The 113,837-nt window shown below is 70.8% G+C and carries 106 protein-coding genes, 5 tRNA genes and 1 pseudogene (2 of these 112 running past the window's edge); 31 read left to right on the top strand and 81 right to left on the bottom strand.

The features are described 5' to 3' along the window. The 17 genes from whiG to proS all read right to left on the bottom strand — a co-directional run. Positions 1–793 carry the 5' portion of an RNA polymerase sigma factor WhiG gene (whiG, locus tag ACWD11_RS21115; protein WP_389414729.1) on the bottom strand. 50 nt of this gene lie to the left of the window's left edge, so only the first 793 of its 843 coding nucleotides appear in the window; its start codon is at positions 791–793; its stop codon lies beyond the left edge, outside the window. 282 nt (positions 794–1,075) lie between these two features. Then, positions 1,076–2,236, bottom strand: a complete 1,161-nt coding sequence (gene dprA, locus ACWD11_RS21120; RefSeq protein WP_451284728.1) for a DNA-processing protein DprA — start codon at positions 2,234–2,236, stop codon at positions 1,076–1,078. After that, positions 2,233–3,858, bottom strand: a complete 1,626-nt coding sequence (locus ACWD11_RS21125) for a YifB family Mg chelatase-like AAA ATPase (RefSeq protein ID WP_389414731.1) — start codon at positions 3,856–3,858, stop codon at positions 2,233–2,235. The genes dprA and ACWD11_RS21125 overlap by 4 nt, the downstream gene beginning before the upstream one ends. Then, the gene (locus ACWD11_RS21130; protein ID WP_389414732.1) at positions 3,858–4,220 is read right to left on the bottom strand and encodes a YraN family protein; all 363 of its coding nucleotides are present in this window, start codon (positions 4,218–4,220) and stop codon (positions 3,858–3,860) included. The genes ACWD11_RS21125 and ACWD11_RS21130 overlap by 1 nt, the downstream gene beginning before the upstream one ends. An 88-nt stretch (positions 4,221–4,308) precedes the next feature. Beyond that, the gene (locus ACWD11_RS21135) at positions 4,309–4,617 is read right to left on the bottom strand and encodes a DUF2469 domain-containing protein (RefSeq protein WP_003965949.1); all 309 of its coding nucleotides are present in this window, start codon (positions 4,615–4,617) and stop codon (positions 4,309–4,311) included. Positions 4,618–4,673: 56 nt separating this feature from the next. Continuing rightward, positions 4,674–5,159 (bottom strand): NUDIX hydrolase, encoded by a 486-nt coding sequence (locus ACWD11_RS21140; protein ID WP_389415606.1) that lies wholly within the window; start codon positions 5,157–5,159, stop codon positions 4,674–4,676. A gap of 19 nt (positions 5,160–5,178) precedes the next feature. Next, positions 5,179–5,943 (bottom strand): signal peptidase I, encoded by a 765-nt coding sequence (gene lepB, locus ACWD11_RS21145; RefSeq protein ID WP_389414733.1) that lies wholly within the window; start codon positions 5,941–5,943, stop codon positions 5,179–5,181. Between the two features lie 51 nt (positions 5,944–5,994). Further along, positions 5,995–6,954 carry a signal peptidase I gene (gene lepB, locus ACWD11_RS21150; RefSeq protein ID WP_389414734.1) on the bottom strand — a complete coding sequence of 320 codons (960 nt, stop codon included), beginning with the start codon at positions 6,952–6,954 and terminating at the stop codon, positions 5,995–5,997. Next, the gene (gene lepB / locus ACWD11_RS21155) at positions 6,845–7,930 is read right to left on the bottom strand and encodes a signal peptidase I (protein ID WP_389415607.1); all 1,086 of its coding nucleotides are present in this window, start codon (positions 7,928–7,930) and stop codon (positions 6,845–6,847) included. The genes lepB (ACWD11_RS21150) and lepB (ACWD11_RS21155) overlap by 110 nt, the downstream gene beginning before the upstream one ends. Then, positions 7,923–8,618 carry a signal peptidase I gene (gene lepB, locus ACWD11_RS21160; protein WP_451284732.1) on the bottom strand — a complete coding sequence of 232 codons (696 nt, stop codon included), beginning with the start codon at positions 8,616–8,618 and terminating at the stop codon, positions 7,923–7,925. Before lepB (ACWD11_RS21160) ends, lepB (ACWD11_RS21155) begins: the two co-directional genes overlap by 8 nt. A 44-nt stretch (positions 8,619–8,662) precedes the next feature. Further along, positions 8,663–9,013: a 50S ribosomal protein L19 gene (gene rplS / locus ACWD11_RS21165; RefSeq protein WP_030041016.1), complete on the bottom strand. Its 351-nt coding sequence runs from the start codon at positions 9,011–9,013 to the stop codon at positions 8,663–8,665. A 131-nt stretch (positions 9,014–9,144) separates the two neighbouring features. Beyond that, a complete protein-coding gene (gene trmD / locus ACWD11_RS21170; protein WP_389414736.1) occupies positions 9,145–9,978 on the bottom strand; it encodes a tRNA (guanosine(37)-N1)-methyltransferase TrmD in 834 nt (277 codons plus the stop codon). Further along, positions 9,978–10,520, bottom strand: coding sequence for a ribosome maturation factor RimM (rimM, locus tag ACWD11_RS21175; protein ID WP_250074586.1), 543 nt, complete (start codon positions 10,518–10,520; stop codon positions 9,978–9,980). The genes trmD and rimM overlap by 1 nt, the downstream gene beginning before the upstream one ends. An 88-nt stretch (positions 10,521–10,608) precedes the next feature. Next, positions 10,609–10,848, bottom strand: coding sequence for an RNA-binding protein (locus ACWD11_RS21180; protein WP_005479813.1), 240 nt, complete (start codon positions 10,846–10,848; stop codon positions 10,609–10,611). Positions 10,849–10,850: 2 nt separating this feature from the next. Further along, complete coding sequence (gene rpsP / locus ACWD11_RS21185) at positions 10,851–11,270, bottom strand: 30S ribosomal protein S16 (RefSeq protein ID WP_389414737.1); 420 nt, start codon at positions 11,268–11,270, stop codon at positions 10,851–10,853. Positions 11,271–11,555: 285 nt separating this feature from the next. Continuing rightward, the gene (locus tag ACWD11_RS21190) at positions 11,556–12,152 is read right to left on the bottom strand and encodes a hypothetical protein (protein ID WP_186282930.1); all 597 of its coding nucleotides are present in this window, start codon (positions 12,150–12,152) and stop codon (positions 11,556–11,558) included. 260 nt (positions 12,153–12,412) lie between these two features. Next, entirely contained in the window at positions 12,413–13,825 is a 1,413-nt protein-coding gene (gene proS, locus ACWD11_RS21195; RefSeq protein WP_451284734.1) for a proline--tRNA ligase, read from the bottom strand. A gap of 197 nt (positions 13,826–14,022) precedes the next feature. Between proS and ACWD11_RS21200 the strand changes: the two genes are divergently transcribed. Both ACWD11_RS21200 and ACWD11_RS21205 read left to right on the top strand, forming a co-directional pair. Further along, the gene (locus ACWD11_RS21200) at positions 14,023–14,880 is read left to right on the top strand and encodes a class I SAM-dependent methyltransferase (RefSeq protein ID WP_389414739.1); all 858 of its coding nucleotides are present in this window, start codon (positions 14,023–14,025) and stop codon (positions 14,878–14,880) included. 154 nt (positions 14,881–15,034) lie between these two features. Then, complete coding sequence (locus ACWD11_RS21205) at positions 15,035–15,640, top strand: hypothetical protein (protein WP_451284736.1); 606 nt, start codon at positions 15,035–15,037, stop codon at positions 15,638–15,640. Positions 15,641–15,718: 78 nt separating this feature from the next. Here the strand turns inward: ACWD11_RS21205 and ffh are convergent, their stop codons facing one another. From ffh to nsdA, 5 genes are all read right to left on the bottom strand, one after another. Then, positions 15,719–17,272 carry a signal recognition particle protein gene (ffh, locus tag ACWD11_RS21210; protein WP_389414741.1) on the bottom strand — a complete coding sequence of 518 codons (1,554 nt, stop codon included), beginning with the start codon at positions 17,270–17,272 and terminating at the stop codon, positions 15,719–15,721. Between the two features lie 83 nt (positions 17,273–17,355). Then, on the bottom strand, positions 17,356–19,803 hold the full coding sequence (locus ACWD11_RS21215; RefSeq protein ID WP_451284738.1) for a [protein-PII] uridylyltransferase: 2,448 nt from the start codon (positions 19,801–19,803) through the stop codon (positions 17,356–17,358). A gap of 26 nt (positions 19,804–19,829) precedes the next feature. Beyond that, complete coding sequence (locus ACWD11_RS21220; protein WP_030990174.1) at positions 19,830–20,168, bottom strand: P-II family nitrogen regulator; 339 nt, start codon at positions 20,166–20,168, stop codon at positions 19,830–19,832. Then, on the bottom strand, positions 20,165–21,505 hold the full coding sequence (locus ACWD11_RS21225) for an ammonium transporter (protein WP_389414743.1): 1,341 nt from the start codon (positions 21,503–21,505) through the stop codon (positions 20,165–20,167). Before ACWD11_RS21225 ends, ACWD11_RS21220 begins: the two co-directional genes overlap by 4 nt. Positions 21,506–21,830: 325 nt before the next feature. Continuing rightward, on the bottom strand, positions 21,831–23,321 hold the full coding sequence (gene nsdA / locus ACWD11_RS21230) for a transcriptional repressor NsdA (protein ID WP_389414744.1): 1,491 nt from the start codon (positions 23,319–23,321) through the stop codon (positions 21,831–21,833). 458 nt (positions 23,322–23,779) lie between these two features. Between nsdA and ACWD11_RS21235 the strand changes: the two genes are divergently transcribed. Beyond that, positions 23,780–24,436, top strand: a complete 657-nt coding sequence (locus ACWD11_RS21235) for a bifunctional DNA primase/polymerase (protein WP_389414745.1) — start codon at positions 23,780–23,782, stop codon at positions 24,434–24,436. Between the two features lie 401 nt (positions 24,437–24,837). Here ACWD11_RS21235 and ftsY read toward each other — a convergent pair whose 3' ends face one another. Further along, a complete protein-coding gene (gene ftsY / locus ACWD11_RS21240) occupies positions 24,838–26,046 on the bottom strand; it encodes a signal recognition particle-docking protein FtsY (RefSeq protein ID WP_451284741.1) in 1,209 nt (402 codons plus the stop codon). 105 nt (positions 26,047–26,151) lie between these two features. Between ftsY and ACWD11_RS21245 the strand changes: the two genes are divergently transcribed. After that, entirely contained in the window at positions 26,152–27,123 is a 972-nt protein-coding gene (locus ACWD11_RS21245) for an LLM class flavin-dependent oxidoreductase (RefSeq protein WP_451284743.1), read from the top strand. A gap of 80 nt (positions 27,124–27,203) precedes the next feature. Here the strand turns inward: ACWD11_RS21245 and ACWD11_RS21250 are convergent, their stop codons facing one another. The 4 genes from ACWD11_RS21250 to ACWD11_RS21265 form a co-directional block, all read right to left on the bottom strand. Next, positions 27,204–28,619 (bottom strand): sugar porter family MFS transporter, encoded by a 1,416-nt coding sequence (locus tag ACWD11_RS21250; protein ID WP_389414748.1) that lies wholly within the window; start codon positions 28,617–28,619, stop codon positions 27,204–27,206. 185 nt (positions 28,620–28,804) lie between these two features. Further along, entirely contained in the window at positions 28,805–32,362 is a 3,558-nt protein-coding gene (gene smc / locus ACWD11_RS21255) for a chromosome segregation protein SMC (protein ID WP_451284745.1), read from the bottom strand. Positions 32,363–32,576: 214 nt separating this feature from the next. After that, positions 32,577–32,780 carry a hypothetical protein gene (locus ACWD11_RS21260; RefSeq protein ID WP_250074615.1) on the bottom strand — a complete coding sequence of 68 codons (204 nt, stop codon included), beginning with the start codon at positions 32,778–32,780 and terminating at the stop codon, positions 32,577–32,579. Positions 32,781–33,157: 377 nt separating this feature from the next. After that, entirely contained in the window at positions 33,158–33,439 is a 282-nt protein-coding gene (locus ACWD11_RS21265) for an acylphosphatase (RefSeq protein WP_451284747.1), read from the bottom strand. A 159-nt stretch (positions 33,440–33,598) separates the two neighbouring features. Between ACWD11_RS21265 and ACWD11_RS21270 the strand changes: the two genes are divergently transcribed. Further along, positions 33,599–34,768, top strand: a complete 1,170-nt coding sequence (locus tag ACWD11_RS21270; protein ID WP_451284749.1) for a CAP domain-containing protein — start codon at positions 33,599–33,601, stop codon at positions 34,766–34,768. A gap of 20 nt (positions 34,769–34,788) precedes the next feature. Here the strand turns inward: ACWD11_RS21270 and ACWD11_RS21275 are convergent, their stop codons facing one another. The 4 genes from ACWD11_RS21275 to ACWD11_RS21290 are packed head-to-tail and all read right to left on the bottom strand — an operon-like array spanning position 34,789 to position 38,172. Continuing rightward, on the bottom strand, positions 34,789–36,030 hold the full coding sequence (locus ACWD11_RS21275) for a tyrosine-type recombinase/integrase (protein ID WP_451284751.1): 1,242 nt from the start codon (positions 36,028–36,030) through the stop codon (positions 34,789–34,791). Beyond that, complete coding sequence (locus tag ACWD11_RS21280; RefSeq protein WP_070390434.1) at positions 36,030–36,224, bottom strand: helix-turn-helix domain-containing protein; 195 nt, start codon at positions 36,222–36,224, stop codon at positions 36,030–36,032. The genes ACWD11_RS21275 and ACWD11_RS21280 overlap by 1 nt, the downstream gene beginning before the upstream one ends. Then, positions 36,221–37,618, bottom strand: a complete 1,398-nt coding sequence (gene repSA, locus ACWD11_RS21285; RefSeq protein ID WP_451284882.1) for a replication initiator protein RepSA — start codon at positions 37,616–37,618, stop codon at positions 36,221–36,223. The genes ACWD11_RS21280 and repSA overlap by 4 nt, the downstream gene beginning before the upstream one ends. Positions 37,619–37,644: 26 nt before the next feature. Further along, on the bottom strand, positions 37,645–38,172 hold the full coding sequence (locus tag ACWD11_RS21290) for a hypothetical protein (protein WP_451284753.1): 528 nt from the start codon (positions 38,170–38,172) through the stop codon (positions 37,645–37,647). Positions 38,173–38,363: 191 nt separating this feature from the next. Here ACWD11_RS21290 and ACWD11_RS21295 point away from each other — a divergent pair, with 191 nt between their 5' ends. Together ACWD11_RS21295 and ACWD11_RS21300 are read left to right on the top strand one after the other, a co-directional pair. After that, positions 38,364–39,122 (top strand): GntR family transcriptional regulator, encoded by a 759-nt coding sequence (locus ACWD11_RS21295; protein ID WP_451284755.1) that lies wholly within the window; start codon positions 38,364–38,366, stop codon positions 39,120–39,122. A 29-nt stretch (positions 39,123–39,151) separates the two neighbouring features. Further along, positions 39,152–39,667: an AAA family ATPase gene (locus ACWD11_RS21300; protein WP_451284757.1), complete on the top strand. Its 516-nt coding sequence runs from the start codon at positions 39,152–39,154 to the stop codon at positions 39,665–39,667. Positions 39,668–40,039: 372 nt separating this feature from the next. Here ACWD11_RS21300 and ACWD11_RS21305 read toward each other — a convergent pair whose 3' ends face one another. Together ACWD11_RS21305 and ACWD11_RS21310 are read right to left on the bottom strand one after the other, a co-directional pair. After that, complete coding sequence (locus tag ACWD11_RS21305) at positions 40,040–40,390, bottom strand: hypothetical protein (protein WP_451284759.1); 351 nt, start codon at positions 40,388–40,390, stop codon at positions 40,040–40,042. A 450-nt stretch (positions 40,391–40,840) separates the two neighbouring features. Continuing rightward, on the bottom strand, positions 40,841–41,425 hold the full coding sequence (locus tag ACWD11_RS21310; protein WP_389414752.1) for a flavodoxin family protein: 585 nt from the start codon (positions 41,423–41,425) through the stop codon (positions 40,841–40,843). A 107-nt stretch (positions 41,426–41,532) separates the two neighbouring features. Here ACWD11_RS21310 and ACWD11_RS21315 point away from each other — a divergent pair, with 107 nt between their 5' ends. Continuing rightward, complete coding sequence (locus ACWD11_RS21315) at positions 41,533–41,934, top strand: winged helix-turn-helix transcriptional regulator (RefSeq protein ID WP_451284761.1); 402 nt, start codon at positions 41,533–41,535, stop codon at positions 41,932–41,934. Here ACWD11_RS21315 and mutM read toward each other — a convergent pair. From mutM to recG, 8 genes are all read right to left on the bottom strand, one after another. After that, on the bottom strand, positions 41,907–42,767 hold the full coding sequence (mutM, locus tag ACWD11_RS21320; protein WP_389414754.1) for a bifunctional DNA-formamidopyrimidine glycosylase/DNA-(apurinic or apyrimidinic site) lyase: 861 nt from the start codon (positions 42,765–42,767) through the stop codon (positions 41,907–41,909). The genes ACWD11_RS21315 and mutM overlap by 28 nt on opposite strands. Positions 42,768–42,847: 80 nt before the next feature. Beyond that, positions 42,848–43,654 (bottom strand): ribonuclease III, encoded by an 807-nt coding sequence (gene rnc / locus ACWD11_RS21325; protein WP_389414755.1) that lies wholly within the window; start codon positions 43,652–43,654, stop codon positions 42,848–42,850. A gap of 7 nt (positions 43,655–43,661) precedes the next feature. After that, entirely contained in the window at positions 43,662–43,835 is a 174-nt protein-coding gene (gene rpmF / locus ACWD11_RS21330) for a 50S ribosomal protein L32 (protein ID WP_028802425.1), read from the bottom strand. 2 nt (positions 43,836–43,837) lie between these two features. Beyond that, positions 43,838–44,485 carry a YceD family protein gene (locus ACWD11_RS21335; RefSeq protein ID WP_389414756.1) on the bottom strand — a complete coding sequence of 216 codons (648 nt, stop codon included), beginning with the start codon at positions 44,483–44,485 and terminating at the stop codon, positions 43,838–43,840. Positions 44,486–44,614: 129 nt separating this feature from the next. Continuing rightward, positions 44,615–45,655 (bottom strand): cell division initiation protein, encoded by a 1,041-nt coding sequence (locus ACWD11_RS21340; RefSeq protein WP_451284763.1) that lies wholly within the window; start codon positions 45,653–45,655, stop codon positions 44,615–44,617. Positions 45,656–45,713: 58 nt separating this feature from the next. Continuing rightward, on the bottom strand, positions 45,714–46,193 hold the full coding sequence (gene coaD / locus ACWD11_RS21345; RefSeq protein ID WP_389415608.1) for a pantetheine-phosphate adenylyltransferase: 480 nt from the start codon (positions 46,191–46,193) through the stop codon (positions 45,714–45,716). Between the two features lie 26 nt (positions 46,194–46,219). After that, a complete protein-coding gene (gene rsmD, locus ACWD11_RS21350; protein ID WP_389414758.1) occupies positions 46,220–46,807 on the bottom strand; it encodes a 16S rRNA (guanine(966)-N(2))-methyltransferase RsmD in 588 nt (195 codons plus the stop codon). A 110-nt stretch (positions 46,808–46,917) separates the two neighbouring features. Beyond that, positions 46,918–49,125: an ATP-dependent DNA helicase RecG gene (gene recG, locus ACWD11_RS21355; RefSeq protein ID WP_451284765.1), complete on the bottom strand. Its 2,208-nt coding sequence runs from the start codon at positions 49,123–49,125 to the stop codon at positions 46,918–46,920. Between the two features lie 187 nt (positions 49,126–49,312). Between recG and ACWD11_RS21360 the strand changes: the two genes are divergently transcribed. After that, positions 49,313–51,142, top strand: a complete 1,830-nt coding sequence (locus ACWD11_RS21360; protein ID WP_451284767.1) for an HSP90 family protein — start codon at positions 49,313–49,315, stop codon at positions 51,140–51,142. Beyond that, positions 51,142–54,087 (top strand): tetratricopeptide repeat protein, encoded by a 2,946-nt coding sequence (locus ACWD11_RS21365; protein ID WP_451284769.1) that lies wholly within the window; start codon positions 51,142–51,144, stop codon positions 54,085–54,087. The genes ACWD11_RS21360 and ACWD11_RS21365 overlap by 1 nt, the downstream gene beginning before the upstream one ends. Before the next feature lie 95 nt (positions 54,088–54,182). Here ACWD11_RS21365 and ACWD11_RS21370 read toward each other — a convergent pair whose 3' ends face one another. Beyond that, entirely contained in the window at positions 54,183–55,838 is a 1,656-nt protein-coding gene (locus tag ACWD11_RS21370) for a DAK2 domain-containing protein (RefSeq protein ID WP_451284771.1), read from the bottom strand. 257 nt (positions 55,839–56,095) lie between these two features. Between ACWD11_RS21370 and rpmB the strand changes: the two genes are divergently transcribed. Continuing rightward, positions 56,096–56,281 (top strand): 50S ribosomal protein L28, encoded by a 186-nt coding sequence (gene rpmB, locus ACWD11_RS21375; protein WP_004924906.1) that lies wholly within the window; start codon positions 56,096–56,098, stop codon positions 56,279–56,281. Positions 56,282–56,360: 79 nt separating this feature from the next. Here the strand turns inward: rpmB and thiD are convergent, their stop codons facing one another. Beyond that, a complete protein-coding gene (gene thiD / locus ACWD11_RS21380) occupies positions 56,361–57,152 on the bottom strand; it encodes a bifunctional hydroxymethylpyrimidine kinase/phosphomethylpyrimidine kinase (protein WP_389414763.1) in 792 nt (263 codons plus the stop codon). After that, positions 57,149–58,114 (bottom strand): thiamine-phosphate kinase, encoded by a 966-nt coding sequence (locus ACWD11_RS21385; RefSeq protein WP_389414764.1) that lies wholly within the window; start codon positions 58,112–58,114, stop codon positions 57,149–57,151. The genes thiD and ACWD11_RS21385 overlap by 4 nt, the downstream gene beginning before the upstream one ends. Positions 58,115–58,320: 206 nt before the next feature. Here ACWD11_RS21385 and ACWD11_RS21390 point away from each other — a divergent pair, with 206 nt between their 5' ends. Together ACWD11_RS21390 and ACWD11_RS21395 are read left to right on the top strand one after the other, a co-directional pair. After that, the gene (locus ACWD11_RS21390; protein ID WP_328678679.1) at positions 58,321–58,554 is read left to right on the top strand and encodes an Lrp/AsnC family transcriptional regulator; all 234 of its coding nucleotides are present in this window, start codon (positions 58,321–58,323) and stop codon (positions 58,552–58,554) included. A 20-nt stretch (positions 58,555–58,574) separates the two neighbouring features. Next, a complete protein-coding gene (locus tag ACWD11_RS21395; protein WP_451284773.1) occupies positions 58,575–59,075 on the top strand; it encodes a DUF3515 domain-containing protein in 501 nt (166 codons plus the stop codon). 1 nt (position 59,076) lies between these two features. Here ACWD11_RS21395 and ACWD11_RS21400 read toward each other — a convergent pair whose 3' ends face one another. The 3 genes from ACWD11_RS21400 to ACWD11_RS21410 are packed head-to-tail and all read right to left on the bottom strand — an operon-like array spanning position 59,077 to position 62,077. Then, a complete protein-coding gene (locus tag ACWD11_RS21400; RefSeq protein WP_451284775.1) occupies positions 59,077–60,234 on the bottom strand; it encodes a D-alanine--D-alanine ligase family protein in 1,158 nt (385 codons plus the stop codon). A 59-nt stretch (positions 60,235–60,293) separates the two neighbouring features. Next, a complete protein-coding gene (locus ACWD11_RS21405) occupies positions 60,294–61,304 on the bottom strand; it encodes an NAD(P)H-dependent glycerol-3-phosphate dehydrogenase (RefSeq protein WP_389414767.1) in 1,011 nt (336 codons plus the stop codon). Continuing rightward, on the bottom strand, positions 61,301–62,077 hold the full coding sequence (locus tag ACWD11_RS21410) for a lysophospholipid acyltransferase family protein (protein ID WP_389414768.1): 777 nt from the start codon (positions 62,075–62,077) through the stop codon (positions 61,301–61,303). The genes ACWD11_RS21405 and ACWD11_RS21410 overlap by 4 nt, the downstream gene beginning before the upstream one ends. 154 nt (positions 62,078–62,231) lie before the next feature. On the opposite strand from ACWD11_RS21410, the gene cofC reads away from it, so the two are divergent. Beyond that, positions 62,232–62,870, top strand: a complete 639-nt coding sequence (gene cofC / locus ACWD11_RS21415) for a 2-phospho-L-lactate guanylyltransferase (protein ID WP_389414769.1) — start codon at positions 62,232–62,234, stop codon at positions 62,868–62,870. A 45-nt stretch (positions 62,871–62,915) separates the two neighbouring features. Beyond that, positions 62,916–63,119: a cold-shock protein gene (locus ACWD11_RS21420; RefSeq protein WP_186282898.1), complete on the top strand. Its 204-nt coding sequence runs from the start codon at positions 62,916–62,918 to the stop codon at positions 63,117–63,119. A 68-nt stretch (positions 63,120–63,187) separates the two neighbouring features. Here ACWD11_RS21420 and ACWD11_RS21425 read toward each other — a convergent pair whose 3' ends face one another. The 4 genes from ACWD11_RS21425 to leuC all read right to left on the bottom strand — a co-directional run bounded on the left by ACWD11_RS21425 (position 63,188) and on the right by leuC (position 66,506). Next, a complete protein-coding gene (locus ACWD11_RS21425) occupies positions 63,188–63,829 on the bottom strand; it encodes an HU family DNA-binding protein (protein ID WP_451284778.1) in 642 nt (213 codons plus the stop codon). A 138-nt stretch (positions 63,830–63,967) separates the two neighbouring features. After that, positions 63,968–64,198, bottom strand: coding sequence for an SCO5555 family protein (locus tag ACWD11_RS21430; RefSeq protein ID WP_389414771.1), 231 nt, complete (start codon positions 64,196–64,198; stop codon positions 63,968–63,970). 277 nt (positions 64,199–64,475) lie between these two features. Further along, on the bottom strand, positions 64,476–65,069 hold the full coding sequence (gene leuD, locus ACWD11_RS21435) for a 3-isopropylmalate dehydratase small subunit (protein ID WP_389414772.1): 594 nt from the start codon (positions 65,067–65,069) through the stop codon (positions 64,476–64,478). Positions 65,070–65,075: 6 nt separating this feature from the next. Then, entirely contained in the window at positions 65,076–66,506 is a 1,431-nt protein-coding gene (gene leuC / locus ACWD11_RS21440; RefSeq protein WP_389414773.1) for a 3-isopropylmalate dehydratase large subunit, read from the bottom strand. A 195-nt stretch (positions 66,507–66,701) separates the two neighbouring features. Between leuC and ndgR the strand changes: the two genes are divergently transcribed. Next, entirely contained in the window at positions 66,702–67,418 is a 717-nt protein-coding gene (ndgR, locus tag ACWD11_RS21445) for an IclR family transcriptional regulator NdgR (RefSeq protein WP_250074667.1), read from the top strand. 151 nt (positions 67,419–67,569) lie between these two features. On the opposite strand, the gene ACWD11_RS21450 is transcribed toward ndgR, so the two are convergent. The 9 genes and pseudogenes from ACWD11_RS21450 to ACWD11_RS21490 form a co-directional block, all read right to left on the bottom strand. Next, a tRNA-Glu gene (locus tag ACWD11_RS21450) sits at positions 67,570–67,642 on the bottom strand. Between the two features lie 28 nt (positions 67,643–67,670). Further along, positions 67,671–67,742: transfer RNA gene (locus ACWD11_RS21455), tRNA-Gln, on the bottom strand. Between the two features lie 19 nt (positions 67,743–67,761). Then, positions 67,762–67,834, bottom strand: a tRNA-Glu gene (locus ACWD11_RS21460). Between the two features lie 29 nt (positions 67,835–67,863). Beyond that, positions 67,864–67,936: transfer RNA gene (locus ACWD11_RS21465), tRNA-Glu, on the bottom strand. A 21-nt stretch (positions 67,937–67,957) separates the two neighbouring features. Beyond that, positions 67,958–68,029, bottom strand: a tRNA-Gln gene (locus ACWD11_RS21470). Positions 68,030–68,121: 92 nt separating this feature from the next. Then, positions 68,122–68,244 (bottom strand): annotated as a pseudogene (locus ACWD11_RS21475) (HAD family hydrolase); the annotation flags it as partial. Between the two features lie 41 nt (positions 68,245–68,285). Beyond that, a complete protein-coding gene (gltX, locus tag ACWD11_RS21480; RefSeq protein ID WP_451284780.1) occupies positions 68,286–69,770 on the bottom strand; it encodes a glutamate--tRNA ligase in 1,485 nt (494 codons plus the stop codon). Next, entirely contained in the window at positions 69,763–70,539 is a 777-nt protein-coding gene (locus ACWD11_RS21485; protein ID WP_389414775.1) for a fumarylacetoacetate hydrolase family protein, read from the bottom strand. Before ACWD11_RS21485 ends, gltX begins: the two co-directional genes overlap by 8 nt. Before the next feature lie 80 nt (positions 70,540–70,619). Continuing rightward, positions 70,620–70,808 (bottom strand): hypothetical protein, encoded by a 189-nt coding sequence (locus ACWD11_RS21490; RefSeq protein ID WP_389414776.1) that lies wholly within the window; start codon positions 70,806–70,808, stop codon positions 70,620–70,622. A 571-nt stretch (positions 70,809–71,379) separates the two neighbouring features. Between ACWD11_RS21490 and ACWD11_RS21495 the strand changes: the two genes are divergently transcribed. From ACWD11_RS21495 to ACWD11_RS21535, 9 genes are all read left to right on the top strand, one after another. Next, complete coding sequence (locus tag ACWD11_RS21495) at positions 71,380–75,048, top strand: nitrate- and nitrite sensing domain-containing protein (RefSeq protein ID WP_451284783.1); 3,669 nt, start codon at positions 71,380–71,382, stop codon at positions 75,046–75,048. A gap of 9 nt (positions 75,049–75,057) precedes the next feature. Next, positions 75,058–75,471 (top strand): roadblock/LC7 domain-containing protein, encoded by a 414-nt coding sequence (locus ACWD11_RS21500; RefSeq protein WP_023546525.1) that lies wholly within the window; start codon positions 75,058–75,060, stop codon positions 75,469–75,471. Between the two features lie 111 nt (positions 75,472–75,582). Then, positions 75,583–75,981 (top strand): DUF742 domain-containing protein, encoded by a 399-nt coding sequence (locus ACWD11_RS21505; protein ID WP_015657618.1) that lies wholly within the window; start codon positions 75,583–75,585, stop codon positions 75,979–75,981. Next, the gene (locus ACWD11_RS21510) at positions 75,962–76,537 is read left to right on the top strand and encodes a GTP-binding protein (RefSeq protein ID WP_015657619.1); all 576 of its coding nucleotides are present in this window, start codon (positions 75,962–75,964) and stop codon (positions 76,535–76,537) included. Before ACWD11_RS21505 ends, ACWD11_RS21510 begins: the two co-directional genes overlap by 20 nt. A gap of 379 nt (positions 76,538–76,916) precedes the next feature. Beyond that, on the top strand, positions 76,917–80,126 hold the full coding sequence (locus tag ACWD11_RS21515; RefSeq protein WP_451284785.1) for a sensor histidine kinase: 3,210 nt from the start codon (positions 76,917–76,919) through the stop codon (positions 80,124–80,126). Between the two features lie 10 nt (positions 80,127–80,136). After that, a complete protein-coding gene (locus ACWD11_RS21520; RefSeq protein WP_004983065.1) occupies positions 80,137–80,550 on the top strand; it encodes a roadblock/LC7 domain-containing protein in 414 nt (137 codons plus the stop codon). Positions 80,551–80,646: 96 nt separating this feature from the next. Beyond that, positions 80,647–81,240 carry a DUF742 domain-containing protein gene (locus tag ACWD11_RS21525; protein WP_389414779.1) on the top strand — a complete coding sequence of 198 codons (594 nt, stop codon included), beginning with the start codon at positions 80,647–80,649 and terminating at the stop codon, positions 81,238–81,240. Next, on the top strand, positions 81,221–81,802 hold the full coding sequence (locus tag ACWD11_RS21530) for a GTP-binding protein (RefSeq protein WP_389414780.1): 582 nt from the start codon (positions 81,221–81,223) through the stop codon (positions 81,800–81,802). Before ACWD11_RS21525 ends, ACWD11_RS21530 begins: the two co-directional genes overlap by 20 nt. 43 nt (positions 81,803–81,845) lie before the next feature. Continuing rightward, the gene (locus ACWD11_RS21535; protein ID WP_389414781.1) at positions 81,846–82,199 is read left to right on the top strand and encodes an NACHT N-terminal Helical domain 1-containing protein; all 354 of its coding nucleotides are present in this window, start codon (positions 81,846–81,848) and stop codon (positions 82,197–82,199) included. A 77-nt stretch (positions 82,200–82,276) separates the two neighbouring features. Here ACWD11_RS21535 and ACWD11_RS21540 read toward each other — a convergent pair whose 3' ends face one another. The 3 genes from ACWD11_RS21540 to ACWD11_RS21550 form a co-directional block, all read right to left on the bottom strand. After that, entirely contained in the window at positions 82,277–82,468 is a 192-nt protein-coding gene (locus ACWD11_RS21540; RefSeq protein ID WP_389414782.1) for an acyl-CoA carboxylase epsilon subunit, read from the bottom strand. A gap of 46 nt (positions 82,469–82,514) precedes the next feature. Then, the gene (locus ACWD11_RS21545) at positions 82,515–84,098 is read right to left on the bottom strand and encodes an acyl-CoA carboxylase subunit beta (protein ID WP_389414783.1); all 1,584 of its coding nucleotides are present in this window, start codon (positions 84,096–84,098) and stop codon (positions 82,515–82,517) included. 154 nt (positions 84,099–84,252) lie between these two features. After that, complete coding sequence (locus ACWD11_RS21550) at positions 84,253–86,550, bottom strand: polysaccharide lyase 8 family protein (protein WP_451284788.1); 2,298 nt, start codon at positions 86,548–86,550, stop codon at positions 84,253–84,255. A gap of 152 nt (positions 86,551–86,702) precedes the next feature. Here ACWD11_RS21550 and ACWD11_RS21555 point away from each other — a divergent pair, with 152 nt between their 5' ends. Beyond that, entirely contained in the window at positions 86,703–87,299 is a 597-nt protein-coding gene (locus ACWD11_RS21555; protein WP_451284883.1) for a YceI family protein, read from the top strand. 12 nt (positions 87,300–87,311) lie between these two features. Here the strand turns inward: ACWD11_RS21555 and ACWD11_RS21560 are convergent, their stop codons facing one another. Next, positions 87,312–87,938 (bottom strand): YdeI/OmpD-associated family protein, encoded by a 627-nt coding sequence (locus ACWD11_RS21560; RefSeq protein WP_451284790.1) that lies wholly within the window; start codon positions 87,936–87,938, stop codon positions 87,312–87,314. A gap of 207 nt (positions 87,939–88,145) precedes the next feature. Here ACWD11_RS21560 and ACWD11_RS21565 point away from each other — a divergent pair, with 207 nt between their 5' ends. Then, on the top strand, positions 88,146–88,925 hold the full coding sequence (locus ACWD11_RS21565) for a serine protease (RefSeq protein ID WP_451284792.1): 780 nt from the start codon (positions 88,146–88,148) through the stop codon (positions 88,923–88,925). Between the two features lie 49 nt (positions 88,926–88,974). Here ACWD11_RS21565 and ACWD11_RS21570 read toward each other — a convergent pair whose 3' ends face one another. From ACWD11_RS21570 to ureA, 7 genes are all read right to left on the bottom strand, one after another. Further along, on the bottom strand, positions 88,975–90,336 hold the full coding sequence (locus tag ACWD11_RS21570) for a hypothetical protein (protein WP_389414787.1): 1,362 nt from the start codon (positions 90,334–90,336) through the stop codon (positions 88,975–88,977). A gap of 75 nt (positions 90,337–90,411) precedes the next feature. Beyond that, positions 90,412–92,016 (bottom strand): citramalate synthase, encoded by a 1,605-nt coding sequence (cimA, locus tag ACWD11_RS21575; protein ID WP_389414788.1) that lies wholly within the window; start codon positions 92,014–92,016, stop codon positions 90,412–90,414. A gap of 323 nt (positions 92,017–92,339) precedes the next feature. Beyond that, positions 92,340–93,587 (bottom strand): TolB family protein, encoded by a 1,248-nt coding sequence (locus ACWD11_RS21580; RefSeq protein ID WP_451284794.1) that lies wholly within the window; start codon positions 93,585–93,587, stop codon positions 92,340–92,342. Between the two features lie 130 nt (positions 93,588–93,717). Next, the gene (locus ACWD11_RS21585; RefSeq protein WP_389414790.1) at positions 93,718–94,317 is read right to left on the bottom strand and encodes a TetR/AcrR family transcriptional regulator; all 600 of its coding nucleotides are present in this window, start codon (positions 94,315–94,317) and stop codon (positions 93,718–93,720) included. 10 nt (positions 94,318–94,327) lie between these two features. Further along, on the bottom strand, positions 94,328–95,347 hold the full coding sequence (locus tag ACWD11_RS21590) for an agmatine deiminase family protein (RefSeq protein ID WP_389414791.1): 1,020 nt from the start codon (positions 95,345–95,347) through the stop codon (positions 94,328–94,330). An 8-nt stretch (positions 95,348–95,355) separates the two neighbouring features. Next, a complete protein-coding gene (locus ACWD11_RS21595) occupies positions 95,356–97,068 on the bottom strand; it encodes an urease subunit alpha (RefSeq protein WP_389414792.1) in 1,713 nt (570 codons plus the stop codon). Next, positions 97,065–97,760 (bottom strand): urease subunit gamma, encoded by a 696-nt coding sequence (gene ureA / locus ACWD11_RS21600; protein ID WP_389414793.1) that lies wholly within the window; start codon positions 97,758–97,760, stop codon positions 97,065–97,067. Before ureA ends, ACWD11_RS21595 begins: the two co-directional genes overlap by 4 nt. A gap of 147 nt (positions 97,761–97,907) precedes the next feature. Here ureA and ACWD11_RS21605 point away from each other — a divergent pair, with 147 nt between their 5' ends. Further along, positions 97,908–99,365, top strand: coding sequence for a cytosine permease (locus ACWD11_RS21605; protein ID WP_451284797.1), 1,458 nt, complete (start codon positions 97,908–97,910; stop codon positions 99,363–99,365). A gap of 15 nt (positions 99,366–99,380) precedes the next feature. Here ACWD11_RS21605 and ACWD11_RS21610 read toward each other — a convergent pair whose 3' ends face one another. Then, entirely contained in the window at positions 99,381–100,469 is a 1,089-nt protein-coding gene (locus ACWD11_RS21610) for a branched-chain amino acid aminotransferase (RefSeq protein WP_451284799.1), read from the bottom strand. Between the two features lie 243 nt (positions 100,470–100,712). Then, positions 100,713–101,765, bottom strand: coding sequence for a 3-isopropylmalate dehydrogenase (locus tag ACWD11_RS21615; protein WP_389414796.1), 1,053 nt, complete (start codon positions 101,763–101,765; stop codon positions 100,713–100,715). A gap of 142 nt (positions 101,766–101,907) precedes the next feature. Here ACWD11_RS21615 and ACWD11_RS21620 point away from each other — a divergent pair, with 142 nt between their 5' ends. Further along, positions 101,908–103,467 (top strand): purple acid phosphatase family protein, encoded by a 1,560-nt coding sequence (locus tag ACWD11_RS21620; RefSeq protein ID WP_451284801.1) that lies wholly within the window; start codon positions 101,908–101,910, stop codon positions 103,465–103,467. A 51-nt stretch (positions 103,468–103,518) separates the two neighbouring features. On the opposite strand, the gene ACWD11_RS21625 is transcribed toward ACWD11_RS21620, so the two are convergent. From ACWD11_RS21625 to ACWD11_RS21635, 3 genes are all read right to left on the bottom strand, one after another. After that, positions 103,519–103,647 carry a hypothetical protein gene (locus ACWD11_RS21625; RefSeq protein ID WP_389414798.1) on the bottom strand — a complete coding sequence of 43 codons (129 nt, stop codon included), beginning with the start codon at positions 103,645–103,647 and terminating at the stop codon, positions 103,519–103,521. 296 nt (positions 103,648–103,943) lie between these two features. Further along, positions 103,944–105,575, bottom strand: a complete 1,632-nt coding sequence (gene pruA, locus ACWD11_RS21630) for an L-glutamate gamma-semialdehyde dehydrogenase (protein WP_451284803.1) — start codon at positions 105,573–105,575, stop codon at positions 103,944–103,946. 175 nt (positions 105,576–105,750) lie between these two features. Then, on the bottom strand, positions 105,751–106,677 hold the full coding sequence (locus ACWD11_RS21635) for a proline dehydrogenase family protein (RefSeq protein ID WP_451284805.1): 927 nt from the start codon (positions 106,675–106,677) through the stop codon (positions 105,751–105,753). Positions 106,678–106,839: 162 nt separating this feature from the next. Here ACWD11_RS21635 and ACWD11_RS21640 point away from each other — a divergent pair, with 162 nt between their 5' ends. Then, entirely contained in the window at positions 106,840–108,027 is a 1,188-nt protein-coding gene (locus ACWD11_RS21640; protein WP_389414801.1) for a PucR family transcriptional regulator, read from the top strand. A 9-nt stretch (positions 108,028–108,036) separates the two neighbouring features. Here ACWD11_RS21640 and ACWD11_RS21645 read toward each other — a convergent pair whose 3' ends face one another. Next, positions 108,037–108,621: a TetR/AcrR family transcriptional regulator gene (locus tag ACWD11_RS21645; protein ID WP_389414802.1), complete on the bottom strand. Its 585-nt coding sequence runs from the start codon at positions 108,619–108,621 to the stop codon at positions 108,037–108,039. 84 nt (positions 108,622–108,705) lie between these two features. On the opposite strand from ACWD11_RS21645, the gene ACWD11_RS21650 reads away from it, so the two are divergent. Next, positions 108,706–110,244 carry an MFS transporter gene (locus ACWD11_RS21650; protein ID WP_451284807.1) on the top strand — a complete coding sequence of 513 codons (1,539 nt, stop codon included), beginning with the start codon at positions 108,706–108,708 and terminating at the stop codon, positions 110,242–110,244. Between the two features lie 12 nt (positions 110,245–110,256). Here the strand turns inward: ACWD11_RS21650 and serA are convergent, their stop codons facing one another. The 4 genes from serA to ACWD11_RS21670 all read right to left on the bottom strand — a co-directional run. Further along, complete coding sequence (gene serA / locus ACWD11_RS21655) at positions 110,257–111,846, bottom strand: phosphoglycerate dehydrogenase (protein ID WP_451284809.1); 1,590 nt, start codon at positions 111,844–111,846, stop codon at positions 110,257–110,259. 228 nt (positions 111,847–112,074) lie between these two features. Continuing rightward, positions 112,075–113,073 (bottom strand): ketol-acid reductoisomerase, encoded by a 999-nt coding sequence (gene ilvC / locus ACWD11_RS21660; protein WP_389414804.1) that lies wholly within the window; start codon positions 113,071–113,073, stop codon positions 112,075–112,077. 117 nt (positions 113,074–113,190) lie between these two features. Further along, positions 113,191–113,715: an acetolactate synthase small subunit gene (gene ilvN / locus ACWD11_RS21665; RefSeq protein WP_383313593.1), complete on the bottom strand. Its 525-nt coding sequence runs from the start codon at positions 113,713–113,715 to the stop codon at positions 113,191–113,193. Positions 113,716–113,735: 20 nt separating this feature from the next. After that, positions 113,736–113,837, bottom strand: partial view of an acetolactate synthase large subunit gene (locus tag ACWD11_RS21670; protein WP_389414805.1) — the 3' portion only. The gene runs 1,755 nt beyond the window's last position; only the last 102 of its 1,857 coding nucleotides appear in the window; its start codon lies off the right edge, out of view; its stop codon occupies positions 113,736–113,738.

The raw sequence follows: 113,837 nt of genomic DNA on the forward strand, positions 1-113,837 counted from the left end.
TGTGGATCTGGCTCACCCGGCTCTCGGTCACCCCGAGCACGTTGCCGATCTCGGCGAGCGTGAGCCCTTCGTAGTAGTAGAGCGTCACGACGGTCTTCTCCCGCTCGGGCAGCGTGTTGATCGCCCGTGCCAGGAACCGGCGCAGCTCCCGGTCCTCGGCCACCTCCACGGGGTTGTCCGCGGCGGTGTCCTCCAGCGTGTCCATGACGCTGAGCCCGTCCCCGCTGTCGCCGCCCACATGCAGCAGCTCCTCCAGGGCCACTACATTGGCCAGCGACAACTGGCTGAACACGGCGTGCAGTTCGTCGACGCCGATGCCCATCTCGGCGGCCACCTCCCCCTCCGACGGCGTGCGCCGAAGCCGCGCCTCCAGGGTCGTGTAGGCCCGCTCCACGTTGCGCGCCTTCTGCCGGACCGACCGCGGGATCCAGTCAAGCGCCCGCAGCTCGTCGATCATCGCGCCCCGGATCCGGGTGATCGCGTACGTCTCGAACTTGATCTCCCGCTCGATGTCGAACTTCTCGATCGCGTCGATCAGCCCGAACACCCCCGAGGACACGAAATCGGCCTGCTCCACATTGGGCGGCAGTCCGACGCTCACCCGCCCCGCCACGTACTTCACGAGCGGCGAGTAGTGCAGGATCAGCTGCTCGCGCAGCCGCTCGTCCCCCGTCGCCTTGTACGACCGCCACAGCTCGTCGAGCGTCGAGGGAGCGGGGGGCCGCACGCTGCCACCGTCCCGGGCGGCTGGGGGGAGCGCCGCCCGGTCGGCCCCGGAGGTGTGCTGGGGCATTCGTCGCCTTGTGCCGTTCTGCCGTGAAGTGCGGGTGCTTGGGTGAGCTGTCGGTCTGGTACGGGTCTGATGCCGCGTTGCCGGTCTGCACCGGAATCCACGTGAGCGTAGCGTGACTGGACAGTCGCGGTGTGCGAAGGCCAGGGCTCGGAGCGTGCGCAGATACGTTCCGCTGGGCGTCCCCCCGGGGCATGGCGGTCGCTCTGCGTGATCACCCCGGCGCATCAACTCCGGGAATCCGCAAGGGCGTCACGGTTCCCCCGGACGGCCGAACACGCTCGGTCAGCACCGACTTCGATCTCCGCGGACCGAGATCATCGACTGGCGTGTCAACTTCCAGCCGTCGCCGTGTCGTTCGACGTAACCAAGTGCTCGCAGTTCGTACAGCCGGGCGATGGCGTCGTCGTCCGTGGTCCCCGCCCCGCGGGCGATCTCGTCGGGCAGGGCCGGGCGGCTCCCGGGCAGCGCGTTCAGCACCCGGCGGGCGCCCGGCGCCAGCAGATCCCGCGGCAGGACGGGCCCGCGCCGGTCCGGAGCGAGCTCGCCCATGTCCCCGACGAGTTCGACGACTTCCGCGGCGTCGGTGACGAGGACGGCGTCTCCCCGCAGCAGTTCGTGCACCCCCGCGGAGAGCCCGCTGGTCGCCGGCCCCGGTACCCCTATCGTGTGGCGCCCCAACCGCTGTGCCGCCCGCGCCGTGGCCAGCGACCCGCTCCGATGCGCGGCCTCGACCACGACGGTGCCCCTGGTGAGCGCGGCGATCACCCGGTTGCGCACGATGAATCTGCTGGGCGTCGGGTGGTCCCCGGGCGGCAACTCACCGATGACGAGGCCCTGTTCCGCGATCCGGTTGATCAACTGGGTGTGCCCCCGCGGATAGGGCCGGTCCACCCCGCAGGCGAGCACGGCCACGGTGGCCCCGCCCGCGGCGAGGGCCCCGCGGTGGGCGGCGCCGTCGATGCCGTAGGCACCTCCGGAGACCACCACCCACCCCCGCTCGGCGAGCTCCCCGCCGAGGACGGCCGCCATATGGGAGCCGTACTCGGTGCACGCCCGCGCTCCCACCACGGCCACGGACCGCAGCGCCCACATCCGCAGACTGGCCACGCCCCGCACCCACAGCCCCACCGGCCGCGCGTCCCCGAGATCGTCGAGCTGCCCCGGCCACTCGGTGGCCCCCGGGCGGACGAACCGGACCCCCGCGTCCCGGGCCACCGCGAGGTCCCGCTCGGGATCGGCCCGCTCGGCCCGCGCCAACAGCCCGGCCCAGCGCCGCTCACTCACCCCCTCGGGCCTGGCCCCCTTCTCCCGCAACCACCGTGCGACCTCCCGCGTCCCCCGTTCCCGCAGCCACCGCCCCGCCGTCTCGTAGCCGGGCTCGAGAACCCTGGCGAGGAACACCCGGTCGTGCAGCTCCTCGTCCGGATCGTCGGCGCGGCTCACGTCAACGCCCCGATGGCCATCGGCACCCCTCGGGGGACCCCGGTCCGCAGTTGCAGCGCCAGGGCGACGTCCGTCGCGTCGGGCCGGTCGTGGCCGACGAGGTCGGCGACGGTCCAGGCGACCCGGAGGACCCGGTCGAGGCCGCGTGCGGTCAGGGCACCCCGTTCCAGGCTGCGCTCGGCCTCCTCCATCGCGCCGGACGCGGCGTGCCAGCGGCTGCGCAGCTCGCGGCCCGGTACCTCGCTGTTCGTCCGCCACGGCGTACCCGCCAGCCGGGCCGACGCCCGCTCCCTGGCCTGCCGGACCCGGGCGGCCACCGCCGCCGTGGACTCGCCCCTGGCACCGCGCTCGGTCAGCTCCGCCCGCGTGATCCGGTCCACCTCGACCCGCAGGTCGACCCGGTCGAGCAGCGGCCCGGAGAGCCGGGCCTGGTAGCGGCGGACGACGGCGGGCGGGCATTCGCAGAAGTCGTCGTTCTGGGAGAACCGGCCGCAGGGGCAGGGGTTGGCCGCCAGCACCATCAGGAACTTCGCCGGGAACCGGACGACACCCGCGCTGCGCGCGATCACCACGTGCCCGGCCTCCAGGGGCTGGCGGAGGGCATCGAGCGCTTGGCTGCTGAACTCGGGCGTCTCGTCCAGGAACAGCACGCCCCGATGGGACAGCGACACCGCGCCCGGCCGGGCGATGCCGGGACCGCCGCCGACCAGGGCCTGCATCGTCGCGGAGTGATGCGGGGCGCAGTAGGGCGGGACGTCGATCAGCGGCTTGCCCGCGGGCAGCAGTCCCGCCACCGAGTGCACCGCCGTGACCTCCAGGGACTCCTGCCTGGCCAGCGGGGGCAGGATCGCGGGCAGCCGCTCGGCGAGCATGGTCTTGCCGGCACCGGGCGGCCCCTCCAGGAACAGATGGTGTCCGCCGGCCGCGGCGACCTCCACGGCCGTACGCGCCGAGAGCTGGCCCACGACGTCGGCGAGGTCGTGGGCGCTGTCCTGCTGTGCCGCTCCGGCGCTGTGCATGCCCGTGGCCGCGCCCGTGCCGGGCACCCGCAGTCCGGCGAGCAGCGGATCGGGGCGCCCGGGTTCGTGCGGTTCCTCCTCGGGCACGGGTTCGTCGGCCAGTACCGCGATCAGCTGGCGCAGACTGCGCACCCCCAGCACGGAGACGCCCGGCACCAGGGAGGCCTCGGCGGCGGCGCTCTCCGGTACGACCACCTGTTCGTACCCGGCGTGGGCGGCGGCGAGCACCGCGGGCAGGATGCCCCGGACGGGCCGCACCCGGCCGTCCAGACCCAGCTCCCCGATCATCACGATGTCGGCGAGGACCCGCGGATCGATGCGCTCCGCCGCGCCCAGGACCGCGCTGGCGATCGCCAGGTCGAAGCCGCTGCCGGCCTTGGGTACCGACGCCGGGCTGAGCCCCACCGTCAGCTTCTTCTGCGGCCACGGGGTCCCGGAGTTCACCACCGCCGCCCGGACCCGGTCCCGGCTCTCCGTCAGGCTCTTGTCCGGCAGGCCGACCAGGGTGAAGGCGGCGACGCCCGGTTCGAGGTCGGCCTGGACCTCCACCACCACGCCCTCGACTCCGACCAGGGCCACCGAGCAGGTGCGGGCGAACCCCATCACGCCACCCCCCGCACATGGTCGACCACGGGGGCGCCCCGCTGGGGGAGGAGGACGCCGACGACGTCGATGCGGACGCCGCCGGGTGGTGCTCCGCCGTGGGACTGGATCCAGCGTTCGGCCAGGTGTCGCAGGCGGTCCGCCTTCTCGGGCGTGACCGCGGCCATCGGGTGTTCGAAGCAGTCGCCCCTGCGGGTCTTGACCTCACAGACGACCAGCGCGTCCCCGTCCCGCGCCACGATGTCGATCTCGCCGGTCCGGCCGCAGCGCCAGTTGCGCTCCAGGACCGTCATCCCGGCCTCGGCCAGCCTCCTGGCGGCCAGCCCTTCTCCGTACTTTCCGAGTGCACTGCGTGCGTTCATGTCGGCACCACCTCCGGCACCGACGATCACGTATCCGCCCCCAAGAAAAGGATCTTGGTGGACAAGTCACTGACTGTGGACAACTCCGTCACCCGCCCGGGAGCTCCAGGTCGCTCTTGTTCAGCTCCTCGATGTTCACGTCCTTGAACGTGAGCACACGCACCTGCTTCACGAAGCGGGCCGGCCGGTACATGTCCCAGACCCAGGCGTCCGCCATGGACACCTCGAAGAACACCTCTCCCTGGACCGAGTGCACCTGCATCTCGTAGTCGTTGGTCAGATAGAAGCGCCGCTCGGTCTCGATCACGTATTTGAACAGACCGACGACATCGCGGTACTCCCGGTAGAGCTTGAGCTCCATCTCGGTCTCGTACTTCTCGAGGTCCTCGGCGCTCATGGCATGTTCCCCTTCAGCCGTGCGATCCCCCCATTGTGCGCCAGTCCCGCGAGCCCCTAGACGATTTCGGTGTCCAGGGTCACGGGCCCGGCCGGGGGACCTTCGTCGAGCAGCCTGCGCAGCAGCTCGGCGAGTCTGGTCGGATACACCGTCTCATGTGCCTGGCTCAGTTCCTGACAGGTCCACCAGCGTGCTCCGGCGACACTGCGCCGCTCCAGCTCGGTGAGGCCCCAGGCCCCCGGAACCACGTCCCGAGCGTCCGCCGTACGGGCCAGGTAGTACCACTCGTCCTGGTCCCAGCGGCGCCCGGCGAAGGGGAACGAGCACGTCCGCCGCCACAGCACCGGGCCGAGCTCGACCTCGGTGATGCCGGTCTCCTCGGCGAGTTCCCGCAGCGCGGCCTGTTCCCGGGTCTCGTCGCCCTCGACGCCCCCGCCGGGCGTGAACCACCAGTCGTCACTCACGTCGTCCGGCTCGTGCCCGTGCAGCAGCAGGATCCGGTCCTCGGGGTCCAGCAGGACCACCCGGGCGACCTTGCGCATCCCGCCCGCGTACACGTCCTCAGCGGGCACCCGCGGGCTCCGTCCCGGTACGGGAGCGCCCCAGCCACTTCGCCACGGGCCCGTACGCCGCACCGCCGAGCACCAGCAGCGCGCCCACCAGGATCAGGACGCCCATGGTGCGCAGCGGCCCCGGCGAGGAGATCGCGCCCAGTTCCTCGAAGCCGGAGGGCCGCTCCAGCATGCCGTCCATCGGCCAGACGACGGCGTCGACCCGGGCGGTCACCGCGCCGGTCGCCACCGTGCCGCTCGCGGCATCGGTCAGATGGGCGGTGGAGTCCAGCGAGCCGTGCCGCTCGTCACCGAGCAGGAACAGCCGCCCCTCGGGGACGGTCACGGTCGGGAAGTCGGTGCTCCCGGCCAGGCTGCCGTCGGCCAGATACGGCTCGTCGATCTTCTTGCCGTCGACCGTCAGCTTGCCGTCCGTGCAGCAGGCGACGGTGTCGCCGCCGATGGCCACCACCCGCTTGAGCACCGGCGCGTTCGCCCACGCCTCGTCGTTGAAGACGACGACGTCCCCGCGCCGTATCGCGTCCCCGTCGACCCGCTCGGCCAGCACCCGGTCCCCGGCATCGATGGTCGGCGCCATGGAGGTGGTGGGCACGGTGTACGGCCGGTAGACCACCGCCGCCCAGGCGAAGCCGCCCAGGAACAGCACCAGGCCCAGCGCGACCGCGAGACCGGACAACCGCTGTCCGGTCCGGCTGCCCGCCGGGCCCTTGCCTCCGCCGCTCGGCGGGGCCGTACGCGTAGTGGTCTCACCCATGGGTCCGCACCCTACCCGGGGGTACACCCCGGGGTCAGCCCATGGTCTGGATCACTCGGAGCCGTTGCGGGCCCGCTGACGACGCCACAGAACGAGCGGTACGGCACCGACGAGGGCGAGGCCCGAAGGAGCGACGGCCGCCGTGCGCGCGCTGAGGTTCTGGTCGAAGGTGTCCGGAACCGGCAGGTTGTCCCAGCGGTTGATCGGCCAGGCCACCACGACGGCACGCCCGACGACCTTGTCGACCGGCACCATGCCCTTGTTGGCGTCCGCCTGGTTGTAGCGCGAGTCCCGGGAGTTCTGCCGGTGGTCGCCCATGACCCAGAGGTAGCCCTCGGGGATCTTCACCTTGAACTGGCCGCCGTCGCTGTCGTCGGTGCACGGGGTGTTGCCCGGGTAGACGTACGACGACTCGTTCAGCGCCTTGCCGTTGATCTTCAGCGGGCCGGTGCCCTTGCACTCGACGGTGTCACCGCCGACCCCGACGACCCGCTTGATCAGGTCCTTCTCCTCGGAGGAGGGCATCAGGCCGATCCAGCTGAGGAAGGTCTGCAGGACGTTCGGTTCGGGCGTGGGCTCGCCGGCCAGCCAGTTGTCGGGGTCGTGGAAGACGACGACCTCGCCGCGATCGGGCTCCGAACCGAACCAGGGGGTGAGCTTGTCGACCAGCACCCGGTCGCCCTGCTGGAGGGTGTTCTGCATCGAGTCGGAGGGGATGGAGAAGGCCTGCACCAGGAACGTCTTGATCAGCAGCGCCAGCACCAGCGCGATACCGATCAGGATGGGCAGCTCCTTCCAGAAGGAGCGCGCCTTGTTCGCCTTGGGGGCGGGCTCGCCCGGCCCCTGGCCGTCCGTGCGGGCCTGCTCGCCGGCCGCGGTGCCCGCGTCGGCCCTGCCGGGGTCATGTCCGGAGGTCACGGCGCCGTCCGCGCCCGGTCCGGTCGCCTCCGCGGGGCGTCCGCGGTCCTCGCCGTCGTGCCCGGATCGTGCGCCTACCGCCACATCCCCCACGCCAACTCCTTACTCTGTGCCGCTGCCTGCCCCAAAGGCGGTGCAGGCCCACCACTCCCATAACGAGCGGGAGTTCCGCAGGGCTCGGGAGTCGGATCGGTTCGTTCGGATCGTCGGAGGCAACCCTATGCGACAGCCGGGGAGCCGCGGTCGACCCGGTGGCCGAGTCGGAGACCGACGCGTACGTTTTCGGTTCGTCCAGGGTGCCCCAGTGACCGAAGGGCCAGGCGATGACCACGGCACGGCCGACCACCTCGTCCTCGGAGACCGTGCCGCCGTTCTGGTCCTGGTGCGAGCGGGAGTCGGCGGAGTCGGCGCGATGGTCACCCATCACCCACAGCCGCCCCTGCGGGACGGTGACGTCGAACTCGGTCAGGGAGGGGACGTTCCCGGGAAAGAGGTAGTCCTCCTCCAGGGGGACGCCGTTGACGGTGACCCGCCCTTGCGCGTCGCAGCACGTGACCCGGTCCCCGCCGACGCCGACGACCCGCTTGATCAGGTCCTTCTCGTTCTCGGACGGCAGCAGACCGATGAAGGTGAGCCCTTCCTTGATCTGCTTGACGACGACGGGGTCCTCCTTCTTGGCCGTGGGCTGCTCGTCCTGGAGCCAGCCGCCGGGGTCCTTGAACACGACGACGTCCCCGCGCTGCGGCTTGGAGCCGAACCACGGGGTGAGCTTGTCGACCAGGACCCGGTCGCCGATCTGGATCGTCTGCTCCATCGACCCGGACGGGATCACGAAGGCCTGGACGAGAAAGGTCTTCAGGACGAGCGCTATGAGCACCGCGACACCGATGAGGAGCGGTATCTCCTTGATCGCGCTGCGCCGGCGCCGTCGCTTGACCTTGCGCTGCAGCTTGCGCCGCTCCGCGCGCGTCCGGCCGCCCCCGGAGGCGGAGGCGCGCCGGGAGCCGGTGGGCAGGAGGTCTTCGGCGGCGCTGCTGGGTGCCCCGCGCGGCTTGCCGCGGTTACCCATGCCCACCGGCCGGGCCGGGCACGCGCGCGTACGCGTCGGGGCGCTCCAGACGGGTCCAGTGGGCGGTGGGCCAGACGATCCAGTCGGCGCGGCCGATCACGTCCCCGACGGGGATCATCCCGCCGCCCGGGGAGCCGAGGTGGTCGCGGGAGTCGCTGGAGGCGCTGCGGTGGTCGCCGAGGACGAAGAGGCTGTCCGCGGGCACGACGACGTCGAAGGACACGCCGGAGGGGCCGTCCCCGGGGTACAGGAACTCCGACTCGTCGACCGACCGGCCGTTCACCTGGATCCTCCCCTCCTTGTCGCAGCAGACCACCCGGTCCTCCCCCACCCCGACCACGCGCTTGATGTAGTCCGCGTCCCCGAAGTACCCGGTTCCGTCGAACACCACGACATCGCCACGCTGCGGCTGGGCACCGAAACGGTACGCCAACTTATTTACGACAACGCGGTCCCCGATCCTCAATCCGCGTTCCATGGATCCGCTGGGGATCTGGAAGGGCTGGAGCACGAACGTGCTGAGCAGCAGCAGGAAGAGCAGGCAGATCAGCAGGGTCAGGGTGATCCGGCCGCCGGGCAGCCACTCGGAGATCCGCGCCACCAACGCGAAGCGCGACCGGCCCTCCGTGCCGCTCGGTGCGGGTGCGGAGGAGCGGTCGCGCTCCGTCGGCTGTGCTTCGGTGTCCATCGGGGCCGATGCTATCCGGCCTCGCTGTGACGTCCGGAAAGCGCTCAGTTGTCGCGCTTCTCCTTGATCTTCGCGGCCTTGCCGCGCAGCTCACGGAGGTAGTACAGCTTGGCGCGCCGCACGTCACCACGGGTGACGAGCTCGATCTTCTCCACGATCGGGGTGTGCACCGGGAAGGTGCGCTCGACGCCGACGGAGAAGGAGACCTTGCGGACCGTGAAGGTCTCACGGACACCGGCGCCCTGGCGGCGGATGACTACGCCCTTGAACTGCTGCACACGGGAGCGGTTGCCCTCGATGACGCGGACGTGGACGTTGACGGTGTCACCCGGGCGGAAGGCCGGGACGTCGCTGCGCAGCGACGCGGAGTCGACAGAGTCGAGCAGGTGAGACATGTCGTCTGCTTTCTTCACCCATGCCACAGGTCATAGGCGGGAGTAGTTTTCAGGAGGATGCTGTTCGCGTCGGGGCGGGCGTCGTGTCCCCCTGTGGCAGGGGCGCACGCCGGACGGCGCACAACAGCGGCCTATTCTTCCACGGCCCCGGGCCTGCGCCAAAATCGGCCGTATCGCTCGCCCTCGGGATCCGGTGCCCAGCCGAGGATGGAGAGCATTTCGCGGTCCTTCTTGTCGAAGGCCTTGGGGTCGCAGCGCTCGATCAGGTCGGGCCGATGGGCGGTCGTCCGCTTCAGGGCCTCGTCGCGCCGCCAGCGGGCGATCTTCCCGTGGTGCCCGCTGAGCAGTACGTCCGGGATGCCGCGGCCGCGCCACTCGGGCGGCTTGGTGTAGACGGGTCCCTCCAGGAGGCTCGCCATGGCGCCGGGCGCGAAGGAGTCGTCGCGGTGGGACTCGGCGTTGCCGAGGACCCCGGGCAGCAGCCGGGCCACGGCCTCCGTCATCACCAGGACGGCCGCTTCCCCGCCGGCCAGGACGTAGTCGCCGATGGACACCTCGTGGACCGGCATCCGGGTCGCGTACTCGTCGATGACCCGTCGGTCGATGCCCTCGTAGCGGGCCGGGGTGAAGATCAGCCACGGACGCGCGGAGAGCTCCACCGCGAGTTCCTGGGTGAAGGGCCGGCCGCTCGGCGTGGGGACGATCAGCGTGGGCGCGTGGGAGCCGCTCTCGTAGCCGTCCGCGAGGACGGAGTCCAGCGCGTCGCCCCAGGGGTCGGTCTTCATGACCATGCCGGGGCCGCCGCCGTAGGGCGTGTCGTCGACCGTGTTGTGGCGGTCGTAGGTCCAGCCGCGCAGGTCGTGCACCTGGACGTTGAGCTGTCCACGCGCGCGTGCCTTGCCGACCAGGGAGACGTTCAGGGGCTCCAGGTACTCGGGGAAGATCGTGACGACGTCGAGGCGCATCAGGACTCGTCCCGCGAGGAGGCGATCTCCGCCTGGTCGTCGATGAGGCCGGGCGGCGGGTCGATGACCGCCTTCTGCTCGGCGAGGTCGATCTCGGTGACGATCTCCTGGACGAACGGGATCATCACCTCGCTGCCGTCGGGCCGCTCGACGATGAACAGGTCCTGCGAGGGCAGATGCGAGATCTCGGTGATCCGGCCGACCTCCTCGCCGTCCTTGGTGACCACGTCGAGGTCCATCAGCTGGTGGTCGTAGTACTCGTCCTCCTCCTCGGGCAGTTCGTCGGGGTCGACGTCGGCGATGAGGAGGATGTTGCGCAGGGCCTCGGCTCCGGTGCGGTCGCGCACGCCCTCGAAGCGCAGCAGCAGCCGGCCGCTGTGCACCCGGCCGGTCTCGATGGTGAGCGGGCCCGCGGATGCGGGATCGGTGGCCAGTACGGCGCCGGGGGCGAGCCGGAGTTCCGGCTCGTCGGTACGTACCTCGACGGTGACCTCGCCCTTGATGCCGTGGGCGCGGCCGATCCGGGCGACTACGAGCTGCACTTTTCGAAGATCTCCTGTCGTACGTACGACTGCGGGCCGGGGACGGCACTGTGGCCCTCCCCGGCCCGAGCCGGTGCTGCGTTCGGCGTCAGCGGACGTGGTCCACGTCGACGAGGTCGACACGGACACCACGGCCGCCGATGGCGCCCACGACGGTGCGCAGAGCGCGTGCGGTGCGGCCGTTGCGGCCGATCACCTTGCCGAGGTCGTCGGGGTGGACCCGGACCTCGAGCACGCGTCCACGGCGCAGGTCGCGGGATGCGACCTGCACATCGTCAGGGTTGTCGACGATGCCCTTCACGAGGTGCTCGAGAGCCTCCTCGAGCATGCTCAGGCCTCGGTCGACTCGGACTCAGCCGCAGCCTCGTCCTTCTTGTCGGCCTTCTTCTTCTGGGTGATGGCCTCACCCTTGCCCTCGTCGTCACCGCTCAGAGCCTCGAACGAGGGGCGCGTGGCCTTCTCGGCCGGCTGGAGCAGCGGCGCCGGGGCGGGCTCGCCCTTGAACTTCTGCCAGTCGCCGGTCTTCTTGAGGATGGCGAGGACGGGCTCGGTCGGCTGAGCGCCGACGGAGAGCCAGTACGCGACACGCTCGGCGTCGACCTCGATGCGCGACGGGTTCTGCACCGGGTGGTACAGGCCGATCTCCTCGATCGCACGACCGTCACGACGGGTACGGGAGTCGGCGACGACGATGCGGTAGTGAGGCGAACGGATCTTGCCCAGACGCTTCAGCTTGATCTTGACTGCCACGGGAGTGGGTTCTCCTGGATTTGACGTGGTTGGGCACGGCGAGATGGCCGCGTGGGGTTGCGGTACCCGAGTGCCCGACGGACGCGTCAGCCGGAGGAGAGAGGGGTCCTGTGCGGCTGTCGAGTACAGCTAGCCATTGTGCCACACCCCGCGGCTCGCCTCGGACCGAGGGCCCGGGCGGCGGGCATGGCTGAGGCGCACCCGGCGCGGAGGTGAGGAACGTCGGGTGCGCAGCCGGCGCGAGCCGACCGCACCGGCAGCCACGAGTTGCCGGTACCGGTCGGGTTACGCCGCGCCCACGACCTCGGGAATCCGGAACGGCTTCCCGCAGCCGCCGCAGACGATCGGGGCCTGGGCCAGCACCGAGGGGACCACGCGGACATTGCGGCCGCAGTCGCAGACCGCCTTGACGCGGACCCCGCCGCCGGAGGAGCCGTGCCGGGCCGCCGGCCCCCGGAAGGACCGGGCCGTGTCCGCCGATGTGGCCGCCGTGTGCGCCTTCAGGGCGCGCTGGAGGCGCTCGATCGTCGGGCGGTAGCGGCGCTTGGCCTCCGGATTGAGGGTGACCAGCGAGAATCCGCTGCTGGGGTGCGGTTCGTCGGGGTGGTCCAGGCCCAGCTCCTCGGCGATGGCCAGGAATCGGCGGTTGTGGTAGCGGCCCGCCCGGGAGGTGTCGCGCACTCCGCGGGCGGCGGCGATGCCGTGCACCGCCTCATGAAGCAGCCGCTCGAAGGAGAGTTCGTGTCCGCACGCGGACGACGACTCTCCGATCAGGGACTCTGGCGCGGCGAGATCCGGCAGCTCGGGGTGGTGCCGCTGAATGTCGGCCCACGCCTGCGCCAGTTCTGCGGCGAGAACAGGTGGTGTCTGTGTCGTGCTCACGTAATCACAACGAGCTGGGGTGCCCCTGTGTTCCGATTCCGGGCCATCCCAAATATTTTGCACGTACCCGTCAGTTGCCGCTGATGCGTCCTGACGAGGGCGGGTGCGCTGATCTGCGGAGAAGCCTCGCAGCTCACCACAAGCTGGTGCGTAGTCCGACGTACGCCCCCGCGCGTAGGCCGTCTCCGCACGGCGGGATGGCAGTGTCGGGCGGCGGCGCAAGAGGCCTTTCGGTCGCTCTCGCGCCTTTCTGCCCCGTCTCAGTAAGCGCGCGCGACGATCGCGACGTTACCGGGCGCGTCCTCGTCGTCCGGCACCGACCCGTCCTCGGCGACCAGACAGCGTACGGTCACCGAGTGCTCGGCCAGCGCGGCCTCGCCCGCCGCGCCGAGCGTGGCCCAGGGGATGCGGGCCCAGCCGGTCGCGGCGGCCTCGACGGCCTCCTCGATCGTGGACACCTCGCTCGTGCGGGACTCGCGTCGCTCCCGGGACTGCTTGAGCAGCAGCGCCTGGTCGTCCTCCAGCATCCCCGGCAGCAGCTCCACCAGGGATTCCAGGGGCACCGCCTCCTTGCCGCCCGGGATCCGGCGCGCCAGCATCGCGGTGCCGTTCTCCAGGTCGCGCGGCCCGATCTCGATCCGCACCGGCACGCCCTTGAGCTCCCAGTCGACCGCGCGCCGCCCGAAGGGCGTGTCCGTACGGTCGTCGACCCGCACCCGGATGCCCGCCGCCTTCAGCCGGTCGCCCAGCTCGCGGACCTTGGCCAGAACCGCCTCGTCGCCCTTGATCGCGAGGACGACGACCTGGATCTGCGCCAGCCGGGGCGGCACCCGCAGGCCGTTGTCGTCCCCGTGCGCCATCACCAGGGCGCCGATCATGCGCGTCGTCGAACCCCACGAGGTCTGCCAGACCAGTTCCTGCGTGCCGTCCTTGGACAGGTACCGCGTGTTGAAGGCCTTGGCGAAGTTCTGGCCCAGCTCATGGCTGGTGGCCATCTGGAGCGCCTTGCCGTCACCCATCATGCCTTCGAGCGTGAGGGTGTTGAGAGCCCCGGCGAACCGTTCCCTGACGGTCTTGCGGCCGGGTACGACGTCCATGGCGAGGAGGTTCACCATGAAGTCCTCGTACACCTGGCGATGGATGTGCGCGGCGAAGTCGCGGGCGTCCTCGTAGGTGGCGTGCGCGGTGTGGCCCTCCTGCCACAGGAACTCCGTGGTCCGCAGGAACAGCCGGGGCCTCAGCTCCCAACGCACCACGTTGGCCCACTGGTTGATCAGCAGCGGCAGATCGCGGTAGCTCTGCACCCACTTGGAGAAGTAGTCGTTGACGATCATCTCGGAGGTGGGCCGGACGACCGCCGGCTCCTCCAGCTCCTTGCCCCCGCCGTGCGTGACCACCGCCAGCTCGGGCGCGAAGCCCTCGACGTGGTCGGCCTCCTTGGCGAAGTACGACTGCGGGATGAGCAGCGGGAAGTACGCGTTCTGGGTGCCCGTCTCCTTGATGCGGGCGTCCATCTCCGCCTGCATCCGCTCCCACAGTCCGTACCCGTACGGTCGGATCACCATCGTGCCGCGCACCGGCCCGTTGTCGGCCAGCTCGGCCTTGCTGATCAGATCCTGGTACCAGCGCGGGAAGTCGTCCGCCCGCGGTGTGAGAACGGGTGCTTTTGCCATGGCGCGATGGTAAGGGCCCAGGTTGCCGGAATGTGAATTCTCGCCACAGGCACGTGCCGGTCCCAAGCCGGGCCCGACGACCCCTGGACGCCGGGTCGAGCGCGGAGTTACCTGGCATACGGGGGAAGAGCGAGCGCACGGCACGGGGGCACGGAAACCGGCACAGCGGCAACTCTCTGCGGATTGGGGCGCTTTCGATGACACCTACGCTCGTGCGGCAGCACCTGTCTCACGCGGGATCCACGCCCCGTGTGGACCTGTGGGCACGCGCGCGTGACTGGTCGGAGATCCAGGAGCGGATGCTGGTACCGCTCTACGAGGCCGTCTACGAGCGGCTCGAAGTGGGCCCCGGCACACGGATGCTGGGCCTCGGCTGCGGTTCCGGGCTCGCCCTGCTGATGGCGGCCTCCCGAGGGGCCGCGATCACCGGTGTCGAGTCCTCCTCCCGCGAACGGCTCGCCCTGGCCCGGCAGCGGCTGGCGTCCGGGCCGTGGGGCGCACGCGCGCGTACCGACGCCCGGTTGACCGACGGCTCACCGCGGGACGCGGCAGAGACGGAGGAGCCCGCGTACACCCTGGTGACGGCTTTCGAGCCTGTCGGATGTCTCGCGGGCGACTCGGAGGGCCTCGGCGACCTGCTGCGCGGGGCGCGGCAGCTCGCCGAGCGGGGGGCGCCCGTGGTGCTGGCCGGCTGGGGCCCGCCGGAGCGCTGCGCCACCTCGTCGGTGCTGCGCGTGGCCACGAAACTGGCCGATCCGCTGCGCCGCGCGGGCAGTTGGCGCCCCGCGCACCGGGACGACCTGGAGGAGGTCGCCCACCGCGCGGGCCTGCGCCCCGACGGCTCCGGGCGGGTCGCGTGCCCCTTCGGTTACGCCGACGTCGACAGCGCCGTACGAGGACTGCTGTCGACCGGGCTGTTCGACGCGGCGATCGCCGCGACCGACCGGGCACAGGTGGACAAGGAGCTGACGGAAGCCCTGCATCCGCATCAACGGACGGACGGGACCGTGTGGATGCCGAATGTGTTCCGGTACCTGATCGCCCGGGTCCCCTGAAAGCCCCGCGCCGGTGGGCGAGTTCCTGAAAATGCACGTGTGAATGGTGTGAAGGATGCGAAGCGGGAGTCTTCTCGCTTCGCTGAACTGCGCGCCTTCCCTTTAGCCTGACGAATCGCTCGGGGGACTTACACATCTGCATACAGGAGCTGTTGTGCTGTACCGCAAGACCGCGCTGCGTCTGGCCGCGCCCGTCGCCGTCCTCGCCCTGGCGCTCACCGCCTGCTCGGGCGGGGACGACGAGGCCGACGCGAAGAGCCCGGCCACCTCGCGGGCGAAGGCCTCGCCCGCCGCGCCGAAGCCCTCCTCCGGCGGCGCGGTGAAGACCGGCGAGAGCGCCACGGGGGCGTACGAGGAGGACCCGGGCACGGTCACGTACGAGATCCTCGCGAAGCGGGTCGACGTGGGCACCGAGGCCGAGGCGGCGCAGGCGGTGGCCGACCCGGAGAAGGCCGCGGGGCTCGTCCCGGCCGTCGCCCATGTGACGTTCACGCACAAGGGCGGCCCGGCACTGACCGGCTCCCCCCGGGTCGGCGACGAGACCACCGTCTGGGCCGACGGACAGCGCGGCTCCATCCTCATCGGCGCCGCCGAGGACGCGGCCGGCTGCGAGGACCCGTACGACGTGGAGAGCTGGAAGCGGGGCGAGAGCCACACCTTCTGCGAGACCTACCTGGTGCCCGCCGGCGCGAAGAACGTCGAGGTGCACTGGCAGGAGGCCGAGGGAGAGCCGTACACCTGGACCTTCCCTAACAGCTAGCGGGGCTCCTGCCCCGGCAGGCGAGGAGGGCGCCCCCGGTGGCCGGGGGCGCCCTCCTCGTCGTACGGGGACTCGGTCTCAGCCCATGAACTTCTTGAACTCGTCCGGCAGTTCGAAGTCCTGCGGAGCCTGCTGGCCGGGCACGCCGAAGGCGCCGCCACTCTGCGCGGCGGCCGCGCGCCGGGCGGCCTCCTCCTGCTCCTGCTGCTTGCGCTTCATCGGGTTGCCGGAGCGCTGCTTGCCCTTGGCCTTCTTGGGCTGCTTCTTGCTCCGGCCGGGGCCGCCGCCCATGCCCGGCATCCCGGGCATCCCCGGCATGCCGCCGCCCTGGGCCATGCGGGACATCATCTTGCGGGCCTCGAAGAACCGCTCGACCAGGTTCTTCACCGCGCTGACGTCGACACCGGAGCCCTTGGCGATGCGGGCGCGGCGCGAGCCGTTGATGATCGTGGGTTCCTGGCGCTCGGCCGGGGTCATCGACTTGATGATCGCGGCGGTGCGGTCGACGTCCCGCTCGTCCAGGTTGTTGATCTGGTCCTTGATCTGCCCCATGCCGGGCAGCATGCCGAGCAGCTTGGAGATCGAGCCCATCTTCCTGACCTGTTCCATCTGGGACAGGAAGTCGTCGAGGGTGAAGTCCTGGCCCTTCTTGGAGGCCAGCTTCTCCGCCATCTTCTGGGCTTCGGCCTGGTCGAAGGTCTTCTCCGCCTGCTCGATCAGGGTGAGCAGGTCACCCATGTCGAGGATGCGGGAGGCCATCCGGTCCGGGTGGAAGGCGTCGAAGTCGCCGAGCTTCTCGCCGTTCGAGGCGAACATGATCGGCTTGCCGGTGATCTGCCGGATCGACAGGGCGGCACCACCGCGGGCGTCACCGTCGAGCTTGGAGAGCACCACGCCGTCGAAGCCGACGCCGTCGCGGAACGACTCGGCGGTGTTGACCGCGTCCTGGCCGATCATGGCGTCGACGACGAACAGGATCTCGTCGGGGCTGACCGCGTCCCGGATGTCCGCGGCCTGCTGCATCATCTCCTGGTCGATGCCCAGGCGGCCGGCGGTGTCGACGATCACGATGTCGTGCATCCGCGACTTCGCGAACTCGATGGAGTCCTTGGCGACCTTGACCGGGTCACCGACGCCGTTGCCCGGCTCCGGGGCGTACACCGCGACCCCGGCGCGCTCGGCGACGACGCTGAGCTGATTCACGGCGTTCGGCCGCTGGAGGTCACAGGCGACCAGCAGCGGGGAGTGGCCCTGCTCCTTCAGCCAGTGGCCGAGCTTGCCCGCGAGGGTGGTCTTACCGGCACCCTGCAGACCCGCCAGCATGATCACGGTGGGCGGCTGCTTGGCGAACCGGAGACGGCGCGTCTCGCCGCCCAGGATGGTGACCAGTTCGTCATTGACGACCTTGAGGACCTGCTGGGCGGGGTTCAGCGCCTTGGAGACCTCGGCGCCGAGCGCGCGCTCCTTGACGTTCTTGATGAACGTACGGACGACCGGCAGGGCGACATCCGCTTCCAGGAGCGCGATGCGGATCTCGCGCGCCGTGGCGTCGATGTCCGCTTCGCTCAAGCGCCCCTTGCCGCGCAAGTTCTTGAAGGTCGCTGAAAGGCGATCGGAGAGAGTATCGAACACGGCGGCGTCGGTCCTCGGGGTCGGTGGCAGCTGGGAATCGCCCTCCAGGGTATCCCGGCGGCAGGAGTCACCGGGATCCCCGTTCAGCCACGCAACATCTCCTCCAGCTTCCGGGCCACCGAAGCGGCCTCCTCGTGGGGCAGCGGCGCCCCCTCGGGGCCGGTGACATAGAACGCGTCCACGGCGTTCGCGCCCAGCGTGCTGACATGCGCGCTGCGCATCCGCACCCGCGCGTCCTCCAGGGCCCGGCCGATCCGGAACAGCAGTCCCGGGGCGTCCTGGGCGCGGACCTCGATCACCGTGGCGAGGCGGGAGGCGGCCGGGTGGACGGTGACCCTGGCGGGCGGCGCCAGGACGCCCCGGCGCCGGGGATAGGCCGCGTCCCGCTCGGCCAGGCGGCCCGCGATGTCGAGGGAGCCGTCCAGGGCCCGGACCAGGTCGGCGCGCAGCCGGGCGGCCTGGGGCAGCGAGCCGTACTCCGCGGCGACCCGCCAGTTCAGCAGCAGGACCGAGCCCTCGACGCCGGCGGGGAGGTCCAGCGCGCGCAGTTCCGCGGTGCGGACGGTGAGGCGGTGCATCGCCAGGACGCCCGCGACGGCGGGCAGCACGCCCGGCTGGTCCGGTACGGCGATCAGCAGCTCCACGCCGAGCGGTTCCGGATCCCCCGTCGGCTGGTCGTCCGTGGGGGGCTCGGTCTGGGCGCGCAGGGCCAGCACCGGGCTGCCGGTGGCGACGGCCTCGATGGCCAGCCGCTCCTGCTCGGCGGTGGGCGCGGCGGCCTCCGGTTCGTCGGAGGCGTCCCCCGCGAGCACCGCCGAGACGCGTTTGACCAGGTCGGTGACGAGGGAGCCGCGCCAGGACGACCAGGCCGCGGGGCCGGTGGCCAGCGCGTCGGCCTCGGTCAGCGCGTGCAGCAGCTCCAGCGTGGACTGGCTGCCGACCGCCTCGGCGACCGAGCGGACCGTGGCGGGATCCTCCAGGTCGCGCCGGGTGGCGGTGTCGACGAGCAGCAGATGGTGCCGTACGAGGGTGGCGAGTACCGCGACCTCCTCGCGGTCGAAGCCGATCCGGGCGGCCACGTCACGCGCGATGATCTCGCCGGCCACCGAGTGGTCCCCGGGCCAGCCCTTGCCGATGTCGTGCAGCAGCGCGGCGACCAGGAGCAGGTCGGGGCGGTGGACGCGGCGGGTGAACTCGGAGGCGCGGACGGCGGTCTCGATGAGGTGCCGGTCCACGGTCCAGATGTGCACGGCGTTGCGCTGGGGGCGGCAGCGCACCCGCTCCCAGTCGGGCAGCAGCCGGCTGATCAGGCCCTCGGCCTCCAGCGCCTCCCAGACCTCGATGGTGGGGCGCCCGGAGCCGAGCAGGGTCACGAGCTGTTCGCGGGCCTCGGCGGGCCAGGGCGTGGGCAGCGGGCGGGTGGTGGCGGCCAGCCGCCGTACGGCGTGCAGGGAGAGCGGGAGTCCGGCCTGTGCGGCGGCGGCCGCGGCGCGCAGCGGGAGCACGGGGTCGCGTTCGGGGCGCGCGGCACGGGCGAGCACGACCTCGCCGTCCTGTTCCACCACGCCCTCGGCCAGCGGCGACCGTTCCGCCACCGGCTTGCCGCCGCCCAGCATGGCGCGCAGCCGGGGCCGCACCGCGCGCGACCGCAGGACGCGGCCCACTTCACGCCAGGTGACATCACTGGCGTACGAGATGACCCGCGCCGCCTCGTACACCTGCCGCAGCAGGGTGTCGGCGTCGAGCAGCCCCAGCTCGGCGGCGACCTGGTCCTGTTCCTGGAGGGCCAGCCGGTCGGTGGCGCGCCCGGTGGCCAGGTGCAGTGCGTCGCGTACGTCGAGCAGTCGGCGCCGGGCGTCGTCGAGGCCCTCACGGGGGGCGTCGGCCAGCCAGGAGGCGGCGACGGCACGCAGGATGGTGGCGTCGCGCAGGCCACCCCGGGCCTCCTTGAGGTCGGGTTCCAGAAGGTACTGCAGCTCGCCCTGGCGCTCGGCGCGCTCGGCGGTCAGTTCCTGGAGTTCGGGCAGGCGCTTGGGGGCCTGGTTGCGCCAGTCGGCGAGGACGGCCGTGCGCAGTCCCGCGGTCAGGCCGAGGTCGCCGGCGATGTGCCGGGCGTCCAGCAGGCCCAGCTGGACCTTGAGGTCCTCCGCGGCGGTCTTGCGGGCCTCGGCGGGCGTCCGCACCGAGTGGTCCAGGGCGAGACCGAGGTCCCACACCGGGTACCAGATCCGGTCCGCCAGCGCGGCGACGGCGTCGTTGTCGCCGCCGTCGTGCAGGAGCAGCAGGTCGAGATCGCTGCGTGGGGACAGCTCGCCGCGGCCGTAGCCGCCGACCGCCACCAGGGAGACCCCGCGCAGGGTTCCGGCGCCGGCGGCGAACAGGCCGGTGAGCCAGTCGTCGGTGAGTTCCGCGAGGGCGGTACGGCGCGGCGGCCCGGACCACGTCCCCTCGGTGAGGAGGCGCAGCCGGGCCGCCGCGTAGCCGCTGGGTCCCGAGTCATCTGCTTCTTCGCGCACGTCCGTACTCGTCACCCAGCGACTCCTGTCGTCTTCTTCTGTTAGAGCGCGTCCGGTCCGCGCTCGCCCGTGCGGACCCGTACGGCCGTCTCGACCGGCAGGGACCAGACCTTGCCGTCACCGATCTTGCCGGTACGGGCGGCCTTGACGATGACCTCGATCAGCTGCTCGGCGTCGTCGTCCTCGGCAAGGACCTCGATGCGGATCTTCGGGACCAGGTCGACGGTGTACTCGGCACCGCGGTAGACCTCGGTGTGGCCCCGCTGACGACCGTAGCCGCTGGCCTCGGTGACCGTCAGGCCGTGCACGCCGAACGCCTGGAGGGCTTCCTTGATCTCGTCGAGCCGGTGGGGCTTGACGACTGCGGTGATGAGCTTCATGCGTCCACCTTCTTGCTCGCGGTGTCGACGGCCGGGGCCGGGACAGCGGTCGTGCGGGCGGAGCCACCGCCGGCCCCGCTGAAGTCGTATGCGGTCTCGGCGTGCTCGGCCTGGTCGATGCCGGCCACTTCCTCGTCCTCGGAAACCCGCATGCCGATGGTCTTGTCGAGGAGGAAGGCGAGGACCGCGGAGACCACCAGCGAGTAGGCGAGGACCGCGAAGACACCGGCGCACTGCTTCCAGAACTGGTCCAGGCCGCCGCCGTAGAAGAGGCCCTCGACGTCGGACTGGCCCTTGCCGGTGGCGAGGAAGCCGACCAGCAGCGAGCCGACGATGCCGCCGACCAGGTGAACGCCGATGACGTCGAGCGAGTCGTCGTAGCCGAGCTTGTACTTCAGGCCCACGGCCATGGCGCAGAGCAGACCGGCGACGGCACCGACGGCGATGGCACCGAGCGGGGAGACCGCGCCGCCGGCCGGGGTGATGGCGACCAGACCGGCGACCGCGCCGGAGGCGGCGCCCAGCGTGGTGAACGCGCCGTGGCGGATCTTCTCGTAGAGCAGCCAGGCCAGCATGGCGGCGGCGGTGGCGACCTGCGTGTTGACGAACATCAGCGCGCCGACGCCGTCGTCGTTGCCGAGCCAGGAGCCGGCGTTGAAGCCGAACCAGCCGAACCACAGCAGGCCCGCGCCGAGCATGACCAGCGGGAGGCTGTGCGGGCGCATCGGGTCGCGCTTGAAGCCGACGCGCTTGCCGATGACCAGGATGACGCCGAGCGCCGCGGCACCGGCGTTGATGTGGACGGCCGTACCACCGGCGAAGTCGATCACACCGAGCTCGAAGGCCCAGCCGCCGGCGCCCCACACCCAGTGCGCGACCGGGAAGTAGACGATCGTGGCCCACAGGGCGACGAACAGCGCCCAGGCGCCGAACTTCACCCGGTCGGCCAGGGCACCGCTGATCAGGGCGGGCGTGATGATCGCGAACATCAGCTGGAAGACCAGGAAGACGAAGACCGGGATCGTGTAGCCGTCCCACAGTTCCGTCAGGCCGATGTCGCTGAGGCCGACCCAGTCGGAGTTCCAGCCGATGATGCTGCCGGAGTCCGTGCCGAACGCCATGGAGAAGCCGTACAGCACCCACAGGATGGTGACGATCCCCAGGCTGATGAAGCTCATCATCAGCATGTTCAGGGTGCTTTTGACACGGACCATGCCTCCGTAGAAGAAGGCCAGGCCCGGTGTCATGAGCATCACCAGGGCGGAGCAGATGAGCATGAAGCCTGTGTTGGCGGCAGAGAGCTCCGTCTCTGCGGCAAGCGTGATGGCTGGTGCCATCGGCGTCTCCTCGTCGTTGGTACGGCCCCGTGCGGGCGAAGCCTGAGCGGATTGAGGGGTGGGCCGGTTATGCGCCATGAGATTGGCGCAGCGCGGTTTCGGTGGACGCCCCTCGTTGTTTCGCCGCCGTGACGAAGGCGCTGTGGGTGTTACGCGTCGGTGAACTGCCGGATGACGACCGCCGCGATCGTTATCGTGGCGCAACCTTCGCAAGAAGGCATGGGCCGGCCGCGGACGGCCTTCCGATGACCTGGCATGGGGGAGCCGAGTCGGGCAGTTCGGGAGGGCCGGCCGCGGCCGGGGCTCGGGCGGTGGTGCGGGTGCGTCAGACGGCTTCGGCGGTCTCGGGCAGCTCTACGGCGAGCCGCTCGGTGAGGTCCACGACCTCGTGCAGATCACCGAAATCGCGTACGGCCGTGTCCACGGTTTTTCGGATACGAGTGTTGACCCGCTCGGAGCGCACCTTCTTGGCGATCGTCATGGCCTCGGTGGCGTACTGCGCGCTCCGCTCGGGCTCGCGCTGGAGCAGGTGCACGGTGGCCATGCCGATGAGGTTGAGCGCGTAGGACCGCTGGTGCTCGGAGTCCTTGGCGAACAGGTCCACGGCCCGCTGCATCAGCGGCTCGGCGAGGGAGGCGTAGGTCGGGCTGCGGCCCGCGACATAGGCGAGGTCGCGGTAGGAGTGGGAGTTCTCGCCGTAGAGCTCGGCCTCGGAGAAGAAGCGGATCCAGTCGGGGTCGGCCTCGTCCCATTCCTCGGCCTCGCCGAAGGTTTCCTCGGCCATCCGCACGGCCCGCTTGCACTTGCCGGGCTGGCCCATGTTGGCGTACGCACGGGCCTCCATCGCATACAGCATGGACTGGGTGCGCGGGCTCGCGCAGTCGCGGCTGCCGTACTGGGCGAGGTGGACCAGTTCCAGGGCGTCGTCGGGCCGGCCGAGGTGGATCATCTGGCGGCTCATGCTGGAGAGGATGTACGAGCCGAGCGGCCGGTCGCCGGCCTCCTTGGCGGCGTGCAGGGCGAGCACGAAGTACTTCTGCGCGGTGGGCTGGAGCCCGACGTCGTACGACATCCATCCGGCCAGCTCGGCGAGTTCGGCGGCGACCTTGAAGAGCGTGCGGGTGGTGGACTCTGGCTGGGGCTCCTGGAGGAGGTCGGTCACCTCGTGCAGCTGTCCTACGACGGCCTTGCGGCGCAGGCCGCCGCCGCACTGGGCGTCCCACTGCCGGAACATCACGGTGGTGGACTCCAGCAGGTCCAGCTCGGGCCGGGAGAGCCGGCCGCGGCGGGCCTGGGTGGAAGGCTCGGGTTCGGAGCGCGGGGCGGGCGGGGCGGGGACGAGCCAGCGCTGCATGGGCTCGATGAGGGACGGGCCCGCGGACAGGGCCAGCGAGGTCCCGAGGAAACCGCGCCGCGCCAGCATCAGGTCGCTGCGCGAGAACTCGCTGAGCAGGGCGACGGTCTGCGGGCCCGTCCACGGCAGGTCGACGCCGGACACCGACGGTGCCTGGCGGGCGGCGCGCAGGCCGAGGTCCTCGACGGAGACGACACAGCCGAACCGCTCGGAGAACAGCTCGGACAGGATCCGCGGGATCGGCTCGCGCGGGTTCTCGCCGTCCAGCCAGCGGCGCACCCGGGAGGTGTCGGTGGAGATGTGGTTGGCGCCCAACTGACGGGCCCGGCGGTTGACTTGGCGGGCGAGTTCGCCCTTCGACCAGCCGCTGCGCACGAACCAGGACGTGAGCAGCTCGTTCGGGCGCTTGTCAGCGTGCGTGGCGCTGCCGGCGCTCGTGTCGCTTCCGCTGTTGCCGCTCACTGGAACGCCCCCATCCCTTGGACCACTTGTCACCGAGTGCGCCAAGCCTTATCAGAATGCCGGTAAATACGGCTCCCCGTCCGGCAGTTCTCACCCTTCGAACGGAAAGCCGAGTTGCCTCCGGCATACCCGCAAGTGCATGTGCCCTCAGGACTCGTGCACTCAAAGTAATCCTACGATCACCCGTCCAGCCATGGCGATCCCGGAAACGCCACCATTCGCCACCCCTTCGAATGAACTCACGGTCGGCTCCGCACGATTCACTTGACAGAGGACGGCCAGCAGTGGGCGGAGCGATGCACTCAGGGGCGCGCACCGCCGGGCGCACGACCCAGGACGCTTCCGAGCGCCGCTTCGGATGTGTGGAGCCGGGCCGCAGAAGGCACAAGGTGGATACAGAGGGTCACGATCCGCATCCGCGTCGTAACCGAAGACGCGCCGGACCCGTTGGAGGGGGCATGGGCTTCACGATCGCCGGCATCCGCGAGATCCGCTCCGGCACGCGCCGACGCGGCCGGTCCTCGGAGTGCACCGCCGTCGCCGAGTTCACCGGTCTGTGGGGCTGGGACGTGGTGCCGGGCGCGCGTGCGGCGGCGGGCGCCTGCTCCTGCGGCCGCGCGGACTGCCGCGAACCGGGCGCCCACCCCCTGCACTTCGCCCCCCGGGTCCCGGCCGGCGCCACCCTCGACGAGGTGTCCCGCACCTGGTCCGAGTACCCGGGCGCCGCGGTGATGCTGGCCGTCGGCCGGGCCTTCGACGTCATCGAGGTGGCCGAACCCGCCGGGCGCCGCGCACTGGCCCGCCTGGAGCGCATGGGCCTGCCCCTCGGTCCGGTCACCGCCACCCCCGACGGCCGCGCCCACTTCTTCGTCGCCCCCGGTGCCGCCGCCGAACTCCCCGCGCTGCTCTACCGCATGGGCTGGGACGACCCGACCTCCCTCGACCTGCGCGGCCTCGGCCCCGGTACGTACATCACGGCCCCGCCCTCCGACCGCGGCGGCCTCGGCCCGGTGCGCTGGCTGCGCTCCCCCGCGCTGGACTCGGCGACCAAACCCCCGGCGGCACGGCTGCTGCTCGGCACGCTGGCGTACGTGGCGCACCGGTCGCGGGCCTAGCGGTTCGCGTCACCCATCGGTCCCCGGCACAGCCGTCTCAGTCGCTCCGGCCCCGGACGCAACCGGCTCACGTCACCCACCGGGCCCCGGCACAACCGGCTCACGTCGCCCGACGGTCCGGGGCCCAGCCGGCTCAGTCGCTCCGGCCCCTGGCACAGCCGGCTCAGTCGCTCCGGCCCCGGACGCAACCGGCTCACGCCACCCACCGGTCCCCGGCACAACCGACTGCGCCTCGCATCACCCGACGGGCCGAAGCACAACCGGCTCAGTCCCCCACCGGCCCCGGGCACAGCCGGCCCAGTCCCCCACCGGCCCCCGGCCCTCCCTCTCCCCCGCCACAGCAGAGCGCCCGCCTCCAGGAGTGACCTCCGGGGGCGGGCGCTTCTTCGGGCGCGGCGGAATCACTCGCCGATCAGGGCGTCGACGAACGCCTCCGGCTCGAACGGCGCCAGATCGTCCGCGCCCTCGCCCAGACCGATCAGCTTGACCGGCACCCCCAGCTCCCGCTGGACGGCGATCACGATGCCGCCCTTCGCCGTCCCGTCCAGCTTGGTCAGGACGATGCCGGTGATGGCGACGACCTCGGCGAACACACGGGCCTGCACGAGCCCGTTCTGCCCGGTGGTCGCGTCCAGCACGAGCAGCACCTCGTCGAGCGGCGCGTGCTTCTCCACGACCCGCTTGACCTTGCCGAGCTCGTCCATGAGGCCGGTCTTGGTGTGCAGCCGGCCCGCGGTGTCGATGAGGACGACGTCGGAGCCCAGCTCCTTGCCCTCCTTGACCGCGTCGAACGCGACGGAGGCCGGATCGCCGCCCTCCGGACCGCGCACGGTGTGGGCGCCCACCCGCTCACCCCACGTCTGGAGCTGATCCGCGGCGGCGGCACGGAAGGTGTCGGCGGCGCCGAGGACGACGGTGTTGCCGTCCGCGACCAGGACCCGGGCGAGCTTGCCGGTGGTGGTGGTCTTGCCGGTGCCGTTGACCCCGACGACCATCACGATGCCGGGCTTTCGGCCCTCCGGCTCGGTCTTCACGGTCCGGTCCAGGTCGGTGCCGACCAGCTTGAGCAGCTCCTCGCGCAGCAGGGCGCGCAGCTCCTGGGGGGTCCGGGTGCCGAGCACCCGCACCCGCTCGCGCAGGCTCTCGACCAGCTCCTGGGTGGGCAGCACGCCGACGTCGGCGGTGATCAGGATGTCCTCGATCTCCTCCCAGGTGTCGTCGTCCAGGTGCTCGCGCGAGAGCAGCGTGAGCAGGCCCTTGCCGAGGGCGTTCTGGGAGCGGGACAGTCGGGCGCGCAGCCGCACGAGGCGACCCGCGGTGGGCTCCGGGACCTCGATCGCGGTCGGCGGGAGCTCTTCGATGACGGGCGGTTCCTCGACGGCGGTGGCCGGTCCGCCGGGGAGATCCACCTCCTCTATGGTCCGGCGCGGTTCGTCGCGCGGCGTCTCGGCCTCGTCGCCGACGTGCGGCTCGGCCGGGGGGGCGGTGATGTCGGGCGCTGCGGGGGGCGGCGGGGGCAGCGGCTTCTTGCGCCGGCTGCCGACCACGAGCCCGCCGAGCGCGCCGAGCACGACCACGGCGATGACTACAGCAAGGATGACGATGTCCATAACCCGTCCAGTATCAGCCATGGAGCCGGGTGACACCCCTCTGGCTGTCTGACACACCGTCAGCTACCGTCCGCCTTCACACCCGCCCGGTGAAGGGGGACTCCCATGCCCGTCACGGTCGTACGCTTCAACCTCGTCGAGCCCGACGCCACCCCCGCCTCGCTCGCCGCCCGCTATGCGGCGGCCCTGGAGATGGCCCGGTACGCCGACGAGCACGGCGTCACCACGGTGCAGACCGAGGAGCACCACGGCGCCGCGAACAACTGGCTGCCCTCCCCCTTCACCTTCGCCGGCGCGGTGTTCGGCGCGACCCGGCGGATCACCGTGACGGTCTCGGCGGTCATCGGCCCGTTGCACGACCCGCTGCGGCTGGCCGAGGACATCGCCGTACTGGACCTGATCAGCGGCGGCCGTCTGGTGACGGTCGCCGGGATCGGGTACCGCCCCGAGGAGTACGCGCAGTTCGACGTGGACTGGAAGCGGCGCGGCCGGCTCCAGGACGAGGTGCTCCAGACGCTGCTGAAGGCGTGGACCGGCGAGGAGTTCACGTACCGGGGGCGTCTGGTACGGGTCACCCCGCGTCCCTTCACCGAGCCGCACCCCCTGCTGCTGGTCGGCGGTTCCTCGAAGGCCGCCGCGCGCCGGGCCGCCCGCCTCGGCCTGCCGTTCTTCCCCAGCGCGCACCTGCCGGAGCTGGCGGCGTACTACAAGGAGCGGCTCATCGAGTACGGCACCGAGGGCTGGACGATGATGCCGGCCGCCGAGACCCCGCTGCTGCATCTCGCCGAGGACCCGGACCGGACCTGGGGGCGGTACGGCCGGCACTTCCTGCACGAGGCACGGACGTACGCCTCCTGGCAGTCCGGTGACATCCGCTCGGCCGTGCGATCGGCGGCCACGACCGTGGACGAGCTGCGCGCGGAGGGCGTGTACCGGGTGCTCACGCCCGACCAGTGCGTGGCGCAGGGCCTGGACAGCCTCGTCCTGCATCCGCTGTGCGGCGGGATGCCGCCGGAGGAGGGCCGGCGCAGTCTGCGGCTGCTGTGCGAAGACGTACTGCCCCGGCTCAAGGACTGAGCCGGGGCAGTACGTCTTTCCCGGGACGAGGAGAGGGGCAGCGGGGACTTGGCCCTTCTCCCCGGGTCCGGGGGCCGGTGTCAGCCCATGTCCTCGAGCTTCTTGCCCTTGGTCTCGGGCACGAACTTGAGGATGAAGGGGATGGAGAGGAAGGCGAACACCGCGTACATCACGTAGGTGAGCGACAGGTTCCACTCCGACAGGTCCGGGAAGGTGATCGTGATGACCCAGTTGGCGATCCACTGGGCCGAGGCGGCCACGCCGAGCGCGGCGGCGCGGATCTTGTTCGGGAAGACCTCACCGAGCATGACCCAGACCACGACACCCCAGGACAGGGCGAAGAAGAGTACGAACGCGTTGGCGGCGATCAGTGCCACGGCACCCTGCGCGGTGGGCAGCGGGTCGTTGCCGTTCTGGTAGGAGAAGGCCCAGGCGGCCAGCGCCAGCGAGATGCCCATGCCGACGGAACCGATCAGGGCAAGCGGCTTGCGGCCGATCCGGTCGACGAAGATCATCGCGATGACCGTACCGATGATGTTGATGATCGAGGTCTCGAAGGAGTAGAAGAACGAGCTCGACGGGTCGACGCCGACGGACTGCCACAGCAGGTTCGAGTAGTAGAAGATGACGTTGATGCCGACCAGCTGCTGGAAGACGGACAGGCCGATACCGATCCAGACGATCGGCAGCAGGCCGTACGTGCCGCCCAGCAGGTCCCGGAAGGTCGACTTGTGGTCGCTGCGCATGGCGTCGTCGATCTCGGCGACCCGGGCGTCGAGGTCGATGTCGCCCTCGACGTCGGCGAGCACCTTCTTGGCCTCGGCGATGCGGCCGACGCTGATCAGGAAGCGCGGGGACTCGGGGATGGCGAAGGAGAGCAGGCCGTAGACCAGGGCCGGCACGAGCATCACGCCGAGCATCCACTGCCAGGACTCAAGGCCCGCGATCTTGCCGCGCTCCTCGCCGTCGGCCATGTTGAGGATGGCCCAGTTGACGAGCTGGGAGACGGCGATGCCGATCACGATGGCCGCCTGCTGGAAGGAGGCGAGCCTGCCGCGGTAGGCCGGCGGGGCGACCTCGGCGATGTAGGCGGGGCCGATGACCGAGGCCATGCCGATGGCTATGCCGCCGAGGACACGCCAGGCGGCGAGGTCCCACGCGGCGAAGGGAAGGCCGGAGCCCACGGCCGACACGGCGAACAGCACCGCCGCGATCTGCATGACGCGGATACGGCCGATACGGTCCGCGATCCGGCCGGCGATGGCCGCGCCGACCGCGCTGCCGAGCAGGGCGCAGGCGGCGACCGTTCCGGTGGCACCCGAGCTCAGGTCGAACCTGTCCTGAATGCCGCCGTTGGCGCCGTTGATGACAGAGCTGTCATAGCCGAACAGGAAACCGCCCATGGCGGCCGCGGCCGTGATGAAGACGACGTGCCCGAGATGTTCGGGGTGGCTCGCCTTCGCACCCGACTGGGGTGCCTGCGCTGTGCTGGTCACGTGTAACTCCTCGGACACCGGCAACGCTGCCGGGTGGGTCAGCTCCTCCAAGTCGAGATACCTGAAGGTAAAAGCAACGTTGCAGAGACTATGCCTTCAGGTTTCGAAGTCAAGAGGCAATTGATGTGACGTTTAAGGGCATAGATGGAGGCTCTGCGTTCACCTCTTGAACGAAGCGGGGAGGGTCAGCGCAGTCGCTGACTGATGACCTTCGACACACCGTCGCCCTGCATGGAGACGCCGTACAGCGCGTCGGCGACCTCCATGGTCCGCTTCTGGTGGGTGATCACGATGAGCTGGGAGGCTTCCTGGAGCTCCTGCATGATGCGGATCAGCCGCTGGAGGTTGGTGTCGTCGAGGGCCGCCTCGACCTCGTCCATGACGTAGAACGGACTGGGCCGCGCCTTGAAGATCGACACCAGCAGGGCCACGGCGGTCAGCGAGCGCTCGCCGCCCGACAGCAGCGACAGCCGCTTGACCTTCTTGCCCGGCGGACGCGCCTCCACGTCCACGCCCGTGGTCAGCATGTTCTCGGGGTCGGTCAGGATCAGCCGCCCCTCGCCGCCCGGGAAGAGCCGGCTGAAGACGCCCTCGAACTCCCGGGCGGTGTCCCGGTAGGCCTCGGTGAAGACCTGCTCGACCCGCTCGTCGACCTCCTTGACGACCTGGAGCAGATCGGCGCGGGTCTTCTTCAGGTCCTCCAGCTGCTCGCTGAGGAACTGGTGGCGCTCCTCCAGCGCGGCGAACTCCTCCAGAGCGAGCGGATTGACCTTGCCGAGCTGCTGGTAGGCCCGCTCGGCCGCCCTCAGCCGCTTCTCCTGCTCACCTCGCACGAAGGGCCTCGGCCGGTTGCGCGGATGGTCGGGATCCTCCGGCAGCTCCTCGCCCTCGGCGGGCGGCGAGGGCGGTACGAGCTGATGGGGGCCGTACTCCTCGACGAGCCCGGCGGGCTCCACGCCGAGCTCTTCCAGCGCCTTGGTCTCCAGCTGCTCGATCCGCAGCCGCTTCTCGGCGCCGAGGACCTCACCGCGGTGCACGGAGTCGGTCAGCTTGTCGAGCTCCGCCTTGAGGTCGCGGCCCGTGGTCCGGGCGGCGGTCAGCTCCTGCTCCCTCATCGCCTTGGCGGCCTCGGCCGCGGCCCGCTCCCGCTCGGCCCGGCCGAGGGAGACCTCGACATGCGCGAGCAACTGCCGGGCGCCTGCGGCGACGGCCCCGGCGACGGCGGCCTCGTGCCTGAGGCGCGCCCGCCGCTGCTCGGCACGCGCGCGTGCGTCGCGTTCCGCACGCGCGGCCCGGTCCAGCGAGTCGGCCCGTCCGGCCAGCCCTTTGACACGTTCCTCGTGCGTACGGACCTGGAGGCGAGCCTCCATCTCGGTCTGGCGCGCGTTGGCCCCGTCGGCGGCGAGCCGGTCCCGTACCGAGGTGTCCGGCTCCTCCTCGACCGGCATCTCCTCGGCGACGGCGAGCCGTTCCGCGAGTTCCTCGGCCTCGGTGAGGGCTTTCTCCAGCGCGTCCTGGGCGCGCGCCGCGGCGGCCGTGGACCGCTCGGCCTCCCCGGCCGCGCCCCGCGCCTGCCCGGCGAGCCGGCCGAGCTGCTGGGCCACCGCCGACTTCTCCCGGTCGGCGGCCCGGCGGCGGTCCCCTAGCTCCTCCACTTGGGCCGCGCACTCCGTGCGTCGCGCGCTCGCCGCGTGCTGTGCCTCGGTCAGCTCCTCGCAGCGGACGGCCAGCTCCTCCAGCTCGGCGGCCGCCTCGTCCACGGACGCCTGTACTTCGAGGAGGCTGGGCGCGCCCGCGGAGCCGCCGTGCGCGAAGTGGGCGCCCAGGAGGTCGCCTTCGGCGGTCACGGCGGTGAGGTGGGGGTGGGTGTAGATCAGGTCCTCGGCGTCCTCGAGGGTGCTGACCACGACGATGTCGCGCAGCAGGCGATGGACGGCGGGCATCAGCTCGGACGGGCCACGGACCAGGTCCGCCGCCCGGGGCCGGCGGTCGTCCGCGGGCCCACCGCGGGCCGGCACCTCCGGCGCCCCCGTCAGGAGCAGTGACGCCCGTCCCCCGTCCTGCTTGCGCAGCAACCGGATCGCGTCGGCCGCCGCGGCCGGTGAGGTCACCGCCAGTGCGTCCGCCGCCGCCCCGAAGGCCGCCGCCAGGGCAACCTCGTGGCCCGGGGTGATCGTGAGGAGTTCCGCGGCCGGGCCGAGCAGCCCCGTGAGCCGGTCCTTCGCCTCCAGCAGCGCACCCGTGCCGTCCTTGCGGCGCAGGCCCAGTGCCAGCGCCTCGTGACGGGCCTGGGTGGCCGCGCGCCTGCGTTCCGCCGCCGTCGCCGCCTCCCGGGCCGCCGTCAGCATGGCCTCCGCCTCCGCCAGGGCCGCCTTCGCCGCGTCGTGCCGCTCAGCCAGTTCCGCGTCGCCGGCGTCGAGGCCGTCGACCTCGGCCTGCAGGGCCTCGTACTCCTCCTGCGCGGCGAACGCCCGCTCCTGTGCCTCGTCGCGGGCGGCGGCGAGCCGGTCGATCTCGGCCTGGGCCGACGCGGCACGCGAACGGGCCGCGTTGACCTGGCCGTTCAGTCGGGCCAGGCCCTCGCGGCGGTCGGCGATGGCTCGGGCGACGTCCTTCAGGCGCCGCTCCTCATGGGCGAGTTCGCGCTCCAGCTCGGCGCGGTGCGCGACGGTGTCCTCCAGGGCGCGCTCGGCCGCCTCCAGGGCCGCCTCCAGCTCGGCCTCCTGCTCACGGATCCGGGCGGCCTCGCGCTCCATGTCCTCGGGGTCACGGCCGCGCCGCTCGTCCGGGGGCGCGGAGGTGGCGCTCTTCACCCGCGCGTCGGCGAGCGAGACGGTGCCGCGGACCCGCTCGGCGAGCTGGGAGAGCTCGTACCAGGTCTGCTGGGCGCGCTGCAGGCGCGGGGTGAGCTGCCGTACCTCGTCCTCCAGGAGCGCCTCGCGCTGGAGCGCCTTCTTCAGCTCCCCTTCGGCGGCTTCCTTGCGTTCCTTCAGGGCGGCTTCGTCGGCGACCTCGGCGTTGAGGGCCTCGCGCAGCCGTACGAGGTCGTCGGCGAGGAGGCGGAGGCGGGCGTCGCGCAGGTCGGCCTGGATGACGGCGGCTCTGCGGGCGACGGCGGCCTGCCGGCCGAGGGGCTTGAGCTGGCGGCGCAGTTCGTCGGTCAGGTCCTGCACCCGCGCGAGGTTGGCCTTCATCGCGTCGAGCTTCCGGAGCGCCTTCTCCTTGCGCTTGCGGTGCTTCAGCACGCCCGCGGCCTCTTCGATGAAGGCCCTGCGCCCCATGGGGTCGGCGTGCAGGACCGAGTCCAGCTGGCCCTGGCCGACGATCACATGCATCTCGCGGCCGATGCCGGAGTCCGAGAGCAGCTCCTGGATGTCGAGCAGCCGGCAGGTGTCGCCGTTGATCTGGTACTCGCTGCCGCCGTTGCGGAACATGATCCGCGTGATGGTGACCTCGGCGTACTCGATGGGCAGCGCCCCGTCGGAGTTGTCGATGGTCAGCGACACCTCGGCGCGGCCCAGCGGCGGGCGCCCGGTGGTGCCGGCGAAGATGACGTCCTCCATCTTGCCGCCGCGCAGCGACTTGGCACCCTGCTCGCCCATGACCCAGCTGAGCGCGTCCACGACATTGGACTTGCCCGAGCCGTTCGGTCCGACGACGCACGTGATGCCCGGCTCGAACCGGAGTGTGGTCGCGGAGGCGAACGACTTGAACCCTCGGAGGGTCAGGGCCTTGAGGTGCACGCCGCTGGACTCTACCTTCCGGGCCTGTCTCACTCCATGAACCCGCGGTTTCACCCCTGAACGCGCAGGGCACACCAGACGTTAAGACGGTAAAAGGATGCCTGAGGGCAAGAAAGAAGGGACGCCGAAGCGTCCCTTGCAATTTCTGACACAACTCAGCGGTGGATCCGGGCTTCCCAACCACTGCGTTCGCCGTTGTGGAGCGGTGCAGTGATCAGGTGAGCGCAGGCTCCGCCTGGTGTGCGTCGATGCTCTCCATGATCCTGTCGTGAGAAGCGGCAGCCGCCAGCGCGTCCTTCTCCGCCTGGATCCGTACGAGCTCGGATTCCAGGTCCTGTACGCGCTGCTGGAGCCGTCGCATCTCGGCGAGGAGTCGAGGGTCGGAGCCGCCGACGTAACCGAGAAGCGCCTTTGCCATGATGGATGGTCCTCCACAATGAGTGACCGACCGATGCGGTGTGGGTCGTGAGGGATTCGCACCCACGGTGCTTGGCACTCTTGAGTTCTTGCTGCCGTTCTTACATGCCAAACAGCTAAGGTGCGCGGGGCTTTCAGCGTCTCACCAAAAAGTTTGACGGTCAACACGATCACGCCCCGTATTGACGGGCGTCCCGGGGCGCGCGGCCGAAACGGCGGCGCTGCGACTCCTGCGGGGCCCTGAGGGCGTGGCGATCATCCTGGCGTGCCGGACGTGCCGACGCAAGCGTTTCTCGGCAACTACCTGCTTCTTTCCCTGGGGGGCGGCTGCCGGTGGCGTGCTCTCGGGGTTCCCCGGGGACGGGTCGCGTCCGGTGATCACCGGATGGCGAAGCCGTCGTATCCCCCGCGAGGTGTGTCCCAGATCTCGGTGACACCCTCCACGCGGCCGGGCGTGTCGCCGCCCTGGAGCCAGTCTAGGAGCCCTTGGCAGTCGGGGCGGGGGCCTTCGGCGACCACCTGGACGCGTCCGTCCTCCAGATTGAGAGCAAAACCACTCAGGCCGCCGATCTCGAGTGCCTTGGCACGGGTGAACCAGCGGAAACCCACACCTTGGACCCGTCCACGCACCCAGGCAACCAGCCGTACATCCTCGCTCATAGCTGCAACCTAACCGGCCAATGTCTCACTGGGCACTTCCTCACCCCGCGCCATGCGGTACCGTCCCGACCCAATGAATCTCATATGAAACTCACTCGATCGGGTGAGTTGGTTGATCGCGAAGGACGAGTCGACCGCACGGACGAGGAAGGCCAGAACATGGGACGCCACCGACGCTCCGCCGCCGGCCGCGCCGCCACGGGCCGCGCCACGGGGGTCAATCGCACCGAGGGTTCCTCTTCGAGGAGCCGTGACCCGCTGAACTCGTATCCGGACCCGCGCCCGGGCGAGCCGGTGGGCATAGCGCCCTATCTCCACCAGGACGCCTACGCCGGCGCCTATGCGCAGACCGAGGCCTACCTCTTCGCGGCCGAGGCCGGCCGTGGCGACGGCTATGCCGAGGACTACGCCCGAGTGACGGACACCACCGTCTTCGCCAGCGACTTCACGAGCGACTTCGCCGCCGACGGCTTCCTGCCCGACGACGGCCCCCGGCCGGCGAGCGGTCACCGCCGCAAGAAGAAGAAGGCCGCCACCCCGGTGCGCACCGGTCTGCTGGGGGTCTCTGCGGCCGTGGCCATCGGCACCGTCGCGGTCGCCACGGGCGTGCTGCCCGGCGGCGACACCTACACCCTCGGCGGGGGCAGCGGCGACAAGGTGCAGACCGCCGACTCCCCGACCAGCTCCCCGAGCGAGCAGGGCGGCACGTCCGGCAGCGTGGAGAACCAGAACCAGAACCAGAGCCGCGACGACGGCTCCCCGGCCAGCCGTGACCAGGAGCGGGCCGCCTCTCCGTCGGCAGCGCCCTCGACCTCGGCCCCGTCGGCCGCGCCGACGAAGACGCCGTCGAAGGAACCGAAGGCGACGCCGTCCAAGAAGCCGAAGGCGACCCCGTCGAAGCCCGCCACCAAGGCGCCGGAGAAGACCACCCCGCCGGTGACGCTCACCGAGGAGGCCGTCGCCGCGGCCGAGGTGCTCAAGCTCGTCAACGAGGAGCGGGCGAAGGCCGGCTGCAACGCCGTCGCCGCCAACAGCGCCCTCACCGACCTCGCCGCCGCCTTCAGCGAGGACATGGACAAGCGGGACTTCTTCGACCACACCGACCCGGACGGCGCGAGCCCCTGGGACCGTGCCGAGAAGGCGGGCATCACCGGGCTCGGCGGCGAGAACATCGCCCGGGGCCAGGCCGGCGCGGCCGCGGTGATGGACGCGTGGATGAACAGCCCCGGCCACAAGGCCAACATCCTGAACTGCGACTTCAAGACGCTGGGCGTCGGCGTGCACATCGCGCCCGGCGGGCCCTGGTGGACGCAGAACTTCGGGTACTGAGATAGCCGCAGGTCAGAGACCTACGAACCCGTCTGGGCCGTGTCGGGGCCGTCATCCGTGGATTCGTAGTGCCGGAAGACGTGATCCACGGCGGCCCTGGTTCGGGTCTCACTCGACGGCATCAGGTGCGTGTACGTGCGCAGCGTGAAGCCGGGGTCGTGGTGACCCAGGTACTCACTCAACGCCTTGATGCTCTCCCCCGCGTCCAGGAGCACCGACGCGTAGAAGTGCCTCAGCGCGTGCATGCCGTTGTCCCGCCCTGTCTCGACGCCCGCTGCCCGCAGAGCCGGACGCCAGACGCGATCGTTGAACCGGTTGCGGTCCAGGGCAAGGCTGGCAGGACCCGTGAAGAGCAGAGACGCCGTGACCGGTGGACCGTCGACGGTCTTCCACGGCAGGGTGATTTCCGTAGCCGGGTGGTGCCTCAGGTGCGCGGCGAGCGCGAAGGCGACGGACTCAGGCAAGGGAACGTCTCGTTCCTTGCCGCTCTTGGGCGGGGCGAACACCGGCCGGTGGCGTTGGAGCAACTTGACCTGTCGCACGACGTGCACGACACCGCCCAGGAAGTCCACGTCTTCGACGGCTAGGCCGAAGGCTTCCCCCTGCCGCAGGCCGAGTCCGGCCGCCACACTCACGAGAGCCTGATAGGGGTCCGGCAGCGCAGTGCGAACGGCCATGACCCGTTCGGTAGACCAGGGCTTGACCTTGCGAGGCTCCAGCCGAGGAGCCCGAACGGACCGCGCTCTGCACGGGTTCTCACGGATGACCCGGTCCTCAACAGCGGCGGTGAAGACAGTCGACACGTGCGCGAAGATCCCGCGTCGATACCCCGCCGAGAGCCCACGGTCTTCCAAGGTCCGCAGCCACAAGCGGAGATGTGACGGCGTGAACGACCCCATGGGCCGGGTGCCCAGGTACGGAATCGCATGAAGCCGTAGCCGACTCTCGACGGACTCCCGCGTCAAGGGATCCGTGATCTGGGTGGTCATCCACTCGGTGGCGTATTGCCCGAAGGTGACCTTGCCCGCGTCCGGACTGACGTAGTCGCCGCGCGACATGTCCGCCTCAATGTTGGCCAACCACTGTTCCGCCTTGCGCTTCTGCTTGTCCGGGAAGCTCTTGGACTTCTCGGAGCCGTCGGGGCCGACGTACCGGGCGCGGTAGCGAAGGCCGACGCCGAAGCGGTCGGTCTTGACCTTGCCGGTCTTGCCGTCGGCGCCGGTCTCGACCTTGTACCAGCGGTCTTGGATGTGCCCGGCCATCAGGCGGCCCTTTCCATCTGGGACTCGACCCAGACGCGGACGTCTTCGGGGTCGAAACGGAGGTGCCGGCCAACGCGGAAGCCGCGCGGTCCGGTCTGCTTGCGGCGCCACTGGTAGACGGTCTCGACCGGGACGCCGAGGAGATCAGCCAGGTCGACAGGGGTCAGGTAGCGATCGGGCAGCGAGCGCTTCATGCCCACACCTCCATGTCACCCATGTCGTGCAGGTCAGCGAGGGCTTCGCGTGCTGTCTCGCGGTTCAGGCGCAGATCCCGGGCGATGCTTGCGGCGAGCCAGGATTCGCCGGGGCTGTGGCCCTGTCCGGCGTAGGTCCAGTGGGCGAGCACCAGCGTGGAGCCCTCCGAGTCGTCGAGGTCCTCGGAGAGTCCTCGGTCGCGGCGTTCCTGCCGGGCCCGGTAGTCGGCCCGCACCTTGCGCAGGGCGCCCAACGTTGTCGAGTAGCGGCGACTCTTGGTGGAGAAGTGCCCGCGGAAGCCGAGCATGTGAGCCCACCGCGCCAGCATCCGCTCCGGATAGGCGCCGTCCAGGTCCCAGCAGGCTTCGATCAGGTGCCGGGTGTGCGCGGGCAGCGGCAGCTTGTCCAGCTCGGACAGCTCGCCGATGCGGTGGTCCACGGTCCCGGTGGTCTCGGCCGCTTTGGTGGCGTACTTGGCGACGTAGGAGGCGACCGCCTGTTCCGTCAGCTCCTCATGACCGAGGGCGCCGATGGGCTGCACGTCCACCTGGGAGCCCCACCGCAGCGTGCGGGCCGGGAAGTCCCCGGCGGCCGGGACCGGCACGGACACCCGTCCGGCAGCGGCCCGGATGGCATCGTCCAGGAGCACGGTCGTGGCCCACGCGGGCGGGGAGGCGTCCGGGCCGTCCGGGCCGTCGAGGCGCACCACGGCATGGAAGTGCACAGCTCCTCGCTTCTGGAACTCGGCGACCTTGCCGAAGGAGACCCGGCACACCTCCTTCAGCGCCGCCTGTGTCAGGCCCGCACGGGCGGCGATCTCCCGGCGCAGGTAGATCGTGAACCGGCGCCACAGGTCCCCGGCGTAGTTGTTGAACAGCACCGCCCCGGCGTAGTCGTACCGGTCCGGGGCGAGCGCCGTACCAAGGGCGGGGTCGTCGTCGGCGTGCTGGGCACCGCAGCGGCAGCGGCCGGACTCGGGCCGGTTGTGCACGGGCCCGAAGGACGGGGCGGTGAGGGTGGCGAAGACGCGGGGGTGATCCCGCACGTCCGAGGACACGCCCTTGGTCGCATCCCCGGTGATCCCGGCCCGGATCAGGTGGTAGGTGTCCCCGGCGTAGGTCCAGGCACAGGCCGGACAGCGCGAGGCCCGGCGGTTGCCGCACGCAACGCGGAGCATGCCGCCCGGCTCCTGGGCGGTGCTGTAGGAGTACAGGACATCCCCGGTTGCGCGGTCGCGCGTCACGGTCTGGCCGGTCAGCCGGATCGGGTGGGAGCAGCCGCCCGTACGGCGGATTTGCTCCTGCCAGCGGTCGAAGCCAGGCGTGTTCGCCACCCGCAGCAGATCTGCCAGGGTCAGAGGGTCGGTGCCCAAAGAGGCCGCAGCACCGGCCACGGCCTCAGGGGCGACGGGGAAGACAGTCACTCGGCCACCCCCAAGTACAGCGGCATGCGACCCTCAGGGTTGTGACCGGGGCACGCCTGGTGCGCAAACGTGCCGTCCCCCATGTCGAAGGGGATCCAGCCGGTACCGGCGCAGTGGCAAGCACCTTCGACCAGCGTGCGACCACCGCGCTTCCTGGCTTCCGGGGTCATCTCGGAACCGAAGGTGAGCGCGGTAGCGACGCGCTCGGCACAGTTCCGCCGGGAAGCGGAAGGGAACCGGCGGGCGTGTGCCGCATCCTGCTCCGGGGTGGCCGAGCCAGCCAACCGCAGCAGCCGGTAGCCGTAGGCGCAGGCCGCCGACCGGTACAGCTCATCCAGACCCAGACGCGCCGCCCCCTGGAGAACCCAGGCGGTCACCTGATCCGAATCTCCCCGGTGACCTCGGTAGCGCGACGGCATGTCCGAGGCGTACAGCGCCACCGCGCGCTCACCGTTCGATAAGTCCTTGACCGATAAGGCGAGAGTGCTCGGGACGACGTGCTCTGCAACCAACGTTGCGGGCATGATGGGACTTCCCTTCGAGGGAGCCAGGGGCGGCGGTTCTTCTTGGCGGTTGAGGCGCCGTCCCTGGGCAGGCTTTGGTGGTGCCGGATCTCTCATGCATGCGGTGCTACATCCCTAAGGTTCCCTAGGGCACCTTAGGGTGTCAAGCGGTACGCTAGGGAAGTCGCCACTGAAGTAAGGGAGTTGACGCAATGTCGGACCAGGCAGACAATCGGGCGCCCTACGCGCAGATTGCCGCCCACTACGCGGAGCTGATCATGTCCGGCGAACTCCAGCCGGGCTCACTTCTGCCGAGCATCAAGAACCTCTCGCAGGAGTGGAAGGTCAGCGCCGCCACTGCCGAGAAGGCGTTGCGGAAGCTTCGAAACGAAGGTCTCGTCAGAGGCATCCACGGCATCGGGACCGAGGTCCTCGACCGTCCCGCCCCTATGTCCTCCGGGTCTCAGCGCCAGGACCGAGGCCGCCGAACCGGGTCCAGCTGGGGAACCGGCGAACGGTCCGACTCGCATCAGGCTTCGGTGGTGCCGGCACCCGCAGAAGTGGCCCAAGCACTGGATCTCAAGCCCGGCGCGAAGGTGATCCGGCGCAGCCGGGTCTACCGCGACCGACACGGCATCGTCGCTCACTCGACGTCATGGATTCCGATCCGGTACGGCGAGCTGATTCCACAGCTCACCAGCAGCGAGCGCCTGACCGGAGGCACCTCACTGCAACTCATCGCACGGGTGACCGGCCGCCCCATCACTCACAGGGTCGATACCGCCTCGGCTCGACTGCTCACCCCCGAAGACGCGGAGCTGTTGGAGCTGGACCCCGAGAAGGCCCCACAGGACCCGGTGGTCGTCATGACGGCGAGGTTCGTCGATAGTGAAGGCGCCATCGTTGAGTACGGCGTCGACCTCGGCGGCCCCGGTCGGACGTGGCAGACGGAATCGGAAGTCACACAGTGACCAGCGCTCGCAAACCGTTCTGTGTCCTCATGGTGGGGCTTCCCGGCTCAGGCAAGACGACTCTGGCCCGTGCGCTGACAGCACGAGGGTTCGTCAGGCTCTGCCCGGACGAGGAGATGTTCCGCCGACACGGGGTGTACGGGGTCGACTTCCCCCGCGGGACGTTCCCGACGCTTGAGAGGCCGATCCTCGAAGAGACTGCCGTCCAGCTCTGCGCGGAGCTCCAAGCCGGTCACGACGTGGTCGTCGACCACGGGTTCTGGACGCCCGAAGACCGGGCCCACTGGCGATCGGTCGCCGCCGAAGGTGGCGCAATCTCAGTGGTGGTCTACCTAGAGGCCAGCCATGAAGAGCTGTGGTCCCGCGTCAGCAAGCGCAATGCCCGCCACGAGGACGATCCGAACTCGATCTACTTCGCCGAGAGCGACCTGCTCCGCTACCGCAAGCGGTTCATGGCTCCAGAGCCCGAGGAACCGCACCTTGTCTACAACGGGGACCCCGAGTCTGTACTCAAGACCCTGCAATCTGAGCTAGACCGCTTGTAGCCGGGACCGCGACACCGCCCAGGGCACGAGTTACGGGTTTCTCTACCTCATCAAGCACCCGTCGTCGCTCCGCTCCTCCGGGCGGGCGCGGGCGGCCGGCGGCGCCCGCGCTCATGTCTCCGCCCCGCTCGGCACCGCCGGCCGCCCGCTCCCGCCCAAGAGGCAGGCACACGGGCATGAGGTCAGAACACGTCGTGGCTGGGGCGGTCGGCTCCACGGCTTTAGGCAGCCACTTTGGGGCGAGCCTCGAAGATCATGGCCCCAACGTCGTGCTTAACGGGCAGGTCCACAGACTGCCCGACTCGCCGGAAGCTTACGGGGCCATGATCACTCGCCCCAAAGCAGCTCCAGCCCAAAGCCGCTCCACCGACCTCAGCCTGACCGCTGCTCCTCAAGCTGGGGCGACTTGCTCTGCAAGTACTTCTTCTCCTTGCGACGCGCAAGGAAGTTCCAGCGGCTCGGGTTGTAGTTCAGGTCATGGCGTGCCGCCTCCATGAAGCGGGCTTGCGCCTCTCGAAACTTGGCTCCCTGCTTATGCATCTGAGCCTCGACGGCGTCCTCCGCCGCAGCAATGACGTACGCCGGCGCGCAGAGCTGAATGATGCGGAGCGCAGCAAGAACATCGGAGTTGGCTGACACGAATCGTCCGGTCAGGTCCGCATAGAGTCTCGAATCACCGATCCCAGCGACGTTCCCTATGCTCTGCCAGATGTTTTGCGTCATGTGTAGGTCTGCGAGAGCCCCCAGAAATTGCCGGTAGGCCTGGGCCCTGTCCTCGGGGCTGCCACAACGAACGACTCCGACCGGTCGGTATCGGTTGATCGCCGCAGCCGCCACACCACTAAACCCTCGCGCGGCAGCCGTTGCACTGCCCGTTATCGGATCCACGCAGACGAGCATGCCCCACACCGTCCCCGACGGGTGGAGATACCGCCACATCCGCAGGCCTCATCAGTAGACAGCCACGAGTCGGGGCCGTCCCCGGGCCGTCGAAGGGTGCTCAACGACGACCAACGCTGACAACCACCGACAGCTAAGTCGCAGGTCGCAGCGTTGATCGATTACATGGCCGCAGATCCGAGACCCGACCCTTCACTTCTTCGGGTACTGACAGCACGCAGGCGTGAGGGCTCCCATCCGGTGACCGGGTGGGAGCCCTCACGCGTGTGCCCCTTACGCGGCGGCCCGGCCGCGCGCGAAGGCCCGCGCGGCCTCGGCGACCCGGCGCCCGAGGTGCTCGGCGGTCGCCGCATCGGCCTTGTGGACACCGTCGGGACCCTCGTCGACGTTGGTCTGCGCGGCCGCGCCCGCGAACACACCGAGCCGGTTGAGGTCGTGCTCGGAGCCCTCGCTGCTGTTCCAGCCCGGGTGCAGCCCGAGGTTGATCCAGTGCATGCCGTGCTGGGCGGCGAGGATCTGGAAGAACTGCAGCGTGTGCAGCTTGTCGCCGCTCTTGGAGCCGGAGTTGGTGAAGCCGGCGGCCAGCTTGTCCTTCCAGTCCTGGCCGAACCAGCGCTTGGAGGTGGCCTCGGCGAAGACGTGGAACGGGCCGGAGGCGGTGCCCATGTAGGTCGGGGAGCCGAAGACGATGGCGTCCGAGCCGTCGAGGACCGTCCACTGCTCGTCGGTGATCTCGGCGACGTTGATCAGGTGCACCTCGGCACCGGCGTCGGCGGCGCCGGAGCGGACGGCCTCGGCGAGGACGGCGGTGTGGCCGTAGCCGGAGTGGTAGGCGATGGAGACAACGGGAGTGGTCACGAGGGGAACTCCTGGGAGAGCAGGTCGCTGACGATGCCGAAATGAAAGCACTAACTTTTGGTTAGTGCAACCCTTCGGTTAGCGCTGCGCTGGAGTAGGCTTCAGTCATGGACACCACGCAGCAGCGCACGGCGGAGCAGGAGCTGCCGTACAACGTGTTCGCGAAGGCCTGCCCCTCGCGCGGGACGCTGGAGCACGTCACCGGCCGCTGGGGCGCGCTCACCCTCGGGGCGCTGCACGAGGAGTCGCTGCGCTTCAACGAGCTGCGGCGCCGCGTGGACGGTGTGAGCGAGAAGATGCTGTCCCAGACCCTGCACGCGCTGGAGCGCGACGGCCTGGTGCACCGCGAGGCGCAGCCGACGAACCCGCCCCGCGTGGACTACGAACTGACGCCGCTGGGACGCGGTGTCGCCGAGCGGCTGCTCACCCTGATCCACTTCCTGGAAGGGCAGATGGACCACGTGCTCGACGCACGCGAGCGCTACGACGAGACGCGCGGCGCCCGCTGACACGTGGGGCAGAAGTAGCTCGACCGGTTCATCCACGGGCGGCGGCGCATCGGCGTACCGCATCGGCGGCACGGCAGGCCCTCGCGGCCGTACGCGTCCAGGGACCGGTCGAAGTAGCCCGACTCGCCGTTCACGTTGACGTACAGGGAGTCGAAGCTGGTGCCGCCCACCGCGAGGGCCGCGTTCATCACGTCCCGTACGTGGCCGAGGAGTTGGAGGCTGCGCGGCCGGGTGAAGGTGGCCGTGGGGCGGTCGTAGTGCAGGCGGGAGCGCCAAAGGGCCTCGTCCGCGTAGATGTTGCCGACTCCGCTGATCAACGACTGGTCGAGCAGGGCCCGTTTGATGGTGGTGCGCTTGCGACGCAGCGACTGGTGGAACGCCTCGTCGTCGAAGAGCGGATCGAGCGGGTCGCGGGCGATGTGCGCGATGACGTCGGGCAGTCCGTCGGGGGTGTTCTCGTGCAACGACAGTCCGCCGAAGGTGCGCTGGTCGACGAAGCGCAGTTCGGTGCCGAGGTCGTCGGCGAACCGCACCCGGATGCGCAGATGCTTCTCGGCCGGTGCCTGGTGCGGCTGGACCAGGAGCTGGCCGCTCATGCCGAGGTGGGCCAGGACCGACTGGGTGGTGTCCTCCAGGGGCAGCCACAGGTACTTGCCGCGGCGGCTCGGCACGCCGATGCGGTGGCCCTTCAGCCGGTGCGCGAAGTCGTCGGCGCCCGCGATGTGCCGGCGTACCGCACGTGGGTGCAGCACCTCGGCGTCGGCGACGGTCCGGTGGGCGACCCACCGCTCCAGACCGCGCCGGACGACCTCTACCTCGGGCAACTCGGGCATGGCATCCCCCGTACGAGCCGGTGTACGAGCCGAGCGCCCGCCCCGGGACGGGTGCGGGCGCTCGGGTCGCGCTGTTCTTCTCAGGCGGAGGCGGACGCCTCGTCGGCTTCCGCTGCCGCGGCCTGCGCGGCAGCGGCGGCGTTCTTGGCGCGCTCGTCCGCCGCGGCCCGGATGGACCGCCAGGCGGACTCGGCGGCCTGCTGCTCCGCCTCCTTCTTGCTGCGGCCGGTGCCGGTGCCGTACGAGACGCCTCCGACGCGGGCGGCAGCAGTGAAGGTCTTCTCATGGTCGGGGCCGGTCTCCGTGACCAGGTACTCGGGCACGCCGAGCCCTTCGGTCGCGGTGAGCTCCTGGAGACTGGTCTTCCAGTCCAGGCCGGCACCGAGATTCGAGGACTTCTCGATCAGGGGGTCGAACAGGCGGTGCACGAGCTCCGCCGCCGAGTCCAGGCCCTGGTCGAGATAGACCGCGCCGATCACCGCTTCCAGGGTGTCGGCGAGGATGGACGCCTTGTCCCGGCCGCCCGTGCCCTCTTCACCGCGGCCGAGCCGGATGAAGGAACCCAGGTCGAGCCCACGGCCCACCTCCGCCAGCGCACGCGAGTTGACCACCGCGGCCCGCAACTTGGCCAGCTGGCCTTCGGGCAGGTCGGGGTGGGTGCGGTACAGCGTGTCGGTGACGACGAGGCCGAGCACGGAGTCCCCGAGGAACTCCAGACGCTCGTTCGTCGGCAGACCGCCGTTCTCGTACGCGTAGGAACGATGGGTGAGCGCACGCACCAGAAGGGCGGACTCGAGTTGGTACCCGAGCCGCCCTTCCAACAGCGTGTGGGACGAGGCCGTGGTCTCCGCAGAGGTTTTCTTCGGCGTGGACACAGTGCCTCTCACCAGCCGCTCAGACCTCGAGGACCTGGCGCTTGTTGTAGGTGCCACAAGCCGGGCACGCGATGTGCTGCTGCTTGGGCTCGTGGCAGCGCTCGCACGCAACCAGGGTGGGGACCGCAGCCTTCCACTGCGACCGGCGGTGGCGCGTGTTGCTGCGCGACATCTTCCGCTTCGGAACAGCCACGGCTACTTCTCCTGCTTCTCGTCGACGCCCGGTTCGGCGCCGCTCATCTCGTCCTTCTCGCCGTCTTCGAGTGAACCGGCGAGTCCCTGCAGTGCCGCCCAACGGATGTCGACGGCGTCATGGTGGTGGTCCGGGTCGTCCGCGAGGCGTGCGCCGCACTCGGCGCACAGTCCCGGGCAGTCTTCCTGGCACACCGGCTGCATCGGCAGTGCGAGCACCACCGCATCACGCAGCACGGGTTCGAGGTCGAACAGGCCGTCCTCGAGAAAGAGCCTGTCCTCGTCTTCCTCGGCGTCGTCGACGGGTTCCGCGTGGTGTGCGCGGCCCCGGTCGTCGGCGTCAGGGTACGAGAACATCTCCTGGAAGTCCGCTTCGAGGTCGAGCTGAAGCGGCTCCAGACACCTTACGCACTCCCCCTCGGCCGACGCATGGGCGGTGCCTGTGACAAGCACCCCTTCCATGACCGACTCCAGGCGGAGTTCGAGCTTCACCGGGGCGCCTTCCGGCACTCCGATGACGTCCTTCAGACCGAGGTCCTTGGGGGCGTCGATCGTGCGGGTCAGGCGCTGGAGCGCGCCAGGACGCCGCCCCAGCTCGTGTGTGTCGAACACGAGAGGGTCGCGGTGGTCGAGGCGGGCGTTCAGAGCCATTCCTGCTTTCGATCTTCTGAGCTCAGGTCACACTGCCCTCGGTGTCCCCGGGCAGCGCTGATCGCGGACGTACGCGCGACCGAAGAGCCAGGATACTGGACCTTTCGCCAACGGCCCAATCCGGTGGGCTCAGCCCTGGCCGCGGCCCTGCTCGTAGGCGCGCAGCTGCTCCGCGCTGATCATGCCGGTGTCGAAGAGACTGGTCTCGTCCAGGGCGTAACCCTGCTGCGCCTGCTGGGGCTGCTGGGCCTGCTGGGGGACCTGCTGCGGGTCGTAACCCTGCTGCTGGGCGTCGTAGCCCTGGTAGGCGTAGGGGTCGGCCTGCTGATAGCCGTACGGGTCCTGCTGGGCGTACGCGGGCTGCTGGTAGCCGCCATAGGTGTCGTACGCCGGTTGCTGCCGGGCGTAGTCCGGCTGCTGCGGCTGCTGCTGTGCGGCGGAGGCGTCCTGCTCGGCCAGGGCAGCGAGGTCGGCGAGGTAGTCGGCGTCGCTGGAGTGCTGGACGGTGCTGGTGTCGTCGGCGAGGGCGCCGAGGTCGTCGCTGGCGATCCGGCCGTGCAGCTTCTGCCGGCCGCGGCCGACGGCCTGCAGGGTCTTGGCGAGGACGGCCTCGAAGGCGCCGAGCTTGACGTCGACGTACTCGTCGGCCGTGCGGCGCAGGGTCTCGGGGTCGTGGCTGCGCTCGGGGGCGTCCTCGTCCTCGTAGCCCTGCTCGTCGACGCCGGGTCCGGTGCCAAGGAGCTTCTCGCGGCCGCGGCCGACGGAGCCGAGGGTCTTGGTGAGGACGACCTCGAAGTTGGCGAGTTTGGAGTCGACGTAGTCGTCGGCCTCGGCGCGGATGTCCTCGGCCTCCTTGCGGGCCTCGGCGAGGATGCGGTCGGCCTCTGCCTGGGAGCGGCGGGCGATCTCCGTGTCGGAGATCAGGGAGCCCCGTTCGGCGTGCGCGGAGCGGACGATCCGCTCCGCCTCCTGGCGGGCCTGCTCGACCATCTGCTCGCGGTCCCCGATGACCTCCTGGGCCTGCGCGAGGGAGCCCGGCAGGGCCTGGCGCACCTCTTCGAGCAGGGAGAGCAGCTCGGCGCGGTTGACCACGCACGAGGCCGACATCGGCATCGACCGGGCACTGGAGACCGCCGCGACGATCTCGTCGAGCTTCTTCTGCACGTCCACCGTGTGCTCGCCACTCTCTACAGCTGTGTTGGAGACGGACGGGACGACTGTAGCCCCATCAGTCCTTCAGCAGCCGGTCGTTCAGGGCTTCCAGCACGATGGGCGGGACCAGGTGCGAGACGTCGCCGCCCCAGGTCGCGACCTCCTTGACCAGCGAGGAGGACAGGAAGCTGTAGGTGGGGTTGGTCGGCACGAACAGGGTCTCGACGCCCGAGAGCCCGTTGTTCATCTGGGCCATCTGCAGCTCGTAGTCGAAGTCGCTGACCGCGCGCAGACCCTTGACGATGGCCGGGATGTCGCGCTGCTTGCAGAAGTCGACGAGGAGGCCGTGGAAGGCCTCGACCCGCACGTTGCCGTACTCGGCCGTGACCTGGCGGATGAGGTCGAGCCGTTCGTCGACCTCGAACAGGCCCTTCTTGGCCTTGTTGATCATGACCGCGACGTAGACCTCGTCATACAGCCTGGAGGCGCGGGAAATGATGTCGAGATGTCCGTTGGTGATCGGGTCGAACGACCCGGGACAGACGGCGCGGCGCACTAGTGATCCCTCGCTCTCCGGTCCGGTCATCGTGCGTCTTCGCACGTAGAGGCGGCGCGACCGTACCAAAACGTTCCCTCGCCGTAGCGACGGGCCCGGAGCGCTTCGAAGCCGTCCGGCCAGTGGAATTCGCCGCCTCTGGTGCTGCGCTCCACGGTGACGAGCGCGTCGTCCGCGAGCCAGCCTTCCGAGCGGAGTGTGAGCAGAATCTCCCGAAGATCGTCGTCCGTGACGGCGTACGGGGGATCCAGGAAGACGATGTCGTACGGCTCGGCCGGCGCCGGGGTCCTGATGATCTGTTCGGCCTTTCCGGCCCGCACCTCGGCGCCGGGGAGACCCAGGTTCTTGACGTTCTCGCGGATGACGCGGGCGGCTCGGGCGTCCGCCTCGACGAGGAGGGTGTGGCCCGCGCCCCGGGAGAGGGCCTCCAGGCCTACGGCGCCCGAGCCCGCGTACAGGTCGAGGACTCGTTCGCCCGCCAGGGGGCCGCCCAGGAGGGACTGCCAGGTGGAGAAAAGGCCCTCGCGTGCGCGGTCGGAGGTGGGGCGGGTGCCATTGCCTGGCGGCACGGCGAGGCGTCGGCCGCCGGCTGCGCCGGCGATCACGCGGGTCATCTTCGGTCCTTCGTCGTGGGCGGCTGTCGGTCTCAGTGTGGCTGGTCGCGCCCGCGCGGCGGTAGCCGCATATGGGTACAGCCCCGCGCCCCTGTCGGGGCGCCTACGGTTCACCCCTTTTCCAGGTACTGCTCTCTTTCCTCGTCCAGAAGAGCTTGCAGGGCCGTGCGCAGGCCGGGGAGGGTCTGGAGTTCCGGGTCCGCCTCCACCACCGCGGTCGCCTCCTGTCTCGCCTCCGCGATGATCTCCTCGTCCTCGATGACCGTCAGCATTCGCAGGCTGGTGCGGGCGCCGGACTGGGCCTGGCCCAGGACGTCGCCCTCCCTGCGCTGTTCGAGGTCGATGCGGGAGAGCTCGAAGCCGTCGAGGGTGGCGGCGACGGCGTTCAGGCGCTGGCGGGCGGGGCTCGCCTCGGGCATGTCGGTGACCAGGAGGCACAGGCCCGGCGCCGAGCCACGGCCGACCCGGCCGCGCAGCTGGTGGAGCTGGGAGACGCCGAAGCGGTCGGCGTCCATGATCACCATGGCGGTGGCGTTGGGGACGTTGACGCCGACCTCGATGACGGTGGTGGCGACCAGGACGTCGGTCTCGCCCGCGGCGAAGCGGCGCATGACCGCGTCCTTGTCGTCGGGGTGCATCCGGCCGTGCAGGACCTCCACCTTGAGCCCTCCGAGGGGACCCTGGGCGAGCTGGTCGGCCACGTCGAGGACGGCGAGCGGCGGACGCTTCTCCGCGGCCTCCTCGGCGGACTTCTTCTTCGGGTCCGCTTCCTCGTCGCCGATGCGGGGGCAGACGACGTACGCCTGATGGCCGTTCTCCACCTCCTCGCGCACGCGCTCCCACGCGCGCGTGAGGAAGTGGGGCTTGTCGGCGGCCGGGACGACATGGCTGGCGATCGGGGAGCGGCCGGCCGGGAGCTGGTCGAGGACCGAGGTCTCCAGGTCGCCGAAGACGGTCATCGCGACCGTGCGCGGGATGGGCGTGGCGGTCATGACGAGGAGGTGCGGCGGCTGCTTGCCCTTGCCGCGCAGCGCGTCCCGCTGCTCGACGCCGAAGCGGTGCTGTTCATCGACCACGACCAGGCCGAGGTCATGGAACTGCACCTTGTCCTCGATCAGCGCATGGGTGCCGATGACGATGCCGGCCTCGCCGGTGACGAGGTCGAGCAGCGCCTGGCGGCGGCCCGCGGCTCCCATGGACCCGGTGAGCAGGACGACCTTGGTGGCGTGCTCCGAGCCGCCCAGCATGCCGCCCTGGGCGAGGTCGCCCATCATCTCGACGATCGAGCGGTGGTGCTGCTGGGCGAGCACCTCGGTGGGGGCGAGCATGGCGGCCTGCCCGCCGGCGTCGACGACGGCGAGCATCGCGCGCAGGGCCACCATGGTCTTGCCGGATCCGACCTCGCCCTGGAGCAGGCGGTGCATCGGGTGCTCGGTGGCCAGGTCGTCGAAGATCTCCTTGGAGACGCGCTGCTGGCCCTCGGTGAGGGTGAAGGGCAGGCGGTCGTCGAAGGCCGCGAGGAGACCGTCCGGCCCGGGGGTGCGGGACACCGCCGGGAGTTGGGCGTCGGTGTGCCGGCGGCGGGCCAGGGCGACCTGGAGGACGAACGCCTCGTCCCACTTGAGGCGGGAGCGGGCGTCCTCGACGTCCGCCTTGGTGTGCGGGCGGTGGATCTTCAGCAGCGCCTCGGGGAGCGGGACCAGGCCGCGGCCCGCGCGGAGGCTCTCCGGGAGGGGGTCGACGGCGTCCTGGGCGCTCGGCAGCACCGTCTGGAGCGCCTTGCCGATCTTCCAGGACTCCAGTTTGGCGGTGGCGGGGTAGATCGGGATCAGGGCGCCGGCCCAGGTCTCGACCGTCTCCTCGCCGTCGCCGCGCAGCAGTTCGTAGGCCGGGTGGGCGAGCTGGAGGCGGCGGTTGAAGACGGAGACCTTGCCCGAGAACATCGCGCGGGTGCCCGGCAGGAGCTCCTTGTGGGGCTTGTGCACGCCGTGGCCGAAGAAGACCAGCTGGAGCCGGCCGCTGCCGTCGGTGATGGTCACCTCCAGGCGCTGGCCCTTGCCGCGCGGGGCCTTGGCGGAGGCGAAGGTGTGCAGCCGGGCGTCGGCGACCTGGGCGACCACCGTGACGTGCTCGTCCATGGGGAGGTCGGCGAGGTGGGTGAGCTGGCCGCGCTCCTCGTATCTGCGCGGGTAGTGGTGCAGGAGGTCGCCGACGGTGTGCAGGCCGAGGTGCTCGGCCATCACCTTCGCGGTGGCGGGGCCGAGCACCGACTTCAGTGGCTGCTGGAGTGGTTCTTGCAGTGCGGGCACGAGATCCATTGCACACCACGGCACTGACATCGCCGCAGACGCCTGCCGGAGGGCCCGGATCCGTCTGAGGAAACCCCTGGTCAGACGGGTGGCCCGGGCCATAGGATGGCGCGCCTCCGGCCATCCTTCGCGGTCACCGCCTCACACGGACCGCCCGACCCCGCGCCGACGCCTTCCCCCCACCGGCGCAGCGACGATGGACTCCCAGACCTCACAGCCGTCCCAGGCATCCCAGTCCCCTCATACCTTCCAGGTCGACCTGCGTGGTCTGGTCGACCTGCTCTCCCATCACCTGTACTCCAGTCCTAAGGTCTATCTGCGCGAACTGCTGCAGAACGCCGTGGACGCCATCACCGCCCGGCGCGCCGAGCAGCCCGACGCCCCGGCGCGGGTGCGGCTGTCCGTCGACGCCGGCGGCGGGCTGCGGGTGGAGGATTCCGGTGTCGGGCTGACCGAGTCCGATGTGCACAGCCTGCTGGCCACGATCGGCCGCAGCTCCAAGCGGGCGGACGGACTGCAGGCCGCCCGCTCGGACTTCCTGGGCCAGTTCGGCATCGGGCTGCTGGCCTGTTTCGTGGTCGCCGAGCGGATCCGGGTGGTCAGCCGCAGCGCCCGTACGCCCGATGCGCCACCGGTGGAGTGGACGGCGGCGGACGACGGCTCGTACACCGTGCGGACGCTCCCCGACGCCGAGCGGCCCGAACCGGGCACCACCGTGCATCTGGTGGCGCGGGCCGGAGCCGGGGAGTGGCTGACGCAGGAGCGGGTGCTCGCGCTGGCCCGGGAGTTCGGCTCGCTGCTGCCGTACGACGTACGGGTGGGCGAGGAGGAGGTCACCGACCTCCCGGCGCCCTGGGACCGCGCCTACCCCTCCCCCGCCAACCGGCGGGTGGCGCTGGCCCGGCACTGTCATGAGCTGTTCGGGTTCACTCCGCTGGACTCGATCGAGCTGAACGTTCCGCTGGCGGGCGTCCGCGGGGTGGCCTACGTGCTGCCGGCGGCGGTCAGCCCGGCCCAGCGCGCCGGTCATCGCGTCCACCTCAAGGGCATGCTGCTGACCGAGCGGGCCGAACAGCTGCTGCCCGACTGGGCGTTCTTCGTGCGCTGCGTCCTGGACACCGACAGCCTGCGGCCCACGGCCTCGCGCGAGTCGCTGTACGAGGACGAGACGCTGGCGGCCGTGCGGGAGGCGCTCGGGGAACGGATCCGGTCGTGGCTGACCGGGCTCGCCGCGGGCGATCCGGAACGGCTGGCGGCCTTCCTGTCGGTGCACCATCTCGGGGTGAAGTCCCTGGCGCGGCACGACAAGGAGATGCTGCGCACGATGCTGCCGTGGCTGCCCTTCGAGACCACCGACGGGCGGCTGTCCCTGGAGGAGTTCGCGCAGCGGCACCCGGTGGTGCACTTCACCCGGACCGTCGAGGAGTACCGGCAGGTCGCGCCGATCGCCTCGGCGCAGGGCGTCGGAGTGATCAACGGCGGTTACACGTACGACAGTGAACTCGTCGAGGCGTTGCCCTCGGTGCGGCCGGGAACGGTGGTCGCCGAGCTGGACGCGGACACCGTGACCGCCCATCTGGACGCCGTCGACCCGGCCGAGGAGCTGGCGCTGTCCGGCTTCCTGGCGGCCGCGCGGGCCAGGCTCGACCCGCTGGGCTGCGATGTGGTCCTGCGGGCCTTCCATCCGCTGTCCGTGCCCGCACTCCACCTGGACGACCGCGCGTCCCGGCACGAGCAGGCGCGGGCCGACGCCGAGGAGCAGGCCGACGACCTGTGGGCGGGCATCCTCGGCTCGCTGCGCGGCAGCGCGCCCCGCGCGCGGCTGGTGCTCAACCACCTCAACCCGCTGGTCCGGCGGATCAGTTCCCTCAGCGACGCGGAACTGATCGGCACCGCCACCGAGTCGCTGTACGGACAGGCCCTGCTGATGGCGCAGCGGCCGCTCAGGCCCGCGGACTCGGCGCTGCTGAACCGGGCCTTCATGGGCCTGCTGGAGTGGGCCACGAACGGCGAGGAGGGTCGCTGATGACCGGAACCGACGGGGGCGCGGACTTCGACGCACTGCGCCGGGCGATGGCGGAGAACTCCGAGGAGCCGGAGGGCCCGGCCCGCAACGCGCGCGCGGAGCAGCTGCTCGCCGAGGCCGAGAAGCTGAACGTGCCGCTCGCCGTGATCGAGGCGCTCGGGCACCAGCTGAAGGTCTACAACTACAGCTCCGAGAAGGACAAGATGTTCGTCCCGTTCGCGCGGCTGCTGCGCATGTGGGACGAACGGCCCGAGGACTTCGACGAGTACGAGGCCCATTCCCTGCACTGGGTCTTCAAGTGGATGACGGCCGGGATGCTCGACCAGCCGCACGTCCCGCTCGCCTCCATAGAGAAGTGGCTCGGCGAGATGGAGCACCGCTACCGGCTCGCCGGCCACTCCGAACGGGCCGTGCGCAGCGCCGAGTTCAGCGTGGCCGCGCACATCGGGGACCTGGAGCGGGCCGAGCGGGCGTACGCCGCCTGGCTGGCCGCCGACCGGGACAGCATGGCCGACTGCCACGCCTGTGAGCTGCACGGGCAGGGCTGGTGGCAGGCGGAGCGGGGCCGGGACGAGCGGGCGCTGGAGCTGTGGGCCCCGGTCCTGGAGGGCGAGTACACCTGCGCCCACGAGCCGCACACCGTGCTGGCCTCCTCGCTCGCGTCCCTGCTGCGGCTGGGCCGGGTGGACGAGGCCCGCGCCCACCACCTGCGCGGCTTCCGTCTGGTACGGCCGATGGAGAGCATGCGCGGCGCCTACGCGGACCACGTCGAGTTCTGCGCGCTGACCGGCAACGAGGCACGCGGCCTGGAACTGCTCGCCGAGCGGCCCGCCTACTTCACCGACACCGGGCAGCCGCGCACCAGGCTCGAGTTCCTGACCGTGGTGACGCTGCTCATGGAGCGGCTGACCGGGCTGGGGCTCGGCGGGCAGCGGGTGCCGGGGCCCGCGGGCCGGACCTGGACGGCACACGAACTCGCCGCACACGCGCGTGCGGAGGCGCTGGAACTGGCCGGACGGTTCGACCGGCGCAACGGCACCGCTCGGGTCAGCGAGCTGGCCCGAGCCCGCATGGCGCAGGAGCCGCTGGCGGAGCGGCTGCCGCTCGGGGTGCGCTCGGCGCGGTCCACCGTGGCGTCCGCCGCTGTTCCGGTGCGGGAGGTTCCGGCGCAGGATGAGCCCGTGGAGGCGGACCTGCCGACCCTGCTGGCCGAGGCCCGGCGGCTGTCGGACACCTTGCAGCCGCACGCCGTGGAGGCGTGGGCGGCGGTGGCGCGAGCCGCCGAGGGCGCCGAGCTGGACGTGCGCGACCTCGCGGAGATCGTCGACCACCGGGCGATGGAGCTCGGCCCCGACGGGGTCGAGCTGTTCGAGCGGGCCGCCGAGCTGTACGCCGAGGCGGACGACCCGGGCGAGTCGCTGGCAGCACGCACGCGTGCGGCGTACGTCCGCGCGCTCACCGGTCATCTGCACGAGGCGCTGGCGGCGGTGGCCGAGCCCTACGACCGGGTCCTCGCGCTGTACGCCGAGGACGGCACGGGGCTGCGGCAGACGGCGTCGGTGCTGATGGGACGCGCGCGGGTGCTGATGCGGCAGGTGCACGAGGCCGACGAGCCGGTGGACCCCGTGATCGCGAACACCGCCGAGGGCGCCGCGCGCGAACTCCTCGCGCTGGTGGACGGGCGCACCGCGGACGACGTACGGCTCGCCTCGCGGGCCGCCGAGGCGCAGGCCATGCTCGCCGAACTGGCGGCGCTGGCCGGGGACGTGGAGGCGGCCGCGGGGCTGTTCGCGCGGGCCGCGGCGGCCTTCGTCGAGGCGGGGCTTCCCTGGTTCGCGGTGGAGTACGAGGCCCGGCTCGCCGGACTCGCGCACCACCTCGGCGACACGGCTCAGGCCGAGCGGGCGCTGCGGGCGGCCCTGGAGCACGGCGGACCGCACCTGGAGGCGCCGGGCCGGGCACAGCTGCATCTCCAGCTCGCCGAGGTCCTGGGCGGCCGGGGTCTGTCGGAGGAGGCCGCCGAGCACGCCCTGGAGGCGGCGCACTGGGCCGACGAGGCGGGCGAGGGCCGCACGCTCGGCGCCTGGGCGCGGCATCAGCTCGGCGGGTTCCTGCTGCGCCAGGGGCGCTGGGCGGAGGCCGCCGAGGTGCTGGAGTCGGCGCTGCCCGATCTGTCCCCGGAGACGCACGGCGACGGTGCTCTCGTGCAGACGCAGTGGTGGCTCGGCGACTGTCTGAGCGAGCTGGGCGAGCACCGGGAGGCGGCCGAGCGGCGTCTGCAGGCCGCCGACATCGCCCGGCACTGGCCCGAGCAGCACGACCACGCCACGCTCGCCCACCTCGCCGCCGAGTCGCTCGGTCAGGCGGAGCTGCACGAGGAGGCGGACCGCGCCTACACGCGCGCGGGCGATCTGTGGCGGGAGCTGGGCAACGTCCACGGGCTCGTCCGCTCCCTGCGCGCCCGCGCGTGGCTCGCGCTGCGGGCCGAGGACGGCGCGGCCGGGGTCGACGCGGCCCGGGAGCTGATGGCGGCCGCGGTCCAGGAGTGCGCGCAAGCGCTGGACGCGGCGCCCGACGAGGAGGCGTACGCCCGGCTCACCGCCGAGCTGGGCCACACCCACCGCCAGTTCGGCGACCTGCTCGCCCGGTCCGCGGCCGAGGACGACGAGGACGACTCGATCCGGGCCGCCCTGGAGGGGGCGCTGTCCCGGATGACGGAGGCGATCACGGTGTTCGCCACGCTCGGGGAGGCCGGCCGGCACGCCCGGACCGGTGCCGAACTCGCCGCGGGCTGGCTGGAGGCGGACCTGGGCCGGCCCGCTCAGGCGGCGGCACGCGCGCGTACGGTGCTGGCGGCCTACGAGGGCGTGCCCGCGCAGGACGGGGCGGCCGGGGAGCGGCGGGCCGAGGCGGAGCAGCTGCTCCAGGTGACCGAGGAGGACTGAGGCGGGCTGAGCGGGCCGTGCGGGCTGAGGGCGCTGCGCCCTCTTCCCCGCCGATCAGCAGCTGTGCCCTGTTCCCCGCCGATCAGCAACAGCGCCTATTCCACGCCGATCAGCAGCAGCGCCCCTTGTCGTCCGCCCCGGTAGACCACCGTGTCGACGGCGAGGTAGGACTCCCGTACCCGCGCTTCGAGGTGTCCGGCGATCCCGTCGGGCGCCTCGTCGCCGAGGACGAGGGTGACCAGCTCGCCGCCGGCCGAGAGCATGCGGTCCAGGACGGTCTCGGCGGTGGCGGTGACCTCCGCGCCGATGACGGCGACGTCGCCGTCGATGAGGCCGAGCACATCGCCGGCCTGGCAGATGCCGGCCATGGTCCAGGACTGGCGCTCGGCGACGGCGACCTCGGCGTAGCGGGTGGCGCCGGCCGCCGAGGTCATCGACACCACGTCCTCGTCGAAGCGCCGGTCGGGCTCGTGCACGGCGAGCGCGGCGATCCCCTGGACCGCGGACCGGGTGGGGATCAGCGCCACCCGGATGCCCTCGGCGCGGGCCTGCTCGGCGGCGGCCGCCGCGGTGTGCCGCAGCTCCGCGTCGTTGGGCAGCAGCACGACCTCGCGCGCGTGGGCCCGTCGTACGGCCTCCACCAGTTCCCCGCTCGCGGGCGCCTCCCCGGGGCGCGCGAGCACGGTGGTCGCACCGGCCTCGGTGTACAGCCCGGCCAGGCCCGGCCCCGGTACGACGGCCACGACCGCACGCTGCGCCCGCTCGCGGGGCGGCCGCTCGCCTCCGGTGGTGTGCACGTCACCGACGCCGAAGTGGGTGATCCGGATCCGGTGCGGGCGGCCCGCCTCGACGCCCGCCTCCACGGCGGCACCGGCGTCGTCGACGTGCACATGGACGTTCCACAGCCCGTCGCCGCCGACCACGACCAGCGAGTCCCCGAGGGTGTCGAGCCGCTCCCGGAGCCGGGTGACGGCCGCGTCCTCGGCCTCCAGCAGGTAGATCACCTCGAAGGCGGGCCCGCCCTCCGGAAGGGCCGCGCACTCACCGGGACTGTCGACGGGCCCGCGCGCGTAGGTCACGGTCGCGGCCGGCTTCTCCCCGGTGAGCGTCTGCACCAGAGCCGCGAGGACGGTGACGAGACCGCGTCCCCCGGCGTCCACCACCCCCGCGCGTTCCAGCACGGCGAGCTGGCGCGGGGTCGCGGCGAGGGCGGCGCGCGCCCCTTCGTAGGCGGCCCGGGCGACGGTCCCGCAGTCGCCGTCGGCCTCCGTGGCGGCGTCGGCGGCGGCCGAGGCGACGGTGAGGATCGTGCCCTCGACCGGGTGGGCCACGGCCTGCCGGGCGGAGTCGGCGGCGTGCCGCAGGGCGAGCCGGAGCCCGCCCGCCCCGGTGTGCGCCGTGTCACCGTCGGCGGCGAGCACCTGGGCCATGCCGCGCAGCAGCTGCGCCAGGATCGTCCCGGAGTTACCGCGCGCCCCGATGAGCGCGCCGTGGGCCATCGCGCGCACGGCCTCCGCCAGGGACGGCGCGGAGCCCGCGGAGCCCGCCTCGTGCCCGATGAACACCGCGTCCACGGCCGCCGCCGCCGACTCCACCGTGAGGTACAGGTTCGTGCCGGTGTCCCCGTCGGCCACGGGGTAGACATTGATCGCGTCGATCTCCTCGCGCGCGCGCCCGAGCGCCTCCAGCGCGAGGCCGCACCAGGTGCGTACCGCGAGAGCATCGAAGAATGTCTGCGGCACCTGCGCCACCTGCGCCTCCCTGAGCTGCTGGACGTGGACGCAGCGTAGACCCAGGGACCGGGTCCGCCGGAAGAGGGCCGGGCGCGGAGCCCTGAGCAGCCATGGTAGTTTCGTTGTACTGGCGCAGTCGTTGTATGCTGCTCCGGTTGCCCGATGCAGATCGGGCCATTCCCCCTGGCAACGCCACTCAGATCTCTGATCCTGCGATTCTGATCCCGGCCTGCCGGGTTCAACCGTACGTGCATCTGAAGTCTTTGGAGTGACCCGTGGCTGCCAACTGCGACGTCTGCGGCAAGGGGCCGGGCTTCGGCAACAACATCTCGCACTCGCACCGCCGTACGCCCCGTCGCTGGAACCCGAACATCCAGCGCGTCCGTACCGTGGTGGGCGGGACGCCGAAGCGCGTGAACGCTTGCACCTCGTGCATCAAGGCCGGCAAGGTCTCGCGCTGACGCACAGCTAAGCGCGCGGCCACTGCTGGTTCGCTGCTCTGAGCCGGTCCACCTCGCGTGGACCGGCTTTTTGCATGCCCTACGCGCGGGACCGCCACCCGTGATCCACGGGCCCGATCCCCCCACCCAGCGCGAACCCGGCCGCGATGGCCCCCGTGACGTACTCCTTGGCCGCCGTCACCGCCTCCGGCACCGGCTGCCCCTTCGCCAGCTGGGACGCGATCGCGGAGGCCAGCGTGCAGCCCGTGCCATGGGTGTGCCGGTTGTCGTGCCGCGGCGCGCGCAGCCAGTGCTCCTCGGAGCCGTCGGTGAGCAGATCGACGGCGTCCCCCGCGAGATGGCCGCCCTTGATCACGACCCAGCGCGGCCCGTACGCCAGCACGGCCGCCGCGGCCCGTCGCAGATCGCCCTCGGACTCGACCGTGATTCCTGTGAGTTGGGCCACTTCGTCCAGGTTCGGGGTCGCGACGGTGGCCACCGGCAGCAGCGTGCTGCGTACGGAGTCCAGCGCCGAGGCGGCGAGCAGCGAGTCCCCGTGCTTGGACACCCCCACCGGGTCGACCACCACCGGCGCGTCCGTGCCGCCCAGCAAGGCGGCCACCGCCTCGACGAGTTCGGCGGAGGCCAGCATGCCGGTCTTCACGGCCTGCACGCCGATGTCGTCGACGACACTGCGGTACTGGGCCCGCACCGCCTCCACGGGCAGCGGCCAAGCGCCCTGCACTCCCAGCGAGTTCTGCGCGGTGACCGCCGTGATCACGCTCATGCCGTGCACGCCGAGCGCCAGCATCGTCTTCAGGTCGGCCTGGATCCCCGCCCCGCCCCCGGAGTCGGAGCCCGCGACCGTCAGCACCCTCGGCGGCGCGCTCACGACTCGATGTCCCCGAAGTGGTCCCAGCCGCCCTTGCTGGTCCACGGCGCCCCGTCGACCGTCACCTGGGGCAGCGCCGAGGGGTTGAGGACCTCGCCGATGACCTTCCAGCGGGCGGGCAGCTTCACATCCGGCGGGAAGGTCGCCACGATCGCGTGGTCCTCTCCCCCGCTCAGCACCCACTGCATGGGATCGACCCCGACGGCCTGCCCGATGTCGTTCATCTGGGAGGGGATGTCGATCGCGCCGGAGCGGATGTCGATCCGCACCTTGCTGGCCTCGGCGATGTGCCCGAGGTCGGCGATCAGCCCGTCACTGACGTCGCACATGGCCGTCGCCCCGAGCCCGGCCGCCGCGGGGCCCGCGTGATACGGCGGCTCCGGACGCCGGTGCGCCTCCACGAAGGCCCGCGGCGAGCGGAACCCCCGGGACAGCACCGCGTACCCGGCCGCGGACCAGCCCAGCCAGCCGGTCACCGCGACGAGGTCCCCGGGCTGCGCGCCGCCCCGGGTGACGGGCTCCTGGTTGCGCAGGTCGCCGAGCGCGGTGATCGACACCATGATCGTGTCGCCGCGTACGACATCGCCGCCGACCACGGAGGCGCCGGCCACCTGGCACTCGTCGCGCAGGCCGTCCATCAGCTCGGTCGCCCAGGTCACCGGGAGTTCGGCCGGGACCACCAGGCCGAGCAGCAGGGCGGTCGGTACGGCACCCATGGCCGCGATGTCGGCGAGGTTCTGCGCGGCCGCCTTGCGGCCCACGTCGTAGGCGGTGGACCAGTCGCGGCGGAAGTGCCGCCCCTCGAGCAGGATGTCGGTGCTCGCCACGACCCTGCGGTCGGGCGCGGCGACCACCGCGGCGTCATCGCCGGGGCCGACCCGGACCGCCGGGGTGGTGGTGAGACGGGAGGTGAGCTCCCTGATGAGCCCGAACTCCCCGAGCTCACCAACAGTGCCCTTCATTGCCCTTACGCCCCTTCTGTCCCTATGCGTTCCCGGTCGCGTGTCTCTACTGTCCTCGATACGGTCGAGGTGACCGTCAACCACTGTCGTGCCTGCACCCCGGCGCGGGACCCCCGGGCACCGCGGGTCTCCCCGCGACGAGCGACGACGCGATACCGTGGCGTTCCTTTTCCCCACATGATCCTCGTGGCCGCCCTGGAGGTTCCGTGGTACAGGCGTACATCCTGATCCAGACGGAGGTCGGCAAGGCGTCGACCGTCGCCGAGTCGATCAGCAAGATCCCTGGAGTCATCCAGGCCGAGGACGTGACAGGACCGTATGACGTGATCGTGCGAGCGCAGGCCGACACCGTGGACGACCTCGGCCGCATGGTGGTCGCCAAGGTCCAGCAAGTGGACGGCATCACCCGCACCCTGACCTGCCCGGTCGTCCATCTGTAGCCCCCGTCTACCCTTGGCCGGTGAACTCTTTGCGTCACCGGCTCATCGGTCTGCCCGCGCTCGTTGTGTCGATCACCGTCGCGGGCTGCTCCTCAGCAGACGACAGCGGGTCGGCGGCGGTTCCCTCGCCGGGGGCGCGAACCACCGAGCTGTGCCAGAACCTGGACAAGGTACTGCCGTCGAAGGTGGCCGGTGAGAGCCGCCGTGACCCCGGGCCCGCCTCCGCGCTGACGGCGGGCTGGGGAAACCCGGAGATCATACTGCGCTGCGGTGTGCCCCGGCCGCCGAAGATGATCGACCCGAAGGTCGCGGAGGGGCGCGACTCCGACGCGGTGGCCGGCGGTGTGAACGGCGTCGACTGGCTGATGGAGCGGCGGGACGGCGGGGCGTACCGCTTCACCTGCGCCAATCACGAGGCGTACGTCGAAGTGACCGTGCCGGAGGGGGTGGACAGCTCGGCCGTGCTGATCGACCTGGCGCCGGCCGTGAAAAAGGCGATCCCCGCAGGGATCGCCGACTAGCTCAGCGCAGACCCGTTGAGCGGCGCAGCGCCGCCTGGATCAGCCGGTCCACCAGCTCCGGGTAACCGACCCCGGTCGCCTGCCACATCTGCGGGTACATCGAGATCGGGGTGAAGCCGGGCATCGTGTTGATCTCGTTGATCACGAACTCGTCGTCCTCCGTGAGGAAGAAGTCCGCCCGTACGAGTCCCTCGCAGGAGGCCGCGTCGTAGGCGTCCACGGCCAGCCGCCGCACCTGAGCCGTCTCCTCGGGCGTCAGCGGCGCCGGCACGATCCCGGGGGTCGAGTCGATGTACTTGGCCTCGAAGTCGTAGTACGCGTGGGCGTCCGGCGGCGGGATCTCCGCGGGCACCGAGGCGCGCGGGCCGTCCTCGAACTCCAGCACCCCGCACTCGATCTCACGGCCCCGCAGCGCCGCCTCGACCAGGATCTTCGGGTCGTGCCGCTGGGCCTCCGCGATCGCCTCGTCGAGGCCCGCCAGGTCCTCGACCTTGGTGATGCCGATCGACGAACCCGCGCGCGCGGGCTTCACGAAGAGCGGCCAGCCGTGCTCGCCGGCGAAGTCGACGATCTTCTTGCGGGCGGCCGGCTCGTCCCGCTCCCACTCCCGGGGCCGGATCACCACGTACGGGCCGACCTTGAGCCCGAAGGAGGTGAACACCCGCTTCATGTACTCCTTGTCCTGGCCGACGGCCGAGGCGAGCACACCCGAGCCCACGTAGGGGACACCGGAGAGCTCCAGCAGGCCCTGGAGGGTGCCGTCCTCGCCGTAGGGGCCGTGCAGGACGGGGAAGACGACGTCGACCTCACCGAGCGCCTTGGGCACCGATCCCGGCTCGCTGTAGACGACTTCGCGGTTCGCGGGGTCGACGGGGAGCACCACGCCGCCCTCGGTCGACTCGGCGAGCTCCGCGACGCTCGGGGTGCGGCGGTCGGTGATCGCCATGCGCTCCGGTTCGTCGGCGGTGAGCGCCCAGCGGCCGTCCTGGGTGATGCCGATCGGCAGGACGTCGTACCGGGTCCGGTCGATGGCCTTCAGTACGGCGCCGGCCGTGACCACGGAGATCCCGTGCTCGGAGCTGCGGCCGCCGAACACGACGGCCACGCGCGGCTTGCGAGGCGGCTGCTGAGGGCTCTGGGGGAGGTTCTCGGTGCTCATATCGCGTTGAGGGTACCCGGTGGTAGGGGCCTGATACAGCGCCGCGGACCCCGCGTCGCTCAGCGTCGTTCGGGCTTCGCGCTGCGCGACATCAGCTCCTTGAGCGCGACCACCGGAGCCTTGCCCTCGTGCACGATGCCGACGACGGTCTCGCAGATCGGCATGTCGACGCCGTGCCGACGGGCCAGATCCAGCACCGACTCACAGGACTTGACGCCCTCGGCGGTCTGCTTGGTGACCGCGATGGTCTCCTGCAGCGTCATGCCCTTGCCGAGGTTGGTGCCGAAGGTGTGGTTGCGCGACAGCGGCGAGGAGCAGGTGGCCACCAGGTCGCCGAGGCCCGCGAGTCCGGCGAACGTCATCGGGTCGGCACCCAGTGCGACACCGAGCCGCGCGGTCTCCGCGAGGCCGCGGGTGATCAGCGAGCCCTTGGCGTTGTCGCCGAGCCCCATGCCGTCCGCGATGCCGACGGCGAGCCCGATCACGTTCTTCACGGCCCCGCCCAGCTCGCAGCCGACCACGTCCGTCTCGGTGTACGGCCTGAAGTACGGCGTGTGGCAGGCGGCCTGGAGGCGCTGGGCGACGGCCTCGTCGGTGCAGGCGACCACGGCGGCGGCCGGCATCCGGGCGGCGATCTCCCGGGCCAGGTTGGGTCCGGTCACCACGGCGATCCGGTTCGGGCCGACCTTGGCGACGTCCTCGATGACCTCGCTCATCCGCATCGCGGAGCCGAGTTCGACGCCCTTCATCAGCGAGACGAGGACCGTGTCCGGGGCGAGCAGCGGGGTCCACTCGGCGAGGTTGCCGCGCAGCGTCTGCGAGGGGACCGCGAGGACGGTGAAGTCGGCGCCGCGTGCCGCCTCGGCGGCGTCGGTGGTGGCCCGCAGGTTCTCCGGGAGCTCCACGCCGGGGAGGTAGTCGGGGTTCGTCCGCGTGGAGTTGACCGCTTCGGCGAGTTCCGGGCGGCGCCCCCACAGGGTGACCTCGCACCCCGCGTCGGCGAGCACCGTGCCGAAGGCGGTGCCCCATGATCCGGTGCCGAAGACGGCCGCCTTGACGGGCTTGCTCACGTACCCTGCCCCTCTTCCTGCTCGACCTTGCGCTGCGTCTGCGCCATGGTCCTGCGGCGCTGCTCGATCCGCTCATGCCGCGGGTCGTACGGCGTCATCGGCGCCTTCTCCCCGCGGATCTCCTCGAGCTGGACGGTGATGGCGGCCATGATGACCTCGGTCGCCTCCTTCAGCAGCTCGGGGGTCATCTCCTTGCCGTAGAACCGCGTCAGGTCCACGGGCGGGCCCGCCAGCACGCGGTGCGTCTTGCGCGGCAGCAGGCTGGGCTTCCTGGCGTACGGCGGCAGCACTTCGTTGGCGCCCCACTGCGCGACCGGGATCACCGGGCACCGGGTCTGCAGGGCGACCCGCGCGGCGCCGGTCTTGCCGGTCATGGGCCAGCCGGCCGGGTCCCGGGTGAGGGTGCCCTCGGGATAGAAGGCGACGCATTCGCCGCGCTCCACCGCGTCGATCGCGGCCCGGAAAGCGCTCAGCGCGTCGGTGCTCTCGCGGTAGACGGGGATCTGCCCGGTGCCGCGCATCGCGGCCCCGACGAATCCCTTCTTGAAAAGCCCGCTCTTCGCCAGGAATCGCGGAACACGACCGGTGTTGTACTGAAAGTGCGCGTAGGCGAGAGGATCGATGTGCGAATTGTGGTTCACCGCGGTGATAAATCCACCCGCGGCCGGAATGTGCTCCATTCCGCGCCAGTCCCGCTTGAGCAGAACCACCAGTGGCGGTTTGCACAGGACCGCTGCGAAGCGGTACCAGAAGCCGATTCTGCGGCGGGGCACGCGGACACCTTCCTCCAGGGCCTGGGGGGCCGCACAAGTGTCGCCCCAGGCCGACCGTCTGTCGAGAACACCGTACGCCCCGCCGACCGGACCGCCAGATGGCCCAGGGGAAAGCCGGGTGACAATGGCCGTGACAAGAGAGGTACGAACACGCGTGCAGTGGACCTTGGTCATCCCCCTGAAGCCGCTGACGCGGGCCAAGAGCAGGCTCGCGGACACCGCGGCCGACGGGTTGCGCCCGGCCCTGGCGCTGGCCTTCGCGCAGGACACCGTCGCAGCGGCGCTGGCCAGCGCCGCGGTACGGGATGTGGCCGTCGTCACGGACGACGCCCTGGCCGGCCGGGAGCTGGCGGCCCTGGGCGCGCGGATCGTCGCGGACGAGCCGGGGGACGGCCTGAACGCCGCCGTGGCACACGGCGAGGCGGTCGTCCGGGCATCGCGCCCCGAGGTGGCCGTGGCGGCCCTGAACGCGGATCTTCCGGCGCTGCGCCCGGCGGAATTGACCCGGGTCCTGGACTCGGCGGCGGAATTTCCACGCGCTTTCCTGGCGGACGCCGCCGCAATCGGCACGACCCTGCTGGCCGCGACTTCGGGAAGGCAATTGCACCCGGCATTCGGGCTGGATTCCCGCGCCCGCCATCACGCGTCGGGAGCCGTGGAACTCCGGCTCACCGAGGTGGATTCCGTACGCCAGGACGTGGACACCGGAGATGACCTGCGGGCCGCACTGGCGCTGGGGGTGGGCCCGCGCACCACGGCCGCGGCGGCCCGTCTGCTGATCAAGGGACAGTAGCCGCCGCCCCATCGCGACGCGACCGGCGCAGCGTACGCTGACGCCATGCAGGCCACCGCATACACGTACGACCCAGACACGCGCAGCGGCCAGGTACTCCTGGACGACGGCACCCCGGTCCCCTTCGACGCCGCGGCGTTCGACGCGGGCGGGCTCCGCCTGCTGCGCCCCGGCCAGCGGGTACGCATCGAGGTGGAGGGCCCCAAGGACGGGCCGCGCATCACCCTCGTCACGCTGCAGACCCTGTAGGCCCCGAAAAACGCCGCGGGCCGGACTCCCTGGGGAGTCCGGCCCGGCGCGTGAGTACCCGTGCGCCCCTACCTCTTGCGGGCGGTGGTCTTCTTGGCGGTGGTCTTGCGGGCCGTCGACTTCTTGGCCGGGGCCTTCTTGGCGGTCGCCTTCTTCGCGGGGGCCTTCTGGGCCGTCTTGGCGGTGGTGGCCTTCTTCGCGGTGGTCTTCTTGGCGGCGGCCGTGGCCTTCTTCGTGGTCGCCTTCTTGGCGGTCGCCGTGGTCTTCTTCGCGGTGGCCGCCGTGGTCTTCTTCGCGGTCGCCTTCTTGGCGGTCGCCGTGGTCTTCTTCGCGGTGGTCTTCTTCGCCGCCGCCTTCTTGACGGTCGCGGAAGCTCCGCCGGTCAGGCTGCCCTTGGGCGCCTTCTTCACGGCGACGTCGTTCTTCGGGAGCTTCTTCGAACCGCTCACCAGGTCCTTGAAGCCCTGGCCGGCGCGGAACCGCGGCACAGAGGTCTTCTTGACCCGAACCCGCTCGCCCGTCTGGGGGTTGCGGGCGTAACGCGCCGGACGGTCGACCTTCTCGAACGACCCGAAGCCGGTGACCGAGACCCGGTCCCCCGCGACCACCGCACGGACGACGGCGTCCAGAACGGCGTCGACAGCATCGGCAGCCTGCTGGCGGCCGCCCATCTTGTCGGCAATCGCTTCTACGAGCTGCGCCTTGTTCACGTCTTCCCCTTCGGAGACATTGCCCGAACGAAAGTGTTCAAGCTTTTTCGCACGTTAGGCAGATATATACCGCAAATCAAACACGAAACGGGCTTATCACCCTTGTGCCGCAACGGAACTCGACTGTCTTCGGAGCCTTCAGCGTTCCTCGTCGGGGATTCGCCCCGCCTCGAGGTCCGCCGAGAACGCCTCCAGTCGCCTTGCCGCATCGGCGAGATCGTGCTTGGCCGCGGCCGTAATGACCAGCAGCTTCCGGGTCAGCGCCATCCGTACGCCCTCCGGGACTTGCAGTGCGCGCACTCTTGTGTGCGCTTCCTTGAGTTGGTCCGCGACCGCCGCATAGAGCTCGAGTTGGCCGTCGTGTTCCATGCACAGATTGTGCCATCTGGGGCGAGTTGTCGCCTGCTCAGGGTGCAACTGCCGCCTCAAACGGCCGTCCGGGCACCGGCGGAAGCCGCGGCTGTATCACTCGGCTACCCCGACAACAGCCGCCGTAACGTGGGAAGTTGACGGCCCCAGAGGACGCGCGCGGGGCCGTTCGGGTGCAGACATGGCCGTACCCCCGATCGGGCTGATCGGGGGTACGGCGGGGGTCTTGGGGTGGCCGAAACTCGACCTGTTCAGTTGCTCCGGAGGGCTCCGGGCGTCACGCCTGGAGCGTCTGCGGCTTGTACGACGGCCGCTTGGCCTCGTACGCGGCGATGTCCGCCTCGTTCTGGAGGGTGATGGAGATGTCGTCCAGGCCGTTCAGCAGCCGCCAGCGGGAGTTCTCGTCCAGCTCGAAGGAGGCGGTGACGCCCTCGGCGCGCACCTCGCGGTCCTCCAGGTCGACGGTGATCTCGGCCTCGGGGTTCTGCTCGGTGAGCTCCCACAGCGCGTCCACGATCTTCTGCTCCAGAACCACGGTGAGCAGGCCGTTCTTGAGCGAGTTACCCCGGAAGATGTCGGCGAAGCGGGAGGAGATGACGGTCTTGAAGCCGTAGTTCTGCAGCGCCCAGACGGCGTGCTCACGGGAGGACCCGGTGCCGAAGTCGGGACCGGCGACCAGGACCGTGGCGCCCGCGCGCTCGGGCTGGTTGAGGATGAACTTCTCGTCCTTGCGCCAGGCCTCGAACAGCCCGTCCTCGAAACCGTCCCGGGTCACCTTCTTGAGCCAGTGAGCAGGGATGATCTGGTCGGTGTCGACGTTGGAGCGGCGCAGCGGGACGGCCCGGCCGGTGTGCTTGGTGAATGCTTCCATGACTTCTCAGACTCCAGCGGGCGTACGGGTCTCGGCGTCGGACAGGTCGGCCGGGGAGGCCAGGTGGCCCAGCACGGCGGTCGCGGCGGCGACCTGCGGCGACACCAGGTGCGTACGGCCGCCCTTGCCCTGCCTGCCCTCGAAGTTGCGGTTGGAGGTGGACGCGGAGCGCTCGCCGGGGGCCAGCTGGTCGGGGTTCATGCCCAGACACATCGAGCAGCCCGCGTGCCGCCATTCGGCGCCGGCCTCCTTGAAAACGACGTCCAGGCCCTCGGAGACGGCCTGCAGACCGACCCGCGCGGAGCCGGGGACGACCAGCATCCGTACGCCGTCGGCGACTTTGCGGCCCTTCACGAGCTCCGCGGCGGCGCGCAGGTCCTCGATGCGGCCGTTGGTGCAGGAGCCTACGAAGACGGTGTCCACCTTGATGGAGTTCAGCGGCTGTCCGGCCTCCAACCCCATGTATTCCAGGGCCTTTTCGGCGGCGAGGCGCTCCGAAGCGTCTTCGTACGAAGCGGGATCGGGGACGTTCGCCGAAAGCGGCGCACCCTGGCCCGGGTTGGTGCCCCAGGTGACGAACGGCGACAGTTCGGCGGCCTCGATGACGACCTCGGCGTCGAACTCGGCGTCGTCGTCCGTGCGCAGCGTCTTCCAGTACGCGACGGCCGCGTCCCAGTCCTCGCCCTTGGGGGCGTGCGGACGGCCCTCGAGGTAGTCGAAGGTGGTCTGGTCAGGGGCGATCATGCCCGCGCGGGCGCCGGCCTCGATCGACATGTTGCAGATGGTCATCCGGGCTTCCATCGACAGTTTCTCGATGGCGGGGCCGCGGTACTCCAGGACATAGCCCTGGCCGCCGCCGGTGCCGATCTTCGCGATGATCGCCAGGATCAGGTCCTTGGCGGTGACGCCGTCGGGCAGCTCGCCGTTGACCGTGATGGCCATGGTCTTGGGGCGGACGAGGGGCAGCGTCTGGGTGGCCAGCACATGCTCCACCTGGGAGGTGCCGATGCCGAACGCCAGGCCGCCGAAGGCGCCGTGCGTGGAGGTGTGGGAGTCGCCGCAGACCACGGTCATGCCGGGCTGGGTCAGGCCCAGCTGCGGGCCGACGACGTGCACCACGCCCTGCTCGACGTCGCCCAGCGGGTGCAGCCGCACCCCGAAGTCGGCGGCGTTCTTGCGCAGCGTCTCCAGCTGGATCCGGGAGACCGGGTCGGCGATGGGCTTGTCGATGTCGAGGGTGGGGGTGTTGTGGTCCTCGGTGGCGATGGTCAGGTCGAGCCGGCGGACCCGGCGACCGCTCTTGCGGAGGCCGTCGAAGGCCTGCGGGCTGGTCACCTCGTGCAGCAGGTGCAGATCGATGAAGAGGAGGTCGGGCTCGCCCTCGGCGCGCCGGACGACATGGTCGTCCCAGACCTTCTCCGCGAGTGTCCTACCCATCGCTTTCCCTCCGGCCGGCAAAGGTGCGCCGACCCAACTAGAGATCTGTGGAAGCGGCGCCCGCGCCCCTGTGTCCGGGCGTCCGCCGCCGGGCCCGTCGGTCTGCGGGCCGCTGTGCCTTCGTGTCATCCAGAGTGGCGTGTTCCACGGAAAATTGAACTTGCGTTTCACAGAGTGAGACGCGAGTATCGTTGCATGGACAACAGTAGCGGCGTCGGCGTGCTGGACAAGGCAGCCCTTGTCCTGAGCGCCCTGGAGTCCGGTCCGGCCACCCTCGCGGGTCTGGTGGCGGCGACCGGGTTGGCACGACCCACGGCCCACCGGCTGGCCGTGGCGCTGGAACACCACCGCATGGTGGCGCGCGACATGCAGGGCCGTTTCATTCTCGGCCCGCGCATGGCGGAGCTGGCCGCGGCCGCGGGTGAGGACCGTCTCCTCGCCACCGCGGGCCCGGTGCTCACGCACCTGCGTGACGTCACGGGCGAGAGCGCGCAGCTCTACCGCCGCCAGGGCGACATGCGCATCTGCGTCGCCGCGGCGGAGCGCCTGTCCGGACTCCGGGACACGGTCCCGGTCGGCTCGACGCTCACGATGAAGGCGGGCTCCTCCGCGCAGATCCTCATGGCCTGGGAGGAGCCGGAGCGCCTGCACCGGGGCCTGCAGGGCGCCCGCTTCACGGCGACGGCCCTGTCGGGCGTACGGCGCCGCGGCTGGGCCCAGTCGATCGGCGAGCGCGAGCCGGGCGTCGCGTCCGTGTCCGCGCCGGTGCGCGGCCCCTCCAACCGTGTGGTGGCCGCCGTCTCGGTCTCCGGCCCCATCGAGCGCCTGACCCGCCACCCGGGCCGGATGCACGCCCAGGCGGTCATCGACGCCGCCGCCCGCCTCTCCGAGGCCCTGCGCCGCACCGGCTGACACGTCCCGGGCACCACAGCGGGGAGGGTCCGTCCCAACGCCGCGGCAGACCCTCCCGTAGATCCGAAGTACCCGTGCCGGACATGGAGTTCATGGCGGTGCCAGGAGCACGCGAAGGGCCCTCCACCGAAGTGGAGGGCCCTTCCTTCTGTACCCCCGACCGGATTCGAACCGGCGCTACCGCCTTGAGAGGGCGGCGTGCTAGGCCGCTACACAACGGGGGCGTGGATCCTGCGTTTCCGCAGGTCCGAGCTGGTCTACCTGGACTCGAACCAAGACTAACTGAACCAGAATCAGTCGTGCTGCCAATTACACCATAGACCAATGTGGTTTAGACCAGCAGTACCCCCGACCGGATTCGAACCGGCGCTACCGCCTTGAGAGGGCGGCGTGCTAGGCCGCTACACAACGGGGGCCCTAGCGATCATCTCGAAGGAGATCACCGTACCCCCGACCGGATTCGAACCGGCGCTACTGCCTTGAGAGGGCAGCGTGCTAGGCCGCTACACAACGGGGGCTTTGCAGATAAGCTCTGCGAGCTGGCCTACCTGGACTCGAACCAAGACTAACTGAACCAGAATCAGTCGTGCTGCCAATTACACCATAGGCCACTGGAACGCAAGCCCCTGAGGGGATCTTGTTCTAGCTTGCGCCCTCCGGTTACCGGCCTTTCGGCCCGCTCCTCGGCGGCGCAGGAAGAACATTACCCGAAGGTGGACGGGGCTCCAAAACGGGTATCGGCGCCGAGGATCACCGGGAGTTCGGCCGACGGGGCCCGGACCGCGCCACCGGGCCCCTGATCGGCGCGGCGAACGCCGAGGGGCGGCACCCGGAGTCCCGGGTGCCGCCCCTCGGCTGTGGGTCAGCTCACGCGGCGAGCCTCGCCAGCGCCGCGTCGATGCGGGCCAGCGTCTTCTCCTTGCCGAGGATCTCCAGGGACTCGAAGAGCGGCAGGCCGACGGTGCGGCCGGTGACGGCCACCCGGACCGGGGCCTGGGCCTTGCCGAGCTTCAGGCCGTGGGCCTCGCCGGCCGTCAGGACGGCCTCCTTCAGGGACTCCGGGGAGGTCCAGTCCGCCGCCTGGAGCTTCTCGCGGGCGGTGACCAGCAGGGCGTCCGAGCCCTCCTTCATCGCCTTCGTCCAGCTCGCCTCGTCGTAGACCGGCTCGGGCAGGAAGAGGAAGTCGACGTTGTCGGTGATCTCCGACAGGACCTTCAGGCGGGTCTGCGCGTGCGGGGCGACCGCCGCCCACTTGGCCTCGTCGAAGTCCTCCGGCGCCCAGGGGGCGAAGGGGGCCTTCAGCCAGGGGGCGCAGCGCTCGGTGAAGTCCTTCACATCGAGCATGCGGATGTGGTCGCCGTTGATCGACTCGCACTTCTTCAGGTCGAAGCGGGCCGGGTTGGGGTTCACGTCCGTGATCTCGAAGGCAGCGACCATCTCGTCCCTCGTGAAGATGTCCTGGTCGGCCGAGAGCGACCAGCCGAGCAGGGAGAGGTAGTTGAGCAGTCCCTCGGGCAGGAAGCCGCGCTCCCGGTAGAGGTTCAGGCTCGACTGCGGGTCGCGCTTGGAGAGCTTCTTGTTGCCCTCGCCCATGACGTACGGCAGGTGACCGAAGTCGGGGATCCGCTTCGCGATGCCGAGCTCCATCAGCGCCTTGTACAGGGCGATCTGACGGGGCGTCGAGGACAGCAGGTCCTCGCCGCGCAGCACGTGGGTGATCTCCATCAGGGCGTCGTCGACCGGGTTCACCAGGGTGTACAGCGGGGCGCCGTTGGCGCGGACGATGCCGTAGTCGGGGACGTTCTCCGGGGTGAAGGTCAGTTCGCCGCGGACCAGGTCGGTGAAGGTGATCGTCTCGTCGGGCATCCGGAAGCGGACGATCGGGGCGCGGCCCTGGGCCTGGTACTCGGCGACCTGCTGGGCGCTCAGCTCACGGCAGTGGCCGTCGTAGCCGGAGGGCTTGCCGGCCGCGCGGGCGGCCTCGCGGCGGCTGTCCAGCTCCTCCTGGGAGCAGTAGCAGTGGTAGGCGTGGCCGCCGTCCAGGAGCTTCTGCGCGACGTCCCGGTAGAGGTCCATGCGCTGCGACTGGCGGTACGGCGCGTGCGGGCCCCCGATCTCGGGGCCCTCGTCCCAGTCGAAGCCGAGCCAGCGCATCGAGTCCAGCAGCTGGTCGTACGACTCCTCCGAGTCGCGGGCCGCGTCGGTGTCCTCGATGCGGAAGACCAGGGTGCCGCCGTGGTGCTTGGCGAACGCCCAGTTGAACAGGGCGGTGCGGACCAGGCCCACATGGGGGTTGCCGGTGGGCGACGGGCAGAAACGGACACGGACTGCTGGGGCGGATGCGCTAGCCACGCTTGACAACCTTGTTGGTGAGAGTGCCGATTCCTTCGATGCTGACGGAGACCTCGTCGCCGACAGCCAGGGGGCCGACCCCCGCGGGGGTGCCCGTGAGGATCACGTCGCCGGGGAGCAGCGTCATGGCCTCGGTGATGTTGACGATCAGATCCTCGATGGAGTGGATCATCTCGCTGGTGCGGCCGAGCTGCCGCTGCCCGCCGTTGACCGTGAGCTGGACGGTCAGGTCGGAGGGGTCCAGGTCCGTCTCCACCCAGGGACCCAGCGGGCAGGAGGTGTCGAAGCCCTTGGCCCGGGCCCACTGCTTCTCACGCTTCTGCACGTCACGCGCGGTGATGTCGTTGGCGCAGGTGTAACCGAGGATGACGTCCTTGACGCGCTCGCGCGGGACCTCGCGGCACATCCGGCCGATGACCACGGCCAGCTCGGCCTCGTGGTGCAGCTCCTGTGAGAAGGAGGGGTACTGGATGTCGTCGCCGGGGCCGATCACGGAGGTCGACGGCTTGAAGAAGGCGAAGGGCGCGTCCGGGACCTCGTTGCCCAGTTCCTTCGCGTGCTCGGCGTAGTTGCGGCCGAAGGCCACGACCTTGTTGGGGAGCACCGGGGGCAGCAGCCGGACCTTGCTCAGCGGGACCTTGGTGCCGGAGAGCTCGAATTCCGCGAACGGGATGCCCTTGATGATGTCGAGGACGAGTTCGTCAGGCTTGTCGCCTTCGACCACGCCGAAGGCGACGTTCCCGTCGATGGAGAATCTGGCGATGCGCACGGGATGCTTGGCCCCTTGGGTTAAGCGGCTGGAGTCTGACGCTCCAGGCTAACGTGGCCAGGGGCCCGCACCTCGCGGTATTACTCCGCGGCGGTGGCGGCGACGGGCGCCTCGTCCAGGATCGTGCGGCGGGGGTTGGCCGTCTGGGCCGGAAGGTCGACGGAGTGCTCCGGCCGCTCCATGGTCAGCAGGTCGCCGGCGCCCTCGAGGTGGGCCAGCGTGGTGCGCCGCGGGTTGGCTATCGTGCGGATCATCGTCGTCGTCTTCACGGTTCTACGTAACCCTTGTCGTGTGCGGTGGTCGGAGAGTTGGCAGTTTGCGCCGCCCTGTAAAGCGTCAGGCTAAACACGCGATTCCCCGGGGAAGCCGTGAAGACTCCATGATCTCCGTGTGAGTTTGCTCACGAGTTCATTCCCAAACCGGTCAAATCAGGCCCACACCCCACCCCAACGAAACGGACATTGCCCCCCTGAACCCATCATTCCGCTCCTGATCATGGCGACTGGGACACCCCCACCCCCCTGACGACTCGCTCTTGTAAGTCCGTTTTGGGGTGGATCACTTTCTACGACCGGTGACCCCCTACTCACAAGGTGTCACCTAGGTCACGGCTCGGCTCACGGCCCTTGTTGGAGATCCTGCACTGTGCTGGAATTCCACGGACCGCCGCAGGATCGAACCGGCGCGCAGGGGCGCTACGCAGCGCCGAGCGGCGGTGGAAGGGGGAGCCAGCGCCGGTCTCACGACCACCAGGGGACGTAATTCAGGACGCCCCCTACGACGCCGACACCGTCCTTCCGTTCACGCGGAGGGGCGCCTGGTCCAGAGGTTGCGACGCTAGTGCAGGGACGTTTCAAGAGGGATGGCAGTGCTTCGGCGGAGCCGGAGCTGCACGGCGGGACTGGCCCCAATGCCGGCAGTCCCTCGCCCCAGCACGCCCAGAACCCGGGCCCGGCCGGTGACGGCTCGGGGCGCCCCGGCGCACCCGGCGGACCGGCTTCCTCGGGCCCGGCCACCGCGCCGGTCAAGCCGCCGAAGAGCTCGACCAACCCCGGCCCGCGAATAGCCCTGCGCAACTGGCGTATCTCCACGCGTCTGGTGTCGCTGCTCGCCCTCCCGGTGGTCGCGGCCACCTCGCTGGGCGCCCTGCGTATCAGCGACTCCATGGACGACATGCAGCAGCTCGACAACATGAAGCTGCTGACCGACATGACCAAGCAGGCCACCGAGCTGGCCGCCGCGCTCCAGGAGGAGCGCGACCAGTCCGCCGGTCCCCTGGCGCACGGCGAGAAGGCCACCGGCTACACGGTCAAGGGCTACACCGACAAGACCGACCGGCTGCGCGAGAACTTCATCGAGTCCGCCGAGGAGGTCGACACCTCCAGCGAGGACGGCACCCTCCAGGGCGTCCACGACACCCTCGTCGGCGTGGTCCGCGACCTGCGCACCCTGAGCAGCATCCGCAAGGACGCCTACCAGGCCGAGGACAACTCCACGCAGACGGTCGAGGCCTACCACCGGCTGATCGAGCACCTGCTGGACCTCTCCCAGGACATGGCCGAGGCGACCAGCAACCCCGACATGATCCAGCGCACCCGCGCGCTCGCGGCCTTCTCCTCCGCCAAGGAGTACGCCTCCATCCAGCGCGCGGTGCTCGCCGCGGCCCTGCCGGTGAACACCAAGTCCACCGGCAACCTCTCGGACAACGACCGGCTCTACGCCCAGTCGGCGCTGGCCAGCCAGACCTCCGAACTCGCCAGCTTCAAGGCCATCTACGGTGGTGAGGACGCCGCCGAGCTGCTCAAGCCGGTCGAGGAGGGCAACTCCACGATCCAGGCCACCGACACCTACGGCGACCGCGCCATCACCAGTGGCCTGGCCACGGTGGACCGGCGCTCGTACAAGGACTGGGTGGACGACAGCTCGATCAAGATCGAGCAGATGGGCAACATCGAGCGCACGCTGCTGGAGCAGATGGAGCAGAAGGCCCGCGAGCTGCGCAACGAGTCGGAGCGCGACGCGATCATCTCCGGTGCGCTGATCCTGCTGGTGCTCGGTGTGTCGCTGGTCGGCGCCTTCGTGGTGGCCCGCTCCATGATCCGCTCGCTGCGCCGGCTGGAGGAGACCGCCACCCGGGTCGCCTCGGACCGCCTGCCCGAGCTGGTCAAGCAGCTGTCCGAGACCGACCCGCAGGACGTGGACACCTCCGTGGAGTCGGTCGGTGTGCACTCCCGGGACGAGATCGGCAAGGTGGCCGCGGCCTTCGACGACGTGCACCGCGAGGCGGTCCGCCTCGCGGCCGAGCAGGCGCTGCTGCGGGGCAACGTCAACGCGATGTTCACCAACCTCTCGCGCCGCTCCCAGGGCCTCATCCAGCGTCAGCTGTCGCTCATCTCCGAACTGGAGTCCCGCGAGGCCGACCCGGACCAGCTGTCCTCGCTGTTCAAGCTCGACCACCTCGCGACCCGCATGCGCCGTAACGGCGAGAACCTCCTCGTTCTCGCCGGTGAAGAGCCCGGCCGCCGCTGGACCCGCCCGGTCCCGCTGGTCGACGTGCTCCGCGCCGCCGCCTCCGAGGTGGAGCAGTACGAGCGCATCGAGCTGTCCTCCGTGCCCACCACCGAAGTGGCCGGCCGGGTCGTCAACGACCTCGTCCACCTGCTCGCCGAGCTGCTGGAGAACGCCACCTCGTTCTCCTCCCCGCAGACCAAGGTCAAGGTCACCGGTCACGCGCTGCCCGACGGCCGCGTACTGATCGAGATCCACGACACCGGTATCGGCCTCTCCCCCGAGGACCTCGCCGCGATCAACGAGCGGCTCGCCTCGCCGCCCACCGTGGACGTGTCGGTCTCCCGGCGCATGGGTCTGTTCGTGGTCGGCCGGCTCTCGCAGCGCCACGGCATCCGCATCCAGCTGCGCCCGTCGGACTCCGGCGGTACGACCGCGCTGGTCATGCTCCCCGTCGATGTCGCCCAGGGCGGCAAGAAGCCCGTTCCGGGCAAGCCCGGCCAGGGTGTCCCCTCCGGCGGTCCCGCCGCCGCGCAGGCCGCCGCCGGTGCGGCCGCCGCACGCCGCTCGGCCGGCCAGGGCGGCGGTGCCCTCGGCGCCGGTGCGCCCTCCGGTGGTCTGCTCGGTGCCGGTCAGGGACCGCGCGCCGCGCTGCCCGGCCGTGACTCGGGCGGCCGTCCCAACGCCCCGCGTGGACCGCAGGGCCAGGGCGCGCCCCAGGCCCCGGCCGGACCCCCGAGCCGCCAGGCTCCCCCGGCCCCCGCACACTTCGGCCAGGCTCCCGGCGTCCCGCAGGGCCTGCAGGCCCAGGGCCCCGGCGCCCCGCAGACCCAGGACGCCTTCGGTGGCGGCCGCCCCGCCTCCGCCGCCCCGCAGCAGGCCCCCAACCCGGGTGCCGAGAAGAGCGGCGGCGGCCGGCGTGGCCGTCGGCCGCAGCTGCCCGGCGGCCGTGGTGGTCCGCGGCCCGAGCTGCCGGGCGCCGGCGCCTCGCAGCCGCGTACGCCGAGCTGGAGCGACGACAACGCCCAGCCGCCGGTGCCGCGCGCCTCGCTGGACACCCCGCGCGGACATGACGAGCAGGACCCGGCGCAGACCTCCCGGATGCCGCGGATCGACGACCGGCAGGGCCCGGGCGCGACCACGCAGATGCCGGCGATCCCGCGCGGTGACGGCCGTCAGGCCCCCGCGGGACCGGCGGACTTCGGCTCCTACGAGGCCCCGCAGAACACGGGCCAGTTCCAGCGTCCCGACGCCCCGCAGGGCCAGCAGACGGGCGAGTTCGTCCGCCCGGACGTCTACGGCACGGGCGGCGGGCAGTCCACGGGGCAGTTCCCGGCCCCGCAGGGCTACGACAACGGCTCGACCGGACAGCACCAGCTGCCCGGCCGGCAGAACCCGTCCACCACGGGTCAGTACGAACGGCCTCAGCAGGGCGGGCCGGCCGACTTCGGCGCCCCGCGCCCGCCGGCCCCACAGCGTCCGCAGCAGCGGCCGAACCGTCCCGAGCCCGAGGCCCTGCCCCCGGCTGGTCCGGGCGACGGGCGTACGCCGCTGTACGACACGCTGGAGACCAACTGGTTCCGCGGCCAGCAGGGCCAGCCGGACCAGGGTCAGCCGGGACCGGGCCAGCAGCCCAACGGCGCTGCTCCCGCTCCGGCTCAGGCGCCGCAGGCTCCGGCCCCGGCTCCCCAGCGTTCCGCCAACACCGGTTCCTGGCGCAGCTCGCCGAACGACGATCTCGTACGGCAGGCAGAACGCGTCCGGCAGCCGGCCGCGGGCGGTGTCACCACCTCCGGCCTTCCGCGCCGGGTGCCCAGGGCGAACCTCGTCCCGGGCACGGCTCAGCAGCAACAGCACCAAACCGGTCCGCAGGTCTCGCGTGCGCCTGATGACGTGCGCGGGCGGCTGACCAATCTTCGTCGGGGCATCGCACAAGGTCGACAGGCCGGCAACGGCCAGACCGGAAGCTTCCCGAGCCCCACTCACCAGCAGGAGCGTTAGTTGAGCCCGATGAGCCAGGCGGCACAGAATCTGAACTGGTTGATCACCAACTTTGTGGACAACACCCCAGGGGTGTCCCACACCGTCGTCGTGTCCGCCGACGGCCTCCTGCTGGCGATGTCGGAGGGATTCCCGCGCGACCGTGCCGACCAGCTGGCGGCCGTGGCGTCCGGACTCACCTCGCTCACGGCGGGTGCCTCCCGGATCTTCGAGGGCGGCACCGTCGCGCAGACGGTCGTGGAGATGGAGAGAGGATTCCTCTTCCTGATGTCCGTCTCCGACGGCTCGTCGCTCGCCGTGCTCGCGCACCCCGAGTGCGACATCGGCCTCGTCGGCTACGAGATGGCGTTGCTGGTCGACCGTGCGGGCGCGGTGCTCACGCCCGACCTGCGTGCCGAGCTGCAAGGCAGTCTGCTCCACTGACCGATCTCGGATCCACCCGCCTCACCAAATCACCGTCAGGCCGCCACAGTCCCCCCACCGGCCCCGTCAGACGGCACGACTGACCAACTTGCTGTCCCGCCCGGAGGATTCATGACCCCGCCCAACGCCTCTCATGATCCGTACGCGGAGCCGTACGAGGATGAGGGCGACCAGCCGCTGGTACGTCCGTACGCGATGACCGGCGGCCGGACCCGGCCGCGCTACCAGTTGGCCATCGAGGCCCTGATCAGCACCACGGCCGACCCGGCAGCGCTCATGGGGCTGCTCCCGGAGCACCAGCGCATCTGCCATCTGTGCCGAGAGGTCAAGTCGGTCGCCGAAGTCTCGGCGCTGCTGTCGATGCCTCTCGGTGTGGCCCGGATCCTCGTCGCGGACCTCGCGGAGGCCGGGCTGGTCGCCATCCACCAGCCGGGTGGCGACGAGAACAACGGCGGTGCACCGGACGTGACACTGCTCGAAAGGGTGCTCAGTGGACTTCGCAAGCTCTGACGGAGGCCGGGCGACCACCTCCGCGAAGATCGTGGTGGCGGGCGGCTTCGGCGTCGGCAAGACGACGTTCGTCGGCGCCGTCTCCGAGATCAACCCGCTGCGCACGGAGGCCGTGATGACGTCCGCGAGCGCGGGCATCGACGACCTCACCCACACCGGGGACAAGACGACCACCACGGTCGCCATGGACTTCGGCCGCATCACGCTCGACCAGGACCTGATCCTGTACCTGTTCGGCACCCCCGGCCAGGACCGCTTCTGGTTCATGTGGGACGACCTGGTGCGCGGCGCGATCGGCGCCGTCGTGCTGGTCGACACCCGGCGCCTGGCCGACTGCTTCCCGGCGGTCGACTACTTCGAGAACAGCGGACTGCCCTTCGTCGTGGCCCTCAACGGCTTCGACGGGCACCAGCCGTATGCTCCCGAGGAGGTGCGCGAGGCCCTGCAGATCGGGCCCGACACCCCGATCATCACGACGGACGCCCGGCACCGCTCGGATGCCAAGAGTGCGCTGATCACGCTGGTCGAGCACGCCCTGATGGCACGCCTGCGGTAGTGGATCAAGTGATCGGTCGTGTACGGCAGTTGTCGTAGATGTCCCGGAGTCGGCTGTGGCCTTTGACACGGTCGGCTCCGGTGTTCATAACGTTTCGGCAGAGGAATCGGGTGGTACCGCCACGCGTCGCGGTCAACCGGTCTCACTGTGCTCACGTAGGCCCCGCCTTTTGGCGGGGCTCGCTCTTTATGACCGTTTTATCTGGGGCTCGTGTCACGTGAAACCAGCGCTCTCCACTGTTTGGAACTGCGCTGGTCCACGTGCTGGAATGCCTGAACTGCCCAATAGTCAATGACGTACTCCCCAGCCGAGGACGTACCGGGCTCTGAGACACTGCGGCACAACGATAGGTGCCGACCGCCGAGAGGTTGTTGGTCGAGTGAGGCGAAGCAAGAACAGTCCCGAGCCGTCGGCCCGGGGCAACTTCACCCCGCCGCCGCGCGGAGCGGCGCCCGCCCCTGTGCCCGGTTCGGAGCCGACGGCCGGCCCCGCTCCGAGCGGCGGCCGGCTCTCCCCGCGCAACTGGCGGGTGCCGACCCGGCTGAACGCGATCCTGCTCATACCCGTGCTGGTCGGCCTCGTCATGGGCGACTTCCAGGTGAAGAGCTCGATCGACACCTGGCAGGAGGCCGAGGACGCGGAGAACACCGCCGTTCTGGTGCGGGCCTCCCTCAACTACGCGGACGCGCTGTACAACGAGCGCGACATCACCGCGGCCCCCCTCCTGCTGAACCAGGACAAGGACGTCGTCACCGCGGCCCGCAAGAAGACGGACGCCGCCGCCGACGCCTTCGACGAGGCGGCCCGGAGCATGCCGTCGAAGGCCGGCCTCGAACGCCGTCTGACGCTGTTCCGCAAGGTCGAGCCCGAGCTGGCGATCCTGCGCGAGGAGGCGTACACCACCAAGCGCCCCGGCGTGGAGACCGAAGAGGGCTACGTCGACATCGCCCACCCGCTGACCGAGTTCGCCAACGAGCTCGGCCTCGGCACCGGCAACATCACCTCCTACGGCCGTACCGTCTACGCGATCGAGCTGACCAAGGGCGCCCTGTCGCTCCAGCGCTCCATCGGTATGCACATGCTGGTCGACCCCGGCCCCGGCACCGGCAGCTTCACCAGCCAGAAGGTCGCCCTGACCTCCTACGCCTACCTGGAGGGCATCGCCGTCCAGGAGTACCTCGGCGGTGGTACCGAGGCGGACGCGCAGAAGCTGGAGGACGCCAAGGCGGACATCAAGGCCAAGGGTGCGGCCATGGCCAAGGAGGCCAGGGCCGAGAACCCGGACTACGTCCCGCCGCCGGAGGACCCCACCGACATGGTGCGGCTCGTCGCGGGCCTGAAGACCACCGACCCCGCCGAGCGGCTGGCCCTCGCCGAGAAGGGCGTCACCGCCGAGAACTGGTGGGCGGTCAACACCCTCAAGTACGACGCCTACGGGCAGATCGAGTCCGACCTCGCCGACAGTGCGGTGCGCGAGGCCGCGGCGATCGCCGACGAGGCCAAGCGGGACGCCTTCATCGTGGGTGCCGCCGTCGTGATCGCCCTGCTCGCCGCGTTCATCCTGGCCGGCATGGTGGCCCGCCAGATGTCCCGCGCGATGCGCCAGCTGCGCAACGCCGCCTTCAACATCGCCGAGCAGCGGCTGCCGATGCTGGTCGACCAGCTCTCGCGCACCGACCCCGGCCGGGTCGACACCCGGGTCCAGGCCATCCCGATCACCACCACCGACGAGATCGGCGAGGTCGCCCGCGCCTTCGACCAGGTCCACCGGGAGGCGGTCCGGCTGGCCGCCGAGCAGGCCCTGCTGCGGGGCAACATCAACGCGATCTTCACCAACCTGTCCCGGCGCAACCAGTCGCTGATCGAGGGCCAGTTGACCCTGATCACCGACCTGGAGAACAACGAGGCCGACCCGGACCAGCTGGAGAACCTCTTCAAGCTGGACCACCTCGCGACCCGTATGCGCCGCAACGGCGAGAACCTCCTGGTCCTCGCCGGCGAGGAGCCCGGCCGCCGCTGGGACCAGCCGGTCCCGCTGGTCGACGTGCTGCGTGCCGCCTCCTCCGAGGTGGAGCAGTACGAGCGCATCGAGCTGTCCGGGGTCCCGGAGGCCGAGATCCACGGCCGCGCCGTGACCGACCTCGTGCACCTGCTCGCCGAGCTGCTGGAGAACGCGACGACGTTCTCCTCCCCGCAGACCAAGGTCCGCGTCACCGCGACCCGGCTACCCGACGGCCGTGTGATGGTCGAGATCCACGACAAGGGCATCGGCCTCACCGCCGAGGACTTCGCGGACATCAACCACAAGCTGGCCAACCCGCCGACCGTGGACGCCGCGATCTCCCAGCGCATGGGCCTGTTCGTGGTCGGCCGGCTGTCCGACCGGCACGGCATCCGCGTCCAGCTGCGCCCCTCCGGCGAGCAGGCCGGTACGACCTCGCTGGTCATGCTGCCCGACGCGATCACCCACGGTGGCGGCGGCGACGCGCCGATGCAGGACCAGTTCACGGTCTCGCAGATCATCCCGGAACAGAACTTCCAGGGTGAGGACTTCAACCGCCAGCCGATGCGCACGGCGGCCGAACTCGGCTTCGACGACAGCCGCTACGAGGTCCCGGACGACATCCGCGACCTGGACCCGGTCGGCCGCTCCCTGACGCGCCAGGAGCGCCGGGCGGCCCTGGAGGCCCAGTCGAACGGCGACGAGCACGGCCAGAGCGGGCCCGAGGGCGGGTACGACGAGTACACCGGCCAGCAGCAGGCCTACGACGGCACCGGCGCGAGCGGCCACGGCGGCTACCCCGAGCAGCAGTCGGCGTACGACCCGCAGACGGCGTACGAGGGGCAGCAGCCGTCGTACGAGGCGCAGTACTACGCGCCCAACGGCGGCCTGCCGCAGAACGACTCCTTCTCCTCCAACGGCGGCTACCCCGACCCCGGTTATGCGGAGCCCGCTCGGGAGGAGCCCGCGGCCGTGCAGCAGTCGGCCCCGGAGGCCTTCCCGGCCTTCGAGGAGCGGCGCTACCAGGACGACTGGCCGCAGCAGGACGATTACCGCAACAGCTACCCGGACCAGTACGCTCCGGAAACGGAACCTGTGCAGGCCGCTGACACAGATGAGCGGGACCGCGTAGGCTTCGACCGTCCGGGACCGGCCCCCTCCGCCGCCCACGAGCTGACCGACGCCGGGCTTCCGCGCCGCGGATCCCCCGCGAGCGGCTCGAACGGCGCCCGGCCCGTGAGCCAGGAGACGCCGGCCCCCGCGGAGAACCCCAAGGATGACAGCTGGCGCTCGGCGAACGACGATCGCTGGCAGCAGGCGGCGCAGCTCCGCAAGCCCAAGGCGGGCGGAGTCACCTCCTCCGGTCTGCCCCGGCGGGTGCCCAAGGCCAACCTGGTCGAGGGAGCCGCCGAGACCACCCCTCAGGGAGGTCCACAGATCTCCCGTGCTCCCGAGGACGTCCGGGGCAGGCTGAGCAACCTGCGCCGCGGGGTCCAGCGGGGTCGCAGTGCGGGAAGCGAAACGAACGGCCAGGCCACTAGGAATCAGCACAGTGGTCCTGACAGCACCTACAACCAGGAGCGTTAGTGTGAGCCCGATGAGCCAGGCGGCGCAGAACCTGAACTGGTTGATCACCAACTTCGTGGACAACACCCCCGGGGTGTCGCACACGGTGGTGGTCTCCGCCGACGGACTCCTTCTGGCGATGTCCGAAGGCTTTCCGCGTGACCGCGCCGATCAGCTCGCGGCGGTCGCCTCCGGTCTGACCTCGCTGACCGCTGGTGCCTCGCGCATCTTCGAGGGCGGCAGCGTGAACCAGACGGTTGTGGAGATGGAGCGGGGATTCCTCTTCATCATGTCCATCTCCGACGGTTCGTCGCTCGCGGTTCTTGCCCACCCGGAGGCGGACATCGGCCTCATTGGGTACGAGATGGCCCTTCTGGTGGACCGTGCCGGTACGGTCCTGACGCCGGATCTGCGTGCGGAGCTCCAAGGGAGCCTTCTCAACTAACAGACACACGGTGCGTTTTGTCGTCCCGGGGCCGTAAGGTTTCGGGACGCGGCTCCCCATTGACGGGTGCCAGGCACAGTCGGAGGAGGAGAGAAAGTGGCAACACCCCCAGACGGTTCGTCATCGGGCAACTGGTCGTACGGCCCTGCCCAGGGCCAGAACGACGGTTCCCAGAACCGGTACAACTTCCCCTCCGCGCCGAGCCAGCGGCGGCAGCAGCCGTACGGACAGCCGCAGGGCCCCCAGGGCCCGGGGCAGTCGCCGTACGACCAGCCGCAGGCGCCGCGCATCCAGCCCGAGCAGCCGCAGCGACGCGCCCCTGAGCCGACGCCCGCCGGGGCGTCGCATCACAACCCCTTGGTGCGCCCGTACGCCATGACCGGCGGCCGGACGCGCCCGCGCTACCAGCTCGCCATCGAGGCGCTGGTGCACACCACCGCGCAGCCGCACCAGATGCAGGGCCAGTTGCCCGAGCATCAGCGGATCTGCAACCTCTGCCGGGAGATCAAGTCGGTGGCCGAGGTCTCGGCCCTGCTCACGATCCCTCTCGGCGTGGCCAGGATCCTCGTCGCCGACTTGGCGGAGGCGGGCCTGGTCGCCATCCATCAGCCCGGCGGCGACGAGAACGCCGGCGGCCAGCCAGACGTGACACTGCTCGAAAGGGTGCTCAGTGGACTTCGCAAGCTCTAGCGGCGGTCCTTCCCGCTCCACCACCTCGGCGAAGATCGTGGTGGCGGGTGGCTTCGGCGTGGGCAAGACCACGTTCGTCGGGGCCGTTTCGGAGATCAACCCGCTGCGCACAGAGGCCGTCATGACGTCTGCGTCGGCGGGCATCGACGACCTCACCCACACCGGAGACAAGACGACCACGACGGTCGCCATGGACTTCGGCCGCATCACCCTGGACCAGGACCTGATCCTGTACCTCTTCGGTACGCCCGGCCAGGACCGCTTCTGGTTCATGTGGGACGACCTGGTGCGCGGCGCGATCGGCGCCGTCGTGCTGGTCGACACCCGGCGCCTGGCCGACTGCTTCCCGGCCGTCGACTACTTCGAGAACTCCGGCCTCCCCTTCGTGATCGCCCTGAACGGCTTCGACGGCAACCAGCCGTACAACCCGGACGAGGTGCGCGAGGCCCTGCAGATCGGCCCCGACACCCCGATCATCACGACGGACGCCCGGCACCGCTCGGACGCCAAGTCGACGCTGATCACCCTGGTCGAGCACGCCCTGATGGCCCGCCTGCGCTAGTCCACCCGAACCGGTTGCGGCCTCCGTGCCTCCTGTGGGAGGGATGGGGGCCGTACGTCGTTTTCAGGAACGCCATCTGACCATCGAGGAGCTGGCCCGGGTGCGGGTGCCCGGGGTGAAGTTCTCGCGGAGCGTCAAGCGGCAGTTCGAGCAGATCGCGGACGCGGTGTTCGACCGCAGGGAGCCGTTCCTGGAGCACGAGTTCAGGGGCCTGTCCACGCCCGAGGCCGTGATCGACGCGGTCTGCGACACCTTCGCGGCGGCGGAGTGCGGACGGTGCGGCCGCCGGTGGGTCTGGACGAGACCCAAAGCAGCCTCCCGCCGGCAGAGGGAACCCTCCGGCTCACAGCGTGCGTCATGCCCGACGATCCGTTGGTGCTGCTACGCCCCGGTGTGACCGTCAGCGTCTGCTGGCCGTACGGCTACGGCCCCGCCCTCCCACCCGGGAGAACGGGGCCGTGGCAGCGCAGAAGCTCAGCGCCAGCTGTGCGGGGCGCGGAAGCCCGGCTCGCGTTCCAGGCGGCGCCAGCCTGCCCGGGCGCGGCCCCGGTGGGCCGGGGCGGACGCGGGCCGGGCGGCCGCGCGGGCCAGCAGGATCGCCGTGATGGCGGCGACTTCCTCGGGCCCGGCGTGGCCCTTCTCGACGCGAATGTCAGGGAGCTTCATGGGTGTCAGTCTCCGTAAGAGAGGTTTCCGCAGCGGTACCGGTGGGTTACTGCGGGGGGTTGCCGTGCTTGCGGGACGGCAGGTCGGCGTGCTTCGACTGGAGCATCGCCAGGGAACGGATCAGGACCTCGCGGGTTTCCGCCGGGTCGATCACGTCGTCGACGAGACCGCGCTCCGCCGCGTAGTACGGGTGCATCAGCTCGGACTTGTACTCCTTGACCATGCGGGAGCGCATGGCCTCGGGGTCCTCGGCCTCCGCGATCTGACGCCGGAAGATGACGTTGGCGGCACCTTCGGCGCCCATCACGGCGATCTCGTTCGTCGGCCAGGCGTACGTCAGGTCCGCACCGATGGACTGGCTGTCCATGACGATGTACGCACCTCCGTAGGCCTTGCGCAGGATCAGCGAGATCCGGGGCACGGTCGCGTTGCAGTAGGCGTACAGCAGCTTGGCGCCGTGGCGGATGATTCCACCGTGCTCCTGGTCCACGCCGGGGAGGAAGCCGGGCACGTCCAAAAGGGTGAGGATCGGGATGTTGAAGGCATCGCACATCTGGACGAAGCGAGCCGCCTTCTCCGAGGCCTCGATGTCCAGGACGCCCGCCAGGGACTGCGGCTGGTTGGCCACGATGCCGACGACCTGGCCGTCCAGCCGGGCCAGCGCGCAGATGATGTTCCGCGCCCAGCGCTCGTGGACCTCCAGGTACTCCCCGTCGTCGACGATCTCCTCGATGACCTTGGCCATGTCGTACGGGCGGTTGCCGTCGGCCGGGACCAGGTCGAGCAGCACGTCACCGCGGCGGTCCGCGGCGTCCGTGGACTCCACGCGCGGCGGGTTCTCGCGGTTGTTCTGCGGCAGCAGCGACAGCAGGTAGCGGACCTCCGCGATGCACGTCTCCTCGTCGTCGTACGCGAAGTGGCAGACGCCGCTCGTCTCGGCGTGCACGTCCGCGCCGCCCAGGCCGTTCTGGGTGATCTCCTCGCCGGTGACCGCCTTCACCACGTCCGGGCCGGTGATGAACATCTGGGAGGTCTCGCGGACCATGAAGACGAAGTCGGTCAGGGCGGGGCTGTAGGCCGCGCCGCCCGCGCACGGGCCGAGCATCACCGAGATCTGCGGGATGACACCGGAGGCCCTGGTGTTGCGCTGGAAGATGCCGCCGTAGCCGGCGAGGGCCGAGACGCCCTCCTGGATCCGGGCGCCCGCACCGTCGTTGAGCGAGACCAGGGGCGCGCCCGCCGCGATGGCCATGTCCATGATCTTGTGGATCTTGGTGGCGTGGGCCTCGCCCAGCGCGCCGCCGAAGATGCGGAAGTCATGGGCGTAGACGAAGACCGTGCGGCCCTCCACCGTGCCCCAGCCGGTGATGACACCGTCGGTGAACGGCTTCTTGGACTCCAGGCCGAAGCCCTGGGCCCGGTGCCGGCGCAGCTGCTCGACCTCCTGGAAGGAGCCCGGGTCCAGCAGCAGCTCGATCCGCTCCCGGGCGGTCAGCTTGCCCTTGGCGTGCTGCGCCTCGGTCGCCTTCTCGCTGGGACCGGCCAGTGCCTGGGCACGGATCTCGTGCAGCTCGGCGACCCGGCCGCGCGCGTCCGTGGGCTCACCCGTCGTCTCTTCCAAAACGGTCATGTAGCGACCTTACGAAGAACGCGGGGGAATGCGGGCCGTCGACTCCGTACAGTCTCCGGCCCGTTTTCCTGGTACCCCTGAACAGAACCATGCCGGTATGCAGCCGTTCTGACTGCTCAGAGGGCGTTCGGCTTGTAGAGGTCACACAAAGCCGTCAGCTGAGAGTCACCTCACATTCATGGCTCGCACATGCCATCCCCGGAGTGACACGGAGGTGCAGTCGGCGGCCTGTAGCGAGCACCTCGACGCTGTCGTCGGCCCGGATCACCGAGCGCACCGGACGGTCCCAGACGATCTCCACCGGTGCGCCGGTGCGGGGCGGCTCGCTCACCGAGAGGGCGGCGGTACGGCCGTGGGTGCGGACCAGGACGCTCGCCCCCGAGGAGGAGGTGAGCGTACCCGCGGTGCCCGCCTGCCAGAAGTTCGCCGCGGTCAGGCCGAGCGAGGGGACGTGGACCGCCTGGCGTCCGGCGTCGTTGGCGAGGACCGACAGCCAGTCCCGGTCGGCGGCCCGGGCGGCGACCGCGCCGCGGGAGGCGCCGGGCATCAGGACGTACCGGTAGGAGGCGTCCGTGGGGTCCGTGCCGTGGTCCAGCCAGAGCGTCTGCCAGCGGCGGGTGCGCCGCTCGGCCGTACCGGCGGTGTTGATGTCGGCCCAGGCTCCCGTGCGGTCCTCGCGCAGGGTCCGCGGCTCCCCCTCGGGAACCAGCCACCCGCCGTGCCCCTGGAGATGGGCCCAGCCGTCGCCCCGTACGAAGGTCTGCTCGCCGCTCTCCCCCAGGTTCCGGTTGTCGACCACCGTCTCGACGGGGACGCCGTCGGCACAGGTGATCCCGGCGCCCAGGCAGATCACCGCGTCCGCGACGCAGAACCACGACTTGCGGGCCTGGAGGGTCGAGCCGAGCCCCTTCAGGTGCTGCCCGATCGCCGCGTACTCGCCGTCGGTCGCCCCGCCCACCCAGCGCGCGTCGGGCCGGGGCTCGCCCCACTCGCCGCCGGCCCGGTCGGGCAGCCGCCGCGTCGAGACGGTCGTCCCCGGAAGCCGGTACCAGTCGACGGTGGGCCAGTACCAGTCGGTGTACTGGTCCCCGAGCCCCGCCGCCCACCAGGACAGCATCCCGGCGCCGGTGTGCCAGCCGCGCGGGTTCTCGCCGTTGCCGCATTCGTAGTGGGCGATGCGGTCGCTGGCCATCGCGATGTTCGCGACGAAGCCGGGGCGGCGGTGGACGGCCCGGTCCATGGCGGCGAAGAGATGGTGGCCGGTGGGTTCGGGCGCGGCGGGCAGGGAGGAGGCGGCGACGGCGTGCAGCCGCGCGAGGTCGGCGACCCCGAACTGCCGTCCCGTCAGGACCGGGGCGACGGTGTCCCGCTCGATCCAGCCCTTGACACGGCCGTACCAGCGCTGCCGCTCCGCCTCGCTCGCCCCGCCCGCGAGCAGGGCGACGGCGGCGATGACGGCGTGCCCGTGGACGTGGTCGCTGCGCATGACCTGCCGGTCGTCGCCCTTGAGGCAACCGCGGCTGATGGCCCGGCCGTTGACGCTGTCCATGATCAGCCCGTCGTGGACGAGCGGGGCCCAGGCCCGCTCGACGCTGTCGAGGACGGTCTGCCGACGGGGATCGGTCACCTCCCACTCGGACCCGGCGAGCAGCGCGAAGAGCCGTCCGAGCCCGTCGAGCAGGACCTGTCCGTAGGTGCCGGAGTAGGGGACCCGGGTGTGCTGCACGAACGATCCGTCCGCGTACAGCCCGTCCCCCCGGGTGACGTACGGGAAGACCGGCGAGAGCGCGTCCCGGGCGAGGGCGATCCGTTCGGGTTCCTGGCCCAGGATCCCGCGCAGGGCGACGGAACGGCACAGGTCGACCCGGTTGGCGCCGGTGGAGGTGCCGGAGTAGTCGGTGAGCGCGGAGTCGGGGACGAAGTGGTCGACGGCGGCGCAGGCGGCGGCTCGCCGGGCCTCGCCCAGGCGGTCGTGGAGCGCGACCGTGATGTCCATCAGCAGCCTCGGGCTGCCGATCTGCCACTCCCACCAGTTGCCGTACGGGGTGGTGGAGGGGTGGTAGACGGTGGCGGACAGGTGGTCGAGCCCGCGCAGGACGTCCGCGAGCAGGCTCGGGTCACCAGTCGATCCGGTGCCGGGCTGGACGTAGGCCTGGGTCATGGTCCACAGCCGGCTGTAGCTCCGGGTGATGCCGGAGGGCGGGTCGTAGGGGGTGCCGGGCCACAGGGAGCCGGCGGTGGGCGCCATGGACGCCTGGAAGCCGCGCGCGAGCACCCCGGTGTCGGCGAGGCGGGAGGCGTACGGCTCCGCCGTGGGGTCGTAGCCGGACCCTAGGGCGAGATCGAGCCATCGGCGCCGGAGGGCGGCGTACGGATCGGTGATCCCCTGCGGGGTCGCCGCCGTGAGGGTCAGCCCGGCGGCGAGGAGAAGGACCCGGCGAGTGAAGCGCATGCCCTCCAGGGAACCACCTCGCGAAGATAGTTGAAATCCGAACGGAATAGGTCTACCGTCGTCCATGTTGGAGCTGGTTGAACATTCAACTTAACCGCGCGATCGTCACCAGCACGACCGCCACCGGCACGACCGTCCCCAAGGAGAACGTCATGAGCATCTTCGGCCGCAAGAACACCGTCGAGACCCCCGCCGCCGTCACCCCGGAGCTCGCCGCCCTGACCGGCGACTACAGCATCGACGCCGCACACTCCACGCTCGGTTTCGTGGCCCGGCACGCCATGGTCACGAACGTCAAGGGCACGTTCCTGGACTTCACCGGCTCGCTGCACCTCGACGGCTCCGACCCGGCGAGGTCCACCGCCTCCCTGGACGTGAAGATGGACAGCATCGACACCGGTTCCGCGGACCGCGACGGCCACCTCAAGAGCGCGGACTTCTTCCGCACGGACGAGTTCCCGGCCATGACCTTCCGCTCCACCAAGGCGGAGGCCCTGGGCGGCGACGACTACCGCATCACCGGTGACCTGACGATCCTCGGCACCACCCGGCCGCTCACCATCGCCCTGGAGTTCAACGGCGCCGCGAAGGACCCGTTCGGCAACGAGCGCGTCGGGTTCGAGGGCAAGGCCGAGATCCTGCGCTCCGAGTACGGCCTGACCTGGAACGCGGCCCTGGAGACGGGTGGCGTGCTGGTCTCCGACAAGATCAAGCTGAACTTCGACATCTCGGCGATCCGCAACGCGTGACCCGTCCGCCCCTCAGTCGCACCCCCTGAGCGCGCCCGCCCTCCGGCTCCCCCGACGGAAGGGCGGGCGCTCGGCTGTCCACCGCCCCTCCAGCTTCGCGATCGCCGCGGCCAGCCGGCCCGCCCGGGTCTCGGGCGTACGGGCCTGGAGCAGGCCGAGGACCACCTGATAGCGGTCGCTCCTGCCCAGCTTCTCGAAGACCTCCCGGGCCCGGGGGTTCCGCTCCAGTTCCGCCGTCAGGTCCTCCGGCACGGTCGCATTGCGCTGCGATTCGTACGCCGCCGCCCACCGCCCGTCGGCCCGGGCCGCCTCGACCTCCGCGATCCCGGCGGGCCGCATCCGCCCGGCGGCGCTCAACTCCGCGATCCGCCGCACGTTGACCATCGACCAGAGGCTGCCGGGGCGGCGCGGAGTGATCTTCTGCAGGAAGTACGACTCGTCCAGCGGCTTGCGCTGCCCGGTGATCCAGCCGTGGCACAGGGCCACGTCGTTGACGTCGGCGAAGTCCGCGGACGCGATGCCCGACCCCTTCTTGGCGACCTTGACCCACAGCCCCGGATGCGGGGCGGGGTGCTCGGCGAGCCAGGTGTCGAGGGCGTCGACGGAGGCGAAGAAGAGGGGGCCTGCGATCTCGGTCATGGGGAGACCGTAGGCGGGGAATAGGCCAGTTTCCGTCCTAGATAAGCGTCCTGGACGAGTCCGCTCTGTCCTCGATGACGCATGGCTGGATATCCCCTCTTGTGCTCGCGCGCACGGCGTTCTCATAATCCGAGCCATAGTTTGACGTGTCCGCGACAATCTTGCGGCCGCGGTACGCCTCCACCGAACCCCACGGAAGGCACCCCCTTGAAGTCTCTCCTCAAGGCGCTCAAGAGATGCGCCGTCGCGGCCACGGCCGCGCTCGCCGTCGCCAGCCTCCAGCCCGTGTCCGCCGCGCAGGCGGCCCCTGCCCCCGTCGTCGGCGGAACCCGCGCCGCGCAGGGCGAGTTCCCGTTCATGGTGCGGCTCTCGATGGGCTGCGGCGGCGCCCTTTACACCCAGCAGATCGTGCTCACCGCCGCGCACTGCGTGGGCCGTACCGGCGCCAACACCAGCATCACCGCCACCGCCGGCGTCGTGGACCTGCAGTCCAGCAGCCGGATCCAGGTGCGCTCCACCTACGTCTACCGCGCCCCCGGCTACAACGGCGACGGCAAGGACTGGGCGCTCATCAAGCTCGCCCAGCCGATCAACCTGCCCACGCTGAAGATCGCCACGACCACGCAGTACAACACCGGCACCTTCACCGTGGCCGGCTGGGGCGCGGCCACCGAGGGCGGCTCCCAGCAGCGCTACCTGCTCAAGGCGACCGTGCCGTTCGTGAGTGACGCGACCTGCCGCTCGTACAGCGGCTACAGCGGTCTCATCGCGAGCGAGGAGATCTGCGCGGGCTACACCGCGGGCGGCGTCGACACCTGCCAGGGCGACTCCGGTGGCCCCATGTTCCGCCGGGACGCGGCGAACCAGTGGATCCAGGTCGGCATCGTCAGCTGGGGCATCGGCTGCGCCCGCCCCAACGCCCCCGGTGTCTACACCGAGGTCTCCACCTTCGCCTCCGCCATCGCCTCGGCGGCGGCCGGGCTCTGAGTCCTGACGCACGAGGGGCGCGTACGACCCGTACGCGCCCCATCTTTCGTCAGAACCCGCCGCCGCCGAAGTCCCCGCCGCCCCCGAAGTCGCCGCCGCCGAAGTCCCCGCCGCCGAAGCCGCCCGTGAAGTCGTCCGAGGCGAAGTCGGCGCCCGAGACGTCACCGCCCTCGTAGCCGCCGCCGAAGTCGCCGTAACCGGCCCCGTAGTCGGCGGCGTAGGCGGGGCTCGCCATCATGCCGCCGAGCATCGTGCCGATGAGCAGGCCCGGGAGGAGGCCGCCGCCGAAGTAGCCGCCGGCATAGGGGCCGTAGGCGGGTCCGGCGTCCCAGTAGGGACGGCGGGCGCCGGTGTCGGTGGTGACCTCGCGGATCATCGGGTCCTGGCCGTCGGCGAGGCGGGCCTCGTCAGCCGCGCAGACCGGGACCTCGCGGGTGGCGCCGCCGGACGGTGTCCAGGTCACGTCGGCGACCGAGGGGCCGTGCCGGGGGTCGAAGAAGCAGGGCGGCCGGCGGTCGGGCAGCGGGCGGCCCTCGCGGCGGGCGGCGAGCACGGCCAGCGCGTGGCGGCCGTCCTCCAGGGCCTGGGTGACGCCCTTGACCTCCTCCGGCCTGGTCGCCGCGGCCATCAGGCGCTTGGCCTGTTCGTAGGAGTCCAGGGCGTGTTCGTAGTCGGTGCGCATCGCGTCGTCGGCGCCGGGCTCGCCGGGGTGGAAGTCCAGGCGGTCCAGTTCCTCGCCGAACGCGGTGATGTCCTCGTCGACCACCACCCGCAGCTTCTCCAGCGCGGCCCGCTGTTCCCGCTCGTGCGCGAGGCGCCGGCGCCGGACCAGCGTGTAGGCGCCCGCGCCGCCCGCCGCCAGGACCACTCCGGTGGTGACCAGACCGGCGACCGGCACACCGGCGTCGGTCGTGGAACCCCAGGAGGAGGGTGCGGAGCCGCCCACGTTGTTCAGGGCGGCGTCGACGAAGTCGTTCAGCTGGGCCTTGACGTCGTCGGTGCCCCGTACGGACGTCACCAGGTTGTTCACTCCCTGTCGGCTCAGCACCGAGGAGTCGGCCCGGGCACCGAAGCGGTCACCGCTGCGCACCGCGTACAGGCCGGTGATCCCGGTCTCGGTACGCAGGTTCAGGAAGAGGTCCCGCTCGGGCTGGTCGGCCGGGAGGACGGCGACGAAGACGGGTTTGCCGGCGTCCCTGATCTTGTCGGCGAGCGCCTCGGCGTCCGCGGACGAGAGCTGGTCGGAGGCGGCGGGGTCCACGTAGACGGGGTCTTCGCGCAGGGCCTCGGCGACCGTCGACGGGTCCGCGGCCGCGAACGCGCCGGGCGCGCCGGTCGTCAGCACCGCCAGCGTGGCGGCGACCGGGACGAGGGCCCACCGGACAAGGCCCCGGAGCAACGGAGTCCTCATACCTCGACGCTACCTGACGAAACGGGCAAACGTACCGGGCCCGGGGAAGCCAATCCCGCCGGGCCCGGTACCTGCCTACTGCGCCGGCTCCACTCCCGCCCGCAGCAATCCGTAGGTGTACGCGTCCTCCAGTGCCTGCCAGGACGCCGCGATGACGTTCTCCGCCACGCCTACCGTGGACCACTCACCGGTGCCGTCGGAGGTGGAGATCAGGACGCGGGTGGTGGACTGGGTGCCGTGGACGCCCTCCAGGATGCGGACCTTGTAGTCGACCAGGTCCAGCTTGGCGAGCTGGGGGTAGATCTTCTCCAGGCCGACGCGCAGGGCGCGGTCCAGGGCGTTGACCGGGCCGTTGCCCTCCGCCGTGGCGACGATGCGCTCGCCCTTGGCGAAGAGCTTCACGGTGGCCTCGTTGGCGTGGCTGCCGTCGGGGCGGTCCTCCACGATCGCGCGCCAGGACTCGACGCCGAAGTACTTCAAGGGCTTGCCCTCGACCTCGGCGCGCAGCAGGAGTTCGAAGGACGCGTCCGCCGCCTCGTAGGTGTAGCCCTTGAGTTCGCGCTCCTTCACCCGCTCGACGACCCGGCCGACCAGCTCCCGGTCGCCGCCCAGATCGACGCCGAGCTCCTTGCCCTTGAGCTCGACGGAGGCGCGGCCCGCCATGTCGGAGACCAGCATCCGCATGGTGTTGCCGACCTGCTCGGGGTCGATGTGCTGGTACAGGTCCGGGTCGACCTTGATCGCGGAGGCGTGCAGGCCCGCCTTGTGGGCGAAGGCCGAGACGCCGACGTAGGGCTGGTGGGTGGAGGGGGTGAGGTTCACGACCTCGGCGATGGCGTGGGAGATCCGGGTCATCTCCCGCAGGTGCCCGTCGGGGAGGACCTTCTTGCCGTACTTCAGCTCCAGCGCGGCCACGACCGGGAACAGGTTGGCGTTGCCCACGCGTTCGCCGTAGCCGTTCGCCGTGCACTGGACGTGCGTCGCGCCCGCGTCCACCGCGGCGAGGGTGTTGGCGACCGCGCAGCCGGTGTCGTCCTGGGTGTGGATGCCGAGCCGGGCGCCGGTGTCGGCCAGCACCGTCGAGACGACCGCCTGGACCTGCGCCGGGAGCATGCCGCCGTTGGTGTCGCAGAGGATCACGACGTCGGCGCCCGCCTCCGAGGCCGTACGGACGACGGCCTTGGCGTACTCGGGGTTGGCGCGGTAGCCGTCGAAGAAGTGCTCGCAGTCGACGAAGACCCGGCGGCCCTGTTCCGCCAGGAACGACACCGTGTCCCGGACCATCTCCAGGTTCTCGTCCAGGGTGGTGCGCAGCGCGAGTTCCACATGCCGGTCATGGGACTTGGCGACCAGCGTGATGACCGGGGCGCCCGACTCCAGCAGCGCCCTGACCTGCGGGTCGTCCGCTGCCTTGGCGCCTGCCCGGCGGGTGGCGCCGAAGGCGACCAGCTGCGCGTGCCGGAAGTGGATCTCCCGCTGGGCGCGGGCGAAGAACTCGGTGTCCCGCGGGTTGGCGCCGGGCCAGCCGCCCTCGATGAAGCCCACGCCGAAGTCGTCCAGGTGCCGTGCGATGGCCAGCTTGTCCGCGACGGTGAGGTTGATCCCCTCGCGCTGCGCGCCGTCGCGCAGGGTGGTGTCGAAGACGTGGAACGAGTCGTCGAGTTCGCTGGTTTCCGTCATGGTCTGAAGGCTCCTGAGGTCTGGATCTCGGTCTGTACCGGAATGACCGGCTCCACCGTCCTCCAATGATCCCTCGCGCTGCGGTCCCGGCTGCAGGTGGGCCAGAAATGCGAAAAACCCCTCGCGGGTGCGAGAGGTCTGCGCGCGGGTCGAGAACGACGGTGTCCGCCCGTACCTGGTCGTACGTGGCGGTCACTGCGGACCGGCGCGCCTGCTGCCAATAATCATGGCGAACGAGAGCACGGGGGCAGTCTGGCACAGACCGCCCCCGCGCTCACCGCCGTCTCACAATGCGAACCCCTTGCTGGTCACCGCGGCCGGAGTCACCGCAGCCGGAAGAGGAAGCCGTCGCCCGCCGCATTGGTGTCGCCGGGGACGAGTTCGGACGAGACGGAGTGGACGGACAGCAGCCGCCCGTCCCGGGCGAACCCGCTGGGTGCCGCGTACCCCTCGGTCTGCGGTCCGCCCGCCAGGGTGCGGGTGACGAGCTGGGTACGGCCGGTCCGCAGATCCCGGACATGGACGTTCTCCGCGACGACCTCGTCGCCCGACCGGGTCTCGGTGGTGTAGGCGAGACGGCTGCCGTCGGGGCTGAGCAGACCGGCGCCGAGCCCGCCCGCGCCGTCGTGGGTGATCCACCGGGTCGCCCCGGTGCGGCTGTCGTACAGGTAGAGCTCCCAGGTGTACTCCGGCGCCTCGGGAACCACGCTCTCGTCGAAGGAGGTGTACGAGACGAACCGGCCGTCCGCCGAGAGCGTCGCGCCCGCCGGGCTGCCGTCGGTGGGCTCGCCCGCGACCGCGTTCACCAGCTTCTGCTCCCCGGTGCCCAGGTCGACGTGCCACAGCTCGTGCCGCCCGCCGCGCGGGTGCCGCTGCACATAGGCCAGGTGGCTGCCGTCGGCGCTCAGGGTGACGCTCGGGACGTACCAGTCCGCCGGGATGCGGTCGCTGACCCGCTGGACGGTGCCGGTGCGGCGGTCGACGACGTAGGCGAGGGTCTGGTCGCTCGCGGCCCCCTCCATCCGCTGCGCCGAGGCACCGAAGGCGACGTACCGGCCGTCGGCCGACATGTCGAAGGTGTCGAACGCCCAGGCGGAGCCGCCGTCGGCGCCGACGCTGACCCGTTCCGTGCGGCCGGTGCTGCGGTCGTGGACGTAGACGTCCTCCACATGGCCGGCGGGCGGTCCGGAGGGCCACTCGGCGAGGTTCTTCGCCGAGGACATGAAGGCGACGTACCGGCCGTCGGCGCTGATCTCCGCCTGGTGGCTGCCCGAACCCCCCTCCGCCTGGCTCCCGTCCGAGGCGACGTTGACCCGCTCCACGGTGCCGCGGCGCAGATCGCGGACGAACACATCGCTTTGGCCGTTGGTGTCCCCCGGCACCACGTCCGGATCCGCCGAGACGAACGCGGCATGGCGCCCGTCCGCGGTGAGCGCCGCGCCGCCCGACCCCGTCCCGATCTGTTCCCCCGCCGCCGTCAGCGTGATCCTCTCGGGCCCGGGCTTCGGCGCCGGCGCCGCCGATGTCGCCGACAGGGCGACCATCGCCCCCGCGAGCACGGCGACGGACACCCCACGCATGGTTCTGAGCACGTTTCCCCCGTGATGCTTCCCCCGGCCCTGCGCCAGGGCTTGCGTCGAGACAAACGCACCACGCGACACCGCGTCAATCCGCCGAATTGAGTACAACCCGGGCGTACCGTCAAGCGTCCGCGAGGAGGCCTTCGCGGAGGAACTCCTGTACGTGGCCGAGAACTTGCGCCCGGTCGGTGCCGCGCAGCCCGATCGCCACGTGGATGGAGAAGCCGTCGAGGAGGGCCCGGAGGCGGGCCGCGAAACGGTCCGGGTCGACCGGGCGGAACTCTCCCCGGGAGACCCCCTCGGCCAGCAGGGCGACCAGGTCGCGGTGCCAGGCGCCCTCGATCGCGGCCTGCCGGTCCCGGGCGGTGTCGTCGGCGTTCTGCGAGCGGTTCCAGACCTCCAGCCACAGCGTCCAGTGCGGGTCGCGATGGCCGTCCGGGACGTACAGGTCGACATACGCATCGAGCCGTTCCCGGACCGGGCCGGTCCCGGTCAGCAGCCGGCCGCGCTCGGCGCCGAGCCGGCCCTCGCTCCACTCCAGGGTCTGCAGCAGCAGTTCGTCCTTGGAGCCGAAGTAGTAGAGCAGATGGCCACTGCTCATCCCGACCTCACGGCCGAGCGCCGCCATGGTGAGCTTCTCCAGACCGCGCTCGGCGATCATCTCCATGGCGGCGACGAGGACGTCCTCCCGCGGCGGCGCGTGCTTGCGCGCACCGGCCATCCGACGGCTCCTAGATCTTCGGCTGCTGCTGGGTGATGCAGTGGATGCCTCCACCGCCCGCGAAAATGGTACGGGCGTCCACCAGCGTCACCGTCCGCTCGGGGAACAGCCGCCGGAAGATCCCGGCCGCGATCTCGTCGCGGGGGTCGTCGAAGGCGCACAGGACGACTCCGCCGTTGCAGAGGTAGTGGTTGATGTAGGAGTAGTCGACCCAGTCGCCCTCCTCGTCCTTGAGGACGGTGGGCGCGGGGATCTCGACGACCTCCAGGCGGCGGCCCTTCGCGTCGGTCTGGCCGCGCAGGATCTCCAGGTACTGCCGGGACCGGGCGTGGTCCGGGTGGTCCGGGTTCTGCTGGCTGTGCACGACGACGGTGCCGGGCCGGGCGAACGCCGCGACGATGTCGACGTGGCCCTGGGTGCCGTACATGCCGTAGTCGCCGGCCAGGCCGTGCGGGAGCCAGATCGCCTTGCTGGTGCCGAGCTTGGCGTGGATCTCCGCCTCGACCTGCTCCCGGGTCCAGTCGGGGTTGCGGCCCGCGCCGAGCTGGACGGTGTCGGTCAGCAGGACCGTGCCCTCGCCGTCGACGTGGATCGCGCCGCCCTCGTTGACCAGCGTCGAGGGCAGGACGGGGACCCCCGCCAGATCCGCCACATGCCGGGCGATCTTGGAGTCGTGCTCCCAGCGGGCCCAGTCCTGGCCGCCCCAGCCGTTGAACACCCAGTCCACGGCGGCCAGTCGGCCCTCCTCGTCCTTGACGAAGGTGGGGCCGATGTCGCGCATCCACGCGTCGTCGAGCTCCCGCTCGGCCAACTCGATGTCCGGGCCGAGCAGTTCGCGCGCCGAGTCGCCCTGTCCTGGTCCGTGCACCACCGTCACCGGCTCGAAGCGGCGTACCGCGCGGGCCACGGACGCCCAGGCGGCGCGGGCCTCGGCCAGCTCCTCCTCGGTGGTGAAGGTGGGGTTGGGGCCGGGCCAGGCCATCCAGGTGCGCTCGTGCGGAGCCCACTCGGGGGGCATACGGAAGGTCATCTCAGGTCCTAGAGGAAGTAGAGGCGGTTCAGGGAGACCGAGTCGGCCGGTTCGGAGCGCAGGGGCTCTCCGTCGAGGGTGACGAGCCCGGTGCGCTGGTCGACGTCGACGGCTCCGGTACGGGAGTTCAGGCGCAGGTCGGCCGGTCCGATGCCGCGGGTGCCGCGGACGGCGACCCGGCGGCGCCGGGTGGGCATGGTGTCGTGGCCCTGGTCGAGGGCGGCCTGGGCGACGAAGGCGACGGAGATCTCGGCGGGAGTGGCGCCGTGCGCGCCGAACTGCGGGCCCAGGACGAGGGGTTCGCAGGTGTCGGTGGCCGCGTTGGGGTCACCGGTCACCCCGTAGGCGGGGAAGCCGGACTTCAGCACCAGCTGCGGTTTGGCGCCGAAGTACTCGGGGCGCCAGAGCACGATGTCGGCGAGCTTGCCGACCTCGAGCGAACCGACCTCGTGCGCGAGCCCGTGGGCGATGGCCGGGTTGATGGTCAGCTTGGCCATGTAGCGCAGGACGCGCTCGTTGTCGTGGCCGACGCCGGGGTCGCCCAGCTCGGCCTTCATCTTGCCGGCCATGGCGAACGTACGGCGGACGGTCTCACCGGCGCGGCCCATGCCCTGCGCGTCGGAGGAGGTGATGCCGATCGCGCCCAGGTCGTGCAGCACGTCCTCGGCGCCCATGGTCCCGGCGCGGATGCGGTCGCGGGCCATGGCGGCGTCGCCGGGCAGGTCCGTCTTCAGATCGTGGACGGAGACGATCATGCCGTAGTGCTCGGCGACCGCGTCCCGCCCGAAGGGCAGCGTGGGGTTGGTCGAGGAGCCGATGACGTTCGGGACACCCGCCATCTTCAGCACGTTGGGCACGTGTCCGCCGCCACAGCCCTCGATGTGGAAGGCGTGGATGGTGCGGCCCTCCAGCACCCGCAGGGTGTCCTCGACCGACAGGCACTCGTTCAGGCCGTCGCTGTGCAGGGCGACCTGGACGTCGTGCTCCTCCGCCACGCGCAGCGCGGTGTCCAGCGCCCGGGTGTGCGCGCCCATGTCCTCGTGCACCTTGAAGCCGGACGCGCCGCCCTCGGCGAGCGCCTCCACCAGCGGCGCGCCGTCGGAGGACGAACCCCGCCCGAGGAAGCCGATGTTGACCGGCCAGGCGTCGAAGGCGCCGAAGGCGTGCTTCAGTGCCCACGGGGAGTTCACGCCGACGCCCCACACGGGCCCGAACTCCTGCCCGATGACCGTGGTGACGCCGGAGGCCAGCGAGGCCTCCATGATGCGCGGTGACAGCAGATGGACATGGGTGTCGACGGCACCGGCGGTGGCGATCAGCCCCTCGCCGGACACGATGGACGTACCGGTGCCGACCACGACGTCGACCCCGTCGAGCGTGTCCGGGTTCCCGGCCCGCCCGATCGAGCTGATCCGGCCCTCGCGGATGCCGATGGAGACCTTCCGGATGCCCTGGACGGCGTCGATCACCACGACATTGCTGATGACGACGTCGCAGGTCTCCCGGACGGCGGCGGCCTTGAGATGGATCCCGTCGCGGGCGGTCTTGCCGAACCCGGCCAGGAACTCGTCGCCGTGGCGCTGGGAGTCGGACTCGATCTTGACGGTGAGGCCGGAGTCGCCGAGGCGGATCCGGTCGCCCGCGCGGGGGCCGTGGGTGGCGGCGTACTCGTACGGCGTGAGGCGGCGGGCCTCGGCGGGGTGGCCTCCGGGGCGGCTCATCGGGCGGCCTCCTCTCCGGGGACGCCCAGATATCCGCAGGCGGCGGCCCTGCGCAGGGCCTCTTCCCTGGCTCCCGGCGCGTCCAGCGGCCCGTCGACGAGCCCGGCGAAGCCGATCGCGATCCGGGCACCGCCGATCGGCACCAGGCCGACCTCGGCGCTCTCGCCCGGCCCGAAGCGCACGGAGGACCCGGCGGGGACCGCGAGCCGCATGCCGTAGGCCCGCTGGCGGTCGAAGTCGAGGCGCGGGTTCGCCTCGAAGAAGTGGAAGTGGGAGGTGACGGAGACCGGCACGGCGGCCGTGTTGGTGACCGGAAGACGCACGGCGGCCGCGGGCTCGGGGTGCTCGGGGCCGGGCAGCAGCGCGCCGGGCGCCTCGGCTCCGAGCCCGGCGCCGATCGGGTCGGAGACGACCGCGAGCCGGGAGCCGTCGTCGAAGACCGCCTCCACGTGCACCTCGGTGACCACGTCCGCGACCCCGGGCAGCACATCGTCCGGGCCGAGCACCGAGCGGGCGGCCTCGACGGCCTCGGCCAGCCGCCGGCCGTCCCGGGCCGCCTCACAGACGGTGTCCGCGATCAGGGCGGTGGCCTCCGGCACGTTCAGCCGCAGACCGCGGGCCCGGCGGGCACGGGCCAGCTCGGCGGCTCCGAAGAGCAGCAGCCGGTCACGTTCCGTGGGAGTCAGTCTCATGACGCGGGCACCTCCTTGCCTTCCAGTCGTTAGAACAACACTCTAAACATCAGATTCGTACGAGGGAAACATTGACGTGCCAGCTCCGGAAACGTCACATTGAGCGTCGCTCTAACTTCTCAGGCGGCCGATCAAGGGAGACCAGCCATGCCGATGGAACGGCGCGGAGTCGACACCATCCCCGACGAGGAACGCACCAGCGGACCCCGTGACCTCGTCTCGATCCTGGTGGGGTCGAATCTCTGCCTCGGCGTGATCATCTTCGGGTGGCTGCCGCCGTCCTTCGGCCTCGGCTGGTGGGCGTCGGTCAGCTCGATCCTGGTGGGCACGGCGGTCGGCGTCGCCCTCACCGCGCCGCTCGCCCTGATCTCCCTGCGCACGGCGACGAACCTGTCGACCTCCTCCGGCGCCCAGTTCGGGGTGCGCGGCCGGCTGGTCGGCTCGGTGGTCGGCCTGCTGCTCGCCCTCGGCTACACCGCGCTGACCGTGTGGATCGGCGGCGACGTGATGCTCGGCGTCCTGACCCGCCTGTTCGGCGTCCCCGCAAGCGACCTCTCCTACGGCCTGGTCTACGGCCTGCTCGCCGCGGCGACGGTCACCGGCGCGGTCTACGGCTACCGCGTGCTGCTCGCCCTGTCCCGCGTCCTCGCGGTCGGCATGACAGTCCTGCTGCTGCTCGGCGTCCTCGCCTACGCCCCCGACTTCACGACCGCCGCGCTCCCCGAGGCCGGCGGCTATCTGCTGGGCGGGTTCTGGCCGACGTGGCTGCTGGCCGCGGTGGCCGCGGGCCTGTCGGGCCCCATCGCCTTCATCACCCTGCTCGGCGACTACACCCGCTACATCTCCCCGGCCCGCCACTCCTCCCGCAAGGTCCTGCACGCCACCTGGCTCGGGCTCGCCCTCGGCCTGCTCGTCCCGCAGCTCTTCGGCACCTTCACGGCGTACGCGGCCGGCGCGGCCCTCGACTACGCCGGTCCCCTCGTGGACGCGGCCCCCACCTGGTACCTGGTCCCGCTGCTGCTCGCCGCCTCCGCGGGCTCGGTCGGCAACGCGGGTCTGATGCTCTACTCCATGGGCCTCGACCTGGACGCCATCCTGCCGCGCGCCTCCCGGGCGACCGCCACTTACACGGTCGCGGTTCTCGCCACGGTCTGCGTCTTCGTCGGCCACTACGTCTCCACCGCCCAGGACGCGATGACCTCCTTCGTCCTGCTGCTGACGGCGATCGGCACACCGTGGGCGGTCATCACCCTGATCGGCTTCGCGCGCTGCCGGGGGGTGTACGACGCGGAGGCCCTCCAGGTCTTCAACCGCCGTGCGCGGGGCGGGATCTACTGGTTCACCGGCGGCTGGAACATCCCGGCGACGGTGTCCTGGGCGCTGGGGGCGACGGTCGGCGTGCTCGCGGTGGCGCTGCCGTCGTACGAGGGTCCGCTGCTCGCGCTGACCGGCGGGGTGGACTGCAGCTTCCTGCTGTCGGGCGCGGTGGGAGGCGCGCTGTACCTGACGCTCACGGCCCGGGAGAGCACGAAGGCCGCCGTGGACCCGCGGTCCACGACGGCCTTGGCGAACAACGAGGTCCAGGAGCCCGCGACGCCGGGATGATCCGAACGGGAAGGCCTAGGCGAGCCGGTGCATCCAACCGTGCTCGTCCTCGGCGGTGCCGCGCTGGATGTCCAGGAGGGCCCGGCGCAGCCGCATGGTGACCTCGCCGGGCTCCCCGCCCGACTGCGTCCACTCCGCGCCGGTCCGCTTCACCGTGCCGACCGGCGTGATGACGGCGGCCGTACCGCAGGCGAACACCTCGGTCAGGGTGCCGTTCTCGGAGTCGCGCTGCCACTGGTCGACGGAGATCCGGCCCTCCTCGGCCTCGTAGCCGAGGTCACGGGCGACGGAGAGCAGCGAGTCGCGCGTGACGCCCTCCAGGATGGACCCGGTGAGGGCCGGCGTGACGATCTTGTCGCCGTACACGAAGTACAGGTTCATGCCGCCGAGCTCCTCGACCCACTTGCGCTCGACCGCGTCGAGGTAGCAGACCTGGGCGCAGCCCTTCGCGGCGGCCTCCGCCTGGGCGAGCAGGGACGCGGCGTAGTTGCCGCCGGTCTTGGCGTAGCCCATGCCGCCGGGCACCGCGCGGACGTGGTCCTCGGAGACCCAGATGGAGACCGGCTGCACGCCGCCCGGGAAGTAGGCGCCGGCCGGGGAGGCGATGACGAGGAAGAGGTAGTCGTTGGCCGGCTTCACACCGAGCCCGACCTCCGTCGCGATCATGAACGGACGCAGGTACAGCGACTCCTCGCCGCCGTGCTCCGGGACCCAGGCCACGTCCTGCGCGACGAGCGCGTCGCACGCCTCGATGAAGGTCTCGACCGGAAGCTCGGGCATGCCGAGGCGGCGGGCGGACTCCTGGAAGCGCTTGGCGTTCTTGTCCGGGCGGAAGGTGGCGACGGTGCCGTCGGGCTGACGGTAGGCCTTCAGGCCCTCGAAGATCTCCTGCGCGTAGTGCAGCACCATGCTGGCCGGGTCGAGGGAGATCGCCGCGTACGGGACGAGCTGACCGTCGTGCCAGCCGCGGCCCTCGGTCCACTTGATGGTCACCATGTGGTCGGTGAAGTGGCGGCCGAACCCCGGGTTGGCCAGGATCGCCGCGCGCTCGGCGTCGGCGAGCGGGCTGGCGGAGGGCTTGAGCTCGATCGTGGGCGTCGTCATGAGTGGTTGTCCTTCACCGGTTTTGGTTGTGGCGGGCCGCGGTCGCGCCAGTACTGTCAGTGGCCAGTGCTAGGACGTCCGAGCATTCCCTCATTCCGCGGCTCCGCGTTCGATTATCGCGCGCGGGGAGCCGTGGAAGAAACGGCGTGAATGCGGCCCAGGGGTTGATGGTGACACCCGGCGGGGACATGCGGAAGCCGCCGGGTGCTGGAGAGACCCGGCGGCTTCGAGTGGCGCGACGGGTCAGCCGGCTACTCGTACGGCGAGCGCGTCGCCGATCTCGGAGGTGCTGCGGGCGGGCTTGCCGACCCGCGCGGTCAGGTCGGCCGCGACCGCCTCGTCGATCCGGGCGGCCTCGGTGTCGTGGCCGAGGTGGCGCAGCATGAGCGCGACGGACAGGACCGTGGCGGTGGGGTCGGCCTTGCCCTGGCCCGCGATGTCGGGCGCGGAGCCGTGCACCGGCTCGAACATCGAGGGGTACTCGCCGGAGGGGTTGATGTTGCCGCTCGCGGCGACGCCGATGCCGCCGGAGACGGCCGCGGCGAGGTCGGTGATGATGTCGCCGAAGAGGTTGTCGGTGACGATGACGTCGAACCGCTCGGGCTGGGTGACCAGGTAGATGGTCGCGGCGTCGACGTGCATGTACTCGGTGGTGACGTCGGGGTACTCCGCGGCCACCCGGTTGAAGACGTCGGTCCACAGGTGACCGGCGAAGGCCAGCACGTTGTTCTTGTGGATCAGCGCGAGCTTCTTGCGCGGCCGGGCCTGGGCGCGGGCGAAGGCGTCCCGGACGACCCGCTCGACACCGAAGGCCGTGTTCACGGAGACCTCGGTGGCGACCTCGTGCGGGGTGCCCTTGCGGATGGTGCCGCCGTTGCCGGTGTAGGGGCCCTCGGTGCCCTCGCGGACGACCACGAAGTCGATGGCCGGCTGGCCCTTCAGGGGCGTCTCCACGCCCGGGAGGAGCTTCGACGGACGCAGGTTGACGTGGTGGTCGAAGAGGAAGCGGAGCTTGAGCAGGAAGCCGCGCTCCAGCACGCCGGACGGGACCGTGGGGTCACCGATCGCGCCGAGCAGGATGGCGTCGTGCTTCCTGAGCGCCTCGGCGTCGGCCTCGGTGAGGGTCTCACCGGTGGCGTGGTAGCGCCGGGCGCCGAAGTCGTACTCCTTGGTCTCCAGCTTCACATCCTGCGGGAGGACGGCGGAGAGGACCTTCAGGCCTTCGGCCACGACTTCCTGCCCGATGCCGTCACCGGGGATCACTGCCAGATTGAGGATGCGAGAGCTAGCCGACATGCGCAGCACCCTACTCCTCGTCCCATGGGATGACACGCCATGTCCGCGATGCGGACAGCCGAGCGGCGGCAACTCCATCGTGTCGGCTGCCGTTCACCCGTACGACCCACGGGTGTTGGGGTTCGCTGGGAAGTTCTCCGTCATGGACCTCCCCGACGTCGGAATTCCGCCGCGGCTCGCGCGCCAGATGAGCATGGCCGAGCAGTACGAGTACGCGCGCACCAAGCTGGCCCGACGCCGCGCGCTGGTGACGGCGGGCGCGGTGGCGGGCGGAGCGCTGACCGGCTGCTCGGGTGCGGGCACCACCGCCTCCTCGGCCCCGTCCCGGTCCGCGACCACGAAGGTGCCGGGTTCGGCGGTCAGGCCCTTCGGCCGCCATCTCGCCTTCGGCGCCGACCCGCGCACCCAGATGCGGATCTCCTGGCAGGTCCCGGCGGCGGTCGGGAAGCCGTACATACGCATCGGCGCCCGCCCGGACGAGCTGGGCCGCAAGGTGGAGGCCGAGATCCGCGCCCTGCACACGCCGGGCGTGGAGGGCGTACGCCTCGCACTGGAGCAGTACTACGTGCACGCGGCCCTGGACGACCTGCTGCCGGGCACGACGTACTACTACGGCGTGGGCCACGAGGGCTTCGACCCGGCCGCGCCCCCGCACCGCTCCACCGTCGCCTCCTTCCGTACCGCGCCCGCGAACCCGGAGTCCTTCGCGTTCACGGCCTTCGGCGACCAGGGCGTCAGCGACGCGGCCGAGGCCGGTGACCAGCTGCTGCTGCGTCAGGACCCGGCGTTCCATCTGCACGCAGGCGACATCTGCTACGCGAACGTCAAAGGCCGGGGCGAGGAATCGGACGGCTACGACCCCGGGTTCTGGGATCTGTTCCTCAAGCAGAACGAGCCGGTCGCCAAGACCGTGCCGTGGATGGTGACCACCGGCAACCACGACATGGAGGCCTGGTACTCCCCCGACGGCTACGGCGGCCAGGTGGCCCGCTTCAGCCTCCCGGAGAGCGGCTTCGACCCGCGGACCGCGCCGGGGGTGTACTCCTTCGTCTACGGCAACGTCGGCTTCGTGGCGCTGGACGCCAACGACGTGTCGTACGAGATCCCGGCGAACCTCGGGTACACCGGGGGCCGGCAGACGAGGTGGCTGGCCGGGCGGCTGCGGGAGCTGCGGGCGTCGGCGGCGGTGGACTTCGTCGTCGTCTTCTTCCACCACTGCACCTACTCGACGTCCACGCACGCCTCGGACGGCGGGGTGCGCGCCGAGTGGCTGCCGCTGTTCGCCGAGCACCGGGTGGATCTGGTGATCAACGGCCACAACCATGTCTACGAGCGGACCGACGCCATCAAGAACGGCGAGGTGGGCCGCCCGGTGCCGATCGGCGCGGCGACCGACCCGGCGCGGGACGGCACGGTGTACGTCACGGCCGGCGGAGGCGGCAAGGATCTGTACGGCTTCCCGGCGGGCGTCGAGGAGAGCTACGAGGGCCGGGTGAAGGACCGCGAGTCGGTGGACACCTTCCGGTGGACCAGGTCGCGGTCGGTGAAGCGGGAGACCGTGGAGTGGTCCCGCGTGCGCTACCGGGGCTTCTCGGTCCTGAAGGTGGAGGCGGTCAGCGGGGCCGGTGCGCGGCTGAAGGTGTCCGCCCTCGCCCACGACGGCAAGCGCGTCGACCATTTCGAGGTGCGGCGCGGCGCGTGAACCCCGCGCCGCACCTCGCGCGGGTGCGGCTCCCGGCGTGTGCGGTCCGGCTCAGTGGCCGGTGGCGCCGCCGTTGTCACGGCGGTCGAGCGCGCGCTGGAGGGCGGCGGCGGCGTTCTTGCGGTCGGACTCGCTGGAGCGGGGGAGGTGACGGACTCGGCGGGCGGTCGTCTCGGCCATGGGAAATCGACTCCTTCGAGAAACCTGGAGTGCGGAAGAGGGGTACGAGACTCCCCCACTGCCTAATGGGCGTGGGAGGTGCCCCCAGCGGGGAGCGGTGGCCGCAGGGGTTGCCTGCACGGGGCCCGGCTCACGACCGCCATTCGCTTGATCGAGCGAGACGTTCGGCTCCTACAAAGTTAAGGGAGCGGGACGCTTCTGTCTCCACAATTACTCGGACTTCCTACTATCTGAGACGGCAGGCACGCGAACGGGCCGGATCCCGAAGGACCCGGCCCGTTCGAGGCTGTCGGCGATCAGCCCATGTGCGGGTACGTGTAGTCGATCGGCGGGACCAGCGTCTCCTTGATCGCGCGGGTCAGCGTCCAGCGCATCAGGTTCTGCGGGGCGCCGGCCTTGTCGTTGGTGCCGGAGGCCCGCCCGCCGCCGAAGGGCTGCTGGCCGACGACGGCACCGGTCGACTTGTCGTTGATGTAGAAGTTGCCGGCCGCGTAGCGCAGCTTGTCCATGGTGTACGCGGTGGCCGCGCGGTCGCTGGAGATGACCGAGCCGGTGAGGGCGTAGTCGGAGGCGGACTCCATCTGGGTCAGCATCTGCTCGTACTTGTCGTCCTCGTAGACGTGCACGGCGAGGATCGGGCCGAAGTACTCGGTGGTGAACACCTCGTTCGCCGGGTCGTCGCACTCGATGACGGTCGGGCGGACGAAGTAACCCACCGAGTCGTCGTAGGAGCCGCCCGCCACGATCGTGCAGGACGGGTCGGACTTGGCGCGGTCGATGGCGGCCTTGTTCTTGGCGAAGGCACGCTCGTCGATGACGGCACCGATGAAGTTCGCCAGATCGGTGACGTCACCCATGGTGAGGTAGTCGACCTCGGCGGTGAACTCCTCCTTGAAACCGGAGTTCCAGATCGACGCCGGGATGTAGGCGCGGGAGGTCGCCGAGCACTTCTGGCCCTGGTATTCGAAGGCGCCGCGGGTCAGCGCGGTCTTCAGGATGGCGCGGTCGGCGCTCGGGTGGGCGACGACGAAGTCCTTGCCGCCGGTCTCGCCGACCATGCGCGGGTAGGTGCGGTACTTCTCGATGTTGTTGCCGACCGTCTTCCACAGGTACTGGAAGGTCTTGGTCGAGCCGGTGAAGTGGATACCGGCGAGATCGCGGTGCTCCAGGGCGACCTTGGAGACCTCGATGCCGTCACCGGTGACGAGGTTGATGACGCCCTTGGGCAGGCCCGCCTCCTCCAGCAGCTGCATCAGCAGCACGGCGGCGTGGGTCTGCGTCGGGGACGGCTTCCACACGACGACGTTGCCCATGAGCGCGGGGGCGGTGGGCAGGTTGCCCGCGATGGCCGTGAAGTTGAACGGTGTGATCGCGTAGACGAAGCCCTCCAGCGGGCGGTGGTCGAGCCGGTTCCACACGCCGGGGGAGTTCGCCGGGGGCTGCTCGGCGAGCAGGTCACGGGCGTACTTGACGTTGAAGCGCCAGAAGTCGACCAGCTCGCAGGGGGTGTCGATCTCGGCCTGCTGGGCGGTCTTGGACTGGCCGAGCATGGTGGAGGCGGCCAGCGTCTCGCGCCAGGGGCCGGCCAGCAGCTCGGCGGCGCGCAGGATGATCGCCGCGCGGTCGTCGAAGGACATCGCGCGCCAGGCCGGGGCGGCGGCGAGGGCGGCGTCGATGGCGTCCTGGGCGTCCTGCCGGGTGGCGTGGGCGAAGGTGCCGAGGCGGGCCTTGTGGTTGTGCGGCTGCACGACGTCGACACGCTCGCCGCCGCCCATCCGCTTCTCGCCGCCGATGGTCATCGGCAGGTCGATCGGGTTGTCGGCCAGCTCCTTGAGTTTGGCCTCCAGCCGGGCGCGCTCGGGCGAGCCGGGGGCGTAGCCGTGCACCGGCTCGTTGACGGGGGTGGGGACCTGGGTCACAGCGTCCATGAGATCCGTAACTCCTTGTACGTGAGCGGGTGTTTCGGGCTCAGCCCTTGGTGACCATCGAGCGGACGAAGAAGCGCAGGTTCGCCGGCTTCTCCGCCAAACGCCGCATGCTGTGCTTTCCCGGGGGCCGACCCCCGGACCCCCAGCAGGGGGAAGTCTCTGCGTACGTCATGTCTCAGCCTCGGGTGAGCATGCTGCGGACGAAGAAGCGCAGGTTCGCCGGCTTCTCCGCCAGGCGCCGCATGAAGTAGCCGTACCAGTCGGTGCCGTAGGCGGTGTAGACGCGCATCCGGTGGCCCTCGGCGGCCAGGCGCAGGTGCTCGTCGCCGCGGATGCCGTAGAGCATCTGGAACTCGTACTCGTCGAGCTTGCGCCCGGCGCGGTGGGCCAGCTCCTGGGCGATGGAGATCAGACGCGGGTCGTGGGACCCGATCATCGGGTACCCGGAGCCCTCCATCAGGATGCGCATGATCCGGACGTACGCCTTGTCGATCTCGGCCTTGTCCTGGTACGCGACCTCGGCGGGCTCCTTGTAGGCGCCCTTCACGATGCGCACCCGGCTGCCGTTCGCGGCCAGGCGGCGGGCGTCGGCCTCGGTGCGGAACAGGTAGGCCTGGATCACGCAGCCTGTCTGCGGGAAGTCCTTCCGCAGTTCCTCGTGGATGGCGAACATCGAGTCGAGGGTCGTGTGGTCCTCCGCGTCCAGGGTGACCGTGGTGCCGATGGCGGCGGCGGCCTCCACCACCGGGCGGACGTTCGCCAGCGCCAGCTCGTGGCCGCCGGGCAGCGCCTGGCCGAACATCGACAGCTTCACGGACATCTCCGCGCGGGTGCCGAGCTCCAGCCCCTTGAGCCGGTCGATCAGCGCCAGATAGGCGTCGCGGGCGGCCTCGGCCTGCGCGGGGGTGGTGATGTCCTCGCCGACCACGTCCATGGTCAGCTCCAGGCCCTTGGCCGTGAGGTCCTCGACGATCGGGACGATCTCGTCCACGGTCTCGCCGGGGATGAACCGGTCGACGACCTGCTTGGTGACCGGAGCGGCCGAGACGAGACGTCGCATCCGGTCGCTGCGCGACGCGGCGAGAATCACGGGACCCAGCACGGGGCACCTCCACAACCATCAGAAACAGGCCGTATCCCAACGGTTCGGGTACGGCACGGAGAACCACCGTGAAACCTAAGGATCCCTCCGATCCTCGGCCATCGACAGCTGTCACGCATCCGTGCCGCAGATCTCATACAGATGTATGAGGCACCTCGGAAAATGCGGGAGAATGCCCGGGTGACGTCGGAATTCAAGGGTGACTACCAGGAGCTGGTCGACGAGATCTCGGAGCTGCTGGGCGCCCCGGCGACCCTGGAGAACCGCGACTTCGAGCTGATCGCCTTCGGCGCCTATGACAGTGAGGACGAGCTGGACGCCTCCGCGCTGGACCCCGTGCGCACCCGCTCGATCCTGACCCGCCGCTCCACGGCCGCCGTCCGCGCCTGGTTCGAGGGCTTCGGCATCACCCGCGCGAGCGCCCCCGTCCGCATCCCGCCCACCCCGGAGGCCGGCGTCTACCGCGGCCGGATCTGTCTGCCGGTACGTCATCGGGGCGTGGTCCTCGGTTACGTCTGGCTCCTGGACGACGACCCGGGGCCCACCGACCGCCGGCTGGCCGCCGCGATGGACGTCACCGTCCGCATCGGCGCCCTGCTCGCAGACGAGGCCCAGCACGGCGCCGACCTCACCCGTGAGCTGCGGGCCGTCCTCACCGCCGAGCGGGACTGGCAGCGCGAGATGGCCGTCGCCGAACTCCGCACCGCCCTCGGCGTACGCGCCGACTCCCTCCACACGGTCGTCTGCGTCGCCCCTTGGCCCTCGGCCGACCCGGACGACGCCCCCTCGGTGCGCACGGTGCCGGGCGCCACGGCGCTGTGCACGGTGCCGTGGGGGGCGACGGCCCACTCGCTGGCGCTGCTGATCCGGCTGCGCTCCCCGGAGGTGCTGACTCCGGCGACCGCCGCGGCCGGACGGCTGCTGGAGCGGGTGGGCGGACCCGGGGGCGCGGGCATCGCGGCCGCCCGGGCCGGGCTCGGGGAGCTGGGGGCGGCCTGGCGGGAGGCGTCGGCCGCGGCGCGCGCGGTGCTGGCCGAGCCGCGGCTCGGGCCCGTCGCGCAGTGGGCCCGCATCGGTCCGTACCGCCTGCTCACCGCGCTGCCGCCGGGGACGGCGCTCGATCCGGCGGTGGCCCCGCTGCTCTCCCCCGCGCACCGGGAACTCGCGCGCACCGCCGAGGTCTACCTCGACCGCGCGGGACAGGCGGCGCGCACGGCCGCCGAGCTCGGGATCCACCGGCAGACGCTCTACTACCGGCTGTCCCGGGTGGAGCAGCTGACGGGTCTCGACCTGGACGACGGGGAGGACCGGCTGCTGCTGCACATGGCGCTGAAGGGGGCGCGGCTGTAGTCGGCCTCCCTAGTTCCGGGTGGCGGCCTCGATCACCTGGCGCAGCCCTTCGGTGAGCTGCTCCGCACCCGGCGCGGTCTTCGGGTCGAAGGTCCACTGGGCGATGAGGCCCGTCATGAGGGTCACGTAGAACATGCCGAGGGTGTCGGCGGTCCCGTCCTCGACGTCCTCCTCGCGCCCGCCCATGAGCAGCGGAATCAGACCGCGCCCGGCCTCCCGCTGAGCCACCGCCAGATGGTCGCGGACCTCCGGGAGTTGGTCGCCCATGACGACGATCTCCATGCTGAGCCGCCACAGCGAACCGGGCTCGCGCATGGTGGCGATGATGTTCGACCACACCTGCTGGAACCGCTCGACCGAACCCGGCTCCGCGGTAATCCCCGCGGCCCTGTCGCCCTCGAAGGCGTCGCCCACCTCCTCGACCAGCGCCACGTAAGCCTGCGCCAGCAACGCGTCCTTCGAGCCGTAGTGATAGCCGATCGACGCCAGGTTGGTCCCCGACTCCCTGACGATGTCGCGCGCGGTCGTCCGCACGAACCCCTTCGCCAGCAGGCAGCGCTTGGCGCCTTCGAGCAGATCCTCACGGTGTCCCATGACGGACAGCCTACCCTCGGTCCATACGTCCGTCCTATACACTCGTCATAGACGGACGTTTTATACGTGTGTACATTCCCCGCCATGACAATCAACCCCCTGTCCCCCACCCGTGCGGGCCGCCGTGAGTGGACCGCGCTCGGCGTGCTGATGCTGCCGCTGCTGCTGGTGTCGATGGACGTCTCGGTCCTCTACTTCGCCGTCCCGGCGATCGGCGCCGACCTGGCACCGACCGGCACCCAGCAGCTCTGGATCTTCGACATCTACGCCTTCGTCCTGGCCGGCCTGCTGATGACGATGGGCTCGCTCGGCGACCGCATCGGCCACCGCCGCCTCCTGCTGATCGGCGCCGCCGCCTTCGGCACCGCCTCACTGGCCGCGGCCTACGCCAACAACGCCGGGATGCTGATCGCGGCCCGCGCGGTGCTCGGCATCGGCGGCGCGACCCTGATGCCCTCGACGCTGGCCATGCTCCGCACGATGTTCACCGACCCCGGCCAGCGCGCGAAGGCGATCGGGCTGTGGTCCGGCGTCATGACGGCCGGGGTGGCGCTCGGTTCGGTGCTGAGCGGGGTCCTGGTGGAGTACTTCTGGTGGGGCTCGGTGTTCCTGGTCAACCTGCCCGCGATGGCGCTCCTGCTGCTCCTCGGCCCGCTGCTGCTCCCCGAGTCGAAGGACCCCGAGCCCGGCCGCTTCGACCTGCTGAGCGTCCCGCTGTCGATGGCGGCCGTACTGCCCGTGATCTACGGCCTGAAGGAGATCCCCTCCGAGGGCTGGAACGTCCGCTACGTCGTCTCGGTCACCGTCGGCCTGCTCTTCGCGACGCTCTTCGTCCACCGCCAGCGCACGGCCGCCTCCCCGATGATCTCCCCCGCCCTGTTCCGCGGCCGGGGCTTCGCCCCCGCGGTCGCCCTGAACCTCGTCTCGGCGTTCGGCATCATGGGCTCGGCGTACTTCACCACGCAGTACCTGCAGTCCGTCCTCGACAAGAGCGCGCTGGAGGCGGCCCTGTGGGCGCTGCTGCCGTCGGTGCCGATCGGGGCGGCGGCACCGATCGGTACCCGGCTGGTGCAGAAGGGCGCCGACCGGGCCCATGTGGTCACCGGCGGCTTCCTGATCGCCGCGTCGGGCTTCGGGCTGCTGTCCTTCGCCGGTACCGACTCGCTGTGGCTGGTGCTGACCGGGTGCGCGGTGCTCGCCGTCGGCGCGGTCGTGGTGATGTCCCAGATCATGGACCTGGCGATGGGCGCCGCCCCGGTGGAACGGGCGGGCTCGGCGTCCTCCCTGATGGAGACCGGCGCCGAGTTCGGCGGCGCGCTGGGCATGGCCCTGCTCGGCTCCATCGGTACGGCGGTCTACCGCCACGGGATCCCGGACTCGGCCCCGGCACCCGCCCACGAGACGCTGGGCGGGGCACTGGCGGTCGCCGACCGGGTGCCGGGCCTCGCCACGGCCGCGCGGGAGGCGTTCACCAGCGGGATGCAGGGGGCGGCGGTCGCGGGGGCGGTGGTGCTGGCGGGGGCGGCGGTACTGGCGGCGCTCACCCTGCGGCGGATCGAGGTGCGGGAGCAGACATGCGAAACGCCGGACGAGCCGAGAGACCTCAGCGCGTCCGGCGTTTGAGCGGCAGTGGCGTCAGGTCAGGTTCACCGCACGGGCGGACGTCGCCCCGATCTCCTCGGCGACCTCCGCCAGCACCCCGGAGGGCACCGTGTCGTCCACCGTCAGCACGGCCAGCGCCTCGCCGCCGGCGACCGCGCGGGACACCTGCATGCCGGCGATGTTGATGCCCGCCTCGCCGAAGACCCGGCCCACGGTGCCGACGACACCCGGACGGTCCTCGTAGCGCAGCACCACCATGTGATCGGCGAGCGCGAGGTCCACGTCGTAGTCGCCGACCGCGACGAGCTTCTGGAGGTGCTTGGGGCCGGCCAGGGTGCCGGAGACCGCGACCTCCTCGCCGCTGCCGAGCGTGCCGCGCACGGTGACGACATTGCGGTGGTCGGCCGACTCCGAGCTGGTGGTCAGCCGCACCTCGACGCCGCGCTCCTGGGCGAACAGCGGGGCGTTGACGTAGGAGACCGTCTCGGCGACGACGTCCTCGAAGACGCCCTTGAGCGCGGAGAGTTCGAGCACCTTGACGTCGTGCTGGGTGATCTCGCCGTACACCTCGACGTCGAGGCGGACCGCGACCTCACCGGCGAGCGCGGTGAAGATCCGGCCGAGGCGCTCGGCGAGCGGCAGGCCCGGCTTGACGTCCTCGGCGATGACACCGCCCTGGACGTTCACCGCGTCCGGGACCAGCTCACCGGCGAGCGCGAGCCGCACCGAGCGGGCGACGGCGATACCGGCCTTCTCCTGCGCCTCGTCGGTGGAGGCACCGAGGTGCGGGGTGGCGACGACCTGGTCGAACTCGAAGAGCGGGGAGTCCGTGCAGGGCTCCTTCGCGTACACGTCGAGACCGGCACCGGCGACCCGGCCCTCCTTGAGGGCGGAGTACAGCGCCTCCTCGTCGACGATCCCGCCGCGCGCGGCGTTGACGATGCGGACGCTCGGCTTGACCTTGCGCAGCGCCTCGTCGCCGATGAGACCGACGGTCTCCGGGGTCTTGGGAAGGTGGACGGTGATGAAGTCGGAGACCTCGAGCAGCTCGTCCAGCGACAGCACCTTGACGCCCATCTGCGCGGCGCGGGCGGGCTGGATGTACGGGTCGTAGGCGACGACCTTCATACCGAAGCCGGACATGCGCTGGGCGACCAGGGCACCGATCCGGCCGAGGCCGACGACGCCCAGGGTCTTCTCGGCGAGCTCGACGCCCGTGTACTTGCTGCGCTTCCACTCGCCGTTCTTCAGCGCGGCGTTGGCCTGCGGGATGTGGCGGGCGGTGGCGACGAGGAGGCCGCAGGCCAGCTCGGCGGCGGTCACGATGTTGGACGTGGGGGCGTTGACGACCATCACGCCGGCCTTGGTGGCGGCGGAGACGTCGACGTTGTCCAGGCCGACGCCGGCTCGTGCGACGACCTTCAGCTTGTGCGCGGCGGCGATGGCCTCGGCGTCGACCTTGGTGGCCGAGCGGATCAGGATCGCGTCCACCTCGGCGATGGCCGGGAGCAGCTCGGCCCGGTCGGCGCCGTTGCAGTGGCGGATCTCGAAGTCGGGGCCGAGCGCGTCGACGGTGGCGGGCGACAGCTCTTCAGCGATGAGTACGACGGGTTTCGAGCTCACGTGAGTCCTCACATGTCCATTGCGGACGGCCGTCCCGACGGCCGCTGGCGGTGGAGGGGCTTGCCGCGTGGAAGACGCACGACGCTGTGGGCCTGACGCGTATGTTGTCGAGAAGTGTAGTGCTGCGGGCCGAGGCGTCTTACGCCGCAGCGGAAGGATCACCCGTCCGTGGCTGGACGTGGTGGACAACGGGGCCGGAGCGACCGCTCCGACCCCGTGACATGCGGCTTACGCCTCCTCGTCGACCCAGCTCATGAGCTTGCGCAGCTCCTTGCCCGTGGTCTCCAGCAGGTGCTCGGAGTCCTGCTGCTTGTACTCGTTGTACTTCTTCAGACCGCCGTGGTACTCGTCCATCCAGGCCTGCGCGAAGGTGCCGTCCTGGATCTCCGCGAGGACCTTCTTCATCTCGGCCTTGGTGGCGTCGGTGATGATCCGCGGGCCGGTGACGTAGTCGCCCCACTCGGCGGTCTCGGAGATCGACCAGCGCATCTTCTCCAGGCCGCCCTCGTACATGAGGTCCACGATCAGCTTCAGCTCGTGCAGGCACTCGAAGTACGCGATCTCGGGCTGGTAGCCGGCCTCGGTCAGCGTCTCGAAACCGGCCTTGACCAGGGCGGCGGTGCCACCGCAGAGGACGGCCTGCTCACCGAACAGGTCGGTCTCGGTCTCCTCGGTGAAGGTCGTCTTGATGACGCCGGCGCGGGTGCCGCCGATGCCCTTGGCGTACGACAGGGCGAGCGCGAAGGCGTTGCCCGTGGCGTCCTGCTCGACGGCGGCGATGCACGGAACGCCGCGGCCCTCCTCGTACTGGCGGCGGACCAGGTGGCCCGGGCCCTTGGGGGCGACCATGCAGACGTCGACGCCGGCCGGGGGCTTGATGAAGCCGTAGCGGATGTTCAGGCCGTGGCCGAAGAACAGCGCGTCGCCGTCCTTCAGGTTCGGGGCGATGTGCTCCTCGTAGACCTGGGCCTGGATCGGGTCCGGGACGAGGATCATGATGACGTCGGCCTCGGCGGCGGCCTCCGCCGGCGTCACCACGCGCAGGCCCTGCTCCTCGGCCTTGGCCTTGGACTTGGAGCCCTCGTGCAGACCGACGCGCACGTCGACACCCGAGTCACGGAGCGACAGCGCGTGGGCGTGGCCCTGGCTGCCGTAACCGATGACCGCGACCTTGCGGCCCTGGATGATGGACAGGTCGGCGTCGGCGTCGTAGAACAGCTCGGCCACTTTGGGTTCTCTCCTTGTGTGCAGGTGTTGCGTCCCACCGTATGACGGCGGGCGGAAGGGAAGTTCGGGGGTCTCGGTATGCGGGCGGCCGGTGTCCCCGGCCGCCCGCATCCGTCGTTATGCCGACCGGTCGAGGGCGCGCAGCGAGCGGTCCGTGATCGAGCGTGCTCCGCGTCCGATCGCGATCGTGCCGGACTGGACGAGCTCCTTGATGCCGAAGGGCTCCAGCATCTTCAGCATCGCCTCCAGCTTGTCGCTGGAGCCGGTGGCCTCGATCGTGACGGCCTCCGGGGAGACGTCGACGGTCTTGGCGCGGAACAGCTGGACGATCTCGACGATCTGGGAGCGCGTCTCGTTGTCGGCGCGCACCTTCACCAGAACGAGTTCGCGCTGCACGGCCGAACCGGGCTCCAGCTCGACGATCTTCAGCACGTTGACGAGCTTGTTGAGCTGCTTGGTCACCTGCTCCAGCGGCAGGTCGGCCACGCTGACCACGATGGTGATGCGGCTGATGTCGGGGTGCTCGGTGACACCGACCGCGAGCGAGTCGATGTTGAAGCCGCGGCGGGAGAACAGGGCGGCGATCCGCGCCAGGATGCCGGGCGTGTTCTCCACCAGGACCGAGAGCGTGTGCTTGGTCATTTTCTCTGCGTCTCTCTCGCTCAGTCGTCTTCGTTGTCGCCGAAGTCGGGGCGGACGTCCCTGGCGGCCAGGATCTCGTCGTTGGAGGTGCCGGCGGCGACCATCGGCCACACCATCGCGTC

This window comes from Streptomyces sp. NPDC002776 (assembly GCF_053592195.1).

Coding starts and splice junctions, on each gene's coding strand:
- ACWD11_RS21125 (WP_389414731.1), bottom strand. CDS start 3,858: ATGGGGTTCGCCCGCACCTGCTCGGTGGCCCTGGTCGGAGTCGAGGGC.
- ACWD11_RS21130 (WP_389414732.1), bottom strand. CDS start 4,220: ATGAACGCACGCAGTGCACTCGGAAAGTACGGAGAAGGGCTGGCCGCC.
- ACWD11_RS21135 (WP_003965949.1), bottom strand. CDS start 4,617: ATGAGCGCCGAGGACCTCGAGAAGTACGAGACCGAGATGGAGCTCAAG.
- ACWD11_RS21140 (WP_389415606.1), bottom strand. CDS start 5,159: ATGCGCAAGGTCGCCCGGGTGGTCCTGCTGGACCCCGAGGACCGGATC.
- lepB (WP_389414733.1), bottom strand. CDS start 5,943: ATGGGTGAGACCACTACGCGTACGGCCCCGCCGAGCGGCGGAGGCAAG.
- lepB (WP_389415607.1), bottom strand. CDS start 7,930: ATGGGTAACCGCGGCAAGCCGCGCGGGGCACCCAGCAGCGCCGCCGAA.
- lepB (WP_451284732.1), bottom strand. CDS start 8,618: ATGGACACCGAAGCACAGCCGACGGAGCGCGACCGCTCCTCCGCACCC.
- rplS (WP_030041016.1), bottom strand. CDS start 9,013: ATGTCTCACCTGCTCGACTCTGTCGACTCCGCGTCGCTGCGCAGCGAC.
- trmD (WP_389414736.1), bottom strand. CDS start 9,978: ATGCGCCTCGACGTCGTCACGATCTTCCCCGAGTACCTGGAGCCCCTG.
- ACWD11_RS21180 (WP_005479813.1), bottom strand. CDS start 10,848: ATGCTCGAGGAGGCTCTCGAGCACCTCGTGAAGGGCATCGTCGACAAC.
- proS (WP_451284734.1), bottom strand. CDS start 13,825: ATGGCAAAAGCACCCGTTCTCACACCGCGGGCGGACGACTTCCCGCGC.
- ACWD11_RS21200 (WP_389414739.1), top strand. CDS start 14,023: ATGACACCTACGCTCGTGCGGCAGCACCTGTCTCACGCGGGATCCACG.
- ACWD11_RS21220 (WP_030990174.1), bottom strand. CDS start 20,168: ATGAAGCTCATCACCGCAGTCGTCAAGCCCCACCGGCTCGACGAGATC.
- ACWD11_RS21225 (WP_389414743.1), bottom strand. CDS start 21,505: ATGGCACCAGCCATCACGCTTGCCGCAGAGACGGAGCTCTCTGCCGCC.
- ACWD11_RS21235 (WP_389414745.1), top strand. CDS start 23,780: ATGGGCTTCACGATCGCCGGCATCCGCGAGATCCGCTCCGGCACGCGC.
- ftsY (WP_451284741.1), bottom strand. CDS start 26,046: ATGGACATCGTCATCCTTGCTGTAGTCATCGCCGTGGTCGTGCTCGGC.
- ACWD11_RS21245 (WP_451284743.1), top strand. CDS start 26,152: ATGCCCGTCACGGTCGTACGCTTCAACCTCGTCGAGCCCGACGCCACC.
- ACWD11_RS21260 (WP_250074615.1), bottom strand. CDS start 32,780: ATGGCAAAGGCGCTTCTCGGTTACGTCGGCGGCTCCGACCCTCGACTC.
- ACWD11_RS21265 (WP_451284747.1), bottom strand. CDS start 33,439: ATGAGCGAGGATGTACGGCTGGTTGCCTGGGTGCGTGGACGGGTCCAA.
- ACWD11_RS21270 (WP_451284749.1), top strand. CDS start 33,599: ATGGGACGCCACCGACGCTCCGCCGCCGGCCGCGCCGCCACGGGCCGC.
- ACWD11_RS21275 (WP_451284751.1), bottom strand. CDS start 36,030: ATGGCCGGGCACATCCAAGACCGCTGGTACAAGGTCGAGACCGGCGCC.
- ACWD11_RS21280 (WP_070390434.1), bottom strand. CDS start 36,224: ATGAAGCGCTCGCTGCCCGATCGCTACCTGACCCCTGTCGACCTGGCT.
- ACWD11_RS21290 (WP_451284753.1), bottom strand. CDS start 38,172: ATGCCCGCAACGTTGGTTGCAGAGCACGTCGTCCCGAGCACTCTCGCC.
- ACWD11_RS21295 (WP_451284755.1), top strand. CDS start 38,364: ATGTCGGACCAGGCAGACAATCGGGCGCCCTACGCGCAGATTGCCGCC.
- ACWD11_RS21300 (WP_451284757.1), top strand. CDS start 39,152: ATGGTGGGGCTTCCCGGCTCAGGCAAGACGACTCTGGCCCGTGCGCTG.
- ACWD11_RS21305 (WP_451284759.1), bottom strand. CDS start 40,390: ATGACGCAAAACATCTGGCAGAGCATAGGGAACGTCGCTGGGATCGGT.
- ACWD11_RS21315 (WP_451284761.1), top strand. CDS start 41,533: ATGGACACCACGCAGCAGCGCACGGCGGAGCAGGAGCTGCCGTACAAC.
- mutM (WP_389414754.1), bottom strand. CDS start 42,767: ATGCCCGAGTTGCCCGAGGTAGAGGTCGTCCGGCGCGGTCTGGAGCGG.
- ACWD11_RS21335 (WP_389414756.1), bottom strand. CDS start 44,485: ATGGCTCTGAACGCCCGCCTCGACCACCGCGACCCTCTCGTGTTCGAC.
- rsmD (WP_389414758.1), bottom strand. CDS start 46,807: ATGACCCGCGTGATCGCCGGCGCAGCCGGCGGCCGACGCCTCGCCGTG.
- recG (WP_451284765.1), bottom strand. CDS start 49,125: ATGGATCTCGTGCCCGCACTGCAAGAACCACTCCAGCAGCCACTGAAG.
- ACWD11_RS21360 (WP_451284767.1), top strand. CDS start 49,313: ATGGACTCCCAGACCTCACAGCCGTCCCAGGCATCCCAGTCCCCTCAT.
- ACWD11_RS21365 (WP_451284769.1), top strand. CDS start 51,142: ATGACCGGAACCGACGGGGGCGCGGACTTCGACGCACTGCGCCGGGCG.
- ACWD11_RS21385 (WP_389414764.1), bottom strand. CDS start 58,114: ATGAAGGGCACTGTTGGTGAGCTCGGGGAGTTCGGGCTCATCAGGGAG.
- ACWD11_RS21400 (WP_451284775.1), bottom strand. CDS start 60,234: ATGAGCACCGAGAACCTCCCCCAGAGCCCTCAGCAGCCGCCTCGCAAG.
- ACWD11_RS21420 (WP_186282898.1), top strand. CDS start 62,916: ATGCAGGCCACCGCATACACGTACGACCCAGACACGCGCAGCGGCCAG.
- ACWD11_RS21430 (WP_389414771.1), bottom strand. CDS start 64,198: ATGGAACACGACGGCCAACTCGAGCTCTATGCGGCGGTCGCGGACCAA.
- leuD (WP_389414772.1), bottom strand. CDS start 65,069: ATGGAAGCATTCACCAAGCACACCGGCCGGGCCGTCCCGCTGCGCCGC.
- leuC (WP_389414773.1), bottom strand. CDS start 66,506: ATGGGTAGGACACTCGCGGAGAAGGTCTGGGACGACCATGTCGTCCGG.
- ndgR (WP_250074667.1), top strand. CDS start 66,702: ATGGACAACAGTAGCGGCGTCGGCGTGCTGGACAAGGCAGCCCTTGTC.
- ACWD11_RS21500 (WP_023546525.1), top strand. CDS start 75,058: ATGAGCCAGGCGGCACAGAATCTGAACTGGTTGATCACCAACTTTGTG.
- ACWD11_RS21505 (WP_015657618.1), top strand. CDS start 75,583: ATGACCCCGCCCAACGCCTCTCATGATCCGTACGCGGAGCCGTACGAG.
- ACWD11_RS21520 (WP_004983065.1), top strand. CDS start 80,137: ATGAGCCAGGCGGCGCAGAACCTGAACTGGTTGATCACCAACTTCGTG.
- ACWD11_RS21535 (WP_389414781.1), top strand. CDS start 81,846: ATGGGGGCCGTACGTCGTTTTCAGGAACGCCATCTGACCATCGAGGAG.
- ACWD11_RS21540 (WP_389414782.1), bottom strand. CDS start 82,468: ATGAAGCTCCCTGACATTCGCGTCGAGAAGGGCCACGCCGGGCCCGAG.
- ACWD11_RS21545 (WP_389414783.1), bottom strand. CDS start 84,098: ATGACCGTTTTGGAAGAGACGACGGGTGAGCCCACGGACGCGCGCGGC.
- ACWD11_RS21550 (WP_451284788.1), bottom strand. CDS start 86,550: ATGCGCTTCACTCGCCGGGTCCTTCTCCTCGCCGCCGGGCTGACCCTC.
- ACWD11_RS21555 (WP_451284883.1), top strand. CDS start 86,703: ATGAGCATCTTCGGCCGCAAGAACACCGTCGAGACCCCCGCCGCCGTC.
- ACWD11_RS21560 (WP_451284790.1), bottom strand. CDS start 87,938: ATGACCGAGATCGCAGGCCCCCTCTTCTTCGCCTCCGTCGACGCCCTC.
- ACWD11_RS21570 (WP_389414787.1), bottom strand. CDS start 90,336: ATGAGGACTCCGTTGCTCCGGGGCCTTGTCCGGTGGGCCCTCGTCCCG.
- cimA (WP_389414788.1), bottom strand. CDS start 92,016: ATGACGGAAACCAGCGAACTCGACGACTCGTTCCACGTCTTCGACACC.
- ACWD11_RS21585 (WP_389414790.1), bottom strand. CDS start 94,317: ATGGCCGGTGCGCGCAAGCACGCGCCGCCGCGGGAGGACGTCCTCGTC.
- ACWD11_RS21590 (WP_389414791.1), bottom strand. CDS start 95,347: ATGACCTTCCGTATGCCCCCCGAGTGGGCTCCGCACGAGCGCACCTGG.
- ACWD11_RS21595 (WP_389414792.1), bottom strand. CDS start 97,068: ATGAGCCGCCCCGGAGGCCACCCCGCCGAGGCCCGCCGCCTCACGCCG.
- ureA (WP_389414793.1), bottom strand. CDS start 97,760: ATGAGACTGACTCCCACGGAACGTGACCGGCTGCTGCTCTTCGGAGCC.
- ACWD11_RS21605 (WP_451284797.1), top strand. CDS start 97,908: ATGCCGATGGAACGGCGCGGAGTCGACACCATCCCCGACGAGGAACGC.
- ACWD11_RS21610 (WP_451284799.1), bottom strand. CDS start 100,469: ATGACGACGCCCACGATCGAGCTCAAGCCCTCCGCCAGCCCGCTCGCC.
- ACWD11_RS21615 (WP_389414796.1), bottom strand. CDS start 101,765: ATGTCGGCTAGCTCTCGCATCCTCAATCTGGCAGTGATCCCCGGTGAC.
- ACWD11_RS21620 (WP_451284801.1), top strand. CDS start 101,908: ATGGACCTCCCCGACGTCGGAATTCCGCCGCGGCTCGCGCGCCAGATG.
- ACWD11_RS21625 (WP_389414798.1), bottom strand. CDS start 103,647: ATGGCCGAGACGACCGCCCGCCGAGTCCGTCACCTCCCCCGCTCCAGC.
- pruA (WP_451284803.1), bottom strand. CDS start 105,575: ATGGACGCTGTGACCCAGGTCCCCACCCCCGTCAACGAGCCGGTGCAC.
- ACWD11_RS21640 (WP_389414801.1), top strand. CDS start 106,840: ATGCGGGAGAATGCCCGGGTGACGTCGGAATTCAAGGGTGACTACCAG.
- ACWD11_RS21645 (WP_389414802.1), bottom strand. CDS start 108,621: ATGGGACACCGTGAGGATCTGCTCGAAGGCGCCAAGCGCTGCCTGCTG.
- ACWD11_RS21650 (WP_451284807.1), top strand. CDS start 108,706: ATGACAATCAACCCCCTGTCCCCCACCCGTGCGGGCCGCCGTGAGTGG.
- ilvN (WP_383313593.1), bottom strand. CDS start 113,715: ATGACCAAGCACACGCTCTCGGTCCTGGTGGAGAACACGCCCGGCATC.